This is a genomic window from Vibrio stylophorae (assembly GCF_921293875.1).
Classification (GTDB): Bacteria; Pseudomonadota; Gammaproteobacteria; order Enterobacterales; family Vibrionaceae; genus Vibrio_A; species Vibrio_A stylophorae.
The window spans coordinates 2,248,445-2,363,787 of sequence record NZ_CAKLDI010000001.1; the positions used below are offsets into that span (position 1 = coordinate 2,248,445).

The 115,343-nt window shown below is 47.2% G+C and carries 94 protein-coding genes, 6 tRNA genes, 3 rRNA genes and 2 pseudogenes (2 of these 105 running past the window's edge); 40 read left to right on the forward strand and 65 right to left on the reverse strand.

Going from position 1 to position 115,343, the window contains the following annotated elements:
* The 5 genes from L9P36_RS10455 to L9P36_RS10475 form a co-directional block, all read left to right on the forward strand.
* Positions 1 to 897, forward strand: partial view of a proline--tRNA ligase gene (locus tag L9P36_RS10455; protein WP_237466606.1) — the 3' portion only. It extends 819 nt beyond the left edge of the window; the window shows 897 of its 1,716 coding nt (coding positions 820-1,716); its start codon lies beyond the left edge, outside the window; the stop codon is at positions 895 to 897.
* A gap of 111 nt (positions 898 to 1,008) precedes the next feature.
* Complete coding sequence (locus L9P36_RS10460; RefSeq protein ID WP_237466607.1) at positions 1,009 to 2,148, forward strand: patatin-like phospholipase family protein; 1,140 nt, start codon at positions 1,009 to 1,011, stop codon at positions 2,146 to 2,148.
* 106 nt (positions 2,149 to 2,254) lie between these two features.
* A complete protein-coding gene (locus L9P36_RS10465) occupies positions 2,255 to 3,100 on the forward strand; it encodes a GGDEF domain-containing protein (RefSeq protein WP_237466608.1) in 846 nt (281 codons plus the stop codon).
* A gap of 126 nt (positions 3,101 to 3,226) precedes the next feature.
* Complete coding sequence (locus L9P36_RS10470) at positions 3,227 to 3,430, forward strand: YaeP family protein (RefSeq protein ID WP_237466609.1); 204 nt, start codon at positions 3,227 to 3,229, stop codon at positions 3,428 to 3,430.
* Position 3,431: 1 nt separating this feature from the next.
* On the forward strand, positions 3,432 to 3,620 hold the full coding sequence (locus tag L9P36_RS10475) for a DUF4250 domain-containing protein (RefSeq protein WP_237466610.1): 189 nt from the start codon (positions 3,432 to 3,434) through the stop codon (positions 3,618 to 3,620).
* Positions 3,621 to 3,695: 75 nt separating this feature from the next.
* Here the strand turns inward: L9P36_RS10475 and L9P36_RS10480 are convergent, their stop codons facing one another.
* Positions 3,696 to 5,048: a sodium-dependent transporter gene (locus L9P36_RS10480; protein ID WP_237466611.1), complete on the reverse strand. Its 1,353-nt coding sequence runs from the start codon at positions 5,046 to 5,048 to the stop codon at positions 3,696 to 3,698.
* Positions 5,049 to 5,331: 283 nt separating this feature from the next.
* Between L9P36_RS10480 and L9P36_RS10485 the strand changes: the two genes are divergently transcribed.
* Positions 5,332 to 7,089 carry an alpha/beta fold hydrolase gene (locus tag L9P36_RS10485; protein WP_237466612.1) on the forward strand — a complete coding sequence of 586 codons (1,758 nt, stop codon included), beginning with the start codon at positions 5,332 to 5,334 and terminating at the stop codon, positions 7,087 to 7,089.
* Positions 7,090 to 7,170: 81 nt separating this feature from the next.
* On the opposite strand, the gene tilS is transcribed toward L9P36_RS10485, so the two are convergent.
* The 18 genes from tilS to rpsB all read right to left on the reverse strand — a co-directional run bounded on the left by tilS (position 7,171) and on the right by rpsB (position 27,790).
* Positions 7,171 to 8,487 (reverse strand): tRNA lysidine(34) synthetase TilS, encoded by a 1,317-nt coding sequence (gene tilS / locus L9P36_RS10490; protein ID WP_237466613.1) that lies wholly within the window; start codon positions 8,485 to 8,487, stop codon positions 7,171 to 7,173.
* A 180-nt stretch (positions 8,488 to 8,667) separates the two neighbouring features.
* Positions 8,668 to 9,627 carry an acetyl-CoA carboxylase carboxyl transferase subunit alpha gene (gene accA, locus L9P36_RS10495; protein ID WP_237466614.1) on the reverse strand — a complete coding sequence of 320 codons (960 nt, stop codon included), beginning with the start codon at positions 9,625 to 9,627 and terminating at the stop codon, positions 8,668 to 8,670.
* A 55-nt stretch (positions 9,628 to 9,682) separates the two neighbouring features.
* Positions 9,683 to 13,162 carry a DNA polymerase III subunit alpha gene (gene dnaE / locus L9P36_RS10500; protein ID WP_237466615.1) on the reverse strand — a complete coding sequence of 1,160 codons (3,480 nt, stop codon included), beginning with the start codon at positions 13,160 to 13,162 and terminating at the stop codon, positions 9,683 to 9,685.
* A gap of 92 nt (positions 13,163 to 13,254) precedes the next feature.
* Positions 13,255 to 13,857 (reverse strand): ribonuclease HII, encoded by a 603-nt coding sequence (rnhB, locus tag L9P36_RS10505; protein ID WP_237466616.1) that lies wholly within the window; start codon positions 13,855 to 13,857, stop codon positions 13,255 to 13,257.
* Entirely contained in the window at positions 13,850 to 15,019 is a 1,170-nt protein-coding gene (gene lpxB, locus L9P36_RS10510; protein WP_237466617.1) for a lipid-A-disaccharide synthase, read from the reverse strand. Before lpxB ends, rnhB begins: the two co-directional genes overlap by 8 nt.
* Positions 15,020 to 15,030: 11 nt before the next feature.
* Complete coding sequence (gene lpxA, locus L9P36_RS10515; RefSeq protein WP_237466618.1) at positions 15,031 to 15,819, reverse strand: acyl-ACP--UDP-N-acetylglucosamine O-acyltransferase; 789 nt, start codon at positions 15,817 to 15,819, stop codon at positions 15,031 to 15,033.
* Positions 15,816 to 16,274 carry a 3-hydroxyacyl-ACP dehydratase FabZ gene (gene fabZ / locus L9P36_RS10520; protein ID WP_237466619.1) on the reverse strand — a complete coding sequence of 153 codons (459 nt, stop codon included), beginning with the start codon at positions 16,272 to 16,274 and terminating at the stop codon, positions 15,816 to 15,818. Before fabZ ends, lpxA begins: the two co-directional genes overlap by 4 nt.
* 91 nt (positions 16,275 to 16,365) lie before the next feature.
* On the reverse strand, positions 16,366 to 17,379 hold the full coding sequence (gene lpxD, locus L9P36_RS10525; protein WP_237466620.1) for a UDP-3-O-(3-hydroxymyristoyl)glucosamine N-acyltransferase: 1,014 nt from the start codon (positions 17,377 to 17,379) through the stop codon (positions 16,366 to 16,368).
* A gap of 10 nt (positions 17,380 to 17,389) precedes the next feature.
* Entirely contained in the window at positions 17,390 to 17,902 is a 513-nt protein-coding gene (locus L9P36_RS10530) for an OmpH/Skp family outer membrane protein (protein ID WP_237466621.1), read from the reverse strand.
* An 18-nt stretch (positions 17,903 to 17,920) separates the two neighbouring features.
* Positions 17,921 to 20,347 carry an outer membrane protein assembly factor BamA gene (bamA, locus tag L9P36_RS10535; RefSeq protein ID WP_237466622.1) on the reverse strand — a complete coding sequence of 809 codons (2,427 nt, stop codon included), beginning with the start codon at positions 20,345 to 20,347 and terminating at the stop codon, positions 17,921 to 17,923.
* Positions 20,348 to 20,378: 31 nt separating this feature from the next.
* Positions 20,379 to 21,737 carry a sigma E protease regulator RseP gene (gene rseP, locus L9P36_RS10540; RefSeq protein WP_237466623.1) on the reverse strand — a complete coding sequence of 453 codons (1,359 nt, stop codon included), beginning with the start codon at positions 21,735 to 21,737 and terminating at the stop codon, positions 20,379 to 20,381.
* Positions 21,734 to 22,930, reverse strand: a complete 1,197-nt coding sequence (gene ispC / locus L9P36_RS10545; protein ID WP_237466625.1) for a 1-deoxy-D-xylulose-5-phosphate reductoisomerase — start codon at positions 22,928 to 22,930, stop codon at positions 21,734 to 21,736. Before ispC ends, rseP begins: the two co-directional genes overlap by 4 nt.
* 3 nt (positions 22,931 to 22,933) lie before the next feature.
* On the reverse strand, positions 22,934 to 23,797 hold the full coding sequence (locus L9P36_RS10550; protein ID WP_237466627.1) for a phosphatidate cytidylyltransferase: 864 nt from the start codon (positions 23,795 to 23,797) through the stop codon (positions 22,934 to 22,936).
* Between the two features lie 12 nt (positions 23,798 to 23,809).
* Positions 23,810 to 24,580 (reverse strand): polyprenyl diphosphate synthase, encoded by a 771-nt coding sequence (gene uppS, locus L9P36_RS10555; protein WP_237466629.1) that lies wholly within the window; start codon positions 24,578 to 24,580, stop codon positions 23,810 to 23,812.
* Positions 24,581 to 24,651: 71 nt separating this feature from the next.
* Positions 24,652 to 25,209, reverse strand: coding sequence for a ribosome recycling factor (frr, locus tag L9P36_RS10560; protein ID WP_237466630.1), 558 nt, complete (start codon positions 25,207 to 25,209; stop codon positions 24,652 to 24,654).
* A 54-nt stretch (positions 25,210 to 25,263) separates the two neighbouring features.
* Positions 25,264 to 25,986 carry a UMP kinase gene (pyrH, locus tag L9P36_RS10565; protein WP_237466632.1) on the reverse strand — a complete coding sequence of 241 codons (723 nt, stop codon included), beginning with the start codon at positions 25,984 to 25,986 and terminating at the stop codon, positions 25,264 to 25,266.
* A gap of 92 nt (positions 25,987 to 26,078) precedes the next feature.
* Entirely contained in the window at positions 26,079 to 26,924 is an 846-nt protein-coding gene (gene tsf / locus L9P36_RS10570; protein ID WP_237466633.1) for a translation elongation factor Ts, read from the reverse strand.
* A 137-nt stretch (positions 26,925 to 27,061) separates the two neighbouring features.
* The gene (gene rpsB / locus L9P36_RS10575) at positions 27,062 to 27,790 is read right to left on the reverse strand and encodes a 30S ribosomal protein S2 (protein ID WP_237466635.1); all 729 of its coding nucleotides are present in this window, start codon (positions 27,788 to 27,790) and stop codon (positions 27,062 to 27,064) included.
* 326 nt (positions 27,791 to 28,116) lie between these two features.
* Between rpsB and map the strand changes: the two genes are divergently transcribed.
* The 3 genes from map (at position 28,117) to L9P36_RS10590 (ending at position 32,300) form a co-directional block, all read left to right on the forward strand.
* A complete protein-coding gene (gene map / locus L9P36_RS10580) occupies positions 28,117 to 28,908 on the forward strand; it encodes a type I methionyl aminopeptidase (RefSeq protein WP_237466637.1) in 792 nt (263 codons plus the stop codon).
* Positions 28,909 to 29,037: 129 nt separating this feature from the next.
* Positions 29,038 to 31,644, forward strand: a complete 2,607-nt coding sequence (gene glnD, locus L9P36_RS10585) for a bifunctional uridylyltransferase/uridylyl-removing protein GlnD (protein WP_237466638.1) — start codon at positions 29,038 to 29,040, stop codon at positions 31,642 to 31,644.
* An 8-nt stretch (positions 31,645 to 31,652) separates the two neighbouring features.
* Positions 31,653 to 32,300: a glutathione S-transferase family protein gene (locus L9P36_RS10590; RefSeq protein WP_237466640.1), complete on the forward strand. Its 648-nt coding sequence runs from the start codon at positions 31,653 to 31,655 to the stop codon at positions 32,298 to 32,300.
* A 111-nt stretch (positions 32,301 to 32,411) separates the two neighbouring features.
* On the opposite strand, the gene L9P36_RS10595 is transcribed toward L9P36_RS10590, so the two are convergent.
* The 3 genes from L9P36_RS10595 to L9P36_RS10605 form a co-directional block, all read right to left on the reverse strand.
* A complete protein-coding gene (locus L9P36_RS10595; RefSeq protein ID WP_237466642.1) occupies positions 32,412 to 32,876 on the reverse strand; it encodes a flavodoxin domain-containing protein in 465 nt (154 codons plus the stop codon).
* Positions 32,877 to 32,986: 110 nt separating this feature from the next.
* Complete coding sequence (truC, locus tag L9P36_RS10600; RefSeq protein WP_237466643.1) at positions 32,987 to 33,718, reverse strand: tRNA pseudouridine(65) synthase TruC; 732 nt, start codon at positions 33,716 to 33,718, stop codon at positions 32,987 to 32,989.
* A complete protein-coding gene (locus L9P36_RS10605; protein ID WP_237466645.1) occupies positions 33,715 to 34,038 on the reverse strand; it encodes a YqcC family protein in 324 nt (107 codons plus the stop codon). Before L9P36_RS10605 ends, truC begins: the two co-directional genes overlap by 4 nt.
* Positions 34,039 to 34,150: 112 nt before the next feature.
* Here L9P36_RS10605 and L9P36_RS10610 point away from each other — a divergent pair, with 112 nt between their 5' ends.
* The 3 genes from L9P36_RS10610 to L9P36_RS10620 all read left to right on the forward strand — a co-directional run bounded on the left by L9P36_RS10610 (position 34,151) and on the right by L9P36_RS10620 (position 36,818).
* A complete protein-coding gene (locus tag L9P36_RS10610; protein ID WP_237466647.1) occupies positions 34,151 to 35,209 on the forward strand; it encodes a DUF3549 family protein in 1,059 nt (352 codons plus the stop codon).
* A gap of 12 nt (positions 35,210 to 35,221) precedes the next feature.
* Positions 35,222 to 35,572 carry a DUF3301 domain-containing protein gene (locus L9P36_RS10615; protein ID WP_237466650.1) on the forward strand — a complete coding sequence of 117 codons (351 nt, stop codon included), beginning with the start codon at positions 35,222 to 35,224 and terminating at the stop codon, positions 35,570 to 35,572.
* Positions 35,573 to 36,539: 967 nt separating this feature from the next.
* A complete protein-coding gene (locus L9P36_RS10620; protein WP_237466651.1) occupies positions 36,540 to 36,818 on the forward strand; it encodes a hypothetical protein in 279 nt (92 codons plus the stop codon).
* A 23-nt stretch (positions 36,819 to 36,841) separates the two neighbouring features.
* On the opposite strand, the gene L9P36_RS10625 is transcribed toward L9P36_RS10620, so the two are convergent.
* Positions 36,842 to 37,612 carry a Zn-ribbon-containing protein gene (locus L9P36_RS10625; protein ID WP_237466653.1) on the reverse strand — a complete coding sequence of 257 codons (771 nt, stop codon included), beginning with the start codon at positions 37,610 to 37,612 and terminating at the stop codon, positions 36,842 to 36,844.
* Positions 37,605 to 38,174 (reverse strand): SecY-interacting protein, encoded by a 570-nt coding sequence (gene syd / locus L9P36_RS10630; protein WP_237466655.1) that lies wholly within the window; start codon positions 38,172 to 38,174, stop codon positions 37,605 to 37,607. The genes L9P36_RS10625 and syd overlap by 8 nt, the downstream gene beginning before the upstream one ends.
* A 64-nt stretch (positions 38,175 to 38,238) precedes the next feature.
* Between syd and queF the strand changes: the two genes are divergently transcribed.
* The 6 genes from queF to L9P36_RS10660 all read left to right on the forward strand — a co-directional run bounded on the left by queF (position 38,239) and on the right by L9P36_RS10660 (position 46,092).
* Entirely contained in the window at positions 38,239 to 39,084 is an 846-nt protein-coding gene (queF, locus tag L9P36_RS10635; protein ID WP_237466656.1) for an NADPH-dependent 7-cyano-7-deazaguanine reductase QueF, read from the forward strand.
* 187 nt (positions 39,085 to 39,271) lie between these two features.
* The gene (locus tag L9P36_RS10640; RefSeq protein ID WP_237466658.1) at positions 39,272 to 41,515 is read left to right on the forward strand and encodes a tetratricopeptide repeat protein; all 2,244 of its coding nucleotides are present in this window, start codon (positions 39,272 to 39,274) and stop codon (positions 41,513 to 41,515) included.
* Positions 41,516 to 41,726: 211 nt separating this feature from the next.
* A complete protein-coding gene (locus L9P36_RS10645) occupies positions 41,727 to 43,001 on the forward strand; it encodes a GGDEF domain-containing protein (protein ID WP_237466660.1) in 1,275 nt (424 codons plus the stop codon).
* 130 nt (positions 43,002 to 43,131) lie between these two features.
* Entirely contained in the window at positions 43,132 to 44,493 is a 1,362-nt protein-coding gene (gene ppnN / locus L9P36_RS10650) for a nucleotide 5'-monophosphate nucleosidase PpnN (RefSeq protein WP_237466665.1), read from the forward strand.
* 100 nt (positions 44,494 to 44,593) lie between these two features.
* Positions 44,594 to 45,373, forward strand: a complete 780-nt coding sequence (gene xni / locus L9P36_RS10655) for a flap endonuclease Xni (RefSeq protein WP_237466672.1) — start codon at positions 44,594 to 44,596, stop codon at positions 45,371 to 45,373.
* A 65-nt stretch (positions 45,374 to 45,438) separates the two neighbouring features.
* Positions 45,439 to 46,092, forward strand: coding sequence for a Qnr family pentapeptide repeat protein (locus L9P36_RS10660; protein ID WP_237466678.1), 654 nt, complete (start codon positions 45,439 to 45,441; stop codon positions 46,090 to 46,092).
* Here L9P36_RS10660 and L9P36_RS10665 read toward each other — a convergent pair.
* The 6 genes from L9P36_RS10665 to L9P36_RS10690 all read right to left on the reverse strand — a co-directional run bounded on the left by L9P36_RS10665 (position 46,089) and on the right by L9P36_RS10690 (position 51,139).
* Positions 46,089 to 46,640 (reverse strand): GNAT family N-acetyltransferase, encoded by a 552-nt coding sequence (locus L9P36_RS10665; RefSeq protein ID WP_237466680.1) that lies wholly within the window; start codon positions 46,638 to 46,640, stop codon positions 46,089 to 46,091. The genes L9P36_RS10660 and L9P36_RS10665 overlap by 4 nt on opposite strands.
* A gap of 3 nt (positions 46,641 to 46,643) precedes the next feature.
* Positions 46,644 to 47,816: a MerR family transcriptional regulator gene (locus L9P36_RS10670; RefSeq protein ID WP_237466682.1), complete on the reverse strand. Its 1,173-nt coding sequence runs from the start codon at positions 47,814 to 47,816 to the stop codon at positions 46,644 to 46,646.
* A 142-nt stretch (positions 47,817 to 47,958) separates the two neighbouring features.
* On the reverse strand, positions 47,959 to 49,026 hold the full coding sequence (rlmM, locus tag L9P36_RS10675; protein ID WP_237466684.1) for a 23S rRNA (cytidine(2498)-2'-O)-methyltransferase RlmM: 1,068 nt from the start codon (positions 49,024 to 49,026) through the stop codon (positions 47,959 to 47,961).
* A gap of 30 nt (positions 49,027 to 49,056) precedes the next feature.
* Positions 49,057 to 49,452 (reverse strand): DUF423 domain-containing protein, encoded by a 396-nt coding sequence (locus L9P36_RS10680; protein WP_237466686.1) that lies wholly within the window; start codon positions 49,450 to 49,452, stop codon positions 49,057 to 49,059.
* 49 nt (positions 49,453 to 49,501) lie between these two features.
* Entirely contained in the window at positions 49,502 to 50,185 is a 684-nt protein-coding gene (locus tag L9P36_RS10685) for an alpha/beta family hydrolase (RefSeq protein ID WP_237466687.1), read from the reverse strand.
* A 45-nt stretch (positions 50,186 to 50,230) separates the two neighbouring features.
* Complete coding sequence (locus L9P36_RS10690) at positions 50,231 to 51,139, reverse strand: transcriptional regulator GcvA (protein WP_237466689.1); 909 nt, start codon at positions 51,137 to 51,139, stop codon at positions 50,231 to 50,233.
* Between the two features lie 378 nt (positions 51,140 to 51,517).
* Here L9P36_RS10690 and csdA point away from each other — a divergent pair, with 378 nt between their 5' ends.
* Positions 51,518 to 52,738, forward strand: coding sequence for a cysteine desulfurase CsdA (csdA, locus tag L9P36_RS10695; protein ID WP_237466691.1), 1,221 nt, complete (start codon positions 51,518 to 51,520; stop codon positions 52,736 to 52,738).
* 39 nt (positions 52,739 to 52,777) lie between these two features.
* Entirely contained in the window at positions 52,778 to 53,218 is a 441-nt protein-coding gene (gene csdE, locus L9P36_RS10700; protein ID WP_237466694.1) for a cysteine desulfurase sulfur acceptor subunit CsdE, read from the forward strand.
* A 285-nt stretch (positions 53,219 to 53,503) separates the two neighbouring features.
* On the opposite strand, the gene tcdA is transcribed toward csdE, so the two are convergent.
* The 3 genes from tcdA to L9P36_RS10715 form a co-directional block, all read right to left on the reverse strand.
* Entirely contained in the window at positions 53,504 to 54,373 is an 870-nt protein-coding gene (tcdA, locus tag L9P36_RS10705; protein WP_237466696.1) for a tRNA cyclic N6-threonylcarbamoyladenosine(37) synthase TcdA, read from the reverse strand.
* A 162-nt stretch (positions 54,374 to 54,535) separates the two neighbouring features.
* Complete coding sequence (mltA, locus tag L9P36_RS10710) at positions 54,536 to 55,681, reverse strand: murein transglycosylase A (RefSeq protein WP_237466698.1); 1,146 nt, start codon at positions 55,679 to 55,681, stop codon at positions 54,536 to 54,538.
* Positions 55,682 to 55,826: 145 nt separating this feature from the next.
* Entirely contained in the window at positions 55,827 to 56,219 is a 393-nt protein-coding gene (locus L9P36_RS10715; protein ID WP_237466700.1) for a DUF2850 domain-containing protein, read from the reverse strand.
* A 143-nt stretch (positions 56,220 to 56,362) separates the two neighbouring features.
* Between L9P36_RS10715 and argA the strand changes: the two genes are divergently transcribed.
* A complete protein-coding gene (gene argA, locus L9P36_RS10720; protein ID WP_237466702.1) occupies positions 56,363 to 57,688 on the forward strand; it encodes an amino-acid N-acetyltransferase in 1,326 nt (441 codons plus the stop codon).
* Between the two features lie 115 nt (positions 57,689 to 57,803).
* Here the strand turns inward: argA and L9P36_RS10725 are convergent, their stop codons facing one another.
* From L9P36_RS10725 to L9P36_RS10745, 5 genes are all read right to left on the reverse strand, one after another.
* Positions 57,804 to 58,142 carry a hypothetical protein gene (locus L9P36_RS10725; RefSeq protein ID WP_237466704.1) on the reverse strand — a complete coding sequence of 113 codons (339 nt, stop codon included), beginning with the start codon at positions 58,140 to 58,142 and terminating at the stop codon, positions 57,804 to 57,806.
* Positions 58,143 to 58,303: 161 nt separating this feature from the next.
* A complete protein-coding gene (recD, locus tag L9P36_RS10730) occupies positions 58,304 to 60,376 on the reverse strand; it encodes an exodeoxyribonuclease V subunit alpha (protein WP_237466706.1) in 2,073 nt (690 codons plus the stop codon).
* A 1-nt stretch (position 60,377) separates the two neighbouring features.
* Positions 60,378 to 64,118 (reverse strand): exodeoxyribonuclease V subunit beta, encoded by a 3,741-nt coding sequence (recB, locus tag L9P36_RS10735; RefSeq protein WP_435532779.1) that lies wholly within the window; start codon positions 64,116 to 64,118, stop codon positions 60,378 to 60,380.
* A 341-nt stretch (positions 64,119 to 64,459) separates the two neighbouring features.
* Positions 64,460 to 67,927, reverse strand: coding sequence for an exodeoxyribonuclease V subunit gamma (gene recC, locus L9P36_RS10740; protein ID WP_237466710.1), 3,468 nt, complete (start codon positions 67,925 to 67,927; stop codon positions 64,460 to 64,462).
* A gap of 368 nt (positions 67,928 to 68,295) precedes the next feature.
* The gene (locus tag L9P36_RS10745) at positions 68,296 to 69,288 is read right to left on the reverse strand and encodes a TDT family transporter (RefSeq protein WP_237466712.1); all 993 of its coding nucleotides are present in this window, start codon (positions 69,286 to 69,288) and stop codon (positions 68,296 to 68,298) included.
* Between the two features lie 175 nt (positions 69,289 to 69,463).
* Between L9P36_RS10745 and L9P36_RS10750 the strand changes: the two genes are divergently transcribed.
* Positions 69,464 to 70,357 carry a LysR family transcriptional regulator gene (locus L9P36_RS10750; protein WP_237466714.1) on the forward strand — a complete coding sequence of 298 codons (894 nt, stop codon included), beginning with the start codon at positions 69,464 to 69,466 and terminating at the stop codon, positions 70,355 to 70,357.
* A gap of 158 nt (positions 70,358 to 70,515) precedes the next feature.
* Here L9P36_RS10750 and L9P36_RS10755 read toward each other — a convergent pair whose 3' ends face one another.
* Both L9P36_RS10755 and L9P36_RS10760 read right to left on the reverse strand, forming a co-directional pair.
* Entirely contained in the window at positions 70,516 to 70,824 is a 309-nt protein-coding gene (locus L9P36_RS10755; protein ID WP_237466715.1) for a MarR family winged helix-turn-helix transcriptional regulator, read from the reverse strand.
* 173 nt (positions 70,825 to 70,997) lie between these two features.
* Positions 70,998 to 71,963: a LysR family transcriptional regulator gene (locus L9P36_RS10760; protein WP_237466717.1), complete on the reverse strand. Its 966-nt coding sequence runs from the start codon at positions 71,961 to 71,963 to the stop codon at positions 70,998 to 71,000.
* A gap of 136 nt (positions 71,964 to 72,099) precedes the next feature.
* On the opposite strand from L9P36_RS10760, the gene L9P36_RS10765 reads away from it, so the two are divergent.
* The 6 genes from L9P36_RS10765 to wecA all read left to right on the forward strand — a co-directional run bounded on the left by L9P36_RS10765 (position 72,100) and on the right by wecA (position 78,299).
* Complete coding sequence (locus L9P36_RS10765) at positions 72,100 to 73,320, forward strand: multidrug effflux MFS transporter (protein ID WP_290368696.1); 1,221 nt, start codon at positions 72,100 to 72,102, stop codon at positions 73,318 to 73,320.
* Positions 73,321 to 73,496: 176 nt separating this feature from the next.
* Complete coding sequence (locus L9P36_RS10770; protein WP_237466719.1) at positions 73,497 to 73,973, forward strand: hypothetical protein; 477 nt, start codon at positions 73,497 to 73,499, stop codon at positions 73,971 to 73,973.
* A gap of 194 nt (positions 73,974 to 74,167) precedes the next feature.
* The gene (locus L9P36_RS10775; RefSeq protein ID WP_237466721.1) at positions 74,168 to 74,872 is read left to right on the forward strand and encodes a hypothetical protein; all 705 of its coding nucleotides are present in this window, start codon (positions 74,168 to 74,170) and stop codon (positions 74,870 to 74,872) included.
* Positions 74,873 to 75,100: 228 nt separating this feature from the next.
* Positions 75,101 to 75,394 carry a YebG family protein gene (locus L9P36_RS10780; RefSeq protein WP_237466722.1) on the forward strand — a complete coding sequence of 98 codons (294 nt, stop codon included), beginning with the start codon at positions 75,101 to 75,103 and terminating at the stop codon, positions 75,392 to 75,394.
* Between the two features lie 235 nt (positions 75,395 to 75,629).
* Complete coding sequence (gene dapD, locus L9P36_RS10785; protein WP_237466724.1) at positions 75,630 to 76,661, forward strand: 2,3,4,5-tetrahydropyridine-2,6-dicarboxylate N-succinyltransferase; 1,032 nt, start codon at positions 75,630 to 75,632, stop codon at positions 76,659 to 76,661.
* 573 nt (positions 76,662 to 77,234) lie between these two features.
* On the forward strand, positions 77,235 to 78,299 hold the full coding sequence (gene wecA / locus L9P36_RS10790; RefSeq protein ID WP_237466726.1) for a UDP-N-acetylglucosamine--undecaprenyl-phosphate N-acetylglucosaminephosphotransferase: 1,065 nt from the start codon (positions 77,235 to 77,237) through the stop codon (positions 78,297 to 78,299).
* A 97-nt stretch (positions 78,300 to 78,396) separates the two neighbouring features.
* On the opposite strand, the gene L9P36_RS10795 is transcribed toward wecA, so the two are convergent.
* The 10 genes from L9P36_RS10795 to L9P36_RS10840 form a co-directional block, all read right to left on the reverse strand.
* The gene (locus L9P36_RS10795) at positions 78,397 to 79,110 is read right to left on the reverse strand and encodes a WecB/TagA/CpsF family glycosyltransferase (protein WP_237466728.1); all 714 of its coding nucleotides are present in this window, start codon (positions 79,108 to 79,110) and stop codon (positions 78,397 to 78,399) included.
* Positions 79,100 to 80,134: a glycosyltransferase family 4 protein gene (locus L9P36_RS10800; protein ID WP_237466730.1), complete on the reverse strand. Its 1,035-nt coding sequence runs from the start codon at positions 80,132 to 80,134 to the stop codon at positions 79,100 to 79,102. The genes L9P36_RS10795 and L9P36_RS10800 overlap by 11 nt, the downstream gene beginning before the upstream one ends.
* A 278-nt stretch (positions 80,135 to 80,412) precedes the next feature.
* Entirely contained in the window at positions 80,413 to 81,786 is a 1,374-nt protein-coding gene (locus L9P36_RS10805; protein WP_237466732.1) for a hypothetical protein, read from the reverse strand.
* 30 nt (positions 81,787 to 81,816) lie between these two features.
* Complete coding sequence (locus L9P36_RS10810) at positions 81,817 to 83,304, reverse strand: hypothetical protein (protein ID WP_237466734.1); 1,488 nt, start codon at positions 83,302 to 83,304, stop codon at positions 81,817 to 81,819.
* Positions 83,285 to 84,526, reverse strand: a complete 1,242-nt coding sequence (locus L9P36_RS10815; protein WP_237466736.1) for a hypothetical protein — start codon at positions 84,524 to 84,526, stop codon at positions 83,285 to 83,287. The genes L9P36_RS10810 and L9P36_RS10815 overlap by 20 nt, the downstream gene beginning before the upstream one ends.
* Entirely contained in the window at positions 84,527 to 85,792 is a 1,266-nt protein-coding gene (gene wecC / locus L9P36_RS10820) for a UDP-N-acetyl-D-mannosamine dehydrogenase (RefSeq protein WP_237466738.1), read from the reverse strand.
* 33 nt (positions 85,793 to 85,825) lie between these two features.
* Positions 85,826 to 87,013, reverse strand: coding sequence for a non-hydrolyzing UDP-N-acetylglucosamine 2-epimerase (gene wecB, locus L9P36_RS10825; protein ID WP_290368708.1), 1,188 nt, complete (start codon positions 87,011 to 87,013; stop codon positions 85,826 to 85,828).
* A 28-nt stretch (positions 87,014 to 87,041) separates the two neighbouring features.
* Positions 87,042 to 89,222, reverse strand: coding sequence for a polysaccharide biosynthesis tyrosine autokinase (locus L9P36_RS10830; protein WP_237466739.1), 2,181 nt, complete (start codon positions 89,220 to 89,222; stop codon positions 87,042 to 87,044).
* Between the two features lie 125 nt (positions 89,223 to 89,347).
* Positions 89,348 to 89,791 (reverse strand): arsenate reductase/protein-tyrosine-phosphatase family protein, encoded by a 444-nt coding sequence (locus tag L9P36_RS10835; RefSeq protein WP_237466742.1) that lies wholly within the window; start codon positions 89,789 to 89,791, stop codon positions 89,348 to 89,350.
* 24 nt (positions 89,792 to 89,815) lie between these two features.
* Positions 89,816 to 90,943 carry a polysaccharide export protein gene (locus tag L9P36_RS10840; protein WP_237466743.1) on the reverse strand — a complete coding sequence of 376 codons (1,128 nt, stop codon included), beginning with the start codon at positions 90,941 to 90,943 and terminating at the stop codon, positions 89,816 to 89,818.
* A 680-nt stretch (positions 90,944 to 91,623) separates the two neighbouring features.
* Here L9P36_RS10840 and L9P36_RS10845 point away from each other — a divergent pair.
* The 5 genes and pseudogenes from L9P36_RS10845 to L9P36_RS10865 all read left to right on the forward strand — a co-directional run bounded on the left by L9P36_RS10845 (position 91,624) and on the right by L9P36_RS10865 (position 96,091).
* On the forward strand, positions 91,624 to 91,878 hold the full coding sequence (locus L9P36_RS10845; RefSeq protein ID WP_237466746.1) for a hypothetical protein: 255 nt from the start codon (positions 91,624 to 91,626) through the stop codon (positions 91,876 to 91,878).
* Positions 91,879 to 92,001: 123 nt separating this feature from the next.
* Complete coding sequence (locus L9P36_RS10850) at positions 92,002 to 92,721, forward strand: YjbF family lipoprotein (protein WP_237466748.1); 720 nt, start codon at positions 92,002 to 92,004, stop codon at positions 92,719 to 92,721.
* On the forward strand, positions 92,718 to 93,539 hold the full coding sequence (locus tag L9P36_RS10855; RefSeq protein WP_237466750.1) for a capsule biosynthesis GfcC family protein: 822 nt from the start codon (positions 92,718 to 92,720) through the stop codon (positions 93,537 to 93,539). Before L9P36_RS10850 ends, L9P36_RS10855 begins: the two co-directional genes overlap by 4 nt.
* A gap of 2 nt (positions 93,540 to 93,541) precedes the next feature.
* Positions 93,542 to 95,704: pseudogene (locus L9P36_RS10860) on the forward strand (YjbH domain-containing protein).
* Positions 95,705 to 95,858: 154 nt separating this feature from the next.
* Positions 95,859 to 96,091: pseudogene (locus L9P36_RS10865) on the forward strand (HP1242/YdcH family protein).
* A gap of 225 nt (positions 96,092 to 96,316) precedes the next feature.
* Here the strand turns inward: L9P36_RS10865 and L9P36_RS10870 are convergent.
* Entirely contained in the window at positions 96,317 to 96,505 is a 189-nt protein-coding gene (locus tag L9P36_RS10870) for a DUF1330 domain-containing protein (protein ID WP_237466752.1), read from the reverse strand.
* A gap of 446 nt (positions 96,506 to 96,951) precedes the next feature.
* Positions 96,952 to 97,044, reverse strand: a tRNA-Ser gene (locus L9P36_RS10875).
* A 239-nt stretch (positions 97,045 to 97,283) separates the two neighbouring features.
* On the opposite strand from L9P36_RS10875, the gene L9P36_RS10880 reads away from it, so the two are divergent.
* From L9P36_RS10880 to L9P36_RS10895, 4 genes are all read left to right on the forward strand, one after another.
* The gene (locus tag L9P36_RS10880) at positions 97,284 to 98,084 is read left to right on the forward strand and encodes a helix-turn-helix domain-containing protein (protein ID WP_237466753.1); all 801 of its coding nucleotides are present in this window, start codon (positions 97,284 to 97,286) and stop codon (positions 98,082 to 98,084) included.
* A 61-nt stretch (positions 98,085 to 98,145) separates the two neighbouring features.
* A complete protein-coding gene (locus L9P36_RS10885; protein WP_237466762.1) occupies positions 98,146 to 98,433 on the forward strand; it encodes a hypothetical protein in 288 nt (95 codons plus the stop codon).
* Between the two features lie 10 nt (positions 98,434 to 98,443).
* Positions 98,444 to 98,686, forward strand: a complete 243-nt coding sequence (locus L9P36_RS10890) for an acyltransferase family protein (RefSeq protein WP_237466764.1) — start codon at positions 98,444 to 98,446, stop codon at positions 98,684 to 98,686.
* 429 nt (positions 98,687 to 99,115) lie between these two features.
* On the forward strand, positions 99,116 to 99,928 hold the full coding sequence (locus L9P36_RS10895) for a hypothetical protein (protein ID WP_237466766.1): 813 nt from the start codon (positions 99,116 to 99,118) through the stop codon (positions 99,926 to 99,928).
* Between the two features lie 49 nt (positions 99,929 to 99,977).
* Here L9P36_RS10895 and L9P36_RS10900 read toward each other — a convergent pair whose 3' ends face one another.
* The 12 genes from L9P36_RS10900 to rluD all read right to left on the reverse strand — a co-directional run bounded on the left by L9P36_RS10900 (position 99,978) and on the right by rluD (position 111,296).
* Complete coding sequence (locus tag L9P36_RS10900; RefSeq protein ID WP_237466768.1) at positions 99,978 to 100,493, reverse strand: hypothetical protein; 516 nt, start codon at positions 100,491 to 100,493, stop codon at positions 99,978 to 99,980.
* Positions 100,494 to 100,950: 457 nt separating this feature from the next.
* Positions 100,951 to 101,027, reverse strand: a tRNA-Trp gene (locus L9P36_RS10905).
* 36 nt (positions 101,028 to 101,063) lie between these two features.
* Positions 101,064 to 101,140: transfer RNA gene (locus L9P36_RS10910), tRNA-Asp, on the reverse strand.
* A 36-nt stretch (positions 101,141 to 101,176) separates the two neighbouring features.
* Positions 101,177 to 101,292: ribosomal RNA gene (gene rrf, locus L9P36_RS10915) — 5S ribosomal RNA — on the reverse strand.
* 94 nt (positions 101,293 to 101,386) lie between these two features.
* Positions 101,387 to 104,277: ribosomal RNA gene (locus tag L9P36_RS10920) — 23S ribosomal RNA — on the reverse strand.
* Between the two features lie 295 nt (positions 104,278 to 104,572).
* A tRNA-Val gene (locus L9P36_RS10925) sits at positions 104,573 to 104,648 on the reverse strand.
* A 30-nt stretch (positions 104,649 to 104,678) separates the two neighbouring features.
* Positions 104,679 to 104,754 (reverse strand) — tRNA-Lys (locus L9P36_RS10930).
* A 4-nt stretch (positions 104,755 to 104,758) separates the two neighbouring features.
* Positions 104,759 to 104,834: transfer RNA gene (locus tag L9P36_RS10935), tRNA-Glu, on the reverse strand.
* A gap of 85 nt (positions 104,835 to 104,919) precedes the next feature.
* A 16S ribosomal RNA gene (locus L9P36_RS10940) occupies positions 104,920 to 106,472 on the reverse strand.
* Together the 16S, 23S and 5S rRNA genes with 5 tRNA genes alongside form the textbook arrangement of a ribosomal RNA operon.
* A gap of 405 nt (positions 106,473 to 106,877) precedes the next feature.
* The gene (gene clpB, locus L9P36_RS10945; RefSeq protein WP_237467915.1) at positions 106,878 to 109,451 is read right to left on the reverse strand and encodes an ATP-dependent chaperone ClpB; all 2,574 of its coding nucleotides are present in this window, start codon (positions 109,449 to 109,451) and stop codon (positions 106,878 to 106,880) included.
* Positions 109,452 to 109,546: 95 nt separating this feature from the next.
* Positions 109,547 to 110,305 (reverse strand): peptidoglycan editing factor PgeF, encoded by a 759-nt coding sequence (pgeF, locus tag L9P36_RS10950; RefSeq protein ID WP_237466770.1) that lies wholly within the window; start codon positions 110,303 to 110,305, stop codon positions 109,547 to 109,549.
* A gap of 13 nt (positions 110,306 to 110,318) precedes the next feature.
* Positions 110,319 to 111,296, reverse strand: coding sequence for a 23S rRNA pseudouridine(1911/1915/1917) synthase RluD (rluD, locus tag L9P36_RS10955; RefSeq protein WP_237466772.1), 978 nt, complete (start codon positions 111,294 to 111,296; stop codon positions 110,319 to 110,321).
* Between the two features lie 134 nt (positions 111,297 to 111,430).
* On the opposite strand from rluD, the gene bamD reads away from it, so the two are divergent.
* The 3 genes from bamD (at position 111,431) to pheA (ending at position 114,332) form a co-directional block, all read left to right on the forward strand.
* Positions 111,431 to 112,159 (forward strand): outer membrane protein assembly factor BamD, encoded by a 729-nt coding sequence (gene bamD, locus L9P36_RS10960; protein WP_237466781.1) that lies wholly within the window; start codon positions 111,431 to 111,433, stop codon positions 112,157 to 112,159.
* A 347-nt stretch (positions 112,160 to 112,506) separates the two neighbouring features.
* Positions 112,507 to 112,839 carry a ribosome hibernation-promoting factor, HPF/YfiA family gene (hpf, locus tag L9P36_RS10965; RefSeq protein WP_237466782.1) on the forward strand — a complete coding sequence of 111 codons (333 nt, stop codon included), beginning with the start codon at positions 112,507 to 112,509 and terminating at the stop codon, positions 112,837 to 112,839.
* A gap of 323 nt (positions 112,840 to 113,162) precedes the next feature.
* Complete coding sequence (gene pheA / locus L9P36_RS10970) at positions 113,163 to 114,332, forward strand: prephenate dehydratase (protein WP_237466784.1); 1,170 nt, start codon at positions 113,163 to 113,165, stop codon at positions 114,330 to 114,332.
* Positions 114,333 to 114,460: 128 nt separating this feature from the next.
* Here pheA and tyrA read toward each other — a convergent pair whose 3' ends face one another.
* A protein-coding gene (gene tyrA / locus L9P36_RS10975) for a bifunctional chorismate mutase/prephenate dehydrogenase (protein ID WP_237466786.1) crosses the window boundary here: on the reverse strand, positions 114,461 to 115,343 show its 3' portion. It continues 260 nt past the right edge of the window; only the last 883 of its 1,143 coding nucleotides appear in the window; its start codon lies off the right edge, out of view — the gene reads right to left on this strand; it ends in the stop codon at positions 114,461 to 114,463.

The window sequence follows — 115,343 nt, forward strand, 5'->3', positions numbered from 1 at the left end:
ATCGAAAAAACCGTGAAAACCCTCTTTGTCAAAGCATCAGATCAAATCGATGCACCGATTGTTGCGTTGATCGTTCGTGGTGACCATGAGCTAAACGAAATCAAGGCGGAAAACCTTGCTGAAGTTGCAGCGCCGCTAGAGATGGCCACTGAAGAAGAGATGCGCGAGCTGATCGGTGCGGGCGCAGGCTCTCTCGGCCCTGTGGGTCTTGAACTACCATTTATCGTCGACCGCTCTGTTGCGGTAATGAGTGATTTTGGCGCGGGTGCAAACATCGACGGCAAACACTACTTCGGCATCAACTGGGGTCGTGACGTTGAATTAGGTCAAGTAGCCGATCTACGTAACGTGGTCGAAGGCGATCCAAGCCCATGTGGTCAAGGTACCCTACTGCTTAAACGTGGTATTGAAGTAGGTCATATCTTCCAATTGGGCACCACTTATTCTGAAAAAATGAACTGTGGCGTGCTTGGCGCTGATGGTAAAAACGTAATCCTTGAAATGGGTTGCTATGGTATCGGCGTTTCCCGCGTTGTTGCTTCTGCCATTGAACAAAACCACGACAAATACGGCATCATTTGGCCGGATGCATTGGCACCGTTCCAAGTGGCTATCGTACCAATGAACATGCACAAATCTGAGCGCGTTCAAGAAGCCGCTGAAAAACTCTATGCAGAACTCTCTGCAATGGGTATCGAAGTGCTATTTGACGATCGTAAAGAGCGCCCAGGGGTGATGTTCTCCGATATGGAATTGATCGGTATTCCACATACCATCATTATCGGTGAACGCAGCATGGATGAAGGCGTATTTGAGTATAAATCTCGTCGTGACGGCAACAAAGAAGCGGTTGCCATGGCAGAGATGATTGATTTCATTCAAGCCAAACTTCAATAATTCGACTTCGCTCCATTTTGAATAAACGCCTCAATTTGAGGCGTTTTTTTGTTTCTCAAAGGCTGAAATTTTGGCTTACCCTTGAATAAGGAGATCAAAAAGGAAGCGTGCATGGCAGCAAAGTCGCAACAAAAATGCGCCCTGATGCTCACCGGTGGTGGTGCGCAAGCGGCCTATCAAGTTGGCGTTCTCAAAGCGATTGCCGAGTGGTATCCGCGTGTTCATCATGCCCCATTTTCCATCTATTGCGGCACCTCGGCTGGCGCCATTAATGCCACCGCAGTTGCCAGTTACAACGCTTGCTTTCGCCTCGGGGTCAAAAAGCTCGATTGGTTTTGGCGACGCCTTCATACCAATCGCGTTTTTGCTGCAACCTTTACTGGCGTCAGTAAACATATTCTCGGCCAAGTATTTGGTCGTATGCGTGCCAGTTATCTCCCCCCCCCCACAGTCTCACTGCTCGACAACCAACCGCTACGCAGCATGCTCAATGAAGTGATCCACTATCCAAGGCTTGAACAGCAAATTCGCAGCCAAGTACTCGATGCGCTTGCGGTCACCGTCTCCAGCTATCAAAGCGGTGTCTCCATGAGCTTTTATCAAGGCCAAGGACATTTTCGTCCATGGACCAAAGCCAAACACAAAGGCCGCCCCGCGCTAATTCGCAATGATCACCTGCTGGCATCAGCCGCCATTCCACTCCTCTTTCCGGCGGTAAAAATTGGCGATAGTTATTTTGGCGACGGCTCTATCCACCAGCTTTCGCCACTCAGCCCTGCGATTAAACTTGGCGCCGATAAAATTCTGATTATCAGTGTCACCCCACCGAGAACAGGTCAAAAACAAACGACAGAGCATCCACCAGGCCTAGGGCATATCTCAGGCCATTTGCTCGATACCATCTTTAGTGATGCGCTCACGGCTGACATTGAGCAGCTTGAACGGACCAACTTACTCATTCGCCACTTAACCGAGCGGCAAAAAAAATCCCTCGACCTGCGGCATATTGATGTCTGCCTGATGGCACCACAGCGCAGTTTTGCCCATATCGCCCGCCAATTTTATGGCAACATGCCAATCATGGTTCGCGTCCTAATGCGTTTACTGGGGATCAGCCCGCGCGACGATGCCTCAATCACCAGCTTCCTTCTTTTTGAACCTGCCTTTATTCGTGCCCTCATTGAACAGGGTTATCAGGATGCCCAGAAAAACAGAGCGAAATTGCACGAATTTTTAGAGATCAGTAAATAAACGCGACATTTCAAGATATTGATAAAAAAATCATTTTGATTAGGCATGCATATTGCTTAATATTTGATACCTTTTTTAACCCACTCGATGCGATGGAGCAGGCAGTATGGACTCAACTCTTTGGGAACACCTGTTTGAAGACAAACCTCGACGCCAGCCTATTGGTGTGGAGCAACGTCTTTTGCTGCTGCAAAAACTCCAAGGCAAGCTAGAACTGAAGCCGCTTTTTCATGCATTTTTAAGCGAACTCAGTAAGCAGTTGGACGTCGCCTCTTTGGTGTGGGATTTCGAAGGTACCAGCTATATCATCAAAGCGGGCAAAGGCACGGAGTTTCGACAGCGCTTTAGTTTGCAATATGCCAAGCAAGATCTAGGCATTTTGCAATACAGCACGCCCTACTCGCTGGATGAAGATGAAATCCGTCTGATCAATACCTACCACAAACTTTTTGCCGGCTCACTGAGCTGCGCCATTGAGTATCGCAGAGTCAAAAATATGGCACTGCGTGACTGTTTAACTGGTTTGGGCAATCGCACCAGCTTTGAACAGGATCTCAACCATGCCATCGCACTATGTCAGCGTGAACAAAGCGGCTTAGTACTGATCATGTTTGATCTCAATAACTTCAAGCAAGTCAATGACACCTATGGTCACCTTGATGGCGACCGCGTACTCAGCCAATTTGCCCATGTATTGCAAAGCTCACTGCGCGCATGCGATCGCTGCTATCGCCTCGGTGGTGATGAGTTTTCGGCCATTTTGCAACCCGCCACCGAAGAGTCCATCTATAAGGTGACGCAACGTATTGAGCAGCACATTCAAACCAACTCATTGCTTGCCCGTTTTCGCGTGCGCACCGCCATGGGTTCTGCGATGTTTGGCACGGGTGACAGCTATGCGTCACTCTATGATCGCGCCGACCGTCAGCTTTATAAACACAAGCGCAATTAATTTTTTCATCCCTACCTTTTCATCGTGATTTGGTTCTTTTTCTCTTTGTTGTAACAGTGAGATAGATTCCTATTTGGCTAAAGTCATGAACAAGGTATAGTAGCGCCAAATTAATTCGGAGTTGCTATGAAACCCTTTGACTGTTGTGAACTGGTTCGCCATGCCTATTCCCAAATTGGTAGTGCTGAACTTGGTTATATTCCGCAAGCCATCAGCTGCGCGGTAAAAGCCCTTAACGAAATTGCTGCTGACGAAACCGTGCCACAGGCGCAGCGTGAGAAAGCAGCCTTTGCTTGTGCCAATCTGCTGATTAGTGATTTTGAGGATTAGTATGGAACTCGACAATTATTTGACGATGGATCCAATTATGTTGATGAGCATCGTCAACATGAAATTGCGCGATGAGTTTGAAGATTTAGACGATCTTGTAGCGCACTATGATCTAAGCAAAGCAAAATTGATTACCCGTCTTAAAGCGGCAGGCTTTGAGTACCTTGTCGATATCAAGCAGTTCCGCTAATTCAGCATTTCAATTGCAGATTCGACTCAATAAAAAAGGCGCCAAGGCGCCTTTTTTTGATCTGATATTATTTGCTTACGCGGTAATCGCTGAGTACAACACCAAACTGACCAAGACAGGGCAGACAAAGCGTACATACCAAGGCCAGATGCGACCGAACAAGCTTTTCTCTAACTCAGGGAAACCTGATTTAAGCTCAGCAAAGCGTTGATTGCGATGCCATACCCATGCACCAAACAAGCAGAACAGAAGCGCTGAGACAGGCTGTAGATATTGTGTCGCAGCTGTCGCAACAAAATCAAAGACCTTACCACCGCTGACAATAATGCCAACACTACAAAGCGCGAGCACAATCCCGAAAAACCAGCTCAACACGCCGCGACCAAAGTGAGTGCGCTCAGCAGCCAGTGCGACTGGACCTTCCAACATCGAGATCGATGAGGTCAATGCGGCAATAATCAAAAGACCAAAGAAGATAAAGGCAAGGTAAGGACCCGCAGCACCCAAATTGGTAAACATGGCAGGCATCACACCAAAGACCAAAGCGCCAGAATCAATCAGTTGGCCCTGAGCATCATAGATGGTGACCCCTTGTTTCATGGCCACAAACATCGCAGGAATAATCACTAAACCGGCGATAAAGGCTACAGCCGAATCCACAATGGTCACACTCAAACCCATAGCAGCAAGGTTCTCTTTTTTACTCAGATAAGAGCCGTAAATCACCATAGAACAGCCACCGATGGTAAGCGAGAAGAAACCTTGGCCCATGGCTGCCAACATCAATTTGGGGTCGAAAATTTTGCTAAAGTCTGGAATCAAGTAGTGCTTTAGACCCTGCATGGCACCATCTAAGGTCAGAATATAAATAAACATTAAGCCAAAGAGGACAAACAGCATTGGCATCAAACGTGTCGACCAACGCTCAATCCCGTCTTTCACCCCGGCTTGCACAATTAAAATGGTGAGTAGATAAAAAATGCCTGTGCAAACCAAGCTCACCGACAACACATTGGAGGCCAGTAAAGCACTCAATTCATTGAGGTGGAAAATAGAAGCCAGCGCCGAAAACATCAGTGCAATCAACATGCCGCCAACAATGCTATAAAAGGTGAGTACCGCGGAAGGTACACTTAAGCCAATGCAGCCCACCACACGCCCCGCCACCTTACCCATTGGCGTTGTGGCTAATTTGGCCATGGCATCCACAGGGTTAGCTTGACCATAGCGACCAATCGCCAGCTCCATAACCAACATTGGGAAAGCCACCACAGCAATCATCAGTAGATACATCAATACAAATGCACCACCACCATTTTGCGCCGCTTGGGTCGGGAATCCCCAAATGTTACCTAAACCAACAGCAGCACCTGCCGCTGCAAGGATAAAACCAAGGCGAGAACTAAAGGTTTCGCGTGTTGCACTCATGATTACCGCTCCAAATGTATCAATGCGCTAGTACAATAGTGTTTAATCGTTTAAATGGCAAGCACTATTGAATCATGTTTGGTTGGCCGCACAAAAATCAGCCCATCCATCTGCCATTTAACGCTTCAGCGCATCATCACAACATATAAACCCACTGCAACAACTTGCCAGATTCCTCGGGATGACCAAGAATGACTCACATTTTTTAGAATGAATATTCTGAGCCGCGGCGCGAATTTCGATATGATAGACGCTTCGACGTGAACCGAATAAGGAGCCAGTCATGTCATCAAGTGAACTTATGCTTTGCCCACAATCTCAAGCAGAGCTGTACTCTTTTCACAGCTTTGATGGCTGTCGCATTCTCTATCGACACTGGCCAGCGGAAAATCATAACGGCCGCTTTATCACCCTTTTTCATCGTGGCCATGAACATGGTGCTCGACTAACAGAAATGGCGCAGTTCTATGCGCAGCAGGGTTATCACGTCTTTGCTTGGGATGCCCGTGGCAATGGCGAGTCAGAAGGGACACGTGATTCTGCTGAAAGCTTCTCTGTGCTGACGCATGATGCCGAGCTGTGGATGCGTCATCTCAAGCAGCAGCACCTGCTCGAATTTGAGCAAACCAGTGTCATCGCCATGAGTATTGGCGCGGTCATTGCCGCAGCGTGGGTTCATGATTATGCGCCAGATATTCGCGCCTTGGTACTCGCAGCGCCCGCTTTTCGTATCAAACTCTACGTACCTTTGGCCATTCCATTACTGCGCATTGCGCGTAAAAATGGTTGGATTGAAAACCTCAATAGCTATGTCAAAGCGCGGGTATTAACCCACGATCGCCATGAGCAGCAAACCTTCAACCAAGATCCATTAATCTCACATAGCATTGCCACCGATTTACTGATTGATACCTATGATACCAGCACTCGATTGGTTGAGGACTCAGGTGCCATTCACACCCCAACCTTGATGCTCTGCGCCGAACAAGATTGGGTGGTAAAACGACGTCCGCAGCGCCAATTTTACCAAGGCCTTAGCTCGCCCTATAAAGAGTGGCAATCTCTGCCTGGCTTTTATCACGCCATTTTCCATGAAGATCAGCGCCAACAAGTCTTTGCTCGTAGCCTTGATTTTATTGAGCGCGCCTATGCTAGAGCGCCATGGACACCTGAGCTGAATCAGCAAGATCACTATGGTCCAAGCAAAGACAAATATGACCGTCTATGCATGACAGCCAAACACCCTGGGTACTGGCTCGCAAAACAAGGCATGAAACTACTAGGCCGTATCAGCGATGGTATCCACTTAGGGCTAAAAACAGGCTTTGATTCAGGCTCAACGCTTGATTATATCTACCAAAATCAAGCTTCAGGCAAAGGCAACTTTGGTCGCTGGGTGGATGAGCAATACCTAGATAGCATTGGCTGGCGTGGTATTCGCCTGCGCAAAGCCAATTTAGATGAACTACTCGATACCGTGACGCAAACGGCGCGCAATGAAAAACGCCCCATTCAACTGCTTGATATTGCCACGGGCAATGGTCGCTATATCTGCGATTTTCTGGCGCGTCATCCCGACATTGAAGCAAGCGCAGAGCTGCGTGACTATTGCCCGAATAATATTGCCAAAGTCACTGCGCTCGCCGAGCAAATGGGACTGGGCGAAAAAGTACAAGCCAAGCAAAAAGATGCCTTTGATTTAGACAGCTATGAAAAGCAAGGCAATGTCGATGTGGCTGTGATCTCTGGCGTCTTTGAGCTCTTTAGTGACAACCAACCGATTCAACAGGCATTGGCTGGTGTTGCCAAGCAGGTAAAAGCTGGCGGCGTACTTATCTATACCAATCAACCTTGGCATCCACAGCAAGCCTTTATTGCCAAAGTGCTGGGCGGCCATCAAGGCAATGACTGGGTGATGCGCTGTCGTAGCCAAGCAGAAATGGATGCGCTTGTCGAAGAGGCTGGCTTTGAAAAAATGGGCATGCGCATTGACCGCTTCGGTATTTTTACCGTATCCGTTGCGCTTAGAAAGGACGCTTAATTACCGCGACTCTGAGATAGAACACCGTACAATCAGCCAATAAAAAACGCGCAGCCGCGCGTTTTTTATTGCAAGGTCATATCAGCGCTGCCAATTCAGTTGTAACTCATCGCCAGCGCCTGCTTCAGTCACCAATAAACCTGCGATGGCAATCAAGGTCTCTCCGAAATAGAGCAGTGGCATGCGCGGCCGCTGCCAGCTTGGGATCCCATACTCTTGATATAGTTTTTTCAAATGACGGGAGCCGCCGCGTCCGAGGGGGCGAATATGCATCTCTTTCGGTGCAAAGCAAACCGTCACAGATTCATGAGCAAGCGGCGCGCGAACAGACAGCAGGGATTTAGTGCTCACCTCGGGTTGCCATTTCTCTAAAGAAAGCGTTCCTAGCGCATCTGGTAATACACAAGACGCACTCAAATTAGACCATAGGGCAGACCACTCACTGACATCTTGTTGCAGCGCAAGCCAATATAAACGCTGCTGATAGCGGCGAATTTGTCCCTGCCCAATTTTTAGCTGCGGATTGGCATCGACACGCGCACAGGCAATTTCCTGCCAAATTTTATCAAACTGCGCCAAGCTAGGTTGCTGCGCCGCCCGCTCACTGAGCCAAAGGCGCAATAACTGGGTACGAATCACTTCCGGGTGTTTGGCTAATCCCTCAATGCAAAGACTGCCATCTTGATGGAGCAAAGGCGCATAAAGCGGCTGCAATAAAAGTTGCAATGCTTGCTCTTGCTGCGCACACAGCGCTGCACTACGACTAATGGTGTCGTAAACTGAAGGCCAGCGCGCTGCAAGTGGTTTAAGCACTCGATGACGAATAAAATTGCGGTCATAGTGGCAATCATCATTACTGTCATCTTCCAACCAATCGAGCTGCTGCGCCTTGGCATAAGCTTCAAGCTGCTGCCGCGTCACTGATAACAATGGGCGCAGATGCGCGCCACAGCTAAATGATTGCAACCTTGGCATCGCCGATAAACCGCGCGGACCGCTGCCGCGCTTCATCGCCAGTAAAAACGTCTCCGCTTGATCATTTTGATGATGAGCCGTGAGCAATAGATGATCTGGCCCTAGATGCTCAGCAAACGCTTGATAACGCGCCGCACGAGCGCCTTGCTCAATCCCTTCATCGCGATTGACGAATACTCGCTCCGCAATAAATTGTACGCCATAGGCCTGCGCCCAACCTTGGCACTGAAGCAGCCATTGATCCGCCAGTGGATTGAGTCCATGGTGCACATGCAGCGCCGTAATTTGCGAAAGCGGCCAGCACTGACAGAGCAAATGAAGTAGCACCTGCGAGTCCAAACCGCCACTGTAACCAACAAGGATCTGGGTCTGTGGATTGAGTTCAGATAACTGGCGAGTTAGCGCTTGGGGCAAAGTTGGCATCTTGATGTCATGGCTTACGATTGAAAATGAAAACTCATCATCTGTATCTCGATGACAAAAAGCAAGTGATCAGCGTGAATGAGTATTTTGACGCGATAAATATCAAAGAGGGATATACAAAAGAGAATATAAAAAAAGCGCAAGCTATCGCTTACGCTTTTCTCAATACCAATAAAGCAATTAACAGTAACCGTAGCTCATTAAGCGTTGGTAACGCTGCTCAAGCAGGGCTTCTGTATCAAGCTTGCCAAGCACGGCTAAGTCCGCAGCAATTTGCGCCGATAGATTGGCTGCCATCAGCGCAACATCACGATGTGCGCCGCCCAATGGCTCTGCAATGATGCTATCGATCAAGCCCAGCTCTTTCAGGCGATTGGAGGTGATCCCCATGGCCTCTGCCGCTTGCGGCGCTTTATCAGAATCACGCCATAGGATAGATGCACAGCCTTCTGGTGAAATCACAGAATAGGTTGAGTATTGCAACATATTGACGCGGTCACCCACACCAATCGCCAACGCGCCGCCTGAGCCGCCTTCACCAACGACGTTACAAACAATCGGCACACGCAGGCCAGACATCACTTTCAGGTTACGCGCAATCGCTTCTGATTGGCCGCGCTCTTCAGCGCCCACACCAGGATAAGCACCAGCGGTATCAATAAAGGTAACAATCGGCATTTTAAAGCGCTCAGCCATCTCCATCAGACGCAAGGCTTTGCGGTAACCTTCAGGCTTTGGCATACCAAAATTACGCTTCACTTTTTCACGCGTGTCACGACCTTTTTGGTGGCCAATCACCATGATCGGCATATCGTTCAAACGTGCAATACCACCAACAATCGCTTTGTCATCGGCAAAAGCACGATCACCACGAAGCTCATCAAATTCCGTAAACATGTGCTCAATATAATCCAGCACATAAGGACGCTGTGGGTGACGGGCGAGCTGGGCAATTTGCCAAGCACCTAAATCTGTAAAGATACGCTTGGTGAGATCCAGACTCTTTTTCTCGAGCTGGCTGATCTCTTTTTGTAAATCAACCGCCGCACTCTGATCATGCTTAGAAACGCCACGCAGGGCTTCAATTTTTGCTTCCAGTTCTGCAATCGGTTGTTCAAATTCTAGAAAGTTCAGGCTCATACCAATCTAATTCCACGTACTGTCCATTTCTCTCAGCCTACCTTGAGCGAAGAGATTACACAAATTCTAATTCAACCTGCTTTTGACCAAGCAAGGTACGAAGACTATCGAGCAACGCATCATCTGGCGTCACACGCCACTCAGTGCCAAGTGAAAGCTTGACCCTTGCGTCGCTGCGCTGATAGTAAATACTTACAGGCACGGCACCAGCTCGGTGCGGTGCCAATACTTGATAAAATTGTTCCAAAAAGTTGCCTTGGATCTGCGACTGAGTCACCGTCAAAGCTAAGGAACGGGCATATTTTTCGCGCGCCGTTGTTAAATCAAGGACTTCTCTGGCCGACATTTTAAGGCCACCATTGAAGTCATCAAAGCTGACCTGTCCAGAGATCACGAGAATACGGTCTTTTTCGACTAAATCTGCGTAACGCTCCAAGGTATCTGCGAACAACATCACATCCATTTGTCCAGAGCGATCATTGATCGTTAAAATGCCAAGGCGAGAGCCACGCTTGGTGGTCATCACTTTCGCGGCGACCACTAAACCAGCGATAGTCACCACGCGATCGCGCGCCGTTGCATGAGCATCTTTTAAACGCCAGGTGACATAATGGCTGAGCTCATCGACATAGGCATTGACCGGGTGTCCCGTCAAATATAGCCCTAGGGTATCGCGCTCACCTTCAAGCCACACTTTTTCTGGCCAAGGTGGTACCGCTGCATAGGCATTTTCCACTTGTTCAGGCGCTTGCGTCAGCACCCCAAACATATCGCTTTGACCAAAGGCTTCCGCTTGGTGATGCTGGCCCGCGGCTTTCACGGCATCTTCTAGCGTCGCCATCAAAGCGGCGCGGTGTGGCCCTAAGCGATCCATGGCGCCAGATTGAATCAGTTTTTCAATGACCCGTTTATTGACCTTTTTAATATCGATACGGGCACAAAAATCAAAGAGATCTTTAAATGGGCCGCCCTTTTCGCGCGCCGATAGAATCACATCAATGGGACCTTCGCCCACCCCTTTAATCGCACCAATACCATAAACAATGGCGCCATTTTCATCGACATTAAATCGGTATAAGCCTTTATTGATATCGGGCGGTAGAATGGTCAACTCCATGCGTTTGACCTCATCCACCAAACCGATAATTTTATCGGTATTATCCATATCCGCAGTCATTACCGCGGCCATAAATTCAGCGGGGAAGTGCGCTTTGAGCCACAGCGTTTGGTAAGACACTAACGCGTAAGCAGCGGAGTGCGATTTGTTAAAGCCATAACCTGCGAACTTTTCAACCAAGTCGAAGATTTTCATCGCCAACTCGCCATCGACGCCGTTTTTCACCGCGCCCTCTTCAAACGTCGCGCGCTGCTTGGCCATCTCTTCCGGCTTTTTCTTACCCATGGCACGGCGCAACATATCTGCGCCACCCAAGGTGTAGCCAGAGAGCACCTGAGCAATCTGCATCACCTGTTCTTGATAAAGGATAATGCCGTAGGTTGGATCAAGGATCTCTTTCAGTGACTCGTGTTGCCACTTTTCATCTGGATAGGACACTGCTTCTCGACCGTGCTTACGGTCAATAAAGTTATCCACCATGCCAGATTGCAGCGGCCCCGGACGAAACAACGCCACCAATGCGATCATATCTTCAAAACAATCCGGCTGAAGACGTTTGATCAGATCCTTCATGCCTCGCGATTCAAGCTGAAATACTGCTGTCGTTTCAGAGCGTTGCAGCATGGTGAATGACTTGGGGTCATCCAATGGAATGGATGCAACATCCACCAAATCTAAACCTTGTGCTCGGCGTTTCGGATTAATCAGCCCAAGTGCCCAGTCAATGATGGTTAGCGTACGCAGCCCCAAGAAGTCAAACTTCACCAAGCCTGCATATTCCACATCGTTTTTATCAAACTGAGTGACGGGGTGGTGACCTTCAGGATCGCAATAAAGCGGCGCAAAGTCGGTAATGGTGGTTGGCGAGATCACCACGCCACCTGCGTGTTTACCGGCGTTTCGCGTCACCCCTTCTAGTTGGCGCGCCATCTCAATCAGCGCATTAACCTCTTCATCACTATCACAAACGGCTTGCAGCTGCGGCTCAGCGTCAAAGGCTTTGGCAAGGGTCATGCCTGGGTCTGGTGGTACCAATTTTGAGATGCGATCAACAAAACCGTAAGGGTGTCCCAGTACGCGGCCCACATCGCGAATAACGGCTTTGGCTGCCATGGTACCAAAGGTGATGATCTGGGATACGGCGTCACGACCGTACATCTCTGCCACGTGATCAATCACCTGATCGCGCTTATCCATACAAAAGTCGACATCAAAGTCGGGCATGGACACACGCTCTGGGTTTAGAAATCGTTCGAAAAGTAAGTCAAATTCAAGCGGATCGAGATCGGTAATTTTCAGTGCATAAGCCACAAGCGAGCCAGCACCCGAACCACGCCCGGGTCCCACCGGAATGTCGTTATCCTTAGACCATTGGATAAATTCCATCACGATCAAGAAGTAACCGGGGAATCCCATCTGGTTAATCACATCGAGTTCAACTCGCAAGCGCTCATCATAAGCAGGACGAGATTGAGCGCGCACCTGTGGGTCGGGGAAAAGAAATTCGAGGCGCTCTTCCAAGCCCTCTTTGGACTTCATCACCAAAAATTCAGTTTCTTCCATCCCTTCAGTTGGGAAGGCAGGCAGAAAATATTCACCCAAACGTACAGTCACATTACAGCGCTGAGCAATCGCAACCGTATTACTGAGCGCGGATGGAATATCAGCAAAAAGCTCGCACATTTCATCTTCGCTACGCAGATACTGCTGCGCGCTGTAGTTTTTCGGGCGGCGAGGATCGCTGAGCGTATAGCCATCATGGATCGCAACACGAATTTCATGGGCATCAAAATCCGAGCTTTTGATAAAACGCACGTCATTGGTCGCCACCACTGGCAGATCGTGCGCTAATGCAAAATCAACGGCGTCATGAATGTAGCTTTCCTCATCACCACGGCCAGTACGACAAAGCTCAAGGAAAAAACGGTCATGGGTAAAGGTCTGCTGATAAAAACTGGCAATTGACTCAGCCATACGCTGATTGCCTTTGAGCAAGGCTTTACCCAATTCACCGCGAGTACCGCCGGAAAGTACAATGACGCCCTGCTGATGATTGGCAAGCCAATCACGCTCAATGACTGGGAATCCCTGAATGCTGCCGCGCTGATAGGCTTCTGAAATCAACAAGGTGATATTTTTATAGCCCTCGTTATCCATCGCCAACAAGGTCAGCTCGCAAAGCTCGCCTAAAACTTCACTTTGCAAATAGAAATCAGCACCGATGATCGGCTTCATTCCAGCGCCTTGACTGGCTGAATAATATTTCACCAAACCGCAAAAGTTAGTGAAATCGGTCAAGGCCATGGCTGGCATTCCCATGCTCGCAGCTTGCTTGACCAAAGGACCAACCTTAGCCAAACCATCAATCATGGAAAAATCAGAGTGGACGCGTAGGTGAATAAAACGCGGTTGCGCCATGGCTTGGGCTCTCTATATTGAAAATAAAACTGTCGACATTATGCCAGAAAAAACGCGCCGAATGGCGCGTTAATCTTGGACAAAATGTTGGATTATTCCAATCCAAGGATTTTACGTACCGGCTTAAAGCTGCGGCGGTGTTGATCGATCGCTCCGTGCGCTTCTAACGCGTCGAAATGCGCTTTGGTTGGATAGCCTTTATGCTTGGCAAAGCCATATTGCGGATACTCAGCATCGAGTTCTTGCATCTCACGATCGCGCGTCACTTTTGCCAAAATGGACGCTGCGCTGATCTCAGCTACACGCAAATCCCCTTTCACCACAGCTTGCGCCGGCATCGGCAATTCTGGCGTGCGATTACCATCGATCAAAACAAAATCAGGCATTACTGGCAAAGCCGCAACGGCGCGTTGCATAGCCACCATAGTTGCCTGCAAAATATTGATTTGATCAATTTCGTCAGCTTCTGCACGACCAATGGCATAGGCCAATGCCTTTTCCTGAATCTCAACAAATAGCGCTTCACGCTTTTTATCGGTCAGTTTTTTAGAGTCGGTGAGGCCTTCAATAGGTTTATTTGGATCGAGGATCACCGCAGCGGTCACCACAGCGCCAACAAGCGGGCCGCGACCCACTTCATCAACCCCAGCAATGAGGTTTGCCTGTGGATATACAAAAGGTTCAAAATCAGACATAAGTTTTATCGATTAAATGAAGCACAGCTTTTGCGGCCTGACTGTCAGCATCGCAACGCAAAAGTTGATGAAATTCTTTAAATTGAGTCAATAGTGCTTGGTTATCGCTAGCAAGCAAGCTATTCAGCGCGCCCGCCAATTTTGCTGGCACACACTCTTGCTGCAGTAGTTCTGGCACAATGGGCGCATCGGCAAGCAAGTTTGGTAAGGAAACATAATCGGTTTTCACCATCCGCTTGGCGATAGCATAGGTCAGCGCATTGACGCGATAGCCCACCACCATAGGGCGACCTACCAGCATACATTCCAACGCTGCGGTTCCCGATGCCAATAACACCACATCAGCTGCGGCCATGGCTTGGCGAGCATTATCCACCAATACAAAATCAAGCTCCGGTGCCATGCTTTGCCATGCTTGCTCAAACTGTGCTTTTCGCGCTTCATTGACTAACGGAACGATAAAGGTCAAATCATGGTGTTGCTTGGCAAGCAGCTGACAGGTTTGAATAAAAGGTTCAGCTAGATTTTTTAGCTCACTGCCACGGCTACCCGGCAGCACTGCAAGAATGCGACCTTGAGATTGATTCGCAACATCACGCAAACCGAGCGAACTACGAGCTTGGCCTTTATCAAGATCAAGCGGAATCGCATCAGCCATAGTATGGCCAATAAACTGACAAGGCACATTGAAACGATCATAAAACGCTTTTTCAAAAGGCAAAAACGCCAGCACTAAATCTGTTGCTTTGGCAATTTTGAAAATTCGTTTTTGTCGCCAAGCCCAGACGGATGGGCTGACATAGTGCACCGTTTTAATGCCCAACGCCTTTAAATCCCGCTCAACACGCAAGTTAAAATCGGGCGCATCAATGCCCACAAAAACATCCACTGGATTATTTTTGTAGTATTCAATCAGCTGCGCTTTCACTTTCAGCAAGCGAGGCAAACGACCAAGCACTTCTACCAGTCCCATCACAGCGAGCTCTTCCATCTCAAAAAGAGATTCACAGCCTTGCGCTTGCATGCGTGGCCCAGCAATGCCCACAAATTGTGCATCAGGATATTGCGCACGAACGGCCTGAATAAAACCGGCACCTAAAATATCGCCGGAGATCTCCCCGGCGATAATTCCAATGCGAAGTGGACGGGCGTCCTTTTTCACCATCTCGGTCATTAACGAATAATGCCTCGTGTTGATTGGGCAAAAAATTGATTGAATAGATCGAGCTCAGGAAACTCTTTGGCTTGTTCGATCAACTCTTGCTTCACTTCATCCAGCTGGCGACCAGAGCGATAAATCGCTTTATAGGCGCGGCGAATCGCATGCAAGGTTGGCTTATCAAAACCGCGGCGTTTTAAACCTTCGATATTGACACCAAATGGTGCACAGTGGTTACCTTGCGCCATCAAATACGGAGGGACATCTTGTACAACCGCAGAGCCGCCACCAATCATGCTGTGACTACCCACAACACAGAACTGATGAACCGCAGACATGCCGCCGATAATCACATGGTCACCCACTTTTACATGGCCACCCAAGGTTGCATTGTTGGCAAAAATGCAGCGATCACCCACGAAGCAATCATGCGCGATATGCGCATTCACCATAAATAGGTTATCGCTACCCACTTTGGTCAAGCCTTGATCCTGAACGGTGCCACGGTGCATGGTAACGCTTTCACGAATGGTGTTGCGATCACCAATCTCAAGACGCGTTGGCTCACCCGCATATTTTAGATCCTGACAGCCTTCACCAATGCTTGCGAATTGGAAGATTCGGTTGTCTTGACCAATGGTCGTTGGCCCTTTGATCACCACGTGAGACATGATCTCAGTGCCAGCACCGATTTCTACGTCAGACTCAATCACACAAAATGGACCAATTTTTACATTGGCACCAATTTTGACGTTTTCCGCGATAAGCGCGGTTGGATGAATTTGCGCAGTAGAATCAATCATAGGCTCAGCTCGCGACGTGCACACATCAGTTCAGCAGAACAAACCACTTCACCGTCAACTTTCGCAACACCATTAAAGCGCGCGATACCACGGCGCTCTTTCACAAATTCAACTTCCATCACCATTTGGTCACCAGGAACCACAGGACGACGGAATTTTGCGTTATCGATACTTGCGAAGTAATACAATTCATTTTCTGCAGGGCGACCAAAGGTCTTAAATGCAAGCAAACCTGTTGCTTGTGCCATCGCTTCTAGAATCAATACACCAGGAAAAATTGGCATCACTGGAAAGTGACCCGTAAATTGTGGTTCATTGACAGAAATGTTTTTAATGGCATGCAGATATTTACCTTCTTGGTAGTCCGTCACGCGATCAACCAAAAGAAATGGATATCGGTGTGGCAAAAGATCCTGAATTTCACGAATGCTTAAGGTTTTATTTTCACTACTCAAAGCTGTCTTCCTGCATTTTCAAAACGAGACAAGGCGCAGCTACTGAGCTACGCCTCCATATTCATATTTTATCATCAAATCACTGTGGTGATTATTTTGATTCAAGCGCCTTGATACGCTTGTGCATCTCTTCAATTTTCATGACACGCGCAGCCATTTTACGCCAGTCGCGGTTTTTCAATTGAGGAATACCTGACGAGTAAACGCCTGGCTCTTCGATATCACGGGTCACCATGGTGTAGCCTGTAATATGCACGCCATCACAGATATTGATATGCCCATTAATACCAACGTGACCACCAACAATACAGTATTGACCAATGGTCACACTGCCAGCGATACCTGTTGAGCCAGCAACGGCTGAGCCTTGACCAATTTCAACGTTATGGCCAATTTGCACTTGGTTATCAATAATCACATTTGATGCAATGATGGTGTTATCGATGGCACCACGGTCAATGGTGGTTGATGCACCAATCTCAACATGGTCACCAATCACAACAGCACCTGTTTGCGGAATCTTAATCCAGCGCCCTTGCTCATTGGCATAACCAAAGCCATCGGCACCAATGACTGTATTGGCTTGCACTAAGCAATGCTCACCCATGATCACGTCATGATACACAGCCACATTAGCCCAAAGCTGGCTATATGCGCCAATGCGCGCATTTTTACCGATAAAGCACCCAGCACCAATCACGGCATGATCGCCAATCACTGCGCCAGTTTCGATCACCACATTAGGACCAATCGCCACTTGCTCACCAATGGTTGCATCTTCTGCAATCACAGCACTAGCTGCAATACCCACTGATGCGGCGGTTGGCGTGGTATCAAATAGCTGCGCTACTTTAGCATAAGCGACATATGGGTCAGCGACGATCAGTGCGTTGCCATTGCAATAACTGCGGTCGGCCTCGCGAATCATCACCGCACCCGCTGCTGTTGTTGCTAAATGAGGGCGGTATTTTGCTTTTGATAGAAATGTAATCTGGTCAGATTGTGCTTTATCCATAGCAGCGACAGCGGAGACCAAGTGGTCTCCGTTGCCAACCAATTCAGCACCGAGTTTTTCGGCAAGTGCTGAGAGGGTAAATTGAGTCATGTTCGCCCTATTACTTTTTCATTTCGGCAATGACTTTTGCAGATAGGTCGTCGCCATCTGTGGCGTAGAGAAGTGCTTGAGCATCAACAACCATGTCATAACCTTGCGCTGTTGCTACTTTCTTCACAGCTTCGCCGATCTGTTTCATCAGCTTCATATTCTCTTCGCGCTCGCGGCGATCGCTGTCTTCTTTCAGAGCCTTGGCTTTTAAACGATAGTCAGATTCTAACTCAGCAATTTCACGCTGCAAAGCGATGCGATCATCACTGGACATCAACTCACCATCACGCTTGAACTTTTCAACCTTCTTCTGCGCTTTTTCTTGGATGCGTTTCAGCTCATTAATGCGATCTTTAAATTCGCCCTGAAGCTTTTTACCAATCGCTTCACGTTGTGGCAATTGCTGCATTACTGCACCTAGATTGACATAGCCAACCTTTTCAGCAGCTGACGCAGAAACACTAAATACGCTTGATAACGCAAAAACCAGACCAAGTCCTAATGCTTTGATTGACTGTTTCACAGTATTACTCCTGACTAATTAAAATGTTTGCCCGATGGTAAAGGTAAAGAACTCTTCATCATCGCCTTCAAAGGATTTGATCGGTTGGGCAACAGAGAAAACTAAAGGCCCCATGGGTGACATCCACTGCAATGCAACACCATAAGATGCGCGAATATTACCTGGGTCTGAATAATCAAAATATTGATCCGCGCCTGGTCCTGTATAACCAGGCTGGAAGGTTGCTTCCGTATCCCACACGCTGGCCGCATCCACAAAGAAACTCGTTCTTACTTGGCGTTGTGTGCTCTCTTCAAGGAATGGCGTTGGGAAAATTAGCTCTAAACTTGCTAATGCCACCGCATTACCACCCGTTGAATCATCGGTCACTTCGGTAATACAGTTATTATTACCACCACCGTTGCAGCCTGAACTATAAACCGCTTTTGGACCTGCGGTATTAGAACGGAAACCACGAAGACTGCTAAAACCACCGGCATAGTAGTTCTCGTAGAATGGTAAGATATAGTCACCACCTTCAGATGAGCCATAGCCATTACCATATCCCAGACGGCCACGCATAAGCAGCGTAAAGTCTTCCGATTTGGTCAACGGCAAGTACTGGCGAACATCATATTGTGCCTTGAAAAATTGCACATCAGAGCCCGGCGTGGTGATCTTAAAATAGGCGCGCTGGTAGTTACCCGCTGTTGGAAAATAACTTTTATTGAGGTTATTTCGAGACCATGAAATCGATGCGAAGAAATCATCGGTTTCGATGGTACTACCATCATTAATTTCATCAATGCCCAAGCTTTGCGCAAATTTTCGCGCCTGATCATGCTGCGGCGGGTTCGAAATTTTGTTGTGATCGTAACCAATACTAAAATCGAAATAGTTCAGCTCATCAAAGGGGAAACCCCAGCTCAGGCTCGCACCATAACTACTGTTGGTATAATCAACAATGTTCGCGTCGGATGCTTCAAATTTGTTGTAATAAATTTTACCACCGAGGCTAACGCCATCCATGGTGAAATAAGGGTCGCGATATTCTAAGCTGATATTTTGCTGGAAATCGTTGGTCATCGCACTGATGCCCAAGCGGTTGCCGGTGCCGGCAAAGTTATCTTGCTGCAAACCAATCTGGAAACTTACCCCAGATTCATTACCGTAACCCACACCGAAATTCACCGAGCCCACATTAGCTTCAGCAACATCATAAATGATGTCCACCTGATCTGTGGTGCCAGGAACGCGCTCAGTACGCACATCAACCGTTTCAAAGAAACCCAATCGATTTAAGCGCGTTTTACCCGTTTCGATAGAAGCCGCATTAAGCCATGCACCTTCCATTTGACGCATTTCACGACGTAGGACTTCGTCTTTGGTTACTGTGTTGCCGGTAAATTGAATTGAGCGAACATAAATACGCTCACCCGGCTCAATATTGACATAGAGTTTGACCGTTTGATTTTCATCATCAAACTCTGGAATGGTTTGAATTTGAGGGTAGGCATAACCGACATCGGCCAGACTTTTCTTGATTTGCTCTTCAAACCCCGTCATTGCAGAGCCGTTATAAACATCGCCGACTTTGAGCGGCAACTTTGCCATCAACTGATCTTTGAGCCCTGCTGCATCACCGCGAAGCGCAATCGACTCAACGGTGTAAGGCTCACCTTCACTAACGGTGAAAGTTACATAAACATCTTGTTTGTTTGGCGAGAGCGATACGCTGGTTTGTTCAACACGAAACTTCAAATAGCCGCGATCTAAATAAAAGCTGCGAATGGATTCAAGATCGCCAGCAAGCGCTTGCTTTTGGTACTTATCGCTACCGAAAAAATCCCACCAAGGTAAATTAGCACTGAGCTGCATTTTTGCAGCGAGATCATCATCACTAAATTGCTCATTACCAACGAAGTTGATTTGACGAATTTTAGCTGCTTCGCCCTCTTTAAAGACCAAGCGCACATCAACACGGTTACGTGGCAAAGGCGTCACAACAGCTTGTACATCAGCGTTATATTTACCCACGCTGTAGTAAAAATCTTCAAGACTTTTTTCAATATCACCCAAAGCAGTGCGATCAAGCGCTTCACCTACCGCAAGGCCAGCAGCCTCTAATGAAGGCGCGAGTTGCTCCTCTTTGAGATCATCGTTTCCGGCATAAACAATGCTGGCAATGGTTGGACGTTCGCGCACAGTGACCACAATGGTATTGCCTTGGCGTGCCACTTGCACATCTTCGTAATTACCAGAACGGAAAAGCGCACGAATTAATGCAGAAATATCCGCATCATTGACGCGATCACCAACACGAATCGGACTTTGCAATAGGGCAGCACCAAGAGTGACTCGCTGAAGTCCCTCAAACTGAATGTCAGAAACGGTAAAATCTGCACTAGCAATCGCCTGTGAGCTTGAAAGCATCAATGATGCGAGCAGTAATTTTTTCATTGCCATTGTAATAGTGATGAATCCTTGCGTTTACTACCTAGGGTTTCAACAGACGAAAGAAGTCGTTATATAACGCTAACACCATCATCATAATGAGAAGTGTCGCGCCCAATCGAAAACCAATTTCCTGAATTTTCTCAGGCACAGGCCGACGAATTACACCTTCAATTGCAAAAAACAGCAAATGTCCCCCATCAAGTACGGGGAGAGGTAGCAAGTTGACGATCCCTAAATTAATACTAATCAATGCCATAAAGGAGAGGAAAAAGACCAAGCCATAATCGGCGGTAATTCCTGCACCCTGTGCAATGGACACTGGACCACTTAAATTATTGAGTCCAATATCACCACGAAACAGTTTGCCTATCATACTGAAAGTAAATTCAGTCATCTTCAAAGTTTTGTCAAAAGCTTTGCCAAGCGCAACCAAAGGCCCGTATTGACGTTCAAACTGATAGGCTTTTGGATAAGGCTCAAACATTGGCTGCACGCCAGCCAATCCGATCAGCTTGTCATTTCTTGTTTCAGGTGTAGGCGTCAAATCAACATGCAACGTTTGGCCATCGCGCTCAATCGTCAATTGCACAAGTTGATTCGGCGAATTCTGAATAACCTGAACAAAACTCGACCAATCTTTGAGCGGCATCTGATTCACCGCAACAATGTGATCGCCCACCTTCAACCCTGCCTTTTCTGCCGCACTATTTGCTGAGATAAGGCCAAGCTCAGGAATGACCTGAGGCTGAAATGGTTTCAAGCCTAGCGCGCTAATCGCTGACTCTTGGTCAGGTTCAAATTGCCAATTCGCTAAGTTGACGACATAAGATTGAGATTGCCCTGCAGCATTGGTCAAAGTGAGCGTTAGTTGTGGCTCACCAATTTGCTGAACCAGAGCTAAATTCACCTCATCCCAATCCCGAGTTTGGATGTCGTTTACTGCAGTAAGTTCCATTGGCGATGAAATTTCTATCGCCGATACCACACTGTTGGGCTCTGTGCCTTCAACAATGGGCTTGAGTGATGGAATACCAATCAGAAATGAAAGCCAATAGACAAAAAAGGCAAGCAAGAAATTTGCAATAGGGCCAGCAGCAACAATCGCACTACGTTGCCACAGCGGCTTATGGGTGAATTCTTGGCCTAACAGCTCATCAGGAACCTGCTCATTGCGAGCATCCAACATTTTGACGTAGCCGCCTAAGGGAATGATCGCCAACACATATTCAGTGCCGTCTTTACCGGTGCGGCGCCAAATCGCTTTACCAAAACCAATGGAAAAACGATGCACTTTCACACCGCATCGGCGGGCAACCCAAAAGTGGCCAAATTCATGGACGGCGACAAGAATGCCAATGAGTAAAATAAATGCGCAGGTATTCCAAATAAAAGCTGTCATCTCAATCTCTTACCTATTTCAACCTGAGCCAAAGTGCGCGCCATTGTATCCACAGCCATCAGGCTTTCCAAGTCATCTGCTGAAGCTTGAGGCAGAGTTGTGAGCACTTGCGCATTGACAGCAGCGATCTGGTCAAAATCAATACGACCACTTAAAAATGCGGCCACAGCTTCCTCATTGGCCGCGTTCAGCGTCGTAGTTGCCACTTGTCCTTGATGGCAGGCTTCAATTGCCAATGACAAACACGGATAGCGTGCAAAATCAGGCGCTTCAAAAGATAGAGTGCCCACCTGTGTAAAATCAAGCGGTGCAACCCCAGAAGCCATACGATGAGGATAGCTCAAGGCATAAGCAATCGGGGTTTGCATACTTGGTTGGCCAAGCTGCGCCAGTACAGATCCATCTTGGTACTGCACCATGGAATGAATCACGGATTGTGGATGAATCACCACTTTTAGCTGCTCTGGGCGAGTATTAAAAAGCCAGCGCGCTTCAATATACTCCAAGCCCTTATTCATCATGGTGGCTGAATCAACGGAAATTTTAGGCCCCATGGACCAATTCGGATGCGCAATGGCCTCGGCAGGCGTGATTGCGGCAAAGGTCTCTAATGGACGCTGACGAAAAGGGCCACCTGAGCCGGTGAGCAAAATATGAGAAATACCCGCCGCATCAAGATCGCAGGCACCAATCTGTTGTTGAGCCTGCACTGGCAAGCACTGGAAAATCGCGTTGTGTTCACTATCGACCGGTACGATTTGAGCGCCGCTCTTTTCTGCCGCACGAATAAATAACTCACCAGACATCACCAGTGCTTCTTTGTTGGCCAATAGAACACGCTTTCCGGCATTCACTGCAGCCATGGTCGGAACCAATCCTGCGGCACCTACAATCGCCGCCATGACCGAGTCAACCTCTGGCAAACTGGCAATCTCTGCCATACCCGACTCACCAGCGAGCACTTGCGTACGTGACCCGATCGCTTTTAATTGTTGCTCAAGCTGATGGGCTGCGTCGATATTCGCCATCGCGGCATAATGTGGTTGCCACTGGCAACACAATTGATAAAGGGCATCGACATTGCTGCCGGCGCCCAGTGCGTAAATTTCAATGGATTCGCGGTGAAGCGCCGCGACATTGAGGGTTGACTGACCAATGGAGCCAGTCGCACCCAAAATGCTAATGCGTTGCATGAATTACCCCATCAAACCAAGATAGAGTAGCGCAAAAATAGGAAATGCTGCGGTCAGGCTATCGATGCGATCTAAAATGCCACCATGGCCAGGTAAAATCGCGCCGCTATCTTTGATATTAGCCACACGCTTAAACATACTTTCGACCAAATCGCCCAATACAGAAATCACCACAGTGATCGCAATGACACCAAGGAATACTGGCCAATTGTTCACAGGTAATTGGAACCATGTTGCAGCGCCCCAACCCACTAACATGGCGAGTAATGCGCCACCAAACAAACCTTCAATGGTTTTATTGGGGCTCACTTTCGGTGCCATTTTGTGTTTACCAAAGGATTTACCGGAGAAATATGCGCCACTATCGGCAGCCCAAACCAATAAACAAACAAACAAGACCAACTGCGCACCGAGCCATGCACTAGAGCCTTGCGCCATTTTTAGCAAACTCACACTCCACAAAAATGGCATCAGCGTCAGCATACCGCTGACCAATTTAAATACAGTACTTGATTGCCAAGCTTGCGCAGAGCGCGGATAGCTCAAGGTCAATGCGGTGGCAATCCCCCACCAAATCGCACCAATCACTAAGACAGCTTGACTCACAGTGTGGTTTGCTAACTCAACCAAAGAGAGAGATTGCCCAGCCATCGCCATTGCCACCAGCGCCGGAAGCGGCAAAGACATAGCTAGAATAATGGTGGTTAATACATTGTTTTTACCGTGAACAAAACCACTCCACTCCCAGCACCCAACTAGGGTGACCAGCGTCATGACTGCAATAAATCCGGCTAAAGGTAGATAAAAAATACCTGCAATGACTAATGGCGCCAAAATAAGCGCAGTCAAAATGCGTTGCTTTAACAAACTAAATCCTCGTTATTCACTGGCCGTAGTGAGCAATTGAGAAATCTGCTCACCGGTACAACCAAAACGACGCTCTCGATTAACATACCAAGCAATCGCTTCAGCAAAGCGGTGCTCATCAAAATCAGGCCAAAAGGCCGATGTAAAATAAAGCTCCGCATAGGCCATTTGCCATAGCAAAAAATTACTAATTCGTTGTTCGCCACTAGTGCGAATCATTAAGTCAACATCAGGTAAATCACTTAAACAAAGTGCTTTAGCAAAAGTTGACTCATCCACTTGAGATGCATCAAGCTCACCTCGCTCTACAGCTGTCGCCAGCTGCTGCGCGGCCTGTACTATATCCCATTTACCACCATAATTGGCGGCAATATTTAAGACCAAACCTTGATTATTTGCGGTCAATGCTTGGGCTTTGGCAATTTGCTTTTGCAATGCGGGAGAAAAATTCGACAAGTCACCAATGATTTGTAACTTGATTTGATGTTTGTGCAGTTTCTTCACTTCACGTTGAAGCGCATGCAAAAAGAGCTTCATTAGCAAGTCCACCTCATCTTGAGGTCGGCGCCAATTTTCACTACTAAAAGCAAAGAGGGTGAGCGCTTGAATGCCGAGCTGAGCGGCAGTACTCACCGTGCGACGGACGGCTAATGCGCCAGCACGATGTCCAGAAATACGCGCTTTACCGCGGGCTTTTGCCCAACGCCCATTACCATCCATAATAATGGCAATGTGTTTAGGAAGTGCGTCTTTTTCAAGAGAAAAAGGCGACGAATCGGTCATGATGTGTCCTTCAAAAATAAAAGCGCTGTGCGACGACAGCGCTCTATTTTAGCGATTTTCAGAGAAAATACTTAGACCTGCATAAGATCTTTTTCTTTCGCTGCAAGCACGTCGTCCATTTTCTTAATTGCGGCATCCGTAATTTTTTGAATATCTTCTTGTGCGCGGCGATCTTCATCTTCTGAAATCTCTTTATCTTTCAAAAGTCCTTTCAGATCAGCGTTGGCATCGCGACGAATGTTACGAATAGCCACACGGCCTTGTTCAGTTTCACCACGAACAATTTTGATCAAATCTTTACGGCGCTCTTCAGTCAATGCTGGTAGTGGTACACGAATCACAGTACCGGCAGACATTGGATTAAGACCTAGATCTGACATCATGATCGCTTTTTCAACTTTCTGTGTCAGCTCTTTATCAAATACAGTAATCGCCAAAGTACGTGCATCTTCAGCAATCACGTTTGCAACTTGATTCAAAGGTGTTGGGGCACCGTAGTACTCCACCATGATGCCTGATAGCAGACTTGGGTGCGCACGACCCGTACGGATTTTTGAAAGGTTATTACCCAAAGCTTCAATGCTTTTTTCCATGCGCTCTTGCGCGTCTTTTTTGATTTCGTTAATCACGGTTTCACCTTTTATTCTATTGTTGCTGTCGCATCACGCGACAGCATTCAAACCTTAAGAGATCAGCGTACCTTCTTGCTCACCCATCACTACGCGACGTAGAGCACCTGGCTTATTCATGTTAAATACACGAATTGGCATCTTGTGATCACGCGCCAGTGTAAAGGCCGCGAGATCCATCACTTTTAGCTCTTGCTCAAGCACATCTTGGAAAGATAGTTCGCTATATAGCGTCGCATCAGGATTCTTAACAGGATCCGCGTCAAATACGCCGTCGACTTTGGTCGCTTTGAGCACCAAATCGGCTTCAATCTCAATACCACGCAAACACGCTGCTGAATCTGTGGTAAAGAATGGATTACCAGTACCGGCAGAGAAGATCACCACACGACCATCACGCAATTGACTAATTGCATCGGCCCAGTTGTATGAGTCACACACGCCATTCAATGGAATCGCAGACATGAGTTTCGCGTTCACATAAGCACGATGAAGCGCATCGCGCATCGCCAAACCGTTCATCACAGTGGCCAACATACCCATGTGATCGCCAACAACACGGTTCATACCAGCTTGCGCCAACCCTGCACCGCGGAATAGGTTGCCGCCGCCGATAACCATACCAACTTGCACACCAAGCTCAACTAATTCTTTAATTTCTTGCGCCATGCGCTCCAGAACTTTGGCGTCAATACCAAAACCTTCCTCGCCCTGCAGTGCTTCACCACTGAGTTTGAGCAAAATACGTTGATACATTGGTTTAGGATTCGTGGTCATTGGGTACCTTCCAGGCTACAAATTAAGTGTTTGTGTTGTAAAAAGACCGCAGCCAAGGCCACGGTCTTCTTTGCAAGCATGTCGCGAGAGGATTAACCTTTCTGCGCCAATGCTACTTCTTCTGCGAAGCTTAGGCCTTCAGCTTTCTCGATACCTTCACCAACTTCTAGGCGGATGAAGTTAGAAACAGAAGCACCTTTCTCTTTTAGCACTTGGCCAACAGTTTGCTTAGGTTCCATGATGAATGCTTGACCAGTTAGAGCGATCTCGCCGGTGAATTTCTTCATGCGGCCTTCAACCATCTTCTCAGCGATTGCTTGTGGCTTGCCTTCGTTCATCGCGATTTCCACTTGAACTTCACGCTCTTTAGCCACTACGTCTGCTGGTACGTCTTCTGGGTTTACATACTCAGGACGTGATGCAGCAACGTGCATTGCGATGTGTTTTAGAGTTTCAGCATCGCCTTCACCCGCTACAACAACACCGATTTTCTCGCCGTGACGGTAAGAAGCAAGTGCAACACCTTCGATGTACTCAACGCGACGTACGTTGATGTTTTCACCGATTTTAGCAACAAGTTCAACGCGCGCTTCTTCGAATTGCGCTTGAAGCTCTTCGATGCTTGCTTTAGAAGCTGCAGCAGCTTCTGCAACTGCGTTTGCAAATGCAGCGAAGTTACCATCTTTAGCAACGAAGTCAGTTTGGCAGTTGATTTCAACAAGTGCAGCAACACCGTTTGATTCTTTGATGATGATTGCGCCTTCAGCTGCTAGGTTGCCTGCTTTTTTAGCAGCTTTTGCAGCGCCAGACTTACGCATGTTCTCAATCGCAAGTTCGATATCAGCGTTTGCTTCTACAAGCGCTTTTTTACATTCCATCATACCTGCGCCAGTACGCTCACGCAGTTCTTTAACTAGGGCAGCGGTAACTGTTGCCATGATTAAATCCTCGATTTTCCAACAAGTGGGAATTAAAAATCAGGGGCCAATTTGAGGCCCCTGTTCAACATACTTAGTTTAGATGAGTCGACCGTAGCCGACTCATCAAAGTCTAAGAGCTCACACGAGCAGACTAATTATTCAGCAGCTACGAAACCGTCTTGCTCTGCTTGTGCAACGATGTCTTGGTTACGACCTTCGTTTACAGTTTGAGCAACAGCGTTTAGGTATAGTTGAACTGAACGGATTGCGTCATCGTTACCTGGGATTACGAAATCAACGCCATCTGGATCAGAGTTAGTATCAACAACAGCAAACACTGGAATACCTAGGTTGTTTGCTTCTTTGATTGCAATGTGCTCGTGATCAGCGTCGATAACAAATAGCGCATCTGGTAGACCGCCCATGTTCTTGATACCGCCAAGTGATTTCTCAAGCTTTTCCATTTCACGAGTACGCATTAGCGCTTCTTTCTTGGTTAGCTTTTCGAAAGTGCCGTCAGCAGCTTGAACTTCAAGGTCTTTAAGACGCTTGATTGATTGACGAACAGTTTTCCAGTTAGTCAACATACCGCCCAACCAGCGGTTGTTCACATAGAACTGCTCACAGTTGATTGCAGCTTCTTTTACAGATTCGCTGGCTGCGCGCTTAGTACCAACGAAAAGAACTTTGCCTTTACGCTCAGCGATAGCGTTTAGCTTAGCAAGCGCTTCGTTGAACATAGGAACAGTTTTCTCTAGGTTGATGATATGAACCTTGTTACGTGCGCCGAAAATGAAAGGTTTCATTTTTGGGTTCCAGTAACGGGTTTGGTGGCCGAAGTGCACACCGGCCTTCAGCATATCGCGCATAGAAACAGTAGCCATTGAATATTCCTCTTGGGGTTAGGCCTCCACATATCCCATGAATCCGACCCATATGTTGCTGTTTTCACAGCTTCACAGGCACCCCGGAGCACGTGTCGATATGTGTGTGATGTTAATCAAATAAATTATGGAGAGGCATCTGCCAACTCCGGCGCGCTTTATACCACAAAAGCGCAGTAAAACACCAGCGACAAAATCAGAATCGATGGTTTTTTGCCATACTGATACAACAGCGCAGGCTGCGTTTAAGAATGAATCTAGTTTTCAGTTATGGTCGAGCCTGCTAACATATGCGGTTTATCGCCATAGCATTAGGTAGAAGGTCGATGAGTATTCCAATTAAAAACGCTGATGAAATCGAAAAAATGCGCGTCGCTGGTAAGCTGGCCGCAGAGGTCTTGATGATGATCGAACCACACATCAAACCCGGCGTCAGCACGGGGGAGATCGACCGTATTTGTCACGATTATATCGTCAATACCCAGCAAGCAATTCCTGCGCCGCTGAACTATCACGGTTTCCCCAAATCCATTTGTACCTCTGTAAACCATGTGGTTTGCCACGGTATTCCAGATGACAACCAACTATTACAAGATGGCGACATCATCAATATCGATGTCACTGTCATTAAAGATGGTTACCACGGTGACACTTCTAAAATGTTTTTAGTGGGTGAAGTCAGCGCAGAAGACAAACGCTTGGTTCGCGTAACGCAAGACAGCTTGTACCACGCAATGAAGAAAGTGAAACCTGGCGTTAAACTTGGCGAGCTTGGTACAACCATTCAAAAATTCATTAAGAAAAGCGGTCGCTTTTCCATTGTCAAAGACTACTGTGGTCACGGCATCGGTGCGAAATTCCACGAAGAGCCACAAGTGGTGCACTACAAAAACAATGACAACACTGTATTGAAAGCTGGCATGTGTTTTACCATCGAGCCAATGATCAATGCCGGTCGCTTTGCTTGTATTACCGATGAAGACGATGGCTGGACTTCTTATACCATCGATGGCAAAAATTCAGCGCAGTGGGAGCACACCCTACTGGTCACTGAAGATGGCTGCGAAGTCCTCACCCTACGTGATGACGACACCATTCCACGTCATATGAAAAACTAAACGTGGATTGAGCAATACTCAGCATTGCCAAAATCCAGTACACTAGAAGCCAGCTTTTGCTGGCTTTTTTTATCGCCAGTCCACTTAAAATTCGATGCAACATCGTATCGACTTGGATGCAGGATGCATATGGCTCAATTTCAATTCCCCACTCCATTTACACCAGATCCCGCTATTCTTCGCGATTCTCTTGCCCAGTTTCATCAACGGCAGCAAACGCAGTTTGAGCAAGGCGAAGCCATTGAGACCTTGGTTCTTGAGCGATCCCAATGGATGGATCAGCTACTCACCTTGCTTTGGCAGCATCTAGGCTTTGATCAATATCCGCGTCTTTGTTTGGTCGCTGTGGGCGGCTATGGGCGCTGTGAGCTGCATCCACTGTCCGATATTGACCTGCTACTGCTTAGTGAGCAATCACTTCCTAAAAGTGCAGAAGAACCCATTAGCCAGCTGCTCACCTGCCTGTGGGATCTCAAACTGGAAGTGGGGCACAGCGTTCGCACCATTGATGCTTGCTATGACGCAGGCGAAACCGATCTCTCCATCGCCACCAATTTGCAAGAAGCTCGTTTGATTTGCGGCGATGACGCGCCGCTGCATCAGTTGAAATTACAAATTCATAATGAGCGTTTTTGGCCCAGTGAGCGTTTCTTTGCCGCTAAAGTCGAAGAGCAGCGCAGCCGTCATCGCCGTTATAACGACACCAGCTATAACCTAGAACCCGACATTAAAGCTAGCCCCGGTGGCCTGCGTGATATTCATACGCTAGCTTGGGTCGCGCGGCGTCATTTCGGGGCCACCAGCCTTTATGAAATGAGCCGTTTTGGCTTTTTGACTGATGCGGAATATCGCGAATTACTGGAGTGTCAAAACACCCTATGGCGCATTCGCTTTGCCCTGCATTTACAGCTCAAACGCTACGACAACCGGCTTACCTTTGCCCATCAAACTACGGTGGCCACTTTGCTCGGTTACCAAGGGGAAGGTAATGAGCCCGTTGAGCGCATGATGAAAGATTTCTACCGCACCTGCAGCCGTGTTTCTGAGCTCAACCGCATGCTACTGCACTTTTTTGATCAAGCCATCGTGCATGAAAATGAAGCGCAAACTGAAATTATTGACGATGATTTTTGTCGCCGAGGACACCGTATTGAGGCGCGTAAGCCTGCGCTTTTTCAAGCGCGGCCCTGCACTATTTTGGATATGTTTTTGCATATAGCCGCAAGCGATCAAATCACCGGTATTACCGCCATGACCATTCGACAGCTGCGTACAGCGCGACGCCGACTCAATCATTTTTTGGTGGAAATTCCAGAAGCGCGAGAAAAATTTATGCAGCTGCTGCGCCATCCCAATGTATTGCATGGTGCACTCGGGGTGATGCATCGCTACGGCGTGCTGTCAGCTTACTTACCGCAGTGGAGCCGCATTGTCGGCCAGATGCAATTTGACCTTTTTCATATCTATACCGTCGATGAACACAGCGTGCGCTTACTCAAACAGCTACGCACCTTTGCCGATGAAAAAAATCGTGAACAGCACCCGATCTGCTGTGAAATTTTCCCGCGCATGGTGAAAAAAGAGCTGCTCTATATTGCCGCCATTTTCCATGATATTGGCAAGGGGCAATCCGGCGATCACTCAGACATCGGCGCTCGAGAAGTACATGCATTTTGTCTGCAACATGGCTTATCAAAACATGAAGCCAATTTAGTCAGCTGGTTGGTACAAAACCATCTGTTAATGTCAGTCACAGCCCAGCGCCGCGATATTTACGATCCTGAAGTAATTCGTGAATTCGCCAAGCAAGTGCGCGATGAACTGCGCCTTGATTATTTGGTCTGCCTCACCGTTGCCGATATCTGCGCCACCAATAGTAATTTATGGAATAGCTGGAAACGCAGCCTACTGGCCGAGCTTTATTACAGCACCCAAAAAGCGCTCAGACGCGGGCTTGAAAACCCACCGGATATTCGCGAGCGCATTCGCCACAATCAGCAATTGGCGATGGCTGCGCTACATCAATCGGGCTTTGAAACGCAGCAAGTCGAACAGCTTTGGCAGCGCTTTAAAGCTGATTATTTTTTGCGTCATACCTATCAGCAAATCGCTTGGCATAGTGAACATTTACTGAAAAATCCCAATCAATCCCCTTTGGTCCTTGTCAGCCAACAGGCGATCCGCGGCGGCACTGAGATCTTTGTTTATCATCAAGATAAACCTCGCCTATTTGCCACCATTGCGGCGCTACTGGAGCGTAAAAATCTCAGCATTCATGACGCGCAAGTGATGATTAGTAAAGATGGCTTTGCCCTCGATACCTTTGTGGTGCTAGAGCCGGATGGCCAACCACTCAGTGACGATCGCCATGAGCGTATCGTGCATGCGCTGATTCAAACCCTCAATACCAACCGCGCGCCGCAAAGTCCGCGCCGCGCACCGCGCCAGCTTCAACATTTTCAAGTTCGTACCCAAGTGGACTTTCTTCCCGCCAAGGATCGAAAACGCACCATGATGGAGCTGGTTGCCTTAGATATGCCGGGATTATTAGCTCGCGTCGGGACGGTGCTTGCTGATTTTGAATTTAATCTTCACGCCGCCAAAATCACCACCATTGGCGAGCGCGCAGAGGATTTTTTCAGCCTCACCAATGGCGAAAATCAGCCACTCAGTGAATCAGAGCAACTGCAGTTAAAAGATGCCTTAATTGCAGCCATTGATAGTGCGGCGCAGTAGGAGAAGTGATGTACCAACTCTATTATTATCCCAATAATGCCAGCCTTGCCCCGCACTTTGTGCTGCAACACCTAGGTTGTGATTACCAACTGCTGCTGGTTGATCGCAAACAAAATGCCCAGCGCGATCCCAGCTATCTCAAACTCAATCCCGCAGGCAGAATTCCGACCTTAGTCTTTGAGAAAAACCAAGTGCTCTTTGAAGCGGCAGCTATTTGCCAGTTTTTGGCAGAGCAGCACCCTGATGCCGAGTTAATGCCCATACCCGGCTCACCGCTACGCGCCCCAGCGCTGCAATGGCTGACCTATTTAACCAACACGCTGCAAGCAGAATTGATGGTGCGTTACTATCCGCATCGCCATACCGCTGATCAAAGCGACGAGGCCATTGCATCTGTGATTGAGGCGCAAGATCAGCGCCTTAATGAATGCTTTATTTTACTCAATGAGCAGCTCAGCCATGGTCCCTATCTATTAGGTGCCCAGCTCACTATCTGCGATTACTATCTGCTGATGTTGCTAGAGTGGTCACTCAAGATTAAGCCTTCCCCCCTGACCTATCCTCATCTTAAAAAATTTTGCCAGCAGATGATGACACTAAGCGTGGTGCAAGCCGTGTGCGACAAGGAACAGATCGATTTCTCTGCGCTTTGTTAAGCTATTTACTTGGTATTTGTTTAGCTATTTGTTTAGGTACCCAAGAGCGCGACATATGGTCAAACGCAATAAAAAAACCACGGACTGCGCCGTGGTTTTTTATTTATTCCGCTAAACCGTGAGCTGTGTATTGAGCTGGCGCGAAAACTGCTTCAACCAAGCTTTGCAAGGCACCAGTGAATCAAGGGTTTCACTGGCATCAATCTCCAGCATAGGTAATAGCGGCTGCCCACCATATTCAGCAAGGAGCTGCTGCCAATGACGGCCTGCTTGGCAAAAATCGGGGTAACGGCTGTCCCCTAAGCCAACAACCGCATAGTGGCAATGACCTAGATAGCCGCCCAGCTCACGTAATTGCTCATAAAGCGGCGCAATGGCTTTGGGTTGTTCTCCTTGCCCCGTGGTTGACGTGACAATCACCACCACATCTTGGTGATAACGCAGTAACACCTCATATTCAGGCTGAGAATACAGCTGCACTTGCCAGCCAATGAGCGCCAGTTGATGGGCCAAATGTGTAGCCACTCGCTCTGCGGTTCCAAACTCACTGCCGACAAACACTCCGACTTTCACCATCAAATCACTCCCTTTTTGCAATGATTTGATCAGTGTAGGTGGCAATTTTGTCTGGCTTGACTGAGATTGCCGCTAAAACAAAAGCGGCAAATGACGCAACCTTATCAGGTCTATTGCGGCAGAAACTCCTGCCAACCAAATTTGATCATCAGCTGCTGCCAGGTGTCATCAAAATCAGCTTCAATATGAATGGCTTGATGCGTTATTGGGTGAACAAAACGCAGGGAAAGTGCGTGCAGCATCAAGCGGTGACAATGAAGGTGTTCGCGAAACAGACGGTTATGTCGACCATCACCATAATTCACATCACCGATAATATGATGACTTAAATGATGCAGGTGACGACGTAATTGATGCTTGCGCCCCGTTTGTGGCAGCAGCGACAGCAAACTATAGCGGCTAGTCTCATAACGGCCACAAGCAATGGGCAGCTCAACATGCGCCAAGGGCTGATACGCCGTGATCGCATCTTGTAGCGGCGCAGGTTGACTGGCTTTGCTATCGGCAATTTTGTCATGCTGCTTTTGCAGCGGATAATCCAGAACACCACCCTCTTTGAGCCAACCACGCACCACAGCCAAATATCGTTTTTCAATGGCATGACTTTGGAAAATCGGCTGCATTAAGCTGGCGACCTCGCTAGACAGTGCAAACAAAAGCACGCCAGAGGTAGGTTTGTCTAAACGATGAATGGGAAATACATGGCGACCTAATTGATCGCGCAGCGTTTGCATCACAAATTGTGTTTCATGGCGATCCAGCCAAGAACGGTGCACCAGCATGCCTGCGGGTTTATTGACGGCAACCAGCCATTCATCTTGGTAGCAGATGGTTAAGCTCATGAAGCGGCTCCTAATCGGTCATCAAGCTGCAAAGTAATCTCTAAAATGGCCTGCTGATAGGGCAGATTCAGTAAGCTTTGCTCAAAATAGGGGGAGATACAAAATGTACTCGGTAAAGGTGCGCCACTGCGCAACAAGGCTTGCATGCGCGGAATCAAAATCCATTGCAGCCATTCAGTGGGCGTCAGCGTATCAATGGCAAAAGGCTCTACACTTTGTAGCGCTTGAGGGCTTGGCGGTTGTGATTGCCAGCAACCCTGTTGTTTGAGCACCACTTCAAGTTGATTGAGTAGTTGCTCACATTCTTGCCTAGAATTCATGGGAATCTCCTTGAAATCGCGGCGCAGGATACCATCAAAATAGACAAGCCCCTATAATCGCACTCTTTTATCGCTGCATTTTCTCGCCATTGCATAATTATTAGGAGATTCAATGTCTGCACCGCACACGCTCTCGGCTTTACTTCAACAGGCACAATGTCATTTTCGTATTTATGATTTAAGCCGCCGCGTCACCGCTCTTTCTCACAGCCAATTTGCAGCCATTGAAGCAAACCAGCAGCCTTATCCCTATCCGATGAATCAGCAAGCGCAAATCGCCGTGGCCTTTTGGCGCGAAGCACAAGCACCCTACATTTGGTTTGTCGCCCTACCATTGGATGAGCGCGGCTTGCTAAAACAAGCGGCCATGGGCGATTTCATCAAATATATTTTACAAGCGCTCAGCCAAGACCCAACTCAGAGTCAAACCAATCAGCAAGAAAATCCCTATAGCATCACGCCCAAAGAGGACAAAATGGCGGTCTTTCATGCCAAGCTGACCGCTGAAATGAGCCTCCCTGCCAGTCAATACTACGCACCGGCACAAAACTATTTTGCTGGCGATGAATACCAGCAGGGGTGGCAGAGTTTGGGGTTACAGGGCATCGCCGATTTTTGCGCACGTCTTGAGCAGCACAACCAGCGCACGCAAATTCGCCGCGCGCTGCAACATCTTCCGCTGCCCGTGCGCTACGCCACGCTTGGCTGTTTAGAGCATATGCACATTGATGACAAATTGGCACAGACCCTGTTTGAGTTGCTCACCCGCGAATATGAAAAGGGCATGGGTCAGTATCAAGATGAAAACGATGCTGTAGGCTGCGATCTCTTTTTGCTCACCGCCTATGTGCGCGCTTTGGCCTTAGCACCAGAAAATTGGCGCGATCAAGCCGTAGAATTGCTCCTAAATGATCCTCACCTCAATCATCCAGAGCTGCTGGTAGCCATTGCGGGTCGCTGCTGGGAATCACTACAAATACCCGAGCGATTGGTTTTGTTTTTATTGCGCTTGGCCGAGCTTAAGCAAGCTTCTCTTTTCGCCCGTCTATTTGCCGATCTAGTGCGTTTACCTAGCGTTCGACCAACCGCACTGCAACTACTCAATCAGCCCTTGCCCGCAACACTTGAGCAAGCGCTCACGCAAATGCAGCAAGGACTGCAAGCTCAATAAAGGAGTCATTGAATGTCTTTAGTTGCTATCGTTGCCCTGGTGTTTGCTGCTTGTCTATTTTGGCAACAACGCAAACAATCAGAATTGGCTCATTTTCATGCCTCGCGCTATTGCAAACAGCAATCGCTACAATTACTTACGGTGGCTCGGGAACGATGGCAATGGCATTGGCGTAAAGGCGCGCGCGGGCTTTGTACACACTATCAATTTGAGTTTTCCGCCACGGGTGATGATCATTATCAAGGTCAGTTGGTGATGCAAGGGATGCGTTTACTACAAATTAAAACGCCGCCACATCACCTTCCCACAGCGCCACCACCGGAGCAGGGCTGCTGCGTGGTGAATTTAAAAGACTATCGCTAGTATCTATTGGCTAGTCACGAATTTGGCTCATCGCCAAAAATGATGGTGCTTGCCTCACCTTGGCCCAGAATAAGCACGCCAGATACACAAGTTAGATAAATAAGCCGATACACAAGCTAGATAAACCGATTCGCACGTAAAGTTCGACACGCTAAAAGCACAAAACCCGCCTTTGGGCGGGTTTTGCCATGATGGTCATCTTCATGCAACCATCAAAAGAATGGGCGCAACTTGCGTTGCGCCCTTAAGTTTTTTCGCAGCTATCCGGCTACTAGCAGTGCTCCCTGCCTCATTCCTTGAAATTCGCCAAATCCCTTAGCTTGTTCCGTTTTATCTCTCCTTCCTGGAGGTGTCCAACTCGGTCTATCCTGACCAATCGAGGTATCCTAACACTCGATAACAACGCTATCCTAGCGAGTTCCTTTAGCCTTATCCGTAAAGCGATGTCCCTAACTTCATCCTGAAGTGGTCCTGTGTCATCCTGACTGCAAGTATTCCTGCCTTGCTTAGCGGTTCCATCCAGCTGTCCATTCGCTTCCTGCTCGACCAGCGTTCCTCGCTCATCGACCCTCATCCTGAGGTTGCCATCACTCCTTGGCGCTTTCCTGTTCCGTTTGTCATTTCCTTTGACGTCATTCAGATTACGCTTTTTAATTTTTGAGACAAGAGATGAATAGCATTTATTTTTTTACGAACAGAGCAAAAAAACAACTAAAGTCGATCCAGCCCAGTAAATACGCCGTGCGCAAACGTTTACGCAAATCGTGGATGGCAAATTTTCCCTAGATTATCCTACGTCCATGTAAGAGATCTCTCACAAAGAAAGCAGCTCATAGAAGAAATCAGCCGCAAGGGCAGAAAAAACGGCGTGTTATCCTTCACAGGTTTGACCAGATCAAAGCCAAAGACTTGAGTCACACCAGCAAAACAACGCACAATAGAATACAGACGATACAAGGAGAATCCGATGTCGATGCATGACGCGCTTAATCAGGTACTACAGCAACTCACAGCTGAAGGCAAAACGCCAACCACAGCACTGGTCAAAGCAAGGCTGAATCAGCCAGTACCGATGGCAACGCTGATCCAAGCGATGCAACAATGGAAGCGGCAAAAACAGGTGGATCCCATTGCAATTCAAAGCACACCTCTGAGCGCCGAGGCGCGAATTACCGCTTTAGAAGCAAAGGTTGAAGTACTTGAACAACAGTTGGCAGCGCTGCTGGCTGCCAATCATCAAAAATAGCCCTCTTAAGGGCTATTTGCTGCTTACTTCTTAAAATCCCACGAAATGTTGCTGACCAACTGGCATTGGTCACACTTAAAATCAAAGATATCGTGAATCGGCTCATCCAGCGCCCAATCACCATCGCAGACAGGGCAGCGGCGCTGCTGCTCTTCAGCTAAACTCTCACCACCGACACGATATAGGTATAAATAAGTGGGAATTTTACTCACCACTTGCAAGCGGCGGCACAGATCCCAACCTCGGCGAAACAAACGCGTTCCTGGCTCCCCCATCTCTTTTAACGCGGCATGCTCCAATATCGAGCCATTCATCTGTAACTGATCACAAGCGCTCCAATCCTCTTGCCATTTGATCAACTGTTTTTGATCGCCATTGGCTACCGCAGGCAAACGATATAAAGGCACAGGCAAAAAGGTTTCACCGCAGCGAATGGGCGAGCAAACATGAAGATGGGTGGTATACAGAAGATGCCAGCTACTTTGCTCAGGCGCAGTTAAATCAGAATTCATATCCTGCCCCATCACTTTCACGCGAGGTTGCAAGAGTCCCGCATCCGCCAGCTGGTTCATCGCACGTTGAACCTGCGGTGAATGATGCTTGGGTGACAGACTGTCTTGTTCAGGACAGATCACTTTGGCGGTAAATTGACCACCATCCATCACCACGGGCAATTCACGACCTATAATTTGGCCGCTGTAGCGCAAGCAATCTAAGCAAGCATTAATCGCCCGCTCCACATCGCCCATGGAAGTATCACGGTAAACTTCAAAGCACAGCTCAACACTAAACATCAGCGACCACCGGCTCTAATCCATTTAAAAACGTGGCTAAATCAGGTGCCAAAATTTGGTGCTGTTTTTTACCCAGCACCTCTTTTAGAACTTGCCCGGTGAGATTACAGACACTGATGATCTCTATCTCGCTGTCCAGTGAGCCGATAAAAAGTGAAGGGGATAAACGACGCTGACGCTGCATCACCAAATGACTCAACAGATTTTCTTGCAAACGCAACCAATCCTCATCGCTCCATACCTGTAACAAGGTAAGCGGCAGCGTTTCGCCACTTTGCGGGTCGCGCCAACATACAGTTAAGTCACCGGCATATTGCGTGCCGTAAAATGCTTTGACGCTATCATCAAAATTGAGCTCAATTGCCGCCTCTGATTTAGAAAAATCACGTTCAGCACAGGGCTGCGCTTGCCAGATCACCGTATGTTCCAGCGCCTGCACCACACAAGGTGACTCAAGGCCAAGATAGTGTTCACTTTGGGGCTGACTATTGTGCTGGCTCTGCCATGCTTGTTGATAGCGTTCAGTCAATGCCAAAAGCGCTTCACTTACGGAATAGGACATTCGCAACCTCATTGAAATCAAGTAAAATGGCCGCCATTTTACTGAAACTCTAGCGATAAAGCACATGCAAAAATATGAGAAAGATGCAGCCCTTGCAGGATTAACCCTCGGGCAGAAAACAGAATATCGCGACCAATATGACGCCAGCTTGCTGCAACCGGTGCCACGCAGCCTCAATCGCGATGCACTCAATCTCGGTGATAGCCTGCCCTTTTCTGGCTGCGATATTTGGACGCTTTACGAGCTGTCATGGCTCAATGCCAATGGCTTGCCGCAAGTCGCCATTGGTGAAGTGCGCCTGCCCGCTACAAGCCCCAATTTGGTGGAGTCCAAATCTTTCAAGCTTTATCTCAATAGCTTTAACCAAACTCGCTTTGACAACTGGCAGCAAGTACAGCAGACCCTGACGGCGGATCTCAGTGCATGTGCAGGAGAAGCGGTACACGTTGCGATCTCAAAAGTCACTGATTTTGAGCAGCAAGCGATAATCGGCTTTGCTGGTGAGTGTATTGATGAGCAAGTCATTGAAATCAACGATTATGCCTTTGATGCCAACTACCTTGAAGGTGCAGCGAATACTGAACAAGTAACCGAAACACTGCATTCGCATCTGCTTAAATCGAACTGCCTCATCACCCACCAACCGGACTGGGGCAGTGTGGAGATCACCTATCAAGGTGGCCGAATCGATCGCGAAAAACTACTGCGCTATTTGGTGTCTTTTCGTCAACACAATGAATTTCATGAACAATGTGTGGAACGCATTTTCACCGACATCATGCGTTTTTGCGCGCCGCAAGCCCTAACGGTTTATGCCCGTTACACCCGTCGCGGCGGTCTTGATATCAACCCTTATCGCTCAAACATTGAAGGCGAGCCGATGCATAATCATCGTCTACCTCGTCAGTAACGCGAACCAGCACCCAATCTAAAAAGCCTTTGCTCACCACCCTAGCAAAGGCTTCTTTCTATCAACAAGCGATTGAATTCAAAAACAGTCTTTATTGTCTAAAGATTCATGCAAGAGACTAGACTTGGCGCATTCAAACGGTAAGATTAATTCTAATTGAGGCTTGTTTTCAGAGATTAATCACTTCATGTTGGTTCGTGCATTTATATTGATGCTTAGCTGGCTTTTGGCGATTCCCATCGCCCAAGCCTTTGACAAACCGTACACACATCCTGCCCTCTCTCAGGCCAACGAAAGCCTATTAGAAAATCCCACTGAATCACTGACTCTCAGTGAGCAATTTCTCAATCAAGCTGATTATGATTTTGCTCGGCTCAATGCAGCGCAAGTGAGTGACTATGAGTTGCAAAAAACGCCAAGTGCCGTGGTCGATGCACTCAAAATCAAAGCCGAAGCTCTCGCCGCGCTCAATGAATATGCAAAAGCGCAGCAAATCATCGAGCAGGCCATTGTCATTGCCCAAAGAATCAAGCAGCCCAAGCTGGTTCAAGAAGCACGTTTCGTACAAGCGCAGCTATTATGGGGACAACGCGAAGACACGGCGGCATTAGCCATTTTGCAGCCGCTTAAAGAGCAGCTGAGTATGGATCCGGCGAGTCATCTTGCGATTCAGGTCTTACTGCTATGTGCAGAAATTCATTCTCATCAAGCCAAGCCTGAGCAAGCTGAGCACGAATACCGCACCCTACAAACCTGGATTGACCGCCGCCCAGAAGACCGACTTACCGCACGTTTTCGTTTAGGCTATGGTCAGCACTTAGTGAACTATGGCGCCTTTGATAGTGCGCTTCCTGAATTGATGGCCGCGCAGCATCTCGCCACGCGATTGCAAGATGATCCGCTGATTGCGCTCAGTAACTTAGCGCTCGCCAATCTCTACTACCAACGCAGAATTTACGACCAAGCCTTAGACACAGCAATGCAAGCGGCGGAATATTTTGAGCACTACCAAATTCGCCAAGAGCTCTCACAAACCCTGACCCTAATTGCCGATATCTACCAAGCACAAGGGCGCTATAACCACGCCTTAGTCCACTATTTCAATGCCCTAGATCATGAACAAAATAATGCCCACCAGCACAATACGGTGGCGCTTCGCCTATCCATTGCAGAGATTTACCACAAGCTGTACAACCTCGCGCTGGCTGAAGATTATCTAGCTGAGGCGCAAAACCATTTGGCTACGATGGATGAGCCCAGCCTAACCGTTCGCGCGGCTTTAATTGCCGGTGAAATTGCAGAGCAACAATCACAATGGCCAGTTGCGCAGCGCTCCTATCAACAAGCGGTCAAAATGGCCGAGCAAAGTGCTCAGCTGTCATTGCAAGCACGCGCCTTAAAAGCACTTTCTGAACTTTTTGAAAAACAATCTCACTACGACCAAGCACTGGCAGCCCAACGTCAATATGAAGCGGTCAAAGCAGCACATCGAAATCAGCAACGACGCGCCAATATCAACAACTTTATGCAGCAACAAGAAGTGCTGTCACACGGCATGATGATTCAAGACTATCGCCGTCAGGCAGATCATGCGCGTGAGGAACTATGGTATCAGCAGCGCGTCAGTTTGCTGCTCGGCGGCTGTTTGGTGCTGCTATTGCTACTGACCATCTTTAAGCGTTATCAAATCAATCATCTCAAACGCAAGCTGTACCAACTGCGCACGGAGTTTTATACCCACCATCGCAGTGGACTACGCAACTTGCGCTTATTGAGTGCAAAATTGCCAGACTCGATGCAGCAAAGCAGTCATCATTTTGAGCAATGGCAACTGGGGGAAGTGATCCATGAGCCACTGAGCGATCGCCTACGCTTTGCACTGATTGATATTCCCTTTTTAAAACGCATCTACCAACGCCGTGGTTATCAAGAAGCCTTAGACATTGAGCGCCAATTTGGCCAATTTTTAAATGCTCAGGTGCAAGAGCCAGGACGCATCTATCATATCGCCGATACCCTATTTTTGTTTATTGAGCCCAATCCCAAAGGTAATAACGATCCAGCGCCGCTGGCCAGTCGCCTTGAAGTGCTGGTTGCACAATTTACCGCGCAATATGACACCCTGTCGGATCGTATTATGATTGGTCTGGCGGATTATCCCTTTGTGCCCAAGGCCGTCACCGCCATTAATGATCAAGAGCTGATTGACATCTTGCTAATGACAGTGGAAAAAGCGCGCACGCTCAGTGAACAAACAGGAAAAAGTCAATGGATTCACCTTGGTGCCATCGACAGTGCCCCCGCAGCCACCTTTACTCAGGGGAATATTCGCCAATCCTGCTATACCGCCATGGCCAAGGGGCTGGTTCGCGTTCAAAGCAGTTATTCCGGTGATATCTCATGGAAACCCGATCACGATTTTAATAACTAAAAGGACAATACTGAGTCGAAATAAAAAAATCGCGATCGCCACGCTATTTCAGTATCGGTGAATTGGTTAGGATAGAGGCGCTGATGGCATTTTATACATTTCAGCGATAAATCGTGAATCAAGGTACCGTTTACGTTGGATTCCGTTTGCAAGGATGTAACAAATTTACTTATGATGGAGCGAGCTGGAAACGATGGAGACCCTACCCTGCATGAGCAAGGCAGAGTTGCACAACTTGACGAACACCTTGACTAAAAGTCGAGAAACACTACAGCATATGCGCGGGCTTCCACCACAGCTAAAACGCGACCTGCGTAGTCTGTTCAAACAAGCCGCCAATGAAAACCTACCGCAAGCGACCGTGGCAACACGATTGCTAGAGCTGTACGAGCGCGCTGTTAAAGTCAAAACCATCAACGATAATCCCGCCAGTTTGCAAGAAGCCATTGATGTCGATCTGCAAGGCAGCTTGATCAATGAATTACAGCATCTCATTGCTGAACTTGATTTCGAAGGCGAATGTGGCGAACAGCTGCTTTCCATTCGCAATGAATTACTCCTAGGGGTCTCTCCCAAACGCTTACTGGAACTCTCCCTCGATAGCATTCGCTTGGTGGTCTATGGTACCCAGCAAGAGCGCAAACAGTCGCAAAAATTCCTAGAGCAGCTCAATCAAGGGCTGGATAAATTGCGCGATCACACCAGCAAAAATGCCAATGAAGGTGAACGCACAGCCAAAGATCGCCAGCTCATTGCCAACGATTTAGTTGAAATCAATCATTCCATTCATACGCTTGCCAATAGCAGCTCACCTGCAGCACTCAAAGCCCAGGTTCAACTGATTGGCGAACGGATGCATGCGCTGATTGAACGCAACCGCACACTTGAAGCGCGCGAACAGGCTTTGATTGAGCGCCTGCACTCCAATACTCACACCCTGAGTAATCTTTTTGATCAAACTGACAGCTATTGTCGCCGTTTGAATGATCAGCAGCACCGTCTATTCCTTGATCACCTCACCAAGGTTTACAACCGCGCCGCACTGCAAGAGCGTCTCGAGCAAGAGTACCGGCGCTGGCTTCGCTATCAGCAGCCTTTGTGTGTGGCGATGATCGACATTGACCACTTTAAAGAGATCAATGATACCTACGGTCATTTAGCGGGTGATAAAGCGCTGAAAGTGATTGCGCGCACCATGCATAAAGCCCTATCAGACACTGATTTTATCGCCCGTTTTGGCGGTGAAGAGTTTGTGGTGATTTTAAGCGATAGCGATGAGAAGACGCGACAAAGCATCCTGACCAACCTGCGCGATGCGGTCAGCCACATTCCATTTAAATTCCGCGACCACAAAGTATCGATCACCGTCTCTGTGGGTGCGACGCTATTCCAAGAAAGCGATACCCCCACCAGCGTTCTTGAACGAACCGACCAAGCCCTCTACCTTGCCAAGGAACAAGGTCGTAACCGTTTGATTTGGTCGTAATTTAAGTTTTCCACTCAGTATCACATCCAAGCGCCGACAAACGTGACCTCATGCCCTAGTCAGCACGCCAGTGCTGGTGTATGGTGAATTTCACAGCAATTGACCTGGCCATTTTGGCTCGGAGGAAGTGATGATCACCCATATTAGTCCTGTTGGTGCCATGGACCTGCTTTCCCAACTGGAAGTGGAGCAACTCAAACGAACTGCCAGTAGCGATCTCTATCGCCTCTACCGTAACTGTTCTTTGGCGGTGCTGAACTCTGGCGCCCATACCGATAACTCAGAAGAGCTATTGGCCAAATTTCAATCCTTTGATGTCAATGTCATGCGTCGTGAACGCGGCATTAAACTTGAGCTCATGAACCCGCCCGAGCATGCCTTTGTCGATGGCAAAATCATTCGCTCGATTCAAGAAAACATGTTCTCGGTGCTGCGCGATATCGTCTATGTCCATGTGCATATGCAGCAGCGGCGCGATCTCAACCTGACTGATTCAACCCACGTCACCAACCTCATCTTTAGTATTTTACGTAACGCCAATGCGCTGCGTCCGGGTGAATACCCAGATTTGGTGGTCTGTTGGGGCGGCCACTCAATCAACGAAAAAGAGTATCACTACACCCGTTTAGTGGGCAGTGAACTTGGCCTGCGTGAGCTTAATATCTGTACTGGCTGTGGTCCGGGTGCCATGGAAGGGCCAATGAAAGGTGCCACCATTGGCCATGCCAAGCAGCGTATTTGCGATGGCCGCTATCTAGGTCTAACCGAACCTTCCATTATTGCCGCAGAGCCACCAAACCCCATCGTCAATGAACTGGTGATCATGCCAGATATTGAAAAACGTCTAGAAGCCTTTGTTCGTCTGGCCCACGGTATTGTAATCTTCCCAGGCGGTGTGGGCACCGCAGAAGAGCTTCTCTATATTCTGAGCATTATGATGCGCCCAGAAAACCAAAGTCAGCCCATGCCAATTGTGCTCACCGGCCCTAAATCCAGTGAAGCCTATTTCCGTGCAGTGGATGACTTTATTGGCTCAGTGCTTGGCCCAGATGCGCAAAAACACTATGAAATCGTGATTGATGATCCAGTCAAAGTGGCGCAAATCATGAAACAAGCGATGCCCGCAGTCAAAGAGCACCGCTTGGCGACGGGCGATGCCTATACCTACAACTGGTCACTGAAAATTCCGCCGGAGCTACAACTGCCCTTTATGCCAACCCATGAAAATATGGCAGAACTGGCGCTCTATCCAAACCGTCCACCAGAGCAGCTAGCCGCCGCGCTGCGCTGCGCTTTCTCTGGCATTGTTGCTGGTAACGTAAAAGAGGAAGGGATTCGCGAGATTAAGCGCAAAGGCCCATTTAAGATCCATGGTGACCCAGAGATCATGCACAAAATGGACAAGCTGCTGCGTGACTTTGTCGAGCAGCAACGGATGAAACTGCCGGGCAGTGATTATATTCCCTGCTACGAGATCGTAAAAAACAGCTAATCCAAGGTAAAAACCGCAATTGCGGGTGACAGTCGGTCATCGCGCATTACAATAGGGCAAGCAATTGCCCTATTTTTATTTTTACTCATTTGAGGACGCCATGGCTGCCATTCACCTTGTCATTATTGATGCACTTAATCTCATCCGTCGTATTCATGCGGTGCACCAAAGTGATGATATTGAGCAAACCATGCGTGTCTGTCAGCAAGCACTGCATAAAATCATTGCGCAAAGTGAGCCCAGCCATATCATCGCAGTGTTTGATCAGCTCAATCCCAGCGATCGCGGCTGGCGCGCCGAGGTGTTACCTGACTATAAAGCGGGACGTAAACCCATGCCAGAAGCGCTGCTCGAAGGGATGGATCGTATTCAGGATGCACTTTGGCAATGCGGCGTCGACTCTTTACTCTCGGATGGCGATGAAGCCGACGATCTCATCGCGACGTTGGCTTGCAAGTTAGCTTCACGCGGCGAGCAAGTGACTATCATCTCCACCGACAAAGGCTATTGTCAGTTGCTGCAACCCACCTTGCGTATTCGTGATTATTTTCAGCAGCGCTGGCTCGATATTCCCTTTATCGAAAAAGAGTATGGCGTCAAAGCCACACAACTGACCGACTATTGGGGCTTGGCTGGTATTAGTTCCAGTCAAATTCCGGGCATTCCCGGCATCGGACCAAAAGCGGCGCAAACCCTGCTAGCGCAGTATGGCGATTTAGAAACGATTCTTAACGCCACGGATCTCCCCGCGCGTTATCAAAATAAAGTCAGTGAATTTGCCGAGCAGGCGCGCCGCTGCCAGCAAGTCTCACGACTTAAAACAGATATTCCCTTGGGCTTTAATTTACGCGATATTCGTTACCAAGCAGCGCCGGAATAAGATCCTGTTTCGTAACCTTCGCCCCAAAATCAAAAAAACAAGTCAGCAAATCAAGGATGATGGCCATGCCAACGCAGCAACAATTTATTGAGCAAGATTTTTCAGAGCAAGATTTCAGTAGCCAGCGTTTTGAGCAATGCACCTTTATTCGCTGCCGCTTTCGCCACTGCGATTTCAGTGAAAGCCAGTTTATTGATTGCCAATTTATCGATCGCCAAGAGCCGCAGGGCTGTGATTTTAGCTATAGCAAATTGCAGGATGCTTCCTTTATTCACTGCCAATTGGGGCTGTGCGACTTTACTGGCGCTAACTGCTTTGCCATTGAGCTTCGCCAGTGCGATCTCAAAGGCGCTAATTTTTCCCGTGCCAGCTTTGCCAATCAAATCAACAATCGCAGCTATTTTTGCAGCGCCTATATCACAGGCTGCAATTTGGCCTACGCCAACCTTGAAAAGCAGGTGATTGAAAACTGTGAACTATTTGAAAACCGCTGGCTCGGCGCCAATTTGCAAAGTGCCTCGCTGCGCGGCTCCGATCTGAGCCGCGGCGAGTTTTCTTCCGATGTCTGGGGACAATTTCAAATGCAAGGTTGCGATCTTAGTCATGTGGAACTCACTGGCCTCAATCCCAAGCGCATCGATCTCACTGGCGTGAAAATCAATGTTTGGCAACAAGAGCAGCTGCTTAGCGCCATGGGTATTGAAGTAGTGATGGATTAACCTTCTGACATAAAGGCCGAATGATAGCTCACCTCACCGGAGGGCATCGCATCAGCATATGCTGCTGAGTCCGAAGCGGTGCTTGAGCTTGAACTCAAAACTAGGCTTAAAAAATATTCCGCAGGCACGCCAGGTAACACCAAACTGTCCTGCGCCTGAAAACCAAAGCGCTGATAATATGCAGGCTCGCCAAGTAGTACGATACCTTTAGCGCCCAGAGCTTTCATCGCCTTGATTCCCGCTTCAATCAATTGGCGACCAATACCTTGACCTTGACGAGCTGGCTGCACCGAAACGGGACCTAAACCATACCAACCATTCAACTGGCCTTGAATGCGCACCGGCGAGAAAGCGACATGTGCCAAAATGCCCGTTTCATCTTCAGCAATCAATGAGAGCGTCAATGCGTCTTGATTGCGCAGCTGCTCAACAATCAAATGCTCTGTGGGGAGCGCCCCTGGCACATGATGGGGATGATTTTCAAAAGCGGCATAGGTGAGCGCTGAAATCGCACCAATATCGCCCTTCTTTTCTTTTCGTATCTGCATTCTTTAATCCACTCGCTTTAAAATAAACATGTGATAGCCATACTGACCTAAAAACTGACGATGAATTTCAAGCTCTGTATTGAGATCGCGCCAAGCATTGGAGCTAATCGAGGCTTGGCAGATCTCAGACAGCCTCTCATTTAGCGGCATCAGATAGTTTTGCCATGCCTTCTCCGTTAAGGTGAAATGATCCACCACCGCATAGCCAGCGGCTTGCATCTGTTGAAGACGCTGCGCAACTGTACTCATGTCAGGGTAATTTAGCTGCCAAAACTCACTCGCCTTTGGATCTCTTTGCTCCAATAGCCAAACTAAATCGCTGAGCACCAAATACCCCTGCGGTCGCAGTAAGGCTCGCCACTGAGACAGGGCTTGTGTCACCCCCATGATATAAGCGCTTCCTTCAGCCCACAGCAGATCAAATTGCTGCGCCTCAAAAGGCATTTGAGTCATGCTCGCACAATGTGTGGTGATTTGTTCACTAAACCCTAGCTCAATAGCGCGCTGCTGCACGCAGCTTAAACTGTATTCATCGTTATCTAGGGCGGTAATTTGAAACTGTGAAGCTTTGGCTAACGGCAAAGTGCTGGCACCTTTGCCACAGCCAATCTCTAGCATCTTGCCCGCGTCAATGGGTAAGGCATGAAGCGCTCTTAATACGTCGTCTTCTGAGCTCGGGCCAAGATGCACCAAGCCTTCAAATAACCGCTCAAAGTCCGCCATATATTGGTCATGTTCATTCATATCTTTAGATAACCACTTCAGCCGCAGGGCATGTTTTTCATCGAAACCTTGTTTAAGTAACCAGTCAAAATGCGCCTGTGGCGCACTCAGTTCCAAAGATTGATGCCAATCTCGCATGGCGTGCTCACCAAGCATGGCAGCTAATAGATCTCTGGCTTTTTTCTTGTGTTCAATCTCAGTATCCAAAGTATGCAATCGCTGCTGTAACGTGTCTCTGTCCATCTTGGCTTCAAGACAAGCCAAACACTCCTTTAAGCTCAAGCCACCGGCTTGCAGTTTTTGCAGTAATTTAAGACGCTGAAGATCGCGCTCGCTATAACAGCGATATCCATTGCTTTGTCTTGTACCCGCTATCAAGCCTAGTTTTTCGTAATAGAGTAAAGTGGCGCGGCTTAAACCCACACACTTTGCCAGCTCAGAGATTTGATACACAGTGCCCCCCTTTATCGATGAATGCAGGATAAACTGTAAAGTTATAGTCAGGTCAATACAAAAGTACGTCATAGATAAAATGTATATAAAAAAAGAAGAGCACCAAGGCTCTTCTTTTTTTATATACGGCAAAGCTGATCAATTAGTTGGTGCGACGCACATGCACGGTGATCTCTTCACGATCGTGATAAAGATGCTTGGCTTGTAGGGTAAATTTCACGCCATTGTCGATGAGGAAGGTTTTCAAGTGCTCAATATCTTGGCGCACCTCTTCGTAGCGGCGATTCATCGGCAATTTAAGGTTAAACATCGCCTCTTTGGCCCAGCGGTCAATTAACCACTCGCCCATCAGCTGTGCCACGCGCGCTGGTTTTTCAACCATATCACACACCAGCCAAGTGACGTTCTTGCGCTGCGGCTCAAATTTAAAACCATCCACTTGGTGATGTTTGACCTGACCGGTTTCCATCAAACTATCGGCCATCATGCCGTTATCGATGGCATGCACAAACATCGAACGGCGCACCAATTGATAGGTCCAGCCGCCCGGGCAAGCGCCCAAATCGACGGCCCACATCCCGGGTGCTAAACGCTCTTCCCACTCGTTTTTGGGAATAAAGACATGGAAGGCTTCTTCCAATTTCAGAGTCGAGCGACTCGGTGCATCGGCTGGGAATTTTAAACGCGGAATCCCCATGGCAAATTGTGAGTTATTGCCATTCCAAGAGTAACCAATAAAAGCGCTGGTTGAGGTCAGGAAAAACACATGAGCCACCGGCTTTTTGCTATGCGGCTTATCGGTGAGCTTGCCTGCTTTACGCAGCGCTTGGCGAAGCGGCACGGTAAATTTTCGGCAGAATTTAGACAGCTCTTTGCCTAGGTTGGTATCTGGCATCTCGACGCGTAGCTCGCCACACAAAGGTAAGCTATTTCCTGCGCTGAGCAATGGTCCGATACGATCATCTGCATCCATATCAGCCACCAGCGCTGACACTGCGATCATTTGGCGAGCAAAAATCAAAGAGGAGAACTCAAGTTTGCGCACCAAGGTGTCGCCATCATTCTCTTGATAGCCTTCAAACAGCACATAACCACTGTTTTTTTCAAGACGGGCGAAACCGTACACATCAAGGGCGGTCGCTTTGTCTTGAATTTCCGCCGCACACTCTTTTTCAAAACCAGGACGGCAGTACAACAATAGATACTTCACTTGTTTCTCTCTTGATTGATCAATTGGAATTTATCGATATCGCCATGCGGCGATCATTAAGCAGCTCCAGCCGAGCAAAAATGTCACACCACCGATAGGTGTGATCATGCCAAGCTTTGGCATACCCAGTAATGTTAGGGCATAGAGGCTGCCGCTAAACAGCACAGTGCCCAGCAGTAAGCATAATACGCCAGCACGTAACCAGCGTGAGCCGCTGTGCTGAAGCCATAACGCGCAGCCCATCAGTGCTAATGCATGCCACATTTGATATTGCACGCCAGTTTTAAATACTGCTAGATAGGAAGCACTCAGCTGATGCGCCAGCCCATGCGCTGCAAAGGCGCCCAACGCTACACTGCTGCCTGCTAAGAAGCAAGCTGCAATCATCGCCAATCTGGCCCAGCCTTTGGGGTGAATCCACTGCATTGCGTTCTCCTTTTATTTTTGACGACTCAGGCCACGTCAATGACATGATTCAAGGATATGACTTAGTGATAAAACCTGCGCCAACTTGCACGGCTTCATCGATATTTTGCGCATGGCTGCGACCCGATGATTTTCTCGGTTTGAAGCTATGGTCGCCATCCCCAATCCAGTGCAGTTGCACCGCTGGTGATAATGGATAGTCAGCGCAGTCACTGCGGTTGCCAAAACTATCGCGCTCGCCCTGTAATATCAATGTCGAACACTTGGCCAATGCTAAATGCTCGCCTTTAAAGCGATCAGGCTTACCCACTGGATGGAAAGGAAATCCCAAACAGACTACGCCTTGAATTTTCGCTTTGAGCTCAGCAGATAACGCATTTTCAGCATCACTCATCAGTAAGCTGGCCATGCGCCCACCCATGGATTTTCCACCAATATAGAGGGGTAAAGACCAACGATTGGCACAATAGGCCACCACCTTGGCAAAGTGGGCGAGAAGAACAGGCGCGCGATTGGGCGGTCTTTTTTTACCCAAGATTTGCTGCTCAGCCATATAGGGGAAATTGAAACGCACCACAGTTACCCCTAGCTCAGCTAATCCTTGCGCCACTGATTGCATAAATTCATGATCCATACCGGCGCCAGCGCCATGGGCAAAAATAAATAATCCATTGGCCTTACCCTGCGCTTCATCAATGCGCAGTTCAGCTTGTAAATCAATGCACTCACTCATGACTATTCCCATTACCATGGCGACTCAAACAGCCGCAATATCCTATTAATATTGCAGCGCTTGCTCTTGTTCCGCTTCGGCGCGGGCCAAAATCCAATCACGAAACGCCTGTACACGTCCGGTGTCGGTATGTTTGTCATGACTGACCACATAAAAGGCATTTTTACTGACCAGCACTTCATCAAAAGGACACACTAAGCGCCCAGCTTCCAAGTCTGGTTGTGCTAGCACGCTATTGGCTAGCGCCACACCTTGGCCATGAATGGCTGCTTGCAGCACCATACTGGAGTGACTAAAAATCGGGCCATGATTGACATTAAGATTAAGCAAATCGTTGTTTTTGGCATAGGCCTTCCACTCTTTGCGCGAGGTGTCATGCAGCAATGTGTGCTGCGCTAAATCAGCAAGCTGGCGCATGGGTTTGGGGCCGGTCAGTAGTTTCGGCGAGCACACGGGGATCAAGGTTTCTTGATAGAGTTTATCCACGCGCAAGCCCGGCCAATTACCGCGGCCATAATAGATGGCGACGTCGACATCATCGGTAAGTGAGCCATCATCGAGATCCACAGCTTTAATACGCACGTCGATATCTGGCTCTTGCTCATTGAAATCACTTAAACGCGGCACCAACCATTGAATAGCAAAGCTTGGCGTTAAGCTGACGGTGAGTGTCCCTTTGGCGCTGCGCGCAAGTACCTTATCGGTGGCATCTGAAATCGCGGCAAAGATATCTTTAATATCGAGAAAATAGCTTTGCCCTTCCTCGGTTAAAAATAGCGAGCGATTGCGACGACGAAATAGCTTTAGTGCCAAAAACTCTTCTAATGCTTTAATTTGGTGACTGACCGCGGCTTGAGTCACAAATAACTCCTCCGCAGCACGGGTAAAACTCAAGTGTCTGGCTGCGGCCTCAAAAACCTTCAGCGAGTTGAGTGGGGGCAGTCTTCTAGCCATGTGGTGTTGCGCTCTTTATCATTAGTTTTTCTTATGCAGCACATTATAATTTGTCCATTGAGCCAGTACCAGATAAACCCTATATTATTCTGGCACTCGGGTAGACAGCGCGTCGGATGACTCGCTTCTCTTGTGCATGTTGTGTTTGCATATTGTCCCGGATTGGGACCGATGACTTTTGTCATCAATTCTTCCTGAATCTTGACCTAATTTGTCAAAATTTGTTGTGGCACTGCGAATTTCGCAGTGCTTTTTTCTTTTTAGGCCCACCGCAATGGTTCAGCCTAAGGTCAGATTACCTTTTACCTTGCCATTTTGTGGCGAAAACGCCAAGATCAGCAGCATATTTAAACCATCATCCATCAGAACGTTGCGGTTATGACCTCTTTTGATATCGACGCCATTCGTCGTCAATTTCCTGCGCTTTGCTCAAACACCGCGCCCGTTTATCTCGATAGTGCGGCGACCACGCAAAAACCCAGTGCAGTCATTGGGGCGCTTACCGCGCACTATCAAGGGCAAACGGCCAATGTTCATCGCGGTCTTCATCAAAGTAGTTTGCAAGCCAGCAACCGCTTTGAAAGTGCCCGCCATACCTTAGCGCAATTTATTCATGCAAGTTGCGATCAAGAGATCATCTGGACCCGAGGCGCTACTGAAGCGCTCAATCTAGTGGCACAAAGCTATGGTCGACATGTACTGCAAACCCATGATGTGATTTTGGTCAGTGAAATGGAGCACCACGCCAATATCGTGCCTTGGCAATTGGTGGCCCAGCAAACCGGTGCCCGTGTTGAAAAAATCCCGATGCTGCAAGATGGCCGTTTAGACCTCACAGCTTATCAGCAATTGCTCACGCAGCATTCAGTGAAGATCGTTGCCGTCACGCAAATGAGCAATGTCACTGGTTGTATTAACCCCATTGAGAAAATAGCGGCGCTTGCTCATCAAGCGGGCGCTGTGATTGTGGTGGATGGCGCGCAAGCCGTGGCACACCTTGCGATTGATGTACAAGCACTGGATGCCGATTTTTATGTGTTCTCAGGTCATAAAATCTATGGTCCAGAAGGGATTGGCATTCTCTATGGCAAGTTACCGCTCCTTGAGCAGATGCCACCTTGGCATGGCGGCGGTAAAATGGTCACCCGTGTCTCTTTTGAGGGCACCCAATTTACTGGCGTACCCGCCAAATTTGAGGCTGGCACACCTAATATCGGCGCCGCCATTGCGCTCGCGGCTGCGGTAGATTGGCTAGAGGATTTGGATCGCACACAAGCAGAGGCGCATATTCACAATTTAGTGGAACGCACCAAACAAGCGATTGAGCAGAATCCTGCGCTTAGCGACTTACGCATTGTTGCGCCGCAGCCACACAGTCCACTCCTTTCCATCACCATGGATGGCGTACATCATAGCGATCTTGCCACCTTGCTTGATCAGCAACAGATTGCGGTGCGCTCTGGCCATCACTGCGCTCACCCACTGATGGATGCGCTGAATTTATCCGGCACAGTGCGCATCTCTTTTGCGCTCTACAATAACCAGCACGATGTGGACCGCTTACTTACAGCGCTGGCCAAAGCCTGTGATATGCTCTAATGCATCACCAATCCAAAACGAATCCATAGAAGTACCAAGATGTTTGATGCCTACCACCAACTGACCACTGAATATGACAGCGATGCAGTAATTACGCTTTTTACCCCGCTCAAACAGTGGGAGGACAAATATCGCCAAGTAATTCAGTTGGGGAAAAAATTGCCAGTACTGGATGCCTCGCTAAAATCGCAAGCTTTAAGTCTGGCTGGTTGTGAAAGCCAAGTCTGGTGTTTGCATGAAATCAAAGAGGGTCAGCTATTATTTGCGCTGGATAGTGATGCACGCATTGTACGTGGCTTGATTGTGTTGATCCTTGCTGCGGTGAACGGCAAACCCCCCGCAGAAATTGCAGCGCTGGATCTTGAAGCATATTTTGCTCAGCTCAATTTACTTGAGCAGCTTAGTGCCAGCCGCAGCTCAGGTGTGCGCGCAATTATCAATCATCTCCAACAGCTCGCCGCAGACGAACTAGCAAAATAATTCAGCAAGGATTTCCTTTCCTTCAACGCAGCTTTCAGCTTAGTTTTTCTCTCTGTACAGCTTTTTCAGCATTTGGATCATCATGATCCAAATGCGATCGACCTTGAGCGCATTTTGACCCAATGCTTTTCATATCAAAGAAATAGATATTTTAGGCATGAACTGCTCCCTGGGCGCATCATGCTGTGTACAGCTTTTTTAGCTTTTTGATCATCATGATCAAAAAAGCCGAGTTACCTGATCAGGCACTCGGCTTTCAATCCATCATTCACTCAGGACTGAGCTTTAGATGTCTTGCTCTTTTTGAGATTTTTCTTGAAGCTCTTCTTTAGATTTTTCTTTAGACAGGCGCGCAGCTTTTTCAAGCAGCTTGTCCACCACGCGCGCTGCCGCAACCAAACCAAAGGTTGCAGTCACCATCGCTGATGCGCCAAATCCACTGGCGCAATCCATGCGTTTTGGTCCTTCAGCACTGGCTTTGGCCGCGCAGACTGAACCATCTTGCTGCGGATATTTCAACTGCTCGGTGGAAAACACGCAATCAATGCCAAATTTACGTTTGCTGTTGGTAGTAAATCCATATTGCTTACGCAAGGTTTGGCGCAATTTAGCCGCCAGCGGATCCTGAATGGTTTTGGTTAAATCGGCGACTTGGATTTGCGTCGGATCGGTTTGACCGCCCGCACCACCAACACTCACCACCTTGATTTTATAGCGCTTACAATAAGCCAGCAGCGCTGCTTTGGCGGTCAGGCTATCAATGGCATCCAGCACATAATCAAGATCAGCTGACAGATATTCACTGAGGTTATCAGGGCCAATAAAGTCATCCACCAAATGCACTTGGCAATCAGGGTTGATACTTTGAATACGCGCGGCCATCAACTCAATTTTACTTTGTCCCACGGTTTCACTTAAGGCGTGAATTTGACGGTTGATATTGGTAACACAGACATCATCCATATCAACCAAAGTGATGGCACCGACCCCCGTTCGAGCGAGCGCTTCCGCCGCCCATGAACCCACACCACCAATGCCAATGACCGCAACATGCGAGCCACGTAGCCACTCAAGCTGATCGCGACCATACAGGCGCGCGGTGCCACCAAAGCGCTGTTGATATTGTTCAGATGGAGCTGTGCTAGGTCGTTTCATCACTTGCCTTTGAAAACCGAAAGAATAAAAAACTGAGCGCGTTTTATACGCGCCCACTTCTGTTTTGTCTAGTCTTGGCAAGGCGCGAACTTATTGTGCGTCGCTATCGGTGGGCACCTTCACGGATACATTCGCTGGTGCATTCGTTGGTATATTCGTTGATCAATCGGCAGATGAGCTTGCTGCGTCCGGTTGTGAAATTTGCGTCTCGGCGCTCGGCGCCAAACTTACCTTCCACACACGGCCAAAGTGCTTGTAGTGACCCGCATCAATGCCCGCTTGTTCACCCATGCCATGGTATAGATCAAAGTGACTATTTTTCACCGCACCGCCGGTATCCAGCGCAACCATTAATTTTAGTTGGTAATAACCGCTCCAAGTACCATCGGGCAAGAGCAAGGGCACCTCAGCCAAAATCACGCTGCCCATGGGGAAAATTGAGCGATCGGCGGCCACCGATGCCCCTGCAATTAAAGGTATACCCGCACTACCCACAACTGGATGCGCATTCTTTTGCTCAAAAAAGACAAAGGATGGGTTTTCTTCCATCAAGCTTTGCGCGCGATCGGGATGCGCATCCACCCACTCTTTAATGGCGCGAAGCGACATCTTCTCAGCCGGCACTTCCCCCCAAGCAATCAACCGGCGGCCAATGGCCACATAGGGATGATTATTCTTACCGGCATAAGCCAAATAATGCAGGGTTGGGTCGTTGTCGTAATGGACAAAGCCGCTGCCCTGCACTTCCATTAAAAAGTTATCAATCAGTGATGCGCTATAGCCCAGCTCAAGTCCTTGACCATCTAACGCGCCAGCATAAATTTCGGCGCGTGTAGGACAGTTACTGCTGCAATTTGGCATCGCATAAAGTGGGTATTTATAGGTGGCATCGGGCTGATGACGCAGCTCAATCACAGGTGAAAAGTAACCGGTGAAAAGCACGTTGCCATAGTTATCTTTACCGGCTAGCTGCTCGGTTTCAATCTTGAACTGTGGCAGTTGACTCAGTCGATGCCCTGAGGCCACCCACTGCTGTAAATGGTCATAAAGCGCACCATATTGCGCGGCTAGGCGCGGTGAGTTTTGCATCACCTGCTGAACTTGTTCATCAAAGGCATCATTGCGATAAGGTGCGCCGCTATCAACTTGTGTCACCGGCGTGAGCACTTGAGCAAAAGTTCCATCATGATATTGCTGACCACGCTCAGTGGAGAGTCGATTAGCACAACCACTCAATGTCGAAACAGCGAAAAAAAGCGCCGCAGCGCAGACCGGCGCATAGCTGCGCGGTGTGGAAAAAAATCGCATGGCCATATTCCATGAAACACAATGGCCTAAGCGTGGCAAAAAGGGGTCAATGGCGCAATGACAATTCAAATTCAGCTCAACTGTTTGGTGAGTTATCCCCCAAATTGACAGAATGCTGACACAAATGAACGAAGCCGATTGCGGCTCAATCCACATCGGCCTCGTTTTTCACTTGAGGATGAATCGTCCGAACAAACATCGGTTGGTAATAATCATCCCCTAAACGCACCATGCTTGCGTCATTTTCAATACGATATTGATAGGGAACGCCAGCGAATTCATAGCGCAAATATTCACCATCAAAGGCAAAGGCCGTTGCCACCCGCTTACCTCGATGAAAAATACCGTTGTCATTAATTTCAATGCGATCTGCGCTGTAAGCCGGTACCTCTTGCTCCACCCACTCACCATAGAGAGTGTGCACATCGGGCGGCGCAAAATAACCATGTTGCTTCAATAGGCTATATCCCACACCAGCACTCACCATCAGTACCAGTAACACCACCCCGATAAGGGTATATCGCTTGGTTTGATCCATATCGACTCCTTGATCCCTCTTTCAGTCTACGCTGCCGCCTTGAAATACCAAGCGTAAAAAAACGAAAGAATCGGTGGGATCACGGTTGCGCAAAATAAAATAATTAGTCAATATATCAGCATATCTAGTCACGGAGTGATTTCATGAAGATCCGCAGCACAGCGCTGGTGAAGGGATTTCGCCAGTCAGCGCCCTATTTGCATACTCACCGCGGTAAGACCATGGTGATTATGCTCAATGGTGAGGCCATTGCCGCCGACAATTTCCGCAATATCGTCAATGATATTGCCCTGTTAAATAGCCTGGGTATTCGCATCGTCTTGGTCTTTGGCGCAAGACCGCAAATCAATGCCAGTTTAGAGCTTGCGGGCATTGTGTCGCAGTATCACAAAGGCCGTCGCATCACTGATCAAGTGACCCTAAACTACGTGAAACAATCAGCCGGCAGCGTGCTTTTAGATCTCACTGCGCGTTTTTCCATGGGTCTCAACAATACCCCCATGGCGGGCGCAAAAATTAACGTGGTCAGCGGTAACTTTGTCACCGCCCAGCCCTTAGGCGTCGTCGATGGCATTGATTATTGTCACAGCGGCCGCATTCGCCGTGTTGATGTAGAAGGTATCAATCAGCAGTTGGATCAGCGCGCCATTGTGCTCGTGGGCCCCGTGGCAAGCTCTGTGACTGGTGAGTGCTTTAACTTGCCCTCAGAAGAGATCGCCACCCATATCGCCATTCGCCTTGAAGCGGACAAACTCATTGGCTTTTGTAGCGAACAAGGCATTGTCGATGCGAAAGGCCATACCATGCCTGAGCTTTTGCTCACCGACGCCGAAGACTTACTGCAATCTAAACGCCAACAAGAAGCATCACCAAGTGCTACCTCGCGCTTTTTAGAGGGCGCCATTGCGGCTTGTAAGGCCGGCATTCCGCGCTGCCACCTACTCAGCTATCACCAAGATGGCGCACTGATTCAAGAGCTCTTCTCCTATGACGGCATCGGCACACAGCTAGCACATGCACAAGTGGAGCAATTTCGCCGCGCCACCATCGATGATATTGGCGGCATCATTTCGCTAATCCGTCCGCTAGAGCAGGATGGTATTTTGGTGCGTCGTTCACGCGAGCAGCTCGAACAAGAGATCGAAAATTTTATTTTGATTGAGAAAGATGGGCTGATTATCGCCTGTGCTGCTTTGTACTGCTTTGAGCAAGAAAAAATGGCCGAGATGGCCTGCGTTGCCGTGCATACAGACTACCGCACCGGCTGTCGTGGCGTGCAACTGCTCAAGTACTTAGCACAGCATGCCAAGCAGCAAGGGATTGAGCAGCTCTTTGTGCTGACCACCCACAGTCAGCACTGGTTCCAAGAGCAAGGCTTTGTCGAGATCGGTCTCGATCAACTGCCAGCGAAAAAACAGCAGCTCTATAACTATCAGCGCCGCTCAAAAATGCTGGCAATCAAACTGTAATCCAAACGGATAAGGCCGCTAAATTACACAACATACAGGATCAAAAAAGGTCGCGATACGCGACCTTTTTTATCATGATTAGCAGCAGCAATAAGCGATGCCAGCGTTGCCATCATCAATACTTTTTCTGCTTAAATTGAACATACAACTGAGGACAGGTGGCCTTTGCAAAATGCTGATTGTAGTAGGACTCCAGCCCTTCGACATAGGCATCCGCCTGCGCTTGACCAATCTGCTGCACCGCACCTGCATAGGCAATGGTCATACCCATGGCCATACTGTTTCGCTCATCACGCGTGATCTCTTGACGACACCGTTTAAGATAAGTGCTGCCCATGGCAACAAATTTCATTTCACTGCGAATCTGCACCGATTCATGCATAAATTCATCTTCAAGACTGCCACCACACCCGATCAACAATAGGGTGCTAAGCAACCATCCTTGTCTTTTCACCGCTAAGCTCCGAGCATGGTCCATCAAAGCGCAATTAGAGCAGAAGCTCAGAGCCGCAACCTTGATGCCTATCACAGAGCGTGCACACTAATTCTTATATCACCCTAAATTCACTGAACTTTCTGTCAATTTGCTAATGAAAACACAGTTTGAATTACCACTTAATCTGAGCTTGCGAGCGCAACATAAAGTCCACTTCGCCGCTCGGTGCGTTGGCGCATGGCTTGCAGCACAATGGCTTGCTCCGCAAACAGCGTTAACCGCTCTTTGGCACGCGTCACGCCGGTATAAACCAACTCTCGCGTCAAAATCGGTGAAAATTTTGGCGGCAAAAGCAGCAAAGTATGTTCAAATTCAGAGCCCTGAGATTTATGCACCGTCATCGCATAGGCAGTTTCATGCGCAGGCAGTCGGCTTGGTAACACCCCTTTCATGCTGCCATCGGGCAGTTCAAAATAGACCCGTAAACGCTGCGCCGCAGCATCAAAACAGACAATACCGATATCACCGTTATACAGCCCCTGCGCATGATCGTTTTCACTGATCATCACGGGCCTGCCGATATACCACTGCTCATCTTGGCTGGCGATGCGCTGCTGACGTTTTAGCTGCTGCTCAATGGCGACATTCAATCCCTGCACGCCATAACCCCCTTCACGCAGTGCACAGAGCAAACGCACCTTGGCAAATTGCGCCAAGACTTCGCGCGGCTCAGCATGACTTTTTGCAGCATCCAGATAAGGGTGATACTGCTGCGCCACTTGCGCAATCAACTGTGCATAGGCCAGATTAGACAGGGGCTGCAAATTGAGATCACCGCGCCCCTGCGCCCAAATATTTGCCAAGCTATCTGCATCATTCTCATTAATTGCGCGAGCCAGCTGACCAATGCCAGAGCTGGCTGAAAAGCGATAACTTTTCGACAGCAAACAGAGGCTATCCGCCATAGGCACTTGCGCCCCAGATTGCATTGCCACGGGCGCGCATTGACACAGCTGCTGCAAACGCTTCGCCCCTTGCTGGGTATAGCCAAGTTGAGAAAATTGAAAAATATCGCCAAGCACCGCGCCCGCTTCCACCGAAGCCAGCTGATCGCGATCGCCGAGCAAAATCAGTCGCGCTTTACTGGGCAATGCATCCATTAATTTGGCCATCATCGCCAAATCCACCATCGAGGCTTCATCCACCACCAGCAGATCAAGGTGCAGCGGATTGCCCTGATGGTGCCGATATTGCTGGCGCCCCGGAATCGCACCCAGTAATCGATGAATGGTACTGGCATGGCGCGGAATAGCGTTTTTCACCGTAGTTGGCAGCGCCAAATGCTCTAAAGCGCGGCCAATACTTTCAGTCAAACGCGCCGCCGCTTTACCCGTTGGCGCAACCAATGAAATATTCAGCCGCGCCTGTTCGCCGGCGCTCATCACCAACGCAGCCAGTAGCTTGACCACTGTGGTGGTTTTACCTGTTCCGGGACCACCGGAGATCACCGCAAAGCGCTGCGTCAGTGCCACTGCCGCAGCCACTTGCTGATCGTTTCGACACACAGTGCTGGGTACCAAGGCGTCCAAAACATGCAAATCCGTTTCCACCTTGGCATTTGCCATGACGGCATCAACAGCGGACCAATCCAAATGCTCAGGCTGCACAATATCAAGCCTCTGACACAGGGTTTGCTGGCGCATAACGGCATTGCTGCACTGCTGAATGGCCTGAAAAACCGCTAAATAAGGTCGCGCAAACAGCTGCGCCAATTGCTGCTGCATGGCTTCAATCGACAAGCTCGCTACGGGTCGTTGCTGCGCTTGATTGAGCCAGCCACAAATTTGCTGCTGATAATGCCAGTAACGATGCAGGTATAGGCGATCATGACTCAACACCAAAGGCGTCGCGCGACTGCCATCACTGAGCACATCAAAGGCCCACAGCATGGCTGGCGTCAAAGGCGGCAACAAGGTCATTAATTGACGCTGCCAAGGCGCAAAATAGGGACGCGATGCAGCCGGAATATGGCTTTCACCATTGATGCCAGCCAGAGGCAAACAAAGATGGCCCGCCGCTAAATCATGACTGATGCTAGTCGCGAGCAGCACCAACCAAGCTTGGCTGGCATCATCGCCCTGCAACTGCACCGCATCGGCAATATATTGGCCAAACTGCACATCCATGGCACGAATCAGTTGCTGCTGCTGAGCGGTGCGTAGTCCCTGTAAAATTTGCGATAACAGCGACATATTACTCTCCAAACAAATTCAGTTGGCTTGGCGCAGCGGTGGCTGGCAGCGTTGCCGTGGCAAAGAATTGATCCAAGCTCTGCACTAAATGCGCACTTGGGCGACGATAAAATACGCCGTGATCGCTACTGCCATCCATACCGCGTAAAAAGAGGTAATAGACGCCGCCAAAATGCTGCTCATAGTCATAATCGGGTAATCGACTTTGCAAAAAACGATGTAGTGCGAGGCTATAGAGCTGATATTGCAGATCATAGCGATGGTCAATCATCGCCTCATCCAGCGCCTGCGCATGATAATGCAGCGCATCATCACCAAGATGATTGGATTTCCAATCCAGCACGTAGTAGCGACCTTGATGCTCAAACACCAAATCGATAAAACCTTTAAGCATCCCTTTGAGCGGTGCAAAATCGATGCGACCTCGCTGACGCATGGCGGTCGCAGTGAGCGGGTCCGCCATACAGATCTGTGATAGCGGCGCTGCGCTCAGCTGCTGCATCGGCAGTAAAAACTCCATCTCCACCAAACGCTGCGACGGCGTCAGCTGGTTGAGTGATAACCCAGCTTGCGTCAGCGGCGTGCTCAGCACCGTCGCCACCATATGGCTTAAAACCGATTGCCATTCAGGTTCAAATTGATATTGACTGAGCAGCTCTGCGATCACCTGCTGGTTATGCGCATCATCCATAGGTGCGGTAAATTCAATCTGCTCAAAAATACTGTGCAGCATGGTGCCCGCCTGCGCGCCGCGCGGGAAATTAAAGATGTTGCGATCGAGCTCGGCCTCTTCGGCGACCAGCGTTTCACTCGCTACTTCAGTCTGCGTTGGCGCAATCAAAGCCAGCTCTTCACCCGCTTGTTCAAAGCAAGCTTGATGCCCCTGTTTCACCAAGCTGGAGTAACTGCTCAGCCACCAATTACGCTCAATTTCACCGGCAAAACGCTGCGCATCCACCAGCGCAGGCTGATGACTTGGCTGCCAAGCACTGAGCGCATCGCTGGGCACATCCACAGATTCAATATGCGGGTGCGATGCAAGCTGAGCCACCGATTGCTCTAAAAGCGCAGCATCACCCGCTTGCCCATGTTGCAGCAAATAGCCAATAGCGCTTAAATGCAGGGCTGTGTTGGCCTCTTTTTTACTACGGCCCAAGGCCAAGGGTGCCAAGCCCAACACACAGCCATAAACGGCGCGGGTCACCGCCACATAAAGCAAACGCAGATCTTCAGCAAGGCGCTCTTGCTCGGCTTGACTGAGCGCGACTTCCGCACGGTTGAGATCAAAGGTCAGTCCTTGCTCAGGATCGTGATACTGACGCACCGCCTGCTTTTCATCCACAGGTCGGCTACTGGCGCAAAATGGCACCAAGACTAAGTCATATTCCAGCCCTTTGGATTTATGGATAGTGACGATCTGTACCAAGTCTTGTTCAGAGGCCAAACGCAACTGCTGCGCTTCATGTTGACCATTGGGATTATCCATCTGCTCGCGCAGCCAGCGCAGTAGCGCGCTGTCGCTATCGAGTTCGCCACTGGCTTGTTGCAGCAGCTCACCCAAATGCAGTAAGTCAGTAAGTCGGCGCTCACCATTGGGCTGCGTCAGCAATTGCTCGGCAAGGCCACGATGGCTCATCAACAAACGCAGCATGGGCATCACCCCGTGCTTGCGCCACTGCTGGCGATAACCATAGAACTCATGCACCACTTGCTCCCACGCCAGCTCATCGTGATTGAGTTGATCGAGCTGCTGGGCGCTTTGCGCAAAGAGTGGCGTTGCCACGGCCGCGCGCAGTAAGCGCTCATCTTGTGGCTGATGCGCGGCCATTAAAATACGATAGAGATCCGCCGCTTCGGCCTGCATAAAAACGCTATCTCGATTCGAGAGATAGACACTGGCAATGTTGCGCGCCGCCAACGCCTGTTGCACCAATTGCGCTTCACGTCCGGTGCGTACCAACACCGCAATACGACCTGGCGTCACCGCCTTTTGTTTTTCGCCCGCGCAGAGCAGCGCCTGACCTTGCTGACCAGCAACCAGCCATTGATGAATCTGACTGGCGCAGCCTTCGGCCATCTCTTGGTCATAACGCCCCTTGGATATCGGCGCATCACTTGTTGCCAGCCAACAACTTAAAGCGGCTTGCGGCTTGCCATTAAGCGTCCAATATTTTTGTTTGCCCTTGTCACTGGCTGAGACGGGCAGAAATGGAATGGCATCATCGTAAATAAAAGGTTTGGGCGCACTGGCAAACAGGGTATTGACCGCATCGATCATCGCTTGCGATGAGCGCCAGTTGGTACCCAGCGTGTATTGCGCTTGCACCGCTTGGCGCGCCTGCATATAGGTGAAAATATCTGCGCCGCGAAAGGCGTAGATCGCCTGCTTGGGATCGCCAATCATCAGCAGCGCAAAGGCATGCGACCGAGATTCATCTTGCTCTGAGGCCGAAAACAACGCCGAATCGACGAGCTGATAAATACGCGAGAAAATCTGATATTGCAGCGGATCCGTATCTTGAAACTCATCGATCATCGCCACCGGATACAGCTGCTGAATGCGCGCAGCCAGCATCGCCCCTTGCTCGCTTTGTAGCGCGCGCGCCAAACGAGTCAGCAAATCATCAAAAGAGGACAGCTGCAATCGCGCCTTTTCATCGGCTAGGGCTTGACGACTATAGCGCAGGGCATGCAGCCAAATGCGCGGCTCAATTTTCGGCGGATTATCCAAAAAGGCATCAATGGCATCAAAACATGCATGCTGCGGCGCTTCACCTTTCTTGGTTTTCTCCACCAACGTGCGCTGTGAAAAGCGCGCGAGTTCATCGGGCCACTGCAAACTTTGCGTGGGCGATTGCGCCCAATCACTGACCTTAGCCAGCCAGTTGGGTAGATGCTTTTTGCTATAGCTGCGTTTATCAATACCGCTGCCATCAATACAAGCAAAGAGATCGGCCTGCGCCGCATGCCATACAGCTTTCAGCGCATCAATGGCAGCACATGCCTCAGCAAAAAGTGGCGCAAGAGAATCAGCGATGTCATCTGAATGACTTTCATCCTGCGTTTGTAACAGCTGTTTTTGCGTGCCCAATTGCACCGTGGCTTGCTGCGCATGCAGGTAGGGGCGCAGCACGCTATACAGCTTTTCAGGTGTTGGCCAAATCTGCTGCACCATGGCACTGTGCTCAGCGCTCAGTGGATAGAAAAAACGCCGCCAATAATCATCCACCACCTGCTGCTGCATGGGCGCGAGATCAGTGACAAAAGTCTGCTCAAAATAACTGCCAGATTCAAAGGCGTGCTGGGTTAGCATGCGCTGACAAAAACCATGAATGGTGTAAATGGCGGCCTCATCCATCTGCCGCTCGGCAATCAGCAGCAGTGCGGCTATCTCTTGATAGTCATCGGCAGCAGTGTCATCAATCAGTCCCGAGATGGTTTGATCATCACTCATCTCGTCGCCCGTTACGCTGTCAACACCTCGCAGCGCTTTTATTGCTTTTGCTTGTTCAAAAGCCAAGCGGGCATCATGAATTTTTAGACGAATACGATCGCGCAGCTCTTCAGTGGCCGCCTCAGTAAAGGTCACCACCAAAATCTCAGCCACTGACAAAGGTCGGCCAAAGGACGCATCACCACCATGCCCAAGCAACAATCGCAAATAGAGGCTGGCGATGGTAAAGGTTTTCCCTGTACCCGCAGAGGCCTCAATCAATCGACGACCGTGCAACGGAAAATGCATTGCCTTAAGTGGCGTTGACTCGAAAGGCGTGGGCGTAATCAATGCTTGTGATGATTGATCCTGTGATGGCAAGTCTGACGATTGCACTTCATTTATCCTTATGGGGTTCATTGACAGCAAACTTTCGATAACACGACGTGATCTGCTGCAAACTCTCAACAATTACACCCCCCAGCGCAGTACTCTTTGACCGAGCTGGGATAGCTTTCACATTAATTGGCATAAGGTTCACCTAGTCTACGCGCCTCACACCAAATTTGGTCTACCTCTGACCAATCGGCCGTACTGCTCGCCCTACACCATAACGATGAGCAGGCGGCCACCCTACTTTTTCTAATCCATTAGGATGTCGATTCAGGCGGCCAAATTTGCATCTGCTGGTAGATGGGCAGCAGCACTTGGCAGGCTCGTTGTTGCAGCTCAGCTTCCAGCGCTTCATGCCACTGCGGCCAAACCCGCGCAATATAGGGATCGCGCCCTTCGCCTTGGCGAATAAAGTTATCTTCAAAGGCGCCCAGCAGGGCTTTTTGTGCTTTTTCTTGGGTTTTCTCATCAAGGGTCGCTGGATCAAAACCAATACCACGCGGATTGTCGCTTAAAGGCCCCAAGGCTGCTTCCAGCCATGCCCAACAGCTACGCGGGAAATAAGCCAGTGGTGCTTGGCTACCTTGTAAGTAATCACTCACATAAGGCAGTAAAGTTTGACCTGCGCTTGGCGCGCTGACCTGACAGCTGCCCTTTTCGCCGATCCAATAAACCGGTAAGAAAACACCTTGCTGCGCCAAGGCGAGCTGCTCAAGCCAGCTGCGCAGCAAATCTTGGCCGCGTACCGAGCCCACTCGATAGCGCAGTAGTGCAGGCTCACCAGCAATTTGATAGCAACCACTCACCCAACCTTGCAGCGGCAATCCTAAATGCTGGTCATCATCAGCCAAGCCCATTAGCAAGCTATCCACCTCTAAATCAGGCAACGGATGCTGCATCATGGGCAATAATTCAGGCAATAAGGCTTCCACGGCCTGCCAATGAGATTGAAAGGCCAGCGCACCAAAATGCGCCGCAGGCAATAAACCAGCGGCTTGGCAGCGCGCTCTTTGCTCGCCAATAAAAGCCTCATCAATCTTTTGGGCGCTGAGCGCCGCTTGTAGCAATGTATTTTTGAGCTGAAAACTGGCTAAGGTATCAATCGCAAAGGGCTCTCGCTCTTCAAGGGTTTGCAGCTGATCGCGAAAATCCACACGCAATTGGCGCTGGAAAAAACTTTGCACGGGCAACTGCCAAAATCGTTGCAGCTCCGCAAGCTCTAGCGTTTCAGGTCGCTCCCGCGGCGGCAATGGCTGCGATAAAAATTCAGGAGCAGCTTGGCCTTGTCGATTGGCCGCTGGCAGCCATTCAGCGGCATAGGAGCCTTGCTCAAAGGCTTTGGCATCAAAGGGCGAGAGTGCATAACGCTGGCAAAGATGGCTCAAAAGATCTTGCGATAAGGCGTCATCGGCTAATCCTGTATTCAGCTCGCTTTTGCCAGCCTTATCTAGCACATAGTGCTGCTGCAGATATTCAAGCAGTTCACTGAGTAAAATCGAAGGCACCTTAGCCTGATTATCCAACACCGACTGGCCGATATAGCTGATATACAACTTCTCTTGCGCGGCGAGGATCGCCTCTAAAAAGAGGTAACGGTCATCATCTCGACGACTGCGATCGCCTGCTTTGGCGCGTCCCGCCATCAAATCAAAGCCCATGGGCGCCAGCGTACGTGGATAATCACCGTCATTCATACCGAGCAAACAGACCAGCTTGAAGGGAATGGCGCGCATTGGCATCAAGGTACACACATTCACCTGCCCTGCCAAAAAACGTTGGCTGACTTGGCTTTGCCCTAGCGCCGTTGAAAAGTAGTGCTGCACTACGGAAAGCGGCAACATATCTTGGCTGGTATCAATCCCCGCAGATTGACGCTGCGCCACCAGCTGCGCGGCTAAATTTTGCAGTTCAAGAAGCTGCGCTTGCTCATCGGCATCGGGCAGAAAACAATCTTGCAGTAATTGGCTCAGCAGTTGCTGCCACTGCTCGCTGCTATGGGATTGCTGCAATAACTGATGGTAACGCTCTAAAGTTTCCACGTACCATGCCAGCTTACCTGCCAGCGCTGCGCCCAAGCCTTCCACTTCGTCATAGCCCAGTGCGCCATGGTATAGACCCGCACCACTTGGCATGGCATAGCCGAGCAACATACGTTTGATGCCAAAGCCCCAGCTATGCTCATGTTGCGGTGGCAATTGCCACTGCGCAGCGGTTTGCGACAGCCCCCAGCGAATACCACTTTCATCCACCCATTGACTCAAGGTGGCAAAATCTTGCTCGCTGAGTTCAAAACGACGCAGTACCGCGGCCGTTTCCAACCATTCTAAAAGCGTGGGCGCAGTGCAGCGCTGATTGGGCAGCTGTAATAAAGCAGCAAAGGTTTGTAGCATCGGGTGCTCATGCTGCGCACTGCGATCCGACAGCGAAAAGGGTATATAGCGCTTGCCACTGGCGCTACCAAAAACGGCCTGAACCGCCGGACCATAGCGCTCAATATCCGCCACCATCACAATCACATCACGCGGTGAGAGATGAGGATTGTGATCAAACTGCTTCAATAGATAATCGTGCAGCACTTCCACTTCACGCAGCGGGCTATGACACTGGGCAATATGCATGGAGTCATCGGTCATGCAGATGGCTTGCTTGTCATTGTTGAGCACTTGCGGGGTGGTGAGATCCAACATATCCGCTTGCAGTGCATGCAGCAGGGTATCGCGATTGAGATCCACATAGGCACTGATATCCGCCGCCTCAAGCTCACTGATCATCTGCTGATAATCACGGCCCTGCTTGCCCCAAGAGGCCAGTAAGGGATGACCCATTTCCGCTTGCTGCGCCATTAACTCGCGGGTGAGCGAAATCGGTGCCGCCATTTTCGGCGCCGATGTTTGTCCCAGCCAATCCGCTTGCTGTAAGGTTTTGAGCGCACGCTTATCAAGGTATTTCTGATCGCGAATATCACCCCAATATTGACGACAGGGATTGGTCACCATCAGGTGTACATCAATCACCTCGCCCATGGCAGCGAGCGCTTCTAAATAACGCGGCGGCAGTGCTGAAATGCCAAAAACAAAGATTCGACCATAGCGTTTAAGCGCTGCACCTTGCCCTGATTGCAGCGCATCAATAAAGCGCTGATACAAATTGGCACGATGGTAAGGCGACTGACCCAGCTCGGCGGTTTTATCCACCAAAGCGCGCCATAAAATCGGTTGCCATGGCTGCTCTTGTGCTAAAGATTCCGCCTCTTGCGCACTAATGGCTTGCCCATCCCCTTCCCAGTAGGCGATCCACTGCGGGCGATACACCAAATATTGGTCATAGATATCGGCGATTTTCTCCGCCAATTGCACCCATTTCAGAGGATCAGCCTGGTCTAAATAACGCGCTAGCGGCGCAAAGGCATCGAGGTGCAAATAATGCGGTAATAGTTCAGCCAGCTTCCAAGTCATCGCCGCTTTATTAAAGGCACTTTGCGCAGGGACATCGGGCAGCACTTCGGTAAAGCAGCGCCAAATAAAAGTCGAGGGCAGTGGAAAATCGATATTGGCGCTCACGCCAAGTTCGCTGGCCAAATTTTGCTTGAGCCACTGCGCCATGCCTGGGTTTTGCACCAAGATGGTTTCTGGCTGAAAAGGATGCACCTGCGGCGCTTGGCTAATGCGATTGGCCAAAAGCTTGGATAAAAGATCGAGCTGATTGGATTGGTAGACCTGAAGCACGCGTCATATTCCACTGACTGATTTGCCGCAAATTATCTCTGATTCGTGCAGGGAAAGAAATGAAAGGCCGCGTCTGCTGCCCATAAGGCGGGAGATTGGCCACAAAAGCAGCGAAAAGGATGCGACTGCGAATTTTATGCGTTCATCAATTCAAAAGATTCTTCGAGACTCGCCCCGATGGCGACTTCCTTTTTGGTCAGCAAAAAGGAAGCAAAAAATGACGCCAATCGTTTTTTACTCGCGCAAAGAAAAGCCACGGTAAGGATGCTTACCATGGCTTTGTTTATGTCGCTCTCTTTTGGGCGGGTCGCCTCTTTTTACTTTTGTTCAGCGAAGGCTTTTTCTTTTTTGGCTGACTTTCTAAAACCTTAAATCTGTTTGAGTTGACGGTGACTTTGAATATGACGCCAACCGCGGCTCAAAGGACGATAGTGCAGCACATAGCGATAAGCCACATAACTCACCACCACAGTGGCTACCCAAAGCTCAAGCTCTGCCAATCCTCGAAGCTGCGCAATATAGTGCGGCGCAACACCGACACTTGCGAGCCAAACACAGGTCTTAAAGAGCGCAGTCGCGCTAATCACCAAGGGGAAGGTAAATGCCGCATAAGCTGGACTAAAAGGCAAACGAAGCAGATGCACCATGGCCAGATAGATCACCACGGTCATCAGTACCGCGATCCCTGCGAGCAAACCAATCACCAAAGGTGATGGCACGGTTTCTACGGTTAAATAACCCGCCAAAGAAAGCGACGCTGGCGCTGCTAAAATCGCGATGGTGGGTTTAGCGGCATCGGGCACTTGATCGCGGAAAATCAAACGATAGAGCATCATCGGTAACATCAGCGCATAGCTAATTAAACCAAAATAGAGCACGGCTTCCGCTACAGGACGTAACGCGCCACCGGCAAAAGAGACATCAGCCACAATCAAACCCACTGGCGGTACAAACCAACTTGGCACCATGTCACTTAAATGAAAACGCTTCGCGCGATGAGCAATAAAGGCCATTAAGAAAATGACATGAATCGTGACAGCAAATAGCCAAACACCCGCACCCACATCATGATTGAGTTTACTGATGCTGTTACTGACCACCATCAATGCCATGGCAAAGGTAGGCACCACACTGCCGACCACGGGATGGGCTAAATCTTGCAAAAGAACACGAGGGTGACAGAGAAATTTCGCCAGCAGTAGTAGCAATAATGGCGCAGCAATCACAGCACCCAGCGTTTGACCAATACCAGACATGGCGCTCATATTCTCCCAACTCCAGCCGAGGCTGGCGATCCCCAGTGCCAATCCCGCCATGGGGGTTGGTGCAAAGGCAAGATGATGTTTGGCAGATTTAAGCATGGCGCACTCCATAGGATGCTGAAATTCAATGGCGCCATCCTACGCGCTGTGTTAGATTAAGAATAGTTGAATAAACTTATCGATGCGTTAAGCAAAACTTAACAAAGAGTATTATCTGTACTCAATATGTTGGCTATCGCGTAAAGGAGAGCAACTAAAGGATGAAAACCACAGCATGACCCCCAAACAGCTAGCCGCCTTTGTCACCGTGGCTCAGGAAAAAACCATCAGCGCTGCAGCAGAAAAACTACACCTCACCAAACCGGCAGTGAGCATGGCTATTAGTGAACTTGAAAAGCAGCTCGGCCAGCCGCTGTTTGATCGCCAACATAACCGCCTGCATCTCAATCAGCAGGGTGCGCGACTGCTTCCCTATGCCGATGAACTGCTTACCCGGCAGCGAACCATTAAAACCCTGTTTAACCAACAAAGTCTCAGCGGCACCCTAACCATTGGCGCCAGCGACACTTTGGGGAATCAAGTGCTGCCTTTTTTGATTCGCGGCTTTGAACAGCATACAGGCCACACCCAACAGCAACTGCGTATCACCAATACCAATCGCATTTGTGAAATGCTCAGCGCCTTTGAGCTAGATATCGGCTTGGTCGAAGGACATATTCAGCAGCCGCAATTGGTTCACGAGCCTTGGCGTCAAGATATGCTATGCGTGATTGCCGCCCCCAACCATCCCCTCGCGCAGCCTGAAGCAAAAGTATCCCTGTCCAAATTGGAAAATAGCCAATGGATCTTACGAGAACCGGGCTCTGGCAGTCGCGATAACTTTTTTGAACGCATCGCGCCACGTCTTCGCCACTATCAAATCCGCTTTGAGCTCAATAGCACCGAGGCCATTATTAATGCGGTATCCGCAGGCTTAGGGTTTTCCATCATGTCATTGTTATCAGCAAGACATGCGCTCGCAGCAAGGCGGGTCAGCCAAATTCAGTTGCCACTGGATTTAAGCCGCCACTACCATTTGGTCTATCACCAAGAGAAATATTTAAGCCCCCTACTCAGCCATTTTTTAGATTTTTGCCGGCAGTGGCACGATGAAGACCTCGCGCTATAACGCGCTCTATCGTTGGCTCCAAAATAAATTTGGTTTTGTCGGTTTTTTTCAATACCGAGGACATGCCCTTACCCGAGGCAGCATTTGTTCAAACGCAAAAAAGAGGCGCATGGCCTCTTTTTGCTCACAAGGACAGATGTCCCCTTAATCTAAACTTGCTAACTTAACTGAATAAACATGCTTTCACCCAATTCAGTCAACTTCAACAAACGCTTACGTGCATCAGTTGGCGATAAAAATTGAGCAATCATTCCCAGGCCTTCCACATCTTTTGATGGTGTGTTCAGCATTATACGAACAGCACGTGATGCCGCAGACTGTGCATATCCAAGATCTCGAACAATGTCGTTAACCGTACACATTGGCTTCTGCGCAATATATGAAAGGACAAGCAACTGCTTTAGCGTCATATCTGGATATGTCGCATCTAGTTGCTTTAATTTATTAAAATCTAAAATGGTCGACACTTAATCTTCCTTCGATTGAAAGTCATCGACTGCCAAAGTATCTCAAAAAAACATATATAGAATGCTTCTTATAACTTTTCCCTCTGAGAAATAGTAACGAAAAAAAGACAATGACATCCCAAACATAGCTTTTGAGTTGTGATGATCACAAAGCTCAGAAAGCTGTACGCGGGTTATTTAAGCCGCGCTTCACTGCGTGCTCGAAGGTGATCGGTATTTTGCCCAATGATGCTGCGCAACCAGCTCAGCGCTGGATCGTTTTCCCGATCGCGATGCCAAAACAAGGTATAAGCCATGGGCGGAAATACCATGGGCAACGGCAGTAACACCAAATCTAACTGGCGCGCCGCAAGCTCAACAAAGTGGCTTGGCGCGGTAAAAATCAGATCGGTATAGGTGCATAAACTAGCGGCGCTATTAAAATCGGGAACGGTAATCGCGATATCGCGCGCCTTACCTAAATCCGCTAAGCGGTAATCAAGCAACCAGCGGTCATTGCCATCGCAGCGCACCTGCACATGACGCAAAGAAAGATAACGCGCCAATGACCAATCCTGCGTAAGCACTGGATGATCGCGTCGCACCACACACATCTGCTGATCGCGATAGATCTCCAGCTCGCAAATATCGCCCGGAGGCAAAAGGGTTAATTTGGCATCGTTAATATCGATATCTTTCCCCGTAAGCCCCAAATCGAGCTCGCCGCGCTGAAGCATGGCAAAGGTTTGCTCGCTCCAGACATGGGTGCTGATGGTCACCTGTGGCGCTTGCTGAAAAACTGAAGGTAAAAAGTGCGGCAAAATCAGTGGATAAACACTTTCCACAGCGGCAATTTGAAACTTATAGGCACTGTTTTGTGGGTCAAAAATTTCAGGCTCTGCCAATTGTTCAAGCTGATGAATTAAGGCGGCAAGTTTTGGCTTTAAATGTAACGCACGCGCTGTTGGAACCAAGCCGTGGGCATGACGAACAAAAAGTGGATCATTAAACTGCAGGCGCAATTTAGCTAAAGCTTTACTCACCGCCGATTGACTCAAGCACAATCGATTGGCGGCACGGGTCACATGACACTCTTCAAGCAAGACTTTTAAGCACACCAAGACATTCAAATCCAATCGCGCCAGTTGTTCCACTGCCATCTTTTCACCCTCAATTTGCCTGAATGACACATCATTCCAATTTGGAATAATAAATATGATTATCCATCACTTCCACTCATATCAGCAAACCATTAGGCTAGCCCCCTTTCGATTTATCCCGCTTTTGGAACTTGTTGTGTCGCACCCTGACTCTTATTTTGCGCCAAGTAAACTTCAGCTCACCATGCTGACCCTCTTGGTGCTCTTTAGCCCCCTGGCCATTGATATTTACTTGCCTGCTCTGCCTTTGATTGCGCGCGATTTTTCAGTCAATCACACGCTTGCGCAGGACACCATTACTTGGTTTTTATTTGCCATGGGCTTGGGCCAACTCTTTGCGGGTCCTCTTGCAGATAAATGGGGACGCCGCGTGATTGCCCTGAGTGGCATTGCCATTTATGGCGTCAGCTCAGCACTGGCTTGGTGGGCTCAAAATATTGAGTGGATGCTCACTGCTCGCTTGCTGCAGGGGTGTGGCGCTTGCGCCACTTCCGTAGCCGCCTTTGCAACGGTTCGCGATCTCTTTGGCCCGAAAAAAAGTGGGAAAATGATCAGCTACTTAAATGGCGCGATCTGTTTTATTCCAGCACTAGCCCCGATTTTGGGTAGCTATCTCACTCAGCATTTAGGCTGGCGAGCCAATTTCAGTTTTATGGCCGGCTATGCCTTTGTGGTGTTTGCCATGGCCCTTTGTGCGATGCGTGAAACCAATCCCAATCCAAGCCAGCAAGCGGTTTTTCAGCCAAGCCGTTATTGGGCGGTGCTGAGTAACACCTCCTTTTTGTTCCACGCCAGTTTATGCTTATTGGCCATGGCGGTGATCCTTGCCTATGTCACCTCAGCGCCAGTGGTACTGATGCAAAACTTAGGGCTGGATATGCAGCAATTTACCTTTTGGTTTGGCCTCAACGCCGTACTCAATATCGCAGCCTGCTTTATTGGTCCCAAATATATGGAGCGTGTCGGTCCACATCGCACCTTGGTCACCGGGGTATTATTGCTGGGTATGGCTGGTTTTTTGATGCTTGCACTGGCCAAAGAGCACACCGCCTTGGCCTTTATGTTGCCTATTTTCATCTCATCTGTTGGTTTTGCTCTGATCTTGGGCGCAGCTGCAGGTCAAGCGCTCGCCCCATTTGGTGACAAAGCAGGAACCGCAGCGGCACTACTCGGCCTATTTCAAATGAGCGGTGCAGGCCTTTTAGTCGGACTGATGCAACGTTTGGGATTGTCAGCGCAATGGATGATTAGCTTACAAATGTGGTTCCTTTTACCGGCCTTGTTGATTCTATTTTCTCGCTTGAAGTACCGTTGGTATGCCATTCCCGAATCACAATCCGCGACTCAATCGGAATAAAAATCCAAAATCACCCCAACAACCAGCATCTTATAAAAACAAAAGCGCCTCATATGGCGCTTTTGTTTTGTTTTTAAATCACTGACTAATCACTAGCACTAAAAAATGAATATGAGGTGATAGGATCGGCGGACAACATACTTGCTTGCAGCATAAAAAACTAAAAGAGAAAGAAAATGAGCGAAAATACAAACCCAGCGAAATGCGGTTGTCCATTGAAGAAAAAAAGCATGATGATTGTTGCCGCGATCATCATCCTTGCGCTTTTGGTCTTTGCCGTGATTCGTTCGATGAAAACCGACATTCTGGCGCAAAGCTTCCCTGAAAACGGTACCATTGTTGAACAGTGCACATTTTATGTGGATTATCGTAACGCTGTGATTCAAGCGATCACAGAAGGTATGCCACAGGAAGATTTGCACGACATGGTGGCCGATGACATGAAAGATCCGAATAAACTCAAAGATATGTCGATGGTTTTCTATTCATATAAAGCCGATCAATTGAACCACCTTCCTGAGCTTTATGGCGAGTTTTTACGTATTCGAAAAGAAAAATCAGCCCAAGACATAGAAAAAATGATGAAAGATGCCTTTAGCTCACGTGATTCATTGGTTGAGTCCTGCGTTGAGGATTACACCAACCGAGCATAAGTGGCTCATCAATTACAAATTCAACATCAAAAAGAGCGCACTTGCGCTCTTTTTTCGTTTAAGCCCGCAGAAACATAACTGTATTTTGTTATAGCTCACGTTTTTCGTGCCTGATCATTTTGACAGCGCAATACACCGCTGATAGCCTGACGCACCGAATTTTCCACTTAAATCACTTGCACTTAGGAATAAAAATGAGCCTAGACGACGTTAAAAAGAAGGTCACAGAAACAGCTAAAAACGCCGCCGACAATGCAAAACAAGCGGCGAGCAAAATCGACATGGATAAAGTGAAAGCGTCTGCCGAAAAAGCAAAAGAAAATCTCACCGCAGAAAACATCAAATCTGCCGCCGAGAAAGCCAAAGAAAACCTCACCGCAGACAACATCAAAGCCGCAGCTGAAAAGGCCAAAGAAAATCTGAGCGCTGAAAATCTCAAAGCCTCTGCAGAGAAATTCAAAGCCTTTGATAACAAGAAAAAAGGGATGATCATCGGTGGTGGTGTTGCAGCACTTGGCCTACTCTTTTGGCTATTTAGTGGCTCATCAAACATTCTCGGTGAAACCTTCCCAAGCAATGACTCACTCAAGGCGCAATGTGAATTCACCGTCGATTATGAAAATGCAGCAATGACCGCCATGCTCGATGGCATGAGCCAAGATAAGCTTGAAGCGCTCATGACCCAAGACATGAAAAATACAGACGGCATGAAGCGCGGCGTTGCGCGTAGTTTCTATCGTGATAAAGAAGATCTACATGAGTCGCTTGGCCACATGTACAGAATGCTTGAAGAAATGGACGCCAAAGAACGCGCATGGACGCAAGAGAAAGCACAGAGCCAAATTGGCGATCGTGATGAAGACGTGAAACGTTGTATTAAGCGTTATTCTAATCGCTAATACAGCACATCCAACCCCACTCAAAAGAGCTCATATGAGCTCTTTTTTTAATCAGCTGTATATGAATGCTATTGGTCGACATCACATGCCTCACAACACAGCCACTTTTCGCTGTTAACCGTTACGCAAAAACTCGCGTACAGTTCACAGCCCTGTGGAAAGGCTTGGACTTTTAGCGCCGAGAACTGTATAAAAAGCCAGTAAATTTACCTGTAGAAGAGGATGACCATGGCCGTTATCGTCAAATACGTCGTTGAACGCAATGGAGAAGAGAAAATGACTTTCACCTCTAAAGCGGAGGCGGACGCCTACGACAAAATGCTTGATGAAGCAGATGCCTTATTTGAGGTGATGCAAGCGAGCAAATTGATCGACAGTGAAGAGATGATGGAAGAGCTTTCACTTTATCTTGCTAAGAATAAAGAAGAAGTTCTGATTGCTTTGGGTGCCAAGCGCAAACCTGCACCGAAAAAAGCAAAAAAGGCAGACAAACCTGAAGCGCAAGCAGACGACGCCGCCTAAGCCATCATTGACCTTGCAGTCATTTGATTAAAAACCTTTTTCCTCTAACGCCCGGCGTATTGAGGGAAAAGGTTTTTTGTATCACCAACTTTCCCCTCGCTTTTACACTTGCTTAGCAAGATCAACACAAAAGTCACTTCACCCAATTTGCGCGAACCTTTATGATAGGCGCTAATTTCGACTCACCGCATATGAAATGCCGGTATACATAAAAAGGAATGGAGACAGTAAGATCATGGCTAGTTTTTCTCTTGCCTTTGGTACAGCGACCAAAAACCGCGATGGTAAAATCATCGAAGCTTTCTTCCCAGCGCCAAGCTTGAACCCAAGCGACGCTCTGGTCGATGCCCTTAAACCGGCAGTCAACTATCAAGGTGGTAATGAAGCCATTGAAATCAGCGCCGATAAAGCAGCTGAACTGGCAACCATTTTCAGCGCGCAAGGCGACGAAGCACAAGCAAACTTCGCAACAAAAGCAGCAAACAGCAAGCAACCTTTGGTATTGGTGATTCTGGCTGAAGACAGCCAACCACAAAGCGTTGCAGAAGGCTTTTTGAAGCTACAACTGATTTCTCACCGTTTAGTCAAACCACACGGCCTTGTACTGGACGGTATTTTTGGCCTATTGCACAACATCGCATGGACCAACCAAGGTGCGATTGATCTACCAGAATTGGCCGATCGCCAAATCGAAGCGCGCCTAAATGGTGAAACGCTGATTGTTGATTGCGTTGATAAATTCCCGAAAATGGTCGATTACGTGGTGCCAACAGGCGTGCGTATCGCCGACACTTCACGCGTTCGCCTTGGCGCGCACGTGGGCAATGGCACCACAGTGATGCACGAAGGCTTTATCAACTTTAATGCCGGCACCACAGGTGTGAGCATGGTTGAAGGCCGTATTTCTGCTGGTGTCGTTGTCGGCGAAGGCTCTGATGTTGGTGGCGGCGCTTCTATTATGGGTACTCTGTCTGGTGGCGGTAAAGTGGTTGTATCCATTGGTGAAAACTCACTACTTGGCGCCAACGCGGGCCTTGGTTTCCCACTAGGTGACCGTTGTACCATTGAGTCTGGTCTTTATGTCACTGCCGGCTCTAAAGTGCGCCTTCTTGACAACAATGGCCAAGAAGCTGGCTTTGCGAAAGCGCGTGATTTGGCAGGCAAACCAGACCTTCTCTTCCGCCGTAACTCAACTACAGGCGTGATTGAGTGCTTAACCAACAAAGCTGCGGTTGAACTCAACAGCGAACTACACAGCAACAACTAATCCATTCTATGTGTTGTATGCACCTGAATGCGTGTTGATTTGAATGAAAAAGGCTTCCCGAGGGAAGCCTTTTTGTTAACTGCAATTCATATTATTGCGCACGCCATGTGTAATAGAAATATTTTAGCCGTGCTGATTTCGCCAATATATCCTCTGGAGAGGATTAATTTCTACACCATTAGATGGAATATATTATCAGTAAACCCATCTTTAAAAATCGACCGATGGTAATCACGTCGAATTCTAACTTAAAATAGCTATGCTATGTAAAATACACATTAGATTATCCAAGCCATTGTAAAAAATATTGAGGGCCACATACAAGTAATACCATTTATATTCAGGGGAATGTAAAAATTATAACAAATTGATTTTAATACATACAAAACAGATAGTTACAATCAATAAAAATATAACATAAAAATACACACCCACTAATCCCATGCAAAACAAAGAGATATTTCCAAATTATTACACTTTCTAACGAGCAATCATAAAACCATAAAACCATATCACACATGAGACGCTAAGCTTATATTATCTCTAACAGCGATAATATAAGTCAGGTGACGTATGTTATTAGAACTCTTGTTTGTTGGTTGCTTTTCGTTTTGTTCGTTAGTTGTTATGCGTAAATTCGCCAAGCAAATCAACTTAGTCGACAAACCGAATTCACGAAAACTGCACACAGGAGCGATCCCTTTAATTGGTGGCATATCTATCTATATGTCCATCGGTTATTTTTTAGCTGCTAGACCAGATATCATCCAGAATAACAATCTATTTTTGAGTTGCTTAGGCATCCTTATTACACTAGGAGCAATTGATGACAAAATGGATATTAGCTTCAAGGTACGTTTAGCAGTACAAGCCATTGTATCTATTCTGATGATTCAATATGCGAATATTGAACTAGACAATATCGGCAATGTTCTTGGCACCGGGGAAATTCGCCTTGGATTTCTCAGCCCTGTTATCACTATCTTAGCTGTTATAGGCGCGATTAATGCCTTTAACATGGTAGATGGCATTGATGGGTTACTTGGTACACTTTCAATTGTTACCTTTGCTAGCTTAGCTATTGTACTTCGGGTGGATGGTCAAAGCGGCTTAGCCTACCTATGTCTCATATTTATTGTGGCAACGCTTCCCTATATTCTAATGAATCTTGGTATATTTGGGCCAGAACGCAAAGTATTCATGGGGGATGCCGGCAGTATGATGATAGGTTTTACAGTCATCTGGTTGCTGCTTGGTGCAAGCCAAAATCAAACAGGTATGTTACTAAGGCCCGTGACTGCACTCTGGTTAATCGCCATCCCATTAATGGATATGGCAGCAATCATGATTCGTCGAGTCAAAAGAGGCGACTCACCTTTTAAACCTGATCGCGAGCACTTACACCATATATTTCAACGCCTTGGATTTAGCTCGAAACAAACACTAGTCATCATCAGTTCACTGGCCAGCACATTCGCAATGTTTGGAATTTATGGTGAAATAAGTGGAATTTCTGAACGTACCATGTTTATGCTGTTTATCATCTGCTTTATGGGTTATACCACGGCCATGAGTTATAGCTGGCGTATGACAACTTGGATGCGTCGTCGCAAAGGATTATCTGATAGCACACTATAGTTTATTTGTAATAGACCACTCATTAACCAAATTTGATAATTTCATCTATCGTGAGTATTTAAAAAATAATCTTCATGGAAAACTAGCTCCATAAGATCTATATCTTTTTAAGTACAGCAAGCCTAATAAAATTTAACAATCTTAATTGACGCATAAAACGAGTCGGTTGTTGCAATAAACGATATAGCCATTCTAAATTAGCACGACACCAAATTTTAGGCGCTCGCCTTACTCTCCCTGTATAAACATCATAAGTTCCACCAACGCCCATCATAAAAGAAGTTACTCCCCGAGCTTTACACTTTGCCATAAATAATTCTTGTTTAGGTGAACCAAGTGCAACGGTTAAAATTTTAGCTTGTGAGATTTTTATTTGCTCAATAAGAGAATCTTCATCGTCAAAGTAACCATCATGTGAACCAGCAACATTTACGCCAGACTCAATTAACTTATTCACTGTTTTAGTCAAAGTCTCCGTTTTTGCACCAAGTACAAAAACAGGAATTTTTCGGTCTACAGAAGCCATCATTAAAGCCTCCCATAACTCACAACCGGGGATTCGTGATAATTTCTTACGTATTTTGAATGAAGCCAGCTTAAGCGCACCGTAACCATCTAAATAGCGAATGTTAGCCAAATCGATCGCTTTTCGGGTCATTTCACAGTCTAGGCTTTTAAGGATTTTTTCTGGGTTAATTGCGACAGCAATCGAAGCGTCCTCAAGATGTTGCTCCATAATTTCATCGATAACCTCTTCCATCGATGAAAAACAAGACACTTCAATATCAGCTAGTTTTACTTTATCTGTCATAATTTATCTCACGTAAAAAATCGTCAGTTATTTTTTCAGCTGAATAGGTAGCCAATACAAAAGACGCACTATTTTTGTTTCTTTTATGGCTTGCAGCAATGATGGCATCAGCAAGCGTTTGCGGTTCATCATCATCACATAACACACCAAATTCACCTGGCACCACATCCGGAATCGCCTGATAGTTCAAAGCAACAACTGGTAAATTAACAGCCATCGCCTCAATATAAACCATTCCAAATGAATCAAATTTAGAAGGAAGACAAAACAGATCGTTATTTTTTAATAATTCTATTTTCTTGTCATAATCAACCCATCCTAAAAATTGAACGCGAGACTGAAGCTGATGCTGTAAAACAAGCTCTTTCAAAAATTCCAATTCAGAACCATCGCCTGCAATTTGTAATGTGTAATAGTCAGGTAAAATCTTTAATGCAAGAATAACACGATCAAAGCCTTTCCCTTTTTCTAAGCGAGACATAGATAGAATTCGAACATTTGAAGCGACTTCAGAATTACTTTCATTTTTTCTTTTTGAACACTCGCATGCAGCATAGCTTAAGTTTTCATCAAGAGGGTTTGGTGAAACGATGAGATTACTTGTAAATCCATTACTTTCAAAAACCTGCTTCCACCATGGTGTAAGCACTACGACCTTTTCAGATAAAATAACAAGCAATGAAATTACTTTACCAAGCACCGGATGCTTGATATATCGAATTGTATTTTGAGAATGAAAGTGGGTTATAATGCGGCCACCTTTTGCCTTGCAAATAAAAATAATAAATAATTTTCTCACCATTGAAAACCATGAGCCAACATGAAACCAACAGTAATCACCTTGTTTAACTTGCAATGCATTTTTAACTGCTAAAAAAAATGATTTTAATTTCCCATCGAATGAATGTGTTTCACACAATCTAATATTCACCTTATTTTCTAGTGAAGAAACATAGCCTAGTAGCGCAGTACTTATACCACCACGCCCATTTCCCAGTCGCGTACTAAATAAGTAAATAGTCATTAGTCATTAGTCATTAGTCATTAGTCATTAGTCATTAGTCATTAGTCATTAGTCATTAGTCATTAGTCATTAGTCATTAGTCATTAGTCATTAGTCATTAGTCATTAGTCATTAGTCATTAGTCATTAGTCATTAGTCATTAGTCATTAGTCATTAGTCATTAGTCATTAGTCATTAGTCGTTAGTCATTAGTCATTAGTCATTAGTCATTAGTCATTAGTCGTTAGTCGTTAGTCGTTAGTCGTTAGTCGTTAGTCGTTAGTCGTTATCACCAATATCTATCTAAAATTATAAGCAATCACAAATAAAATCGATGTGACGAAAATTACAACATAAGATATTTTTTTACAAAACAAACCATTAGTCATACCCACAACAGTAATCAAACAAAATATTGAAAGCAACGGATACACATACCTAAAATCAAACGTAGCAGCTGTAATTAACAATATTATCTGATTAAAAAGATAAATCATCAATAGGGGGTAATATAAAACCATTCTACACTTTATTATCTGGATACACCCAACAACAAAGTAAATAGATAATATTATTTTAATGTAGTTTTGAATTATTTGAAAAGCATGATCACTATATTGATAATCATAATCAAAACTAGGAACAGGACCAATAATCCCACTGAGAATCAATGCAACATATTCAACCACACCAACAGATTCAACACCAAGCCTTTGTGATTGAATTGCATTGAAATTATATCCCAATATTCGTTCAAACTCTTCTGACAAAACTCCAAAAACAAAAAAAACACCAACAAACAATATAACAGGAATTAGCATCTTAATAATTATACGCATTTTCCCCGTATAGTTATTAAACACCAACAACGACATCCCCCCTAAAAAAAACAGAGGGAAAGGCACACGAAAGAACCCAAGAATAAAAATAAATAACAACGAAAATAAATAATCAAAAAAACGCCCGCCAACCACCGCTCTATATAACAGTAAAATAGCAACAATAACAAAAAATGAAAATAAAACCTCTTTTAATCCAGACGCACCAAAAAACACAAAGGCAGGGTTAAAAACAAAAATAACAAACAGCAGCTTTTGCATCAACCTATCAAAATTGAGCAGCACTGATATATTTAGCAATAAAATTCCAGACACAAAATGAATTAGTGCATTTAGAATTTTCATATTAACAACAGGATCACCTGGGACTTTATAAACAATCATTGTGATAAAAGTAAAACCAAAATCACCTAAATCACCATGTTCTAAAATTGTATTAAGCCCACCCAACATCATCTGTTGTGAAGATAGTAAGGCTAAGGAATGGTAAAAATCCGCATCAACTGGGCTCACTCCAAAATCAGAACCCAATTCAACTCGGTAGAATAAAAACTGAATTGACACACCAATCAAAACATAAAAAATAGATATTATTTTAATAGAAACAATATCCAACCGAACAGCCATCGGCATTGAAATTAAAAATGAACATATTGTAAATAAATGCACCCCTCCTAACATAGAGAAGAAATCACTTTCAAAAAACAGCCCAAACACCAATTGAAAAAACAACAAGACAAAAAAACATAAAACAGAAAATACGGTTACTTGGCTTGAGACTTTCTCATGATTTAAACAACACACTCCATTCCACTTCGAATGCATATCATTCATCGCCAATTTTACTTAATTGATACATAGCCATCACTCCCTTCCATAGTTATGATAATAGGGAATGTAATTTGTTAAAATCCTTCCAAACAAATTAAGCCATGGAATTAAAAACCTTGCTGTTCTCGGCGAATACACTCCCTCAGACAACAAGCATGACAACTTGCTGTCGACTTGTGACCATACCCGTTTAAAATGTTTGTAATTCATTAATTGGGCTGAATTCATTCCAATACATGCTTTAAATATCACTGGAGACGCAAATACAGGCACAACTACATTCCAAATACCATTACGAATGATGCCGCCAGCGCTAATATAAGAAAACCCACGTCCGTAGATGAATTCAAAAATTGTAGCCAGTTGCAATTTATCAAATTGCAACCCCAAAGCATTACATTTTAATATATATTCACACAGAAACTCATCAAACTCTTCAGACGAAATTCGTGAATATCTTTTCTTTAATATACTCACACCATCTTCATTCTTATCCAATAAATTTGGCATTAATTTCCTCAACTCACCTCTCATTCCTCCATAATTCAAATAAACCCCCCTTTGAAGCACATCACCTAGATAGCCATCCAATGAGATAAATTGCTTTGGCAGCAAATTACTAGCATATCTGTAATTAGCGCCAAATTGATGATTAATATTTTCTACCTGACCATCTAAAAGCCATTGTGAAAGTTCACAATCCAAATTTTCAATTTCAACTGATTTAAACCTAAATGCGTGATGTTCAAGTGATAAATTGCGGGCTATTGTTGCTGCATTTCGAATATCTTTTGATCGCTCAGGACCCCAACAATATGAAGCAGAACAATCTGAATGAATAGCAATCATCCTCGAATCGAAACCTGCAGATAGCGCAACATGCTTCGAATCCTTCTTAAAAATCGCCATATTTTCTTGGATGTATTTGGGGATATTTTCAGGTTCAATTTTTTTTACAACTGAAAAATTGACATAACACTCAACGACACCTTGCGCTGTCATCAAAGTTCCTGGCAACATTTTTTTTACGTTTTTGTATTTTGTTTCCCCTCCCCACAAATGACCATTAGTTTTTAAAAGCGATTCAAATTTATCGTCAACTTCATCATTCAATTGTTTTGCTGAAGGTGCAACAGACACAAATTCACCATTAACTGTATAATAGTGAGATGAAAGGCCAAACCAATCATTAAAGATAGTTACCCCCCCATGTTCATCTTTTAATATACCAATGAACACACCATACTCAATTTTCTGAAGAACACATTTTAAACCTTCATTAAATATCCCCTTATGGAACGAAGCTAAGTTATTTAATTCGCCATCAAATATAAACCACCCACAGATAACCAGTTCTTGACCATGCAATTTACTGTATGGTGCACTATCCCAGATGCGCTGATCATAAACCATGTTAACCAGACATTTATTGAAAACGCATTCAAATTTAGAAAAATCTTTAATTACATCCTTAACAACACCACTTAATTTAGACTGATCATTAAACCTTAACCATTGCATTTTCCACCTCTTTTCCCACGACTAATTTATATAAATAATATCGCGCAACATATAACAACAGCATTATTAATAAAAACGCACTTATAAACCATTCAGCCTCCCCAAATTTAAAATATGAAGCTACCGACAACAAAAATAGAACAACAAAAATAACAGAGTTGGCAAAAATGGCGATCAATTCTCGATGCAAAAATATTATTAAGTTAGAATCCACAAGTGATAACTGGCCGACTATCAGTACAAGCATCAGCACAACCATTGCCACATACAAATTAGCATCTAAAACAAACGGGTTTATACCCGACACAGCGAGATACACAAATGAAAATAAAATTGAAATTGGAAGCAAAAATAAACAGGCGGAATTTATCATCTTTTTTGTCTTACATAATACTGCAAAATAATTTTCATCGAATGATACACTTGCTATCTTCCCTAGGTTGAAATTAAATACAGCACGAGGCAAAACCAACACAACTCCAGAGACTGCAATACACAATGAAATAACATTTAAATCATCTGCATTCTGCCTTTCAGATAAAAACATTGGAATAAGATAAATCACGCCGCCACTTACAACATTACTATAACCTAATTTCAACCCAGCAATGAATGAAGACCAGACCCCACTTGCTGATATATTGCATCCACCCCAGGTAATATAACTTTCATGACACCTTGAAATACAGACGGAAATAAAAATCGACAAAGACACAGCTAACACTGAATCAAAACCGAAGAAAAAAAGAATAAAAAACGCAGGTATCATTATTAAATCAAATTTAAAAACACCTTTCATATCAGACTTAGCCAATAACAGATGCCGTTCTAAATGCATAATCCCGAATGAGGTAAGTAGTACAACCATATTGCATAAACCAAAACTTCTTCCTCCACTAAAAAGCATAGCTATTGCACAAGAAATCAAAGAAATTGCAACCATACTAAGCATGGCCTCAATATAATGCTTACCAATCATTTGGTTTTCTTTTTTTACCGATATCTTCCGTAAAAAATCTATCGCAACACCCAAACAGGAAAACATGCTAAGACCCAAACAAAAAACAAACCCATTAATAAATAAAACATCATTGCTAAATCTTGCAATTAAAAACAAAACAAACAATCGATACAAACCAGGCATTGAAGCGGATGATAGCGAATAAAAAACATTCGCCCATTTTTTTCCTAGATTCAATTTATAGTTCATATCTATTTTCATTTACCAAACACCTTTCGTATCAATCACAAATAAATCATCAACAGACATATTTTTAAACTCTTCATGCTCAACCAAAAGCACGTGGATATCTGCGAATTTCATGGCGTCATCCAATGATTTCAGCGAGGTCTTCTTTAAATTTTCTGGCAGCATCTTAATATTAGGTTCAACGGCAAAGACCGCTCCCTTATGCATTTCTTCAATTTTTTGAGTAATCGCCATTGCGGGGCTTTCACGGAGATCGTCGATGTTGGCTTTAAAAGCTAATCCGTAACAGGCGATGGTGACATCTTTAGCTGTTTTATTGGTATGTGATTGGAGGAAATCAGCAATAGCTGCTTTAACCTTATTGACCACCCATTCAGGTTTGCCATCGTTAATTTTCCGCGCGGTATGAATCATCTGTGCTTGTTGTGGTGTTTTAGCGACAATAAACCACGGGTCGACTGCTATACAGTGGCCGCCAACTCCAGGGCCTGGTTGCAATATGTTGACACGCGGATGTCGATTCGCCAGTGCAATAAGCTCCCACACATTAATGTTTAATTCATCGCAAATAATCGACAGTTCGTTGGCAAAAGCAATTTGTACATCTCGCGAGCTATTTTCAGTTAATTTCGCCATTTCTGCTGTTCGCGCATTAGTGACTACGCATTCGCCTAGTACAAATGTTTTATAGAGTTCAACTGAGCGCTCTGAACAGCGAGATGACATGCCTCCAATCACGCGATCATTTTCCACTAGCTCACGTACGACTTGTCCCGGCAACACACGTTCTGGGCAGTGCGCAATATTAATATCTGCCTTATCACAATGCGTTTGAGGGAAACTAAGATCGGGACGTGCCGTTGCAAGCCAATCTGCAATTTGCTCTGTGGTTCCAACTGGCGAGGTGGATTCGAGTATGACTAAATCCCCTTTTTTAAGCACTGGCGCGATTGCTTGGGCTGATGCTTTGATATAGCTTAAATCGGGTTGCGGTATCGAATCGGACGCACAAGGCAAAAATGGCGTCGGGACAGCAATCAAAAATGCATCCGCTGGCTCAGGTGTTTGTACTGCTCGTAAATATCCCTCAGTCACAGCAGCGCTAACTAGCATATCCAAATCAGGCTCTACAATATGTATTTTGCCTTGATTAATGGTTTCAACTGCATGTTGATTGACATCAACACCAATCACCTTTTTTTTGCGGGAGGAGAACATCGCAGCTGTTGGTAAACCGATATAGCCCAGGCCAATCACCGAGATTGTTTCAAATGACATACCATGTTCCTCTATTTGTTATCAGCTGTTGGACTATGCCTCGATAGCCACACCAATCAATTCATCTACATCTTGTGTCGATGCGCTGCCTTGTAGCTGAGTAGCTAGCGTATTTAAAATGCGCTGACAGGCCAGTCCGTCACCATACGGATTGTGAGCAAAGCTCATCGCTTGATATTCATTTTCATCATTCAATAAGCGGTTCATCAGCGTCACTATTTTTTCTATATCAGTTCCGACAAGCTTGACTGTGCCAGCTGCAACCGCTTCTGGTCGCTCCGTTGTATCTCGCATTACCAATACAGGCTTGCCTAATGAAGGGGCTTCTTCTTGAATGCCACCTGAGTCTGTCAAAATAATATGCGCTCGATTCATTAAATAAACGAAAGGCAGATATTGTTGCGGTTCGATTAAATGAATATTTTTAATATCGGACAAAATACGTTGAACTGGCTCTCTTACGTTTGGATTTAGATGGACGGGGTAAATAATTTGAACATCTGTGTGCTGCTTTGCGATTTGTGCAAGTGCTTGGCAAATACGTTCAAATCCATCACCAAAACTTTCTCGCCTATGGCCAGTCACTAAAATTAATTTTTTAGACTCATCCAGCATTGGAAATAAATTACAGAGCTGAATATTCAACTGCTCGTCGTTGACTATTTTATCTTTTATTAAATGCAATGCGTCGATAACCGTATTGCCGGTCACTGAAATTAGTTCGGGTGAAATATTTTCATTGAGCAGGTTGTTTTTTGAATTATCAGTGGGTGCAAAATGAAATTGTGTAAGCGCGGCTGTTAGTTTTCGATTCGCTTCTTCTGGCCATGGCGAGTACAGATTTCCTGTGCGGAGCCCTGCTTCGATATGGCCGACTGGAATCTGCTCATAATAGGCAGCAAGACTTGTTGCAAACGTAGTGGCCGTGTCGCCATGCACAAGGATCACATCAGGTTTAAAATTTTGTAGTACCGGCTTTATTTCTGTAATGATTCGTGCGGTTATTTCATTCAATGATTGCCCAGCACGCATCATATTTAAGTCATAGTCAGGCGTAATATCAAAAAGTGACAATACTTGATCTAACATTTCGCGATGCTGCGCCGTTACACAAACCTTTGAAATAAAACGTTCATCTGCAGACAACGTATGAACAAGTGGAGCCATTTTTATTGCTTCAGGTCTTGTACCAAAAACACTTAACACCTTACCTTTCATTATTTAGCCTCTTGTTAGTTTATATAAAACATTATTTACCTTCAGTTACATAATTGTAGTTGTAATAACCATAACCATGGCCGTAGCTTGATGCTTTCTTTTCTGTTGCGTTTAAGATCACACCTTTTATTTCAATACCATTCTGTGCAAATCTACTTCTCGCAAATTCTATTTCTTTCACTGTATTTTGACCAAAACGAGTCACCATTAAGGTGGTTCCAGCTATCGCGCCTACAATATTTGGATCTGTAACAGCTAAAATAGGCGGGGTGTCAATAATGACTAAGTCATAGTGTTGATTTGCCCATTCCACTAGAGATTTAAATCGTGAGTGCATCAGTAATTCAGAAGGATTTGGCGGCACACGGCCACGAGTAATCAAATCTAAATTTTCGACCTGAGTATGTTTAATCGTTTGTTCAATGCTTATTTTTCCTGACAGGTAATCGGAAAGGCCATTTTCCCAAGTTTCACCAAAGCACTGTTGCAAATAGCCTTTACGCATATCTGCATCGATTAATAAAATTTTTTGTCCTGTTTTTGCAGTCACTGCTGCAAAATTACTGGAGACAAAAGATTTACCGATACTTGGTGCGGGCCCTGAAATCATCACCACATTATTTTTTGCCTCGAGCATTGCAAAGTGCAAGCTGGTACGAAGACCTCGCAATGCTTCAATCGATAAATCTGCTGCATTTGTTTCAGCCAGCAGCTGTAACTCACTACTTCGTCGTTTTGTACGCTTGTTATTCAGAGCTTCTGCAATTTTTGATTGCATCTGTGATTTCGGTACACTGGCATAAACAGACAAGCCGAGTTGTTCAATCTCTTCAGGTGTTTCTACACCTTTATGTAACGCTGCTCGAATCAGAACATAAGCAACGCTTAACATGCTGCCCAATAATGTTGCCAAAATGACAATTAATGCTTTTTTTGGCTTCACTGGCTTTGCATAGGACTCGGCGTTATCGAGAATTCGAACATTTCCGACAGTGCCAGCTTTAATGATGTTGAGTTCTTGCACTTTATTTAGCAGTTGAATATAAATTTGCTGATTCACCTCAACGTCGCGCGTAAGACTGAGTACTTCTCGTTGTGTTTTTGGTAATTTTTGAATTTCTTTGTTAAGCCGCTCTTTTTCCCCTAGTAGCGTTTGTCGCTTATCAAGCAGTGCGCGATAGGCTGGATGATCTTTGGTAAAACGCTGGCTAATTTCGCTCTCTTTAAAGGTCAATTCATTCAGTTGTGCTTCAAGCTCAACCATCACTTTAAGGGCTGATTCTGCTTCTAACCCCAAATCCACTGACTCGTTCTCTTGCCGATAGTTATTCAAACTATCTTCAGCACCTGTCAATTGCGATTGAATATCAGGTAGGTGTCCTTGTAGAAAAGTCAGGCTTTTCTCCGCTTCTGCTGAGTTTCGCTCAACGTTTTGTAGAAAGTAATTTTCTGCGATGTCATTGAGTATTGCGGTAATTAAAAGACGGTTCTCACCGGTAAAACTTAATGCCAAAATCCCAGTTTGCTTTCCTCTTTCACTCACAGATAAATGCTGCTTGAGCCATTGAATCGCTTCTAGCTTGCTTTGCTTGTGTATAGAAAACTCATTACCTGTTTGAGCTGTGAGCGCCGAGATAAATAGTTGATAGCCTTGCCCCTTAGCAAGCTCTCCGACTCGGCCTGAGAGAAGTGTTTGCCCATGTTGATCAACAAGCTTGTAGTGTTGCTGTTGTGCATCGGTGACGATAATTTTATTCACCGCATTCGCTGCGATATAGCCTTGTTTTGGTTGCTCATATCGACTGATTTGAATATATGCAGCTTGTCCCGATAAGCGCGCCAAGCCTTTGCCAATGAGCGGCATATAGTCTGCTGAAACGACTGTCGTTAAATTGAACTTATCGACCGTGTCTCCTAGAATCATCCGCGATTTAATTATTTCAATTTCAGTGGTCGCAGAAGACTCTTGAGAAAATAGCTCGCCCATATCCCCCACCATGGCTGAAATGCCACCAGAGCTTTTTTCTTCAATTTGAATGAGCGCATCAGCCTTATAGATTGGGGTTGATAACAAAGCAATCGCTACACCAACCAATGCGGATGCGAAGGTTACAGCAACAAGAAGCCACTTCGCATCAAACAAAATGCCGATTAATTTGCTGAGATCGATTTCATCACTTGGTGCTGCGACAGTTTTAGAAGTCTGAGTCATAAATTTGCATTATTTTTTTGCGACAATCCGCGAGCAGCAAGGAGTCTCTACACCTTCCTGACAGTGCAACGTCGTTTTAAACATTAAAGATAAATGACGAAATTCCGCCCTTATCCCCACCGTATTTACTTTAATTTTTCAACCCATGCTGATGACGCCTGATCAATCAACTGATAAGCAAAATCAAACGCTTCTTTGCTTTGCCGATACGGGTCAGGAATCTCTTTTGGTCCAATCCACTGCCCCAACAACATGGTTTTCCCTCGCGCCGTTGGAGCAATATCTGTCACTGCTGAAATGTGCCCTTTCTCCATGACTAAAATCAGATCATATTCTTGGCACATCTGCTCTGTTAGCTGCTGCGAACGATGACAATTTAAATTCACACCATGCTCGATTGAGACAGCTATCGAGAATGGATCCGCAGGCTTTCCAACCATGTGGCTTTTCTCTGCTGCTATCCCAGCAGAAGCTATCAATTTGTGGGGCAATCGCTGCTGTAAAAGGCGAGCTCCAATTGGAGAACGACAAATATTGGCAACACAAACCACTATAATTTTATTAAACATAAGCCTCTCTACATGCCTTGGTAACTACGGCCAATTGCGTATTCTGAGCATGCTTTCCGTCAGTTCGTTAAAGCCTGAAATCGTCGGCAACAACTGATCAATGACACGACTCCAAGTGCTCACAGGTGCCGTTGTGACATACACGACGTCATAGGGATGTAGCTCAAATTCAGTACCGAGCACCAAAGCAGAAGCGTCTTGCATATTTAGCTGATAGACATCCGCCATACGCTCTGATTTATCATTTGATGTGCGAATCACAAATACACCTGTGGCATCTGCTGAAAGCTGGTTAATGCCGCCAACTGCGCTCAATGCCTCGGTTAAACTCATTCCTGCACGGTCAATTTTAAGAAGTTTGGGCTCATTCACTTCGCCCATCACAAACACTTTCTGCGCATCATTACGTGGCACATGGATAATATCTCCAGGCTGTAACAGGAAATTTTGCGTAAGATCGCCGCGTTGCATCAACCCATAGAGAGAAATGGTTCTCTCCTGACCATTACGAGTAAGCACAACATTTCGCCAGTCAGCATCTTCACCCAGACCACCCGCTCGATTAATCGCATCAAGCAATGTCAGTGGAATATTGGTAATTGCTTGTGTACCTGGCTTAGAAATCTCACCTGTGATATAGGCTTTTTTAGAACGAAATGCTGCGACATTGACATCGACTTGAGGGCTTTCAATATAGCGACTGAGTTTACGAGCAAGCTCAGTTCGAATTTCACGCACAGTCTTATTTTGAACAGAAACAGTGCCAATATAGGGATAGAAAATAGTGCCATCAGCATGAACCCAGTTACCCGCTTCAGAAGCACTGCGATAAGATCCTGCAGGAATCGTTAACTCTGGGTGATCCCAAATCGTTACATTAAGGATATCCCCAGCACCCACACGATATTCATAAGATGCAAGTTGTGCGTCCAACGTTGGGTTTGCCGCTGGCGCATAATGATGCAATGTAGAAAATTGGTGAATGTTACCTACCGTCAATAAGTACAGATTTACGCTATCAGATAAATGTTGAGATTCGTTTATCTCAATTTGTTGTTTATCCCCGACGCTAAGAAAAGTACCAGGAATGGTACATCCAGCGAGTATAGTGGGTAGTAGCAATACAAATAGTCGTTTATTTATAATTTTCATTTCAGCTAATTGTTCAATGTGTTGCATTTATTTCAGCAAAAAAAAATGAACGCCATGACAACATACTGCAAAAGCCTCGTCACATCCCCATCAACAAATACACCACCGCCAAGCAATAAATCCCAGGCAAATGAGACGCCTGATAAAAAACAAGAAAAGCAATACAAAAACAATCAATTAACTCAACTCACAATCACAACCTCAAAGTATTAAGGCCATAACGCGCCATATTTAACCAAAAAGGAACAATAACTCACTCGATATAAACTAGCGAAAAAAAAAGCGATTAAAACCAATATAAATCATGAAATTAGATCAATATTCATTATTTACACCCAATTCATACCAGCCCAATAAATTATCATCAGCAAAATAAAAGTCAGCACTATGAAAACACCCTGTAAATTTCTATTGCATGCTTGCATTTAAACACAAAAAAAACCACCCACTCAATCGAAGACATCAAGTTAAACATGTTAATTTTACACAACCATTGCAATTCACCTTCAAAAAACAGTCCATAATAAATCACTTACCAAAAAAAATAAGTTTCAAAACATTGTCAGATAAATAAAATTCCGATCAAAATAGACACTCACACATTTACTTCAAGATAATTCATGATTAGTTTTTAAATAGCCTGCTATATCAAAGTAGGCATTTATGATATGGAGCTATTTATGGAAAAATATGTAATTACTATTTTAACCGCGGTATTACTTTCATCGCCGGTTATAGCGGCAACCGAAGGAGCGACTACGGCAAGCGCAAGTGGTGGTGCGGCAGGCGGCGCAACCGCAACTGGTTTTGCTGTCGGCACGGTAACTACCGCCACCGTTGCCGTTACAGCTGCAATTGCCGCTGCGGTGGTGGTAACCTCTGATTCATCAGATAACGATACAGCAACCACCACCACAACCACAACGGCACTTTGATGGCCATGCGGTAACCAAAACCGAGCAGCTCAGCTGTTCGGTTTTCATTAAGACAGTGCCACCTCAATCCGCTAAATACCCTTTTTCTATTCACCACAAGGAACGCGCAAGTGCGGTGGGATCATGAAATTAAAACTGAACCTTAAACAAACCATGTGCATGGTTGGATTATCGGTATTGCTAGGTTGCACTCAAAAATTTAACGATGTGAAAGAGACCATGTCCCTAGCACTACTCGGCCCTTCCGATGTCATTGTTCCTGCTAAAACAATTGATGAACTCCCCTATGCCAGTTTGTACGCAAAAATGGCAGGCAGTGGCCAAGCCTTTATGGTGCTTGGTTATGCGACCCCCAGCGATTCAGCCCCAATCGAAAAAACAAAATTCAAACAGCTCAAGTGGCTGTCATCTAATCATGAAATGATTGTCACCGAGGCCGGTCGAATCATTAAAACGGTGGGCTTAAGCGAGATAAATTTAACGGCTAGCTATGCAGAAACGGCTGATCCCTTGGCGCTTGGTTTACACCTTAAGTCCACGCCAACAACTTGGCAGCGACAGGTTGACTGGCAACCTGGTCATCACGTGGGTTACCTCATGCGCAGCCAATTTAAATTTCAAGCTGCGCAAAGCAAAGTCATCAATGAACGTCAGATTCACACCCTCTATTACACCGAGCTTGTCACCCTACCAGAGCTTGAACTGACCTTTACCAATCATTTCTGGATTGATCCAAATTCAGGCCGTGTCATTGCCAGTATTCAACAACCTGCGCCTTATATGTCGCCCATTGAACTGACAATTTTAAAACCCTATGCAAACTCTGAAGAGGCGCCACAATGAAAAAACTATACCGCCTTTTCTTCACCGCAATCATTTTCAGTTTGAGTGGGCAGCTCGTTTTAGCGCAACAACATGCTCTAACACAGCAGCAAACAAGGTTAACTGTAAAAACATCCTCACAAGAGCGCGCCAAAAGCCAATTGATATTTGAGGGAAGCCCACGTGTTTCACAGCTTATTGATGAGGGTTTAAAACTGCGCCCTAAAACATTACAAAGCGCACATCAAACAAGTGGCGTTTACTGGCTTGGCTCGGGTTTATTTGAACAATCGCGACCAGACAACGCGCTTTCAACATCCCTCACACAGACATTGCAACAACTCACACAACTAGAACAAAGCGCAGTTAAAAATGAGAACATGCCGCGCGCCCTATCTATCCAGTCTCTTACTCAGTTTTTAAATCGCAGCGTCTTTAAGCCACGTGTCAATGTGACGATTGACCCTGATCTTTACTTGCTTGGCAACGCGGTAAACCCGCAAATCTCCGGTGACTTATTGCTGCTCTTGCCAACCAGGCCTAATCATGTTTGGGTTACCGGCAATGTTGTAAAAACGATGAAGCTACCTTTTCAAGCGACGCAATCGGCCAAAGATTATCTCGAGCAAGCAAGCATTCTGCGCTATATGGGGCTCGATGAGGTGTATGTGATTCAGCCAAACGGCCATTTAGAAATTCATACCGTCGCTTATTGGAACGAAAATAGTCGCGGTATCGCACCTGGTGCCATCATTTATGTCCCCTATTTCAATTTACCCTCATCGCAGAAAGGGCTGAATCAAGTCATTCCTGAACTGTTGAAACATAGAGTGATGTAGCCATGAAATTTATTCTGAACCGAGTTCAAATGCTCGCGCTGAGTTTGATGACGGCGACATCACTTGTTATGGCAACAGAGATTCAATCTCCATATACCCCAACCACCTATGATTTTGGTGGTATCGGCTTAATTCAAATGCCCAATGGCCGCTCAGCAGCTGATGGTGAATTTTCTGCAGGCTTCACAATTAATAATGATTATCGCCACTACCATACCTCACTACAGGTTATGCCTTGGTTTGAAACGACCATTCGCTATACGCAAACCCCCGATTTGTTGTATAGCGGCGATCCAAATTTCAGTGGCGACACCGAGTACACCGATAAAGGCGTCGATCTAAAATTTCGACTCTGGCAAGAAAGCTTCTGGTTACCAGAAACAGCCATAGGTTTTCGTGATTTAGCGGGAACAGGACTGTTTGATGGTGAATATATTGCTGCAAGCAAACGCTTTGGTGATTTTGATGTCACCTTAGGCGTTGGCTGGGGCTATATCGGTAACCGAGGCAATCTCAAAGGAAATAAAAGTAACCCTGATTGTGGCCGAGGTAGTAATTATAAGGGACGCGGTGGCAGCCTTGATTACGAACGCTGGTTTACAGGCTGTATGTCAGTGTTTGGTGGGGTTGAATACCAAACCCATGGAAACCTTTAGTCATTAAAGTTGAGTACGATGCCAATGATTACAAAGGGCGACTTTGTAGCAGTTCGCCTTCGCATGAAATGGAGCAAGACTCTCCCGTCAATGTGGGTATGATTTACCGGCTGAAAGACTGGGGTTATCTACGCGCGAACTATGAGCGTGGGAACACATGGACACTGGGTTTCACCCTAAAACCACTTTAACACGCTCAAACAAAACTGGGTGGATACCCCCACACCAGCTTATCAGCCTACGCCATCCACGAGCGCTGAAGACATTCAATGGCAACAAGTCTCAAAAGAGCTTGAACGCATCGCAGGTTACGACGATAACCAAATCTATGCGGATAACGATGATATTTACGTTGTCGGGACTCAAAGCAAATACCGAGATCAAAATATTGCGATTGAAAAAGCAGCACTGATTTTGAAAAACACAGGTAGCCAAGCCGCGCGTTATCATCTTATTGAACAGCAGGCTTCTATTCCTGTGTTACAAACCAACATTGACGTACAAGCTTACACCGCCGTCGCAGAGCAGCAGTATGTGGACGCATCCATCACAGATGCCATTCAGCGAGAAAATCCGCAGCCCGTTCAGGCGCCATTGCAAGCGGACAATCATCAAGCGTTGCATTACGGGTTAACGCCTGTTTTGCAGCAGTCTATTGGTGGCTCTGAAGATTTTTACCTCTTTAATGTGGGGATTAATGGCGGTGCATCCTATTGGTTAACGGACATATCACCATTGGTGGCGGGATCTACCTCAACCTCTATGATAACTATGACCAATTCCTTTATGACGTTCCACCCGATGGCACTGATTTAAAACGCGTACGAACCTTGGTGCGCCAATATATCTCAGATAGTCCACTGCGTTTGAGTAACCTGCAGCTCACCAGCTTCCATCAGTTGGGAGATGATGTCTATTTACAAATTATGGTGGTTATCTCGAAACTATGTTTGCCGGTGTCGGTAGTGAAATTCTTTATCGCACACTCAATAGCAACTGGGCTTGGGGCTTGATGTCAACTATGTGGGCGCAGCGCGATCCTGACAACACCTTTAGCGTCTTCACCGAAGAGGTACAATACGACCAATCACCAACCGCCATTATCGCGTTCAAACTGGCGCACTCACGGGTCATCTCACGGCTTATTATCGTCCTGAGTGGACTTGGTTTGACAATCTGCTATTCAAAGTAAGTGTCGGCCAATATCTTGCAGAAGATCGAGGCGTCACTGTGGATCTATCCAAGCAATTTGATAGCGGCGTGGTTGCAGGCGCTTACTTTGCTAAGACCGATCTTTCAGCAGAAGAGTTTGGCGAAGGCAGCTTTACCAAAGGCGTTTATGTCTCGATTCCATTTGATCTCTTTACCATCAAGCCCAGTGCCAATCGTGCCGTCATTGCTTGGACACCACTCACCCGCGATGGCGGGCAAATGTTAGCGAGAAAATATCACCTCTATCGCGTCACCGAAGCGCGTGATCCCAAGGCTGAATTTACCCCAGCACAATAACAATCATCACATGCTGCGATATGCAAAGTGCGTGTCGCAGCAATGATAAGCATCACCTTCAGTTTTTTGTCTAGGGTAAATAGGTGTCATCCTACGACCGACCACGCACAGTCGTAGGCTGCGCTTCTTTACCAACCAAATCAATGAGGTTCCTATGCTCGGTGAAAATCACTCTCTAATCCATGAGTTCCCAATCACAAAGATGCCATTGAGCGTCTGATGCAAAACGATAATGAATTTGCAGATCAAGTGAAACAATACAATGCGCTGGATAAAGAGATTCGCGTTTTGGAGCTAAATGGCGCCCCAATTAGTGATCACTCCATGCTGCAACTCAAACATGACCGAGCACAACTCAAAGATTGGCTACATGCACGAATTAATTAGCGCTATCCCCTAGCGATAGCATCTAAAGCTGTCATCGATATTGGTGCGCAAGGCCAAAAAGCGCACCTTTTGAGTTTCAGCCATTTGAATTTAAGCCGTCTAAATGAAAGCGCGAAGCTTTTATACTCGATTCGTCAGGCTAGCTGGTCAACGCCTTCAATCAGCGCATGGTGACTCTCTGAGCCTGCAATACGGGCCTGCAGATTGGGGATGTATCAAGATCATTCATAAAATCAATCGCAGCTTTGCCGCGATGGCCATGAAATGATGATACGAAGGTGTGGGATTGGTGCGATTCCCTTCAAGACGTTCATGAGTATTCGTGCGCGCAAGATATTGCCCACCATGTTGATGGACTAAACGATGAGATGCCGCGACATAATCCTCGACCCATTCATCCGAAGTCGGCGTCACCTCAAGAACAGAGTAATAGTGTTGGCATAAGTAAGCTCCATGTCGTTACGAAAACTCACTCAAGCATAGCTGCCTTTCTGATCATCCATAAACCTGCGAGCCAATGACTTGTAGGTTCCATTCTTTGATCAGCCGCCTTCACGACAGATGCCTCGTCTTGCGACGAAACTTAAATAGGGTGAATAAATAGAATGAATTCTCTGACCAGAAATTTCATCCCCCTGAAAAACAAAAAGGCCGCTGTAAAACAGTGGCCTCTCTCTAATGCCGCGGAGAAATAGGGATTAATTCGGTTCGCTGCGCGCTCTCCCTACGGGCCTACACAGAGCCGTTGTTGTCTCGCGTCGCTCGGCTGAAACCCTAACTAGGCTTCACACCCTATCTCTAATGGAAATTTTAAGAAGCCAGAAAGCAAAAAACCGCCTGAGTAGGCGGTTTTTTTAATGTGGCGGAGAGATAGGGATTTGAACCCTAGGTGGGCTATAAACCCACGCCGGTTTTTCAAGACCGGTGCTTTAAAACCACTCAGCCATCTCTCCGGTGCGGGGCGTATATTACGAAAGCTTCCCCAAGTGCGCAAGCCTTAAATGCACCGTTCGAACAAAGAACAACCAATAGACACATCAAGCGGCGATAAAGAGATCAATTTGTGGGTATTTTCATCACGCATTGACTGCTTTCTAAAGATAAACCACAAGCGGTTCACACTTTTGTGCCGAGAAAATCCGCAACATCATTTGATACTTGCTTTTATAGAGAACACTTTCAATCATGCCCTATGATTCGACCCAATGCTTATCAGCCACCCATATGCCTTGAGCATCAATTTCAGTGGCAGCCAATGTGCACTGAGCTACAACCTTACCTAACTGGTTGTTGGCAACTTGAACTCAAACAAGGCACATTTGAATATCTGGCGCTGCCTGATGCATGCCAGTACTTGGTCTTTGTCGAATATCCAGGCGGCCACAGCTGCGAACTATGCTTACCTAAACAATTTCCCTATCAGCGGACTATTTCTGGTCCCATTCGCATTTTCTGTATTGGTTTTGCCATGGGTATGCGACAGCTTTTTTTTCCAAACAGACTAAGCCAATATCATGCAATACAAGATAGCGCAGCTTTGCACCAAGAGAATATGCAACCTGTGCTGGCTTTTTTCAGGGAAAATCCACAGTTTGAAGCGCGACAAAAATGCATGGAGCAGTGGTTAAAACAGCAAATCAGCCTCAAGATAGCGCTGAGTTCAACCCTGAAAAGAGCCATTCAGGCAAGCGCGCAACTACTTAACCATCCGAAAACAGAGCTCACTGAGAGCTGGGCACAAACACTCGGTGTCTCTCTTCGCCAGCTGCGCCGCGATTTTGATACTCATATAGGCCTTTCACCAAAACAGTTTTCCGATTACGCACGCTTTCAGTGGAGCATGCAAAAACTCCTACAGCATGGCGAATCTTGGCTCTATCGCAACCACCCTTATTACGATGAGTCTCATCTTATTCGGCATTTTCAAAAATTTACGGGAACCACACCAAAGCAAATTTTGGCAAAACATGCCGTCACCAAAATTGAATCATGATGGCCGTTTTATCCAATACGGTTTAAATCCGTGCGCCGCATACTGCACATGGAGGTATGCGATGGAAGAGCTTGCACATGCAGCACAACTTGAGCCCATGGCCATCTCTGGCTATTTGGGATGTTTAATTATTCTGTTAATTGCTTATCCGTTTTGTATCGTCGCTTTAGCCATTCTTGCTGATGGAGAGCGACAACGAATGCGATGGCAAAAGTACTTTAACTGGATTTATTTAATCACGACTCTCACTTTACTTGTTCTACACCTCAATATTTATGTTGAATATGGTGGCGCACTTCGCCAATGGTTAGAACAACAGGAAACAATTCATACATCATCAAGAAGGTAGGGAATCAGGAATGGAAAAGGTTTACCGCATCGATGGTATGAAGTTTTTCGCAATCATTGCGATTTTCTTTATACATTTTAGTGTGTTCCAATACTTTCAAGGCGATCCGACGCATCCGCTTTATCTTTTCTTCAATAGCGTTTCGCGTTTTGCCGTACCATTTTTCTTTATTGTTGCCGGTTACTTTTTCCATCATAAAGTCCAGCAACAGGGATGGCGCTATACCCAGCGCTATATCAGTAAATTGTGCTGATGTATGTGAGTTGGGTGTTGATTTATATGCTAGCAATTGGCTATAGCTATGGAAACTGGCAACCGGTATCCATACTAACCTTGCTTTATCACGGTACGGCTGGCGCTGAAATTATGTGGTTCTTGCCCGCACTCATTTGGAGTATTTTGGCCGTTTATATCGCTCAGCGATTTAAGCGCACAACTACACTTCTTGCAATCGCGAGTGTGCTCTATGCCATTGGTCTATGCGGACAAGGCATCCAAATATTTTTTGAGACACCTTGGTTTTCATCCAGTCATCAGTTTTTCAAAAACTCACGTGACCCGCTCTTTTTTTGCGCTGTTCTATGTCACCCTAGGTTATCAATGTAGCCAATGGTCACTTCAATCCTGGAGCCAAAAGAAACCACAAGGACTCTGGCTCGCTATCGCGCTCATCGGTTCACTGATGACCTTTGCTGAATGTTATTTTTTGATTAAGTCGCAGGGGATGCGTGTACCCGTCGATTATTATTTCTCGACAATCATTGTGACAGTCGCATTGCTTGCATGGTGTTTAAGTAAAGTAACTCAGCAGCCCACTCGATTCAGCGCGCTTGGTCAACATAGTGGAGAGATCTATCTCAACCACGGCATTGTTCAGATCGCACTGACCTCGCTAATTTATCTCATGGGTTTTTATACCATTCCTGAAAAACAGCAGTTCTTTGCCAATACGGTCTGGCTACAAGTTCTTATGGTTCCCGTGGCTTTAAGCCTCAATTTAACTGGCTACTTTGCCATCCGTTGGCTGGCGCTACATCTATGTGGAAAGAGCGCCGTTAAACAGTATCGGTATAGCGCAATGCTTATCACCATCAGCATCATGCTCTGCTTCAGCTTTGGCGCGGGAATGCAACATCCCCCTGTTGTAACCAGCTGGGCTGTTATTAATCAGGTGATATTAGGCATAGCTATCATTTTAGGGATCACACTACTGTCGATGTGGTACAACCAAAACAAAATGTGGCAAGTACCACTTATCGGCACTGTCATCGCAAGTGGCGTAACCGTCATGGCTTTACTCACAGGATATATCGAATGGAGCTTTAGCCTCTTAGATATGTCAAAGGGAAGCGTGAGCATATTTGAAGCATTGAAGGCACCGGTATTCCCTATATTGCCCTTCGTGATTGGATTAATTCTATTTAACCTGACCATCTATCGAATTGTGGATTGGCAATTCACTCGTAATCAAGAACGACGACAGCTTCATGCCTAAATACAAAAAGGCTGCATCATGCAGCCTTTTTATTTATGCCAAAGTTTATCTATTCAACACCCCAAGAAAGGGAAAAACTAACAGTATTGTTGTTAATGCGATCAACTCGCACGGCATAACCGCGATCCCCTTCCATGTCAGGATCAATAAACAGCTCATAGTGCTCAGCTTGCACAAGTAAGTTTTGCTGCTCCAATGTTGGTTTAAGCATTGCAAAATAATCCTGTGACAAAGTAAGTTCCGCCAAGCGCATCAGCTGCACTTTATGCCACTGAGAATTACGTAGATTTTCTAGGCTACGGTTAACCAAAATAAGTTGATAGGTTTCACTATAGCTGTCACAGCCGCCCCCTTGGATATAGAGAAATTCACCAGCGCCAAGCTGAAAGCTAAAACTACGACTGCTTTGATCCCAAAGCGCACCTTTCAATGCTGGATGATCTTGAATCCATTTATCGCTAAATGCCTGAGGATCAAAAATACAATCACTACTCCCTTCGTTGGCATAGCTTGTTGATGCAATCAAAAGGGTAAAGCAGGCAAGCAATACACGGAAAATTTTCATCCATACCTCCATTTAAGGAATCAAATAACGCGCTGATACTACAGGGATTTATTTATATCACCAACTAGCTTTGACGCAACCGAGTTGATTTGAAAAGAAAAATAAAAGAAGTGTTTTTCCGATCACGTTCTCGCCTTTTGTTTGATCAAAAGTAACGCAATTAAGCTGCTATAAATTGATGGCAACTCAATCAGCGAAGCCAAGCAAATGCTCCCGATACATACCCTTACGTGGGATTCAAACTTATCACGCGCAACTTAGGACATAGTGGAATCCATCCGCTGCCCAGCTAAATTCAATACAAACGAAAAAGACCCAGTCTTTCGACTAGGCCTTAAATGTGGCAGGGGTGGGAGATTCGAACTCCACACGCGCAACTTTGTGCATGGCGGAATACGCTATCAATTTAATTAAGTGCAAACGAAAAAGGCCTAGTCTTTCGACTAGGCCTTAAATGTGGCAGGGGTGGAGAGATTCGAACTCCCAACACGCGGATTTGGAATCCGCTGCTCTGCCAATTGGAGCTACACCCCTGTAGTTATTTTAAAGACTTAACTTTGTCTAAATCAGTGGCGGAGCGGACGGGACTCGAACCCGCGACCCCCGGCGTGACAGGCCGGTATTCTAACCAACTGAACTACCGCTCCACTCAAGCAGATGCGATGCATCAACTTAAATTTGAAGCCTGGCGGTGACCTACTCTCACATGGGGAAGCCCCACACTACCATCGGCGCAGCTGCGTTTCACTTCTGAGTTCGGCATGGAATCAGGTGGGTCCACAGCGCTATGGCCGCCAAGCAAATTTGTTAAATCTGGAAAGCTTTATTCGACTAGTTCTTGCTTCGTTCTCACACAATCAAGCTTGTGTACGTAAAACCCTCTTGGGTGTTGTATGGTTAAGCCTCACGGGCGATTAGTACAGGTTAGCTCAACGTCTCACAACGCTTACACACCCTGCCTATCAACGTTCTAGTCTCGAACAACCCTTTAGGAGACTTAAAGTCTCAGGGAAGACTCATCTTGAGGCTCGCTTCCCGCTTAGATGCTTTCAGCGGTTATCGATTCCGAACTTAGCTACCGGGCAATGCCACTGGCGTGACAACCCGAACACCAGAGGTTCGTCCACTCCGGTCCTCTCGTACTAGGAGCAGCCCCTCTCAATCTTCCAACGCCCACGGCAGATAGGGACCGAACTGTCTCACGACGTTCTAAACCCAGCTCGCGTACCACTTTAAATGGCGAACAGCCATACCCTTGGGACCGACTTCAGCCCCAGGATGTGATGAGCCGACATCGAGGTGCCAAACACCGCCGTCGATATGAACTCTTGGGCGGTATCAGCCTGTTATCCCCGGAGTACCTTTTATCCGTTGAGCGATGGCCCTTCCATTCAGAACCACCGGATCACTATGACCTGCTTTCGCACCTGCTCGAACCGTCATTCTCGCAGTCAAGCGGGCTTATGCCATTACACTAACCTCACGATGTCCGACCGTGATTAGCCCACCTTCGTGCTCCTCCGTTACTCTTTGGGAGGAGACCGCCCCAGTCAAACTACCCACCAGGCACTGTCCTCACCCCAGATAATGGGGCCAAGTTAGAACATCAAACATACAAGGGTGGTATTTCAAGGTCGGCTCCACAGAAACTAGCGTCTCTGCTTCAAAGCCTCCCACCTATCCTACACATGTAGGCTCAATGTTCAGTGCCAAGCTGTAGTAAAGGTTCACGGGGTCTTTCCGTCTAGCCGCGGGTACACTGCATCTTCACAGCGATTTCAATTTCACTGAGTCTCGGGTGGAGACAGCGTGGCCATCATTACGCCATTCGTGCAGGTCGGAACTTACCCGACAAGGAATTTCGCTACCTTAGGACCGTTATAGTTACGGCCGCCGTTTACCGGGGCTTCGATCAAGAGCTTCGAGTTACCTCTAACCCCATCAATTAACCTTCCGGCACCGGGCAGGCGTCACACCGTATACGTCTTCTTTCGAATTTGCACAGTGCTGTGTTTTTAATAAACAGTTGCAGCCACCTGGTATCTGCGACTCTCAGCAGCTCCATCCGCAAGGGACTTCACCATCAAGAGCGTACCTTCTCCCGAAGTTACGGTACCATTTTGCCTAGTTCCTTCACCCGAGTTCTCTCAAGCGCCTTGGTATTCTCTACCCGACCACCTGTGTCGGTTTGGGGTACGGTTCCTGATAACCTGAAGCTTAGAGGCTTTTCCTGGAAGCATGGCATCAATGACTTCACCACCGTAGTGGCTTCGACATCAGGTCTCAGTCTTAAGTGTCCGGATTTGCCTAAACACTCAACCTACACCCTTGAACCAGGACAACCGTCGCCTGGCCCACCTAGCCTTCTCCGTCCCCCCATCGCAGTTATCAGCAGTACGGGAATATTAACCCGTTTCCCATCGACTACGCTTTTCAGCCTCGCCTTAGGGGCCGACTCACCCTGCCCCGATTAACGTTGGACAGGAACCCTTGGTCTTCCGGCGAGGGAGTTTTTCACTCCCTTTGTCGTTACTCATGTCAGCATTCGCACTTCTGATACCTCCAGCAAACTTCTCAGTTCACCTTCAACAGCTTACAGAACGCTCCCCTACCCAATATACTAAAGTACATTGCCGCAGCTTCGGTGTATTGCTTAGCCCCGTTACATCTTCCGCGCAGGCCGACTCGACCAGTGAGCTATTACGCTTTCTTTAAATGATGGCTGCTTCTAAGCCAACATCCTGGCTGTCTGAGCCTTCCCACATCGTTTCCCACTTAGCAATACTTTGGGACCTTAGCTGGCGGTCTGGGTTGTTTCCCTCTCCACGACGGACGTTAGCACCCGCCGTGTGTCTCCCGGATAGTACTTACTGGTATTCGGAGTTTGCAAAGGGTTGGTAAGTCGGGATGACCCCCTAGCCTTAACAGTGCTCTACCCCCAGTAGTATTCGTCCGAGGCGCTACCTAAATAGCTTTCGGGGAGAACCAGCTATCTCCGAGTTTGATTGGCCTTTCACCCCTAGCCACAAGTCATCCGCTAATTTTTCAACATTAGTCGGTTCGGTCCTCCAGTTGATGTTACTCAACCTTCAACCTGCCCATGGCTAGATCACTCGGTTTCGGGTCTATATCCAGAGACTAAACGCGCAGTTAACACTCGCTTTCGCTACGGCTCCCCTAATCGGTTAACCTCGCCACTGAATATAAGTCGCTGACCCATTATACAAAAGGTACGCAGTCACACCACGAAGGTGCTCCCACTGCTTGTACGTATACGGTTTCAGGTTCTATTTCACTCCCCTCACAGGGGTTCTTTTCGCCTTTCCCTCACGGTACTGGTTCACTATCGGTCAATCAGGAGTATTTAGCCTTGGAGGATGGTCCCCCCATATTCAGACAGGATACCACGTGTCCCGTCCTACTCGATTTCATCTAAAGTGCACTTTCAGCTACGGGGCTATCACCCTGTATCGCCGTCCTTTCCAGGAACGTTCGCTTAGCACACTAAAAACTTAAGGGCTGGTCCGATTTCGCTCGCCGCTACTTTCGGAATCTCGGTTGATTTCTTTTCCTCGGGGTACTTAGATGTTTCAGTTCTCCCGGTTCGCCTCTTACAGCTATGTATTCACTGTAAGATACTTGCTTATGCAAGTGGGTTTCCCCATTCGGAAATCCATGAGTAGTAATGACTCTTACCGTCTCCTCATGGCTTATCGCAGGTTAGTACGTCCTTCATCGCCTCTGATTGCCAAGGCATCCACCGTATACGCTTAGTCACTTAACCATACAACCCGAAGAGGGCTATATGAACAGTCACCAAGATTTCTAGTTTTCGCCGTACTCAAGACACTTGATTGTGTTTTTGAGAACTCGTTTATTCATATGGGTATATGAATAAACATTTTTAGTTATTCAATTGAACTTACATTCAAATGAATTTACTAGTCAGCTTTCCAAATTTTTAAAGAGCAATGTGTTTTTCTCTTACGAGATAAGCACTTTCTAATATCTCTCGGCGTCGAAAATTCCGACTCAACAATTAAATCGCTGAATCTTCATCGCTGAAAACCATTAGAGAGTGGTGGGCGATACCGGGCTCGAACCAGTGACCCCCTCCTTGTAAGGGAGGTGCTCTCCCAACTGAGCTAATCGCCCACTGTAGTCCATCTAGCTAAGAAGAGTAGATGGTGGGTCGTGCAGGATTCGAACCTGCGACCAATTGATTAAAAGTCAACTGCTCTACCAACTGAGCTAACGACCCATAGTGGCGTCCCGTAGGGGAGTCGAACCCCTGTTACCGCCGTGAAAGGGCGGTGTCCTAGGCCTCTAGACGAACGGGACACTTGGGATGTTTTGTTTACACAAAACGTCTCTTTATCTTTATAACCAAATCAATCTGTGTGGACACTTGTCAGTAGTCTTTAGGTAAGGAGGTGATCCAGCCCCAGGTTCCCCTAGGGCTACCTTGTTACGACTTCACCCCAGTCATGAACCACAAAGTGGTGAGCGTCCTCCCGAAGGTTAAACTACCCACTTCTTTTGCAGCCCACTCCCATGGTGTGACGGGCGGTGTGTACAAGGCCCGGGAACGTATTCACCGTGGCATTCTGATCCACGATTACTAGCGATTCCGACTTCATGGAGTCGAGTTGCAGACTCCAATCCGGACTACGACGTACTTTTTGGGATTCGCTTACCATCGCTGGTTCGCCGCCCTCTGTATACGCCATTGTAGCACGTGTGTAGCCCTACTCGTAAGGGCCATGATGACTTGACGTCGTCCCCACCTTCCTCCGGTTTATCACCGGCAGTCTCCCTGGAGTTCCCACCATTACGTGCTGGCAAACAAGGATAAGGGTTGCGCTCGTTGCGGGACTTAACCCAACATTTCACAACACGAGCTGACGACAGCCATGCAGCACCTGTCTCATAGTTCCCGAAGGCACCAAAGCATCTCTGCTAAGTTCTATGGATGTCAAGAGTAGGTAAGGTTCTTCGCGTTGCATCGAATTAAACCACATGCTCCACCGCTTGTGCGGGCCCCCGTCAATTCATTTGAGTTTTAATCTTGCGACCGTACTCCCCAGGCGGTCTACTTAACGCGTTAGCTCCGAAAGCCACTCCTCAAGGGAACAACCTCCAAGTAGACATCGTTTACGGCGTGGACTACCAGGGTATCTAATCCTGTTTGCTACCCACGCTTTCGCATCTGAGCGTCAGTCTTTGTCCAGGGGGCCGCCTTCGCCACCGGTATTCCTTCAGATCTCTACGCATTTCACCGCTACACCTGAAATTCTACCCCCCTCTACAAGACTCTAGATGACCAGTTCCAAATGCTATTCCCAGGTTAAGCCCGGGGCTTTCACATCTGGCTTAATCATCCGCCTGCATGCGCTTTACGCCCAGTAATTCCGATTAACGCTCGCACCCTCCGTATTACCGCGGCTGCTGGCACGGAGTTAGCCGGTGCTTCTTCTGCAGCTAACGTCAAATGATAAGAGTATTAATCTTACCACCTTCCTCACTGCTGAAAGTGCTTTACAACCCGAAGGCCTTCTTCACACACGCGGCATGGCTGCATCAGGCTTGCGCCCATTGTGCAATATTCCCCACTGCTGCCTCCCGTAGGAGTCTGGACCGTGTCTCAGTTCCAGTGTGGCTGATCATCCTCTCAGACCAGCTAGGGATCGTCGCCTTGGTGAGCCTTTACCTCACCAACTAGCTAATCCCACCTAGGCGTATCCAGTAGCACAAGGCCCGAAGGTCCCCTGCTTTGCTCCAAAGAGATTATGCGGTATTAGCCATCGTTTCCAATGGTTATCCCCCTCTACTGGGCAACTTCCTAGGCATTACTCACCCGTCCGCCGCTCGCCGCCCATAAACGCACCCGAAGGATTGTTTATGTCGCTGCCGCTCGACTTGCATGTGTTAGGCCTGCCGCCAGCGTTCAATCTGAGCCATGATCAAACTCTTCAATTAAAAGTTTTTTGGTCTTTCGACCGACTCAATGAATACTGATTACATTACTATCGTAATGTGAATTGACTGTGCCAAATCTTTCGATTTGTTTGGTCACTCAGTTCATTGATTTAAATCTTTCGACTATCAATAACGAGTGCCCACACAGATTGATTGGTTACATTGTTAAAGAGCATCTTCGATTTCATCTCGAAGAGGAGGTGCATTCTACTGCACTTCACTGTTGAGTCAAGTCTTTTTCTTAACTTTCTCAACCCGTTGCTTCCGACGTTTGCCGTGACAACGAGGGCGCATTATAGGGAGAGATTTTTTCTTGGCAAGCCCCTTTTTGAAAAAAAATGCGCTTTTTTTGTTTAAGCGAACAAAAACCCACCAAAAGGTGGGTTTTCTTTATAGTTTTGCTGCTTATTTAACCAATAACTGCTGATTTTCATCAACGGAAAGATGAATGGGCTGATTGGGTAATAGCTCTCCACGCAATAATTTTTGTGCCAATGGGTTTTCAATATATTGCTGAATCGCCCTTTTCAGTGGTCTTGCACCATAAACTGGGTCAAAACCAGCCTCAGCGGCAAAGCTTAAGACAGAAGGATCAATCTCCAATTGGTACTCTTTTTCAGCCAAACGCTTCGTCAGTTGTTCAAGCTGAATCTCCGCGATGGCCTGAATGTGTTTTTGATCCAGTGGGTGGAAGACCACGGTTTCATCGACACGGTTAATAAACTCAGGACGGAAGTGCTGACTCACCACATCCATCACCATGGCTTTCATCACTTGGTAATCATTTTGACCGAAGTGCTCTTGAATACGATCAGAGCCAAGGTTCGATGTCATGATCACCACGCTATTGCGAAAATCAACGGTGCGGCCTTGGCCATCGGTTAGACGACCATCATCAAGCACCTGAAGTAAAATGTTAAAGACGTCTGGATGCGCCTTTTCAACCTCATCGAGCAAAATGACTGAATAAGGACGACGACGAACCGCTTCGGTTAAGTAACCACCCTCTTCATAGCCGACATAGCCTGGAGGCGCACCAACCAAACGCGCCACAGAGTGTTTTTCCATAAACTCAGACATGTCGATGCGCACCATGGCTTCAGGGCTATCGAACAGGAACTGCGCCAGAGATTTACAAAGCTCTGTTTTACCGACCCCGGTAGGGCCTAAGAATAGGAAGGAGCCAATCGGACGATTTGGATCAGCCAAACCAGCGCGGCTACGACGAATCGCATTGGCAACTGCATCGACTGCTTCATCTTGACCAATCACGCGTTTATGCAGCACCTCTTCCATACGTAATAATTTTTCGCGCTCACCTTCCAACATTTTCGACACTGGAATACCCGTCTGTTTTGACAGCACTTCGGCAATCTCTGCATCAGTGACGCGATTTTTCAGCAGCGTCATCTCTTGCATCTCAGCTTGTGAGGCAAGATCGAGCTGCTTTTCTAATGCTGGAATACGGCCATATTGCAATTCAGACATACGATTGAGATCGCCAGCACGACGGGCAACCTCCATATCCATCCGCGCTTGCTCTAATGCCGCTTTGATATGTTGTGTCCCTGAAAGCGCAGCTTTCTCAGCTTTCCACACCTCTTCAAGCTCTGCGTATTCACGCTCTTTTTCTGCAAGCTCGGTTTCTAGAATCTGCAATCGCTTAATACTGGCTTCATCTTGCTCTTGTGCAAGGGCTTGCTGCTCAATTTTCAGCTGAATAATTTTGCGCTCAAGGCGATCCAAACTCTCAGGTTTGGAGTCAATCTGCATACGTAAGCTAGAAGCGGCTTCATCAATCAAGTCGATGGCTTTATCTGGCAATTGGCGATCAGAGATATAGCGATGCGATAACGTTGCCGCAGCCACAATCGCAGGGTCCGTGATCTCCACATGATGGTGCAGCTCATAACGCTCTTTTAGGCCACGCAGAATAGCCACGGTATCTTCAACGCTTGGCTCATCCACCAGCACTTTTTGGAAACGACGCTCAAGCGCTGCATCTTTTTCTAGGTATTGGCGATATTCATCAAGGGTTGTGGCGCCCACGCAATGGAGTTCACCACGAGCTAACGCAGGTTTGAGCATATTACCCGCATCCATAGCGCCGTCACTTTTACCTGCACCGACCATGGTATGCAGCTCATCGATAAAGAGGATCACCCGCCCTTCTTCTTTGGCAAGCTCATTGAGCACAGATTTCAAACGCTCTTCAAATTCACCGCGATATTTAGCACCGGCAACCAGCGCGCCCATATCTAAAGAGAGTACCCGCTTATCGCGAAGCCCTTCTGGTACTTCGCCATTAATAATACGCTGAGCAAGCCCTTCAACAATGGCCGTTTTACCGACCCCAGGCTCACCGATAATCACTGGGTTGTTTTTCGTGCGGCGCTGCAAGACTTGAATGGTGCGGCGAATTTCATCATCACGTCCAATCACAGGGTCAAGTTTGCCCTGCTCTGCACGTTCGGTGAGATCAATGGTGAATTTTTCCAAGGCTTGGCGGTTTTCTTCTGCGTTAGCATCTTCAACCTTTTGCCCACCACGAATCTGTTCGATGGACTTTTCAATGGTTTCTGAAGTTGCGCCGAGCTCTTTGAGCAGATCCGTCAGCGGTCCATGACTTTGCGCCGCCGCTAAGATAAATAGCTCAGAAGAGATAAATTTGTCTTTGCGCTGCTGCGCCAGCTTGTCACATAGGTTGAGCATCGCGCCCAATGCATTGGAAAGCTGAACCTCACCACCGATACCCGTCACGCGCGGCAGCTTATCGAGCTGCTCCGCCAAACGTGAACGCAAGGTGGTGATATCCACATTAGATAACGTCAATAAAGGACGAATGGTACTGCCATCTTGATTAAGCAGCGCACTCATCAGGTGCACTGGCTCGATATATTGATGATCTCGGCCTAAAGCCAAAGATTGCGCATCGGAGATGGCAAGTTGAAATTTACTTGTAAAGCGGTCTAGTCGCATCATCGACCTCCCAATTTCAAACAGAAATATCTGTCTAAAAAGATGGGGGTGATTGCAAAAAATTCAAGCGTTCTGGGGTAACTATCGCGGTGGGGTTAAAGTGTCCCGATTGTGATACAGCTGACCATGCGCCCTGTCTGGCCTTCGCGGCGATAGGAAAAAAAACGTGCCGCATCGGTATAGGTGCAGTAGTCACCGCCATAGATGGATTCAGCGTCAATGCCGAGCGCCTGCAGGCGTAAACGGGCAAGCTGATAGATATCAGCAAAATACTTATGTGAATCTGCGTGAGGGTTGATCGCCTGCGCTGCGGTAAAGGCACTCACGGCTTGCGCCTGTTGCGCTATAAATTGCTCACGTACCTCTGCGCCAACTTCAAAAGCCTTTGGACCAATAGCAGGACCAAGCCAAACAAGTATGTCAGCGATTGGCTGCGAAAAATGAGAAAGGGTCTGTTCCAACACGCCATCGCATAAGCCGCGCCAACCTGCATGCGCAGCTGCCACTTGCGTACCTAGGCGATCGCAAAACAGTACGGGCAAGCAATCTGCGGTCATCACCGCGCAGATTTGATTAATCTGCGAGCTAAAACTGGCGTCTGCATCGGCTTGATTCGCTGGACCAAGATCTAAATTAACCACCCGTGTGCTATGTGTTTGCGTCAGCCAATGAATTGGCCCAGCAAATCGCTGAGCCAATTGCGCGCGATTTTGCGCGACATGGGTTGGATTATCCCCCACATGATCGCCAACATTGAAACCAGCAAATACGCCCTCACTGATGCCGCCAATACGGGTCGTAGTGCAAGCTTGAATATGCGCTGGCGCTGGCCAGTTCGGAATAATCCACTCCATGGCTTACCTCGAGTTAATCGTCGATTTCTTCAGCGTGATCCTGTGCATCTTGGCGCAAGATAGCAGCAAGGCCCACCATGTCATCAGGCACAGGTGCACGCCATTGCATCATTTCACCGGTAATTGGGTGCTCTAAACGCAACATCGCCGCATGCAAGGCTTGACGGTCAAAGGCACGCAGCGCATCGATCACCAACTGCTCACAGTTTTTCGGTGGTTTTGGACGACCGCCATAGGTTTGATCGCCCACCAGCGGATGGCCTAGATGAGACATATGTACACGAATTTGGTGAGTACGCCCCGTTTCCAAACGCAAACGCAAACGCGTATGGGCGCGGAAATGCTCTGCCACACGATAGTGGGTGACCGCAGGTTTACCAAATTCGCTCACCGCCATTTGGGTACGCTTAGTAGGATGGCGACCAATAGCTTTATTGACCATACCACCCGCCGTCATACGACCAATGGCAATGGCTTCATATTCACGGGTGATTTTGCGTTTTTGCAGCGCACGCACCAAACGGGTTTGGCTTTGTACGGTTTTTGCCACCACCATCAAACCAGTGGTGTCTTTATCCAAACGATGCACAATACCGGCGCGCGGCACTTCAGCAATCTCAGGATAACGATACAAAAGCGCGTTCAGTACGGTGCCATCTGGTGTACCCGCCCCAGGATGCACGACCAAATCACGCGGTTTGTTGATCACCAATAGGTGCTCATCTTCATATACTACGTCAAGCGGAATATCTTGCGGAATAAAGCGAACTTCATCTTCAAGTTCGGCATCAATCGCCACGACTTCGCCACCCATTACTTTGTCACGTGGACGCACAATAGGTTGACCGTCGATGGTGATTTGACCGGCTAGGATCCACTCTTTGATCCGTGAGCGAGAAAAATCAGGGAACAACTCGGCAATAGCCTGGTCGGTACGTTGGCCAAGTTGTGATGGTTTAATGGTTTCGGTTAACTGGATTTGCTGTGCCATGTCGAACTTTTTAAAAATGGGTGGGACTAATTATCACACCTGAGTAGAATAGCGAATTCTATTATTGTATCTGGTTCACCCGACTTGCGTCACCCGCAACTCGTATTTATTGCATCAAGGAAGCTCGAATTGGTATGAAACGCCTGACTGTGACCGCACTACTCGCACTAACTCTGATCACCGGCTGTACGAGCTCGGATCCAGATATTGTGCCAGATCTCGCGCCTTCGCAACTTTATAATGAAGCTCAAACCGAGCTCGAGCGAGGCAATTGGATGCAAGCCATCGAGAAGTTAGAGGCCTTGGACTCTCGCTATCCCTTTGGTGCCTATTCAGAGCAAGTCCAGCTTGATCTGATTTTTGCTTACTACAAATATAATGATATGGCACTCGCCATTGCCACCATTGACCGCTTCCTCGCGCTCAACCCAACCCATCCAAATGCTGACTGGGCGCTTTACATGCGTGGCCTGTCAAATATGGCATTGGATAGCAGCTTTATTCACAGCATGCTGAATATGGAGCGCAATGACCGCGATCCCATTCCAGTGCGTCATGCATTCCAAGACTTTAAAAAGCTAATGAAGCGCTATCCCAATAGCCAATATACCGCTGATGCAAAGGCGCGAATGATTGCACTCAAAGAGCGCTTAGCGGCTTATGAACTTGCAGTGGTGGATTACTATGTGCGTCGCGGCGCATGGGTGGCTGCTGCAAATCGTGGTCAACTACTATTAAATCTCTATCCTGATACACAGGCCGCACGCGATGTTCTGCCATTGATGGAACGTTCCTACGCAGAGCTCAAATTGCAAAAGCCAACGGCGCAGATGAAAAGTCTGATGCAGCTCAACGGGCTCTAAATCATTTTTTGAGCAATAAAAAAGCGACCCAAACGGTCGCTTTTTTGTTCATGGTAAGGTGGAATCTGGCTATCCAAACACGCACTCAAACAGCGATTCAATAAACAATGAATGCTGGGCTGTTAAGGTGCCTACCGCGCTTGGTATGGCTTGTTCCATTCCCCCATCATGCAAGTGTTCTTTGCCTATCGCAAGCTGAAATCCATAGAAAATCTGGGTCGGTCACAGTCATGTCGCAGAGTTTGTTTCACCGCACCAATTAGTGATCATGATCACACTTTTTTTTATCCGTTGTCGTAATCTGAAAGTGAGCCCAATGATAGGCGGTAGCTAATAAGGAGCACCATATGACAGTAGAGATCACTGGCAAAGGCATTACTATTACTCCTGCGATTCGTGAACGTGTTGAAGCGCGCCTAGAGAAGTTAGAAAAATGGCATGTGCCACTCATTAATCCACGAGCCATCATTAGTAAAGAGCCGACCAACCGCGTTCGTTTTGAGTGTAAGGTGGCAATTCCAAATGGTCAGCTCATTGCATCAGAGAGCGATGAAGAACTACAAAACGCAATCCATGCCGTATTCCAAAAGCTTGAGCGTCAATTGAATAAGCAATCGCACAAGCCAGATGCACGCCGAGCGACGCATCATGAGCAAGAACTGATTGAAGAAGAAGCATAAATCGAAGGAATGTATCCATGCGCCCCATGTGGGGCGCTTTTTTATTCACGCCGACTTGAAAATAATTCCATGCAATTGCCACGGCCTTTTTCTTGACAGGGATGCCCAGATTTTCTAATGTGGCGAAAAACACAGCAAATCAAAAGATTGATGCAACCAGTTATTTTTTCATTTATTTTCTTCTTTCTTCACCGCTCTTGCTGGTGAGGTTGTTGCCCTTTAAGAAAATAAACGAAAGCACAACGACCTCCCATCTGGGAGGTTTTTTTTTTGCTGAGCATCATGGCGGCAATGCCGCTCAACCATACAACAAGGAATTAGGCATGACGCAGCAGAGCGATTTGGCGACGATCAGGGAAGCGATCACCACAGTCGACCAAGAACTCCTTCAACTTCTCGCCAAACGCCGCGAACTGAGTTTAGCGGTAGCGCAAGATAAAATTAAAACCATGAAGCCTGTGCGCGATAAAGCGCGCGAACAAAGCTTGCTTCAAAATTTGGTGCAAAAGGGCCAAGCCATGTCGCTTGACCCGACCTATGTGACGCAGATTTTTCATACCATCATTGATGATTCGGTGCGCTTTCAGCAGGACTATATTCGCCAAATCACCCAGCCAACCGATCAAGCGCCCATGGCCAAAGTGGCATTTTTGGGCGCCAAAGGCTCTTACTCGCATCTTGCTGCGCGTCGCTATTTTCAACGGCAAAATACCGATGTATTGGAGATCAGCTGCGATCACTTTAAGGGCATTATTGAGCAGGTGGAATCAGGCCAAGCAGACTTTGGTGTTTTGCCCATTGAAAACACCAGTTCAGGCTCAATCAATGAAGTCTATGACCAATTGCAGCACACCAGCTTATCCATTGTCGGTGAACTTACGCTCGCCATTGAGCACGCCATTTTAACGGCTGTGGAAACGGAGCTGTCGCAAATCGACACCCTTTATTCGCACCCGCAACCACATCAGCAGTGCAGTGAATTTATTCATAGCCTTGGCAGCATTCAGCTTGCGACCACCGCCAGCACAGCAGAAGCGATGCAAGTGGTACGCGATTTAGCATCGCCAACCAAAGCCGCCATCGGTAATGCCACTAGCGGCGCCATGTATGGGCTCACGGCCATTGCTTCAGGCATTGCTAATCAAACGGAGAATTTCACCCGCTTTATTGTCGTTGCCCGCCAAAGTATCGATGTCACGCCGCTGATTCCATCGAAAACCACTTTAATTATGTCCACCAGCCAGCAGCCCGGTGCGCTTGCAGACGCTCTGGTGGTCTTGAAAAATCATCACATCAATATGACCAAGCTCGAATCTCGCCCTGTGATGGGCAATCCATGGGAAGAGCTGTTCTATTTAGATGTACTGGCCAATGCCAATACCCCTGAGATGCAAAGCGCGCTGAGCGATCTTAAGAAAATCACGCGCTTTATCAAAGTGCTGGGCTGCTATCCGCTCGATCACGTCGCGCCCACACCCGTTGATGGTGTTTGATGCTTAGGCGATAAATTCAGATACAAAAAAACCAAGCCATCGGCTTGGTTTTTTTGTTGCATGATTTTGTTGTACGACCATTGAGTCATAGAGAAAATCGTCATTCAGTCAACGCAAAAATCTTGGCGTTAAATCATCTTTCGCGTGCGATGCACTGCATCATTGGCCTGTTTAAGCAAGGTTTTGCTTTCCGATAAGAAACGCGGCGCATAATCACCAAACCATTGCTCAACATGATTGAAAGCATCAATAAAGCCCGCTTTATCACCACACTCAAGCAGCGCAATCGCCTCACCAAAACGCTGATGAAAACGACGAATCATCGCGACGTTATCTTCTGAAGCCATGATGATATCCGCATAAAGCGTTGGGTCTTGAGCAAACAAGCGCCCCACCATAGCAAGCTCCAAGCGATAAATGGGCGAGCTTAAGGTGATGAGCTGATCGAGGTTTGGATCCTCTTCAGCCAAATGCACACCATAAGCAAAGGAGGTAAAGTGGCGCAGCGCTTGAATTAAAATCATATTTTGGTCATGCGCGGGCGCGCTAATGGGCTCAACGCTTGCGCCCCAAATTTGGAACTGCTCAAGCAACCACTGATAAGCCTGTGGCTCACGGCCATCACAGTAAGCAATCACTTGCTTGGCTAAACTTGGCAAATCAGGACCAAACATCGGGTGAAGCCCAACCACAGGTCCAGCGTGCACACTCAACATGGCTTGCAAAGGCTTGGCCTTAATGGAGGTGAAATCCGCCAAAATACAATCTTGCGGCAAATGGCTCAGACACTCGATAATGTCCACCGTACGGTTGATTGGCACAGTGACAATCACCATTCCTGGATTTGCCAAAAGCTGATCAGATCGCTCCCCCCAATCACGGCTACTCATCACTTCGACGTGATAACCAGACAAACGAAAGAGATTAGCAAACAGTCCACCGAGCTGACCTCGGCCACCAATAATCACAATGGGGCGCAAGTTTGGCTGCAAACATTTAAAGCCCGAGTCT

What these genes read in the sequence shown, in the direction of transcription:
- L9P36_RS10840 (WP_237466743.1), bottom strand. Translation starts at nt 90,943, where the DNA reads ATGAAAATTATAAATAAACGACTATTTGTATTGCTACTACCCACTATA.
- rseP (WP_237466623.1), bottom strand. Translation starts at nt 21,737, where the DNA reads ATGACAGCTTTTATTTGGAATACCTGCGCATTTATTTTACTCATTGGC.
- truC (WP_237466643.1), bottom strand. Translation starts at nt 33,718, where the DNA reads ATGAGCTTAACCATCTGCTACCAAGATGAATGGCTGGTTGCCGTCAAT.
- L9P36_RS10750 (WP_237466714.1), top strand. Translation starts at nt 69,464, where the DNA reads ATGACCCCCAAACAGCTAGCCGCCTTTGTCACCGTGGCTCAGGAAAAA.
- L9P36_RS10715 (WP_237466700.1), bottom strand. Translation starts at nt 56,219, where the DNA reads ATGGATCAAACCAAGCGATATACCCTTATCGGGGTGGTGTTACTGGTA.
- L9P36_RS10780 (WP_237466722.1), top strand. Translation starts at nt 75,101, where the DNA reads ATGGCCGTTATCGTCAAATACGTCGTTGAACGCAATGGAGAAGAGAAA.
- accA (WP_237466614.1), bottom strand. Translation starts at nt 9,627, where the DNA reads ATGAGCCTGAACTTTCTAGAATTTGAACAACCGATTGCAGAACTGGAA.
- csdA (WP_237466691.1), top strand. Translation starts at nt 51,518, where the DNA reads ATGACCTCTTTTGATATCGACGCCATTCGTCGTCAATTTCCTGCGCTT.
- L9P36_RS10640 (WP_237466658.1), top strand. Translation starts at nt 39,272, where the DNA reads ATGTTGGTTCGTGCATTTATATTGATGCTTAGCTGGCTTTTGGCGATT.
- mltA (WP_237466698.1), bottom strand. Translation starts at nt 55,681, where the DNA reads ATGCGATTTTTTTCCACACCGCGCAGCTATGCGCCGGTCTGCGCTGCG.
- pgeF (WP_237466770.1), bottom strand. Translation starts at nt 110,305, where the DNA reads ATGGAGTGGATTATTCCGAACTGGCCAGCGCCAGCGCATATTCAAGCT.
- L9P36_RS10775 (WP_237466721.1), top strand. Translation starts at nt 74,168, where the DNA reads ATGAGCCTAGACGACGTTAAAAAGAAGGTCACAGAAACAGCTAAAAAC.
- dapD (WP_237466724.1), top strand. Translation starts at nt 75,630, where the DNA reads ATGGCTAGTTTTTCTCTTGCCTTTGGTACAGCGACCAAAAACCGCGAT.
- L9P36_RS10680 (WP_237466686.1), bottom strand. Translation starts at nt 49,452, where the DNA reads ATGCAGTGGATTCACCCCAAAGGCTGGGCCAGATTGGCGATGATTGCA.
- wecC (WP_237466738.1), bottom strand. Translation starts at nt 85,792, where the DNA reads ATGTCATTTGAAACAATCTCGGTGATTGGCCTGGGCTATATCGGTTTA.
- L9P36_RS10845 (WP_237466746.1), top strand. Translation starts at nt 91,624, where the DNA reads ATGGAAAAATATGTAATTACTATTTTAACCGCGGTATTACTTTCATCG.
- L9P36_RS10810 (WP_237466734.1), bottom strand. Translation starts at nt 83,304, where the DNA reads ATGCAATGGTTAAGGTTTAATGATCAGTCTAAATTAAGTGGTGTTGTT.
- recD (WP_237466706.1), bottom strand. Translation starts at nt 60,376, where the DNA reads ATGTCGCTGTTATCGCAAATTTTACAGGGACTACGCACCGCTCAGCAG.
- L9P36_RS10805 (WP_237466732.1), bottom strand. Translation starts at nt 81,786, where the DNA reads ATGAATGATATGCATTCGAAGTGGAATGGAGTGTGTTGTTTAAATCAT.
- L9P36_RS10835 (WP_237466742.1), bottom strand. Translation starts at nt 89,791, where the DNA reads ATGTTTAATAAAATTATAGTGGTTTGTGTTGCCAATATTTGTCGTTCT.
- L9P36_RS10880 (WP_237466753.1), top strand. Translation starts at nt 97,284, where the DNA reads ATGATTCGACCCAATGCTTATCAGCCACCCATATGCCTTGAGCATCAA.
- L9P36_RS10760 (WP_237466717.1), bottom strand. Translation starts at nt 71,963, where the DNA reads ATGGCAGTGGAACAACTGGCGCGATTGGATTTGAATGTCTTGGTGTGC.
- L9P36_RS10855 (WP_237466750.1), top strand. Translation starts at nt 92,718, where the DNA reads ATGAAAAAACTATACCGCCTTTTCTTCACCGCAATCATTTTCAGTTTG.
- L9P36_RS10850 (WP_237466748.1), top strand. Translation starts at nt 92,002, where the DNA reads ATGAAATTAAAACTGAACCTTAAACAAACCATGTGCATGGTTGGATTA.
- L9P36_RS10625 (WP_237466653.1), bottom strand. Translation starts at nt 37,612, where the DNA reads ATGTTTAGTGTTGAGCTGTGCTTTGAAGTTTACCGTGATACTTCCATG.
- L9P36_RS10475 (WP_237466610.1), top strand. Translation starts at nt 3,432, where the DNA reads ATGGAACTCGACAATTATTTGACGATGGATCCAATTATGTTGATGAGC.
- csdE (WP_237466694.1), top strand. Translation starts at nt 52,778, where the DNA reads ATGTTTGATGCCTACCACCAACTGACCACTGAATATGACAGCGATGCA.
- L9P36_RS10770 (WP_237466719.1), top strand. Translation starts at nt 73,497, where the DNA reads ATGAGCGAAAATACAAACCCAGCGAAATGCGGTTGTCCATTGAAGAAA.
- tcdA (WP_237466696.1), bottom strand. Translation starts at nt 54,373, where the DNA reads ATGAAACGACCTAGCACAGCTCCATCTGAACAATATCAACAGCGCTTT.
- uppS (WP_237466629.1), bottom strand. Translation starts at nt 24,580, where the DNA reads ATGACCGATTCGTCGCCTTTTTCTCTTGAAAAAGACGCACTTCCTAAA.
- dnaE (WP_237466615.1), bottom strand. Translation starts at nt 13,162, where the DNA reads ATGGCGCAACCGCGTTTTATTCACCTACGCGTCCACTCTGATTTTTCC.
- rnhB (WP_237466616.1), bottom strand. Translation starts at nt 13,857, where the DNA reads ATGTCTGATTTTGAACCTTTTGTATATCCACAGGCAAACCTCATTGCT.
- L9P36_RS10900 (WP_237466768.1), bottom strand. Translation starts at nt 100,493, where the DNA reads ATGAAAATTTTCCGTGTATTGCTTGCCTGCTTTACCCTTTTGATTGCA.
- L9P36_RS10610 (WP_237466647.1), top strand. Translation starts at nt 34,151, where the DNA reads ATGTCTGCACCGCACACGCTCTCGGCTTTACTTCAACAGGCACAATGT.
- L9P36_RS10460 (WP_237466607.1), top strand. Translation starts at nt 1,009, where the DNA reads ATGGCAGCAAAGTCGCAACAAAAATGCGCCCTGATGCTCACCGGTGGT.
- L9P36_RS10620 (WP_237466651.1), top strand. Translation starts at nt 36,540, where the DNA reads ATGTCGATGCATGACGCGCTTAATCAGGTACTACAGCAACTCACAGCT.
- wecA (WP_237466726.1), top strand. Translation starts at nt 77,235, where the DNA reads ATGTTATTAGAACTCTTGTTTGTTGGTTGCTTTTCGTTTTGTTCGTTA.
- L9P36_RS10615 (WP_237466650.1), top strand. Translation starts at nt 35,222, where the DNA reads ATGTCTTTAGTTGCTATCGTTGCCCTGGTGTTTGCTGCTTGTCTATTT.
- tilS (WP_237466613.1), bottom strand. Translation starts at nt 8,487, where the DNA reads ATGCCAACTTTGCCCCAAGCGCTAACTCGCCAGTTATCTGAACTCAAT.
- xni (WP_237466672.1), top strand. Translation starts at nt 44,594, where the DNA reads ATGGCTGCCATTCACCTTGTCATTATTGATGCACTTAATCTCATCCGT.
- pheA (WP_237466784.1), top strand. Translation starts at nt 113,163, where the DNA reads ATGACGCAGCAGAGCGATTTGGCGACGATCAGGGAAGCGATCACCACA.
- L9P36_RS10470 (WP_237466609.1), top strand. Translation starts at nt 3,227, where the DNA reads ATGAAACCCTTTGACTGTTGTGAACTGGTTCGCCATGCCTATTCCCAA.
- L9P36_RS10885 (WP_237466762.1), top strand. Translation starts at nt 98,146, where the DNA reads ATGGAAGAGCTTGCACATGCAGCACAACTTGAGCCCATGGCCATCTCT.
- rpsB (WP_237466635.1), bottom strand. Translation starts at nt 27,790, where the DNA reads ATGGCTACTGTTTCTATGCGCGATATGCTGAAGGCCGGTGTGCACTTC.
- L9P36_RS10815 (WP_237466736.1), bottom strand. Translation starts at nt 84,526, where the DNA reads ATGAAAATAGATATGAACTATAAATTGAATCTAGGAAAAAAATGGGCG.
- L9P36_RS10795 (WP_237466728.1), bottom strand. Translation starts at nt 79,110, where the DNA reads ATGACAGATAAAGTAAAACTAGCTGATATTGAAGTGTCTTGTTTTTCA.
- map (WP_237466637.1), top strand. Translation starts at nt 28,117, where the DNA reads ATGAGTATTCCAATTAAAAACGCTGATGAAATCGAAAAAATGCGCGTC.
- L9P36_RS10605 (WP_237466645.1), bottom strand. Translation starts at nt 34,038, where the DNA reads ATGAATTCTAGGCAAGAATGTGAGCAACTACTCAATCAACTTGAAGTG.
- L9P36_RS10665 (WP_237466680.1), bottom strand. Translation starts at nt 46,640, where the DNA reads ATGCAGATACGAAAAGAAAAGAAGGGCGATATTGGTGCGATTTCAGCG.
- L9P36_RS10800 (WP_237466730.1), bottom strand. Translation starts at nt 80,134, where the DNA reads ATGACTATTTACTTATTTAGTACGCGACTGGGAAATGGGCGTGGTGGT.
- hpf (WP_237466782.1), top strand. Translation starts at nt 112,507, where the DNA reads ATGACAGTAGAGATCACTGGCAAAGGCATTACTATTACTCCTGCGATT.
- rluD (WP_237466772.1), bottom strand. Translation starts at nt 111,296, where the DNA reads ATGGCACAGCAAATCCAGTTAACCGAAACCATTAAACCATCACAACTT.
- L9P36_RS10480 (WP_237466611.1), bottom strand. Translation starts at nt 5,048, where the DNA reads ATGAGTGCAACACGCGAAACCTTTAGTTCTCGCCTTGGTTTTATCCTT.
- recB (WP_435532779.1), bottom strand. Translation starts at nt 64,118, where the DNA reads ATGCATTTTCCGTTGCACGGTCGTCGATTGATTGAGGCCTCTGCGGGT.
- glnD (WP_237466638.1), top strand. Translation starts at nt 29,038, where the DNA reads ATGGCTCAATTTCAATTCCCCACTCCATTTACACCAGATCCCGCTATT.
- L9P36_RS10895 (WP_237466766.1), top strand. Translation starts at nt 99,116, where the DNA reads ATGACCTTTGCTGAATGTTATTTTTTGATTAAGTCGCAGGGGATGCGT.
- L9P36_RS10590 (WP_237466640.1), top strand. Translation starts at nt 31,653, where the DNA reads ATGTACCAACTCTATTATTATCCCAATAATGCCAGCCTTGCCCCGCAC.
- tsf (WP_237466633.1), bottom strand. Translation starts at nt 26,924, where the DNA reads ATGGCAACAGTTACCGCTGCCCTAGTTAAAGAACTGCGTGAGCGTACT.
- lpxA (WP_237466618.1), bottom strand. Translation starts at nt 15,819, where the DNA reads ATGATTGATTCTACTGCGCAAATTCATCCAACCGCGCTTATCGCGGAA.
- L9P36_RS10685 (WP_237466687.1), bottom strand. Translation starts at nt 50,185, where the DNA reads ATGAGTGAGTGCATTGATTTACAAGCTGAACTGCGCATTGATGAAGCG.
- L9P36_RS10485 (WP_237466612.1), top strand. Translation starts at nt 5,332, where the DNA reads ATGTCATCAAGTGAACTTATGCTTTGCCCACAATCTCAAGCAGAGCTG.
- ispC (WP_237466625.1), bottom strand. Translation starts at nt 22,930, where the DNA reads ATGCAACGCATTAGCATTTTGGGTGCGACTGGCTCCATTGGTCAGTCA.
- L9P36_RS10690 (WP_237466689.1), bottom strand. Translation starts at nt 51,139, where the DNA reads ATGGCTAGAAGACTGCCCCCACTCAACTCGCTGAAGGTTTTTGAGGCC.
- queF (WP_237466656.1), top strand. Translation starts at nt 38,239, where the DNA reads ATGCAAAAATATGAGAAAGATGCAGCCCTTGCAGGATTAACCCTCGGG.
- pyrH (WP_237466632.1), bottom strand. Translation starts at nt 25,986, where the DNA reads ATGACCACGAATCCTAAACCAATGTATCAACGTATTTTGCTCAAACTC.
- bamD (WP_237466781.1), top strand. Translation starts at nt 111,431, where the DNA reads ATGAAACGCCTGACTGTGACCGCACTACTCGCACTAACTCTGATCACC.
- syd (WP_237466655.1), bottom strand. Translation starts at nt 38,174, where the DNA reads ATGTCCTATTCCGTAAGTGAAGCGCTTTTGGCATTGACTGAACGCTAT.
- bamA (WP_237466622.1), bottom strand. Translation starts at nt 20,347, where the DNA reads ATGGCAATGAAAAAATTACTGCTCGCATCATTGATGCTTTCAAGCTCA.
- ppnN (WP_237466665.1), top strand. Translation starts at nt 43,132, where the DNA reads ATGATCACCCATATTAGTCCTGTTGGTGCCATGGACCTGCTTTCCCAA.
- L9P36_RS10660 (WP_237466678.1), top strand. Translation starts at nt 45,439, where the DNA reads ATGCCAACGCAGCAACAATTTATTGAGCAAGATTTTTCAGAGCAAGAT.
- lpxD (WP_237466620.1), bottom strand. Translation starts at nt 17,379, where the DNA reads ATGACTCAATTTACCCTCTCAGCACTTGCCGAAAAACTCGGTGCTGAA.
- L9P36_RS10645 (WP_237466660.1), top strand. Translation starts at nt 41,727, where the DNA reads ATGAGCAAGGCAGAGTTGCACAACTTGACGAACACCTTGACTAAAAGT.
- L9P36_RS10465 (WP_237466608.1), top strand. Translation starts at nt 2,255, where the DNA reads ATGGACTCAACTCTTTGGGAACACCTGTTTGAAGACAAACCTCGACGC.
- clpB (WP_237467915.1), bottom strand. Translation starts at nt 109,451, where the DNA reads ATGCGACTAGACCGCTTTACAAGTAAATTTCAACTTGCCATCTCCGAT.
- L9P36_RS10745 (WP_237466712.1), bottom strand. Translation starts at nt 69,288, where the DNA reads ATGCTTAAATCTGCCAAACATCATCTTGCCTTTGCACCAACCCCCATG.
- L9P36_RS10890 (WP_237466764.1), top strand. Translation starts at nt 98,444, where the DNA reads ATGGAAAAGGTTTACCGCATCGATGGTATGAAGTTTTTCGCAATCATT.
- argA (WP_237466702.1), top strand. Translation starts at nt 56,363, where the DNA reads ATGAAGATCCGCAGCACAGCGCTGGTGAAGGGATTTCGCCAGTCAGCG.
- L9P36_RS10830 (WP_237466739.1), bottom strand. Translation starts at nt 89,222, where the DNA reads ATGACTCAGACTTCTAAAACTGTCGCAGCACCAAGTGATGAAATCGAT.
- L9P36_RS10595 (WP_237466642.1), bottom strand. Translation starts at nt 32,876, where the DNA reads ATGGTGAAAGTCGGAGTGTTTGTCGGCAGTGAGTTTGGAACCGCAGAG.